The organism is Rhodoferax sp. SPJ21 (assembly GCF_058216335.1).
The window spans coordinates 115,020-230,362 of record NZ_JBYZMO010000004.1; the positions used below are offsets into that span (position 1 = coordinate 115,020).

The 115,343-nt window shown below is 60.9% G+C and carries 103 protein-coding genes and 1 tRNA gene (2 of these 104 cut by a window edge); 54 read left to right on the forward strand and 50 right to left on the reverse strand.

Annotated features, from left to right (window positions below):
• Positions 1-226 carry the 5' end (the start) of an RluA family pseudouridine synthase gene (locus tag AC4BBN_RS19850; RefSeq protein WP_490593969.1) on the reverse strand. It extends 722 nt beyond the left edge of the window, so 226 of the gene's 948 nt are visible here — the first part of the coding sequence; the start codon lies at positions 224-226; the stop codon falls past the left edge of the window.
• An 86-nt stretch (positions 227-312) separates the two neighbouring features.
• On the opposite strand from AC4BBN_RS19850, the gene AC4BBN_RS19855 reads away from it, so the two are divergent.
• Positions 313-1,119, forward strand: coding sequence for an outer membrane protein assembly factor BamD (locus AC4BBN_RS19855; RefSeq protein WP_490593748.1), 807 nt, complete (start codon positions 313-315; stop codon positions 1,117-1,119).
• Here AC4BBN_RS19855 and yoaA read toward each other — a convergent pair.
• Both yoaA and AC4BBN_RS19865 read right to left on the reverse strand, forming a co-directional pair.
• On the reverse strand, positions 1,082-3,091 hold the full coding sequence (gene yoaA / locus AC4BBN_RS19860) for a DNA repair helicase YoaA (RefSeq protein ID WP_490593970.1): 2,010 nt from the start codon (positions 3,089-3,091) through the stop codon (positions 1,082-1,084). The genes AC4BBN_RS19855 and yoaA overlap by 38 nt on opposite strands.
• On the reverse strand, positions 3,091-3,294 hold the full coding sequence (locus AC4BBN_RS19865) for a YdcH family protein (protein ID WP_490593749.1): 204 nt from the start codon (positions 3,292-3,294) through the stop codon (positions 3,091-3,093). Before AC4BBN_RS19865 ends, yoaA begins: the two co-directional genes overlap by 1 nt.
• A gap of 130 nt (positions 3,295-3,424) precedes the next feature.
• Between AC4BBN_RS19865 and AC4BBN_RS19870 the strand changes: the two genes are divergently transcribed.
• Positions 3,425-4,180, forward strand: a complete 756-nt coding sequence (locus AC4BBN_RS19870; protein ID WP_490593750.1) for a PP2C family protein-serine/threonine phosphatase — start codon at positions 3,425-3,427, stop codon at positions 4,178-4,180.
• A gap of 94 nt (positions 4,181-4,274) precedes the next feature.
• Here the strand turns inward: AC4BBN_RS19870 and ilvC are convergent, their stop codons facing one another.
• The 3 genes from ilvC to AC4BBN_RS19885 all read right to left on the reverse strand — a co-directional run bounded on the left by ilvC (position 4,275) and on the right by AC4BBN_RS19885 (position 7,864).
• Positions 4,275-5,291, reverse strand: coding sequence for a ketol-acid reductoisomerase (ilvC, locus tag AC4BBN_RS19875; RefSeq protein WP_490593751.1), 1,017 nt, complete (start codon positions 5,289-5,291; stop codon positions 4,275-4,277).
• 130 nt (positions 5,292-5,421) lie between these two features.
• Positions 5,422-5,913, reverse strand: coding sequence for an acetolactate synthase small subunit (gene ilvN / locus AC4BBN_RS19880; RefSeq protein ID WP_295960339.1), 492 nt, complete (start codon positions 5,911-5,913; stop codon positions 5,422-5,424).
• A 154-nt stretch (positions 5,914-6,067) separates the two neighbouring features.
• Positions 6,068-7,864, reverse strand: coding sequence for an acetolactate synthase 3 catalytic subunit (locus AC4BBN_RS19885; RefSeq protein WP_490593752.1), 1,797 nt, complete (start codon positions 7,862-7,864; stop codon positions 6,068-6,070).
• Between the two features lie 298 nt (positions 7,865-8,162).
• Between AC4BBN_RS19885 and AC4BBN_RS19890 the strand changes: the two genes are divergently transcribed.
• The 5 genes from AC4BBN_RS19890 to AC4BBN_RS19910 all read left to right on the forward strand — a co-directional run bounded on the left by AC4BBN_RS19890 (position 8,163) and on the right by AC4BBN_RS19910 (position 10,840).
• Entirely contained in the window at positions 8,163-8,723 is a 561-nt protein-coding gene (locus AC4BBN_RS19890; RefSeq protein WP_490593753.1) for an RNA polymerase sigma factor, read from the forward strand.
• A complete protein-coding gene (locus tag AC4BBN_RS19895) occupies positions 8,720-9,160 on the forward strand; it encodes a DUF3619 family protein (RefSeq protein ID WP_490593754.1) in 441 nt (146 codons plus the stop codon). The genes AC4BBN_RS19890 and AC4BBN_RS19895 overlap by 4 nt, the downstream gene beginning before the upstream one ends.
• Positions 9,161-9,293: 133 nt before the next feature.
• Entirely contained in the window at positions 9,294-9,881 is a 588-nt protein-coding gene (locus AC4BBN_RS19900) for a DUF3106 domain-containing protein (RefSeq protein WP_490593755.1), read from the forward strand.
• Positions 9,878-10,396: an RDD family protein gene (locus tag AC4BBN_RS19905; protein ID WP_490593756.1), complete on the forward strand. Its 519-nt coding sequence runs from the start codon at positions 9,878-9,880 to the stop codon at positions 10,394-10,396. The genes AC4BBN_RS19900 and AC4BBN_RS19905 overlap by 4 nt, the downstream gene beginning before the upstream one ends.
• Positions 10,397-10,432: 36 nt before the next feature.
• Positions 10,433-10,840, forward strand: coding sequence for a diacylglycerol kinase (locus tag AC4BBN_RS19910; RefSeq protein ID WP_490593757.1), 408 nt, complete (start codon positions 10,433-10,435; stop codon positions 10,838-10,840).
• A gap of 5 nt (positions 10,841-10,845) precedes the next feature.
• Here the strand turns inward: AC4BBN_RS19910 and AC4BBN_RS19915 are convergent, their stop codons facing one another.
• Positions 10,846-11,184, reverse strand: a complete 339-nt coding sequence (locus AC4BBN_RS19915; protein ID WP_490593758.1) for a P-II family nitrogen regulator — start codon at positions 11,182-11,184, stop codon at positions 10,846-10,848.
• Positions 11,185-11,210: 26 nt separating this feature from the next.
• Complete coding sequence (locus AC4BBN_RS19920; RefSeq protein WP_490593759.1) at positions 11,211-12,875, reverse strand: NAD+ synthase; 1,665 nt, start codon at positions 12,873-12,875, stop codon at positions 11,211-11,213.
• 45 nt (positions 12,876-12,920) lie between these two features.
• Here AC4BBN_RS19920 and AC4BBN_RS19925 point away from each other — a divergent pair, with 45 nt between their 5' ends.
• A complete protein-coding gene (locus AC4BBN_RS19925) occupies positions 12,921-14,207 on the forward strand; it encodes a GNAT family N-acetyltransferase (protein WP_490593760.1) in 1,287 nt (428 codons plus the stop codon).
• 161 nt (positions 14,208-14,368) lie between these two features.
• Here AC4BBN_RS19925 and AC4BBN_RS19930 read toward each other — a convergent pair whose 3' ends face one another.
• Positions 14,369-15,601: a cystathionine gamma-synthase family protein gene (locus AC4BBN_RS19930; RefSeq protein ID WP_490593761.1), complete on the reverse strand. Its 1,233-nt coding sequence runs from the start codon at positions 15,599-15,601 to the stop codon at positions 14,369-14,371.
• 181 nt (positions 15,602-15,782) lie between these two features.
• On the opposite strand from AC4BBN_RS19930, the gene AC4BBN_RS19935 reads away from it, so the two are divergent.
• Entirely contained in the window at positions 15,783-17,255 is a 1,473-nt protein-coding gene (locus tag AC4BBN_RS19935; protein WP_490593762.1) for an aldehyde dehydrogenase (NADP(+)), read from the forward strand.
• Between the two features lie 33 nt (positions 17,256-17,288).
• Here AC4BBN_RS19935 and AC4BBN_RS19940 read toward each other — a convergent pair whose 3' ends face one another.
• Complete coding sequence (locus tag AC4BBN_RS19940) at positions 17,289-18,452, reverse strand: acyl-CoA dehydrogenase family protein (RefSeq protein ID WP_490593763.1); 1,164 nt, start codon at positions 18,450-18,452, stop codon at positions 17,289-17,291.
• A 148-nt stretch (positions 18,453-18,600) separates the two neighbouring features.
• On the opposite strand from AC4BBN_RS19940, the gene AC4BBN_RS19945 reads away from it, so the two are divergent.
• Both AC4BBN_RS19945 and AC4BBN_RS19950 read left to right on the forward strand, forming a co-directional pair.
• Positions 18,601-19,182, forward strand: coding sequence for a chromate transporter (locus AC4BBN_RS19945; protein ID WP_490593764.1), 582 nt, complete (start codon positions 18,601-18,603; stop codon positions 19,180-19,182).
• Complete coding sequence (locus AC4BBN_RS19950; RefSeq protein WP_490593765.1) at positions 19,179-19,763, forward strand: chromate transporter; 585 nt, start codon at positions 19,179-19,181, stop codon at positions 19,761-19,763. The genes AC4BBN_RS19945 and AC4BBN_RS19950 overlap by 4 nt, the downstream gene beginning before the upstream one ends.
• A gap of 209 nt (positions 19,764-19,972) precedes the next feature.
• On the opposite strand, the gene AC4BBN_RS19955 is transcribed toward AC4BBN_RS19950, so the two are convergent.
• From AC4BBN_RS19955 to msrA, 4 genes are all read right to left on the reverse strand, one after another.
• A complete protein-coding gene (locus tag AC4BBN_RS19955) occupies positions 19,973-20,869 on the reverse strand; it encodes a sterol desaturase family protein (protein WP_490593766.1) in 897 nt (298 codons plus the stop codon).
• 681 nt (positions 20,870-21,550) lie between these two features.
• Entirely contained in the window at positions 21,551-22,285 is a 735-nt protein-coding gene (gene rlmB / locus AC4BBN_RS19960; protein WP_490593767.1) for a 23S rRNA (guanosine(2251)-2'-O)-methyltransferase RlmB, read from the reverse strand.
• 83 nt (positions 22,286-22,368) lie between these two features.
• A complete protein-coding gene (locus AC4BBN_RS19965; protein WP_490593768.1) occupies positions 22,369-24,708 on the reverse strand; it encodes a YgiQ family radical SAM protein in 2,340 nt (779 codons plus the stop codon).
• 181 nt (positions 24,709-24,889) lie between these two features.
• Positions 24,890-25,465, reverse strand: coding sequence for a peptide-methionine (S)-S-oxide reductase MsrA (gene msrA / locus AC4BBN_RS19970; RefSeq protein ID WP_490593769.1), 576 nt, complete (start codon positions 25,463-25,465; stop codon positions 24,890-24,892).
• A gap of 185 nt (positions 25,466-25,650) precedes the next feature.
• Between msrA and AC4BBN_RS19975 the strand changes: the two genes are divergently transcribed.
• The 5 genes from AC4BBN_RS19975 to AC4BBN_RS19995 all read left to right on the forward strand — a co-directional run bounded on the left by AC4BBN_RS19975 (position 25,651) and on the right by AC4BBN_RS19995 (position 29,700).
• Positions 25,651-26,397 carry a YdcF family protein gene (locus AC4BBN_RS19975; RefSeq protein ID WP_490593770.1) on the forward strand — a complete coding sequence of 249 codons (747 nt, stop codon included), beginning with the start codon at positions 25,651-25,653 and terminating at the stop codon, positions 26,395-26,397.
• 120 nt (positions 26,398-26,517) lie between these two features.
• Positions 26,518-27,186 (forward strand): TetR/AcrR family transcriptional regulator, encoded by a 669-nt coding sequence (locus tag AC4BBN_RS19980; protein ID WP_490593771.1) that lies wholly within the window; start codon positions 26,518-26,520, stop codon positions 27,184-27,186.
• Between the two features lie 162 nt (positions 27,187-27,348).
• Positions 27,349-28,014, forward strand: coding sequence for a protein-L-isoaspartate O-methyltransferase family protein (locus tag AC4BBN_RS19985; RefSeq protein WP_490593772.1), 666 nt, complete (start codon positions 27,349-27,351; stop codon positions 28,012-28,014).
• Positions 28,015-28,019: 5 nt separating this feature from the next.
• Entirely contained in the window at positions 28,020-28,361 is a 342-nt protein-coding gene (locus tag AC4BBN_RS19990; protein ID WP_490593773.1) for a rhodanese-like domain-containing protein, read from the forward strand.
• Positions 28,362-28,377: 16 nt separating this feature from the next.
• Positions 28,378-29,700 (forward strand): TolC family outer membrane protein, encoded by a 1,323-nt coding sequence (locus AC4BBN_RS19995; protein ID WP_490593774.1) that lies wholly within the window; start codon positions 28,378-28,380, stop codon positions 29,698-29,700.
• Between the two features lie 4 nt (positions 29,701-29,704).
• Here AC4BBN_RS19995 and AC4BBN_RS20000 read toward each other — a convergent pair whose 3' ends face one another.
• The 5 genes from AC4BBN_RS20000 to glgC all read right to left on the reverse strand — a co-directional run bounded on the left by AC4BBN_RS20000 (position 29,705) and on the right by glgC (position 36,303).
• Complete coding sequence (locus tag AC4BBN_RS20000) at positions 29,705-30,955, reverse strand: 3-deoxy-D-manno-octulosonic acid transferase (RefSeq protein ID WP_490593775.1); 1,251 nt, start codon at positions 30,953-30,955, stop codon at positions 29,705-29,707.
• A gap of 51 nt (positions 30,956-31,006) precedes the next feature.
• Entirely contained in the window at positions 31,007-32,038 is a 1,032-nt protein-coding gene (gene waaC, locus AC4BBN_RS20005) for a lipopolysaccharide heptosyltransferase I (protein ID WP_490593776.1), read from the reverse strand.
• 30 nt (positions 32,039-32,068) lie between these two features.
• On the reverse strand, positions 32,069-33,466 hold the full coding sequence (locus AC4BBN_RS20010; protein WP_490593777.1) for a phosphomannomutase/phosphoglucomutase: 1,398 nt from the start codon (positions 33,464-33,466) through the stop codon (positions 32,069-32,071).
• A gap of 108 nt (positions 33,467-33,574) precedes the next feature.
• Entirely contained in the window at positions 33,575-35,038 is a 1,464-nt protein-coding gene (gene glgA, locus AC4BBN_RS20015) for a glycogen synthase GlgA (RefSeq protein ID WP_490593778.1), read from the reverse strand.
• A complete protein-coding gene (gene glgC, locus AC4BBN_RS20020) occupies positions 35,035-36,303 on the reverse strand; it encodes a glucose-1-phosphate adenylyltransferase (protein WP_490593779.1) in 1,269 nt (422 codons plus the stop codon). The genes glgA and glgC overlap by 4 nt, the downstream gene beginning before the upstream one ends.
• Before the next feature lie 210 nt (positions 36,304-36,513).
• Between glgC and AC4BBN_RS20025 the strand changes: the two genes are divergently transcribed.
• The 3 genes from AC4BBN_RS20025 (at position 36,514) to glgX (ending at position 43,353) form a co-directional block, all read left to right on the forward strand.
• The gene (locus tag AC4BBN_RS20025; protein WP_490593780.1) at positions 36,514-38,955 is read left to right on the forward strand and encodes a glycogen/starch/alpha-glucan phosphorylase; all 2,442 of its coding nucleotides are present in this window, start codon (positions 36,514-36,516) and stop codon (positions 38,953-38,955) included.
• Positions 38,956-39,028: 73 nt separating this feature from the next.
• Positions 39,029-41,209: a 1,4-alpha-glucan branching protein GlgB gene (gene glgB / locus AC4BBN_RS20030; RefSeq protein WP_490593781.1), complete on the forward strand. Its 2,181-nt coding sequence runs from the start codon at positions 39,029-39,031 to the stop codon at positions 41,207-41,209.
• Positions 41,197-43,353 (forward strand): glycogen debranching protein GlgX, encoded by a 2,157-nt coding sequence (glgX, locus tag AC4BBN_RS20035; RefSeq protein WP_490593782.1) that lies wholly within the window; start codon positions 41,197-41,199, stop codon positions 43,351-43,353. The genes glgB and glgX overlap by 13 nt, the downstream gene beginning before the upstream one ends.
• A gap of 3 nt (positions 43,354-43,356) precedes the next feature.
• On the opposite strand, the gene kdoO is transcribed toward glgX, so the two are convergent.
• Complete coding sequence (gene kdoO, locus AC4BBN_RS20040; RefSeq protein ID WP_490593783.1) at positions 43,357-44,235, reverse strand: Kdo hydroxylase KdoO; 879 nt, start codon at positions 44,233-44,235, stop codon at positions 43,357-43,359.
• Between the two features lie 140 nt (positions 44,236-44,375).
• Between kdoO and AC4BBN_RS20045 the strand changes: the two genes are divergently transcribed.
• The 11 genes from AC4BBN_RS20045 to AC4BBN_RS20095 all read left to right on the forward strand — a co-directional run bounded on the left by AC4BBN_RS20045 (position 44,376) and on the right by AC4BBN_RS20095 (position 56,778).
• Positions 44,376-45,917, forward strand: coding sequence for a DNA-3-methyladenine glycosylase 2 family protein (locus AC4BBN_RS20045; protein WP_490593971.1), 1,542 nt, complete (start codon positions 44,376-44,378; stop codon positions 45,915-45,917).
• 41 nt (positions 45,918-45,958) lie between these two features.
• On the forward strand, positions 45,959-46,468 hold the full coding sequence (locus AC4BBN_RS20050) for a methylated-DNA--[protein]-cysteine S-methyltransferase (RefSeq protein WP_490593784.1): 510 nt from the start codon (positions 45,959-45,961) through the stop codon (positions 46,466-46,468).
• 5 nt (positions 46,469-46,473) lie between these two features.
• Positions 46,474-47,376: a DMT family transporter gene (locus AC4BBN_RS20055; RefSeq protein WP_490593785.1), complete on the forward strand. Its 903-nt coding sequence runs from the start codon at positions 46,474-46,476 to the stop codon at positions 47,374-47,376.
• 303 nt (positions 47,377-47,679) lie between these two features.
• Complete coding sequence (locus AC4BBN_RS20060) at positions 47,680-48,504, forward strand: hypothetical protein (RefSeq protein WP_490593786.1); 825 nt, start codon at positions 47,680-47,682, stop codon at positions 48,502-48,504.
• An 862-nt stretch (positions 48,505-49,366) separates the two neighbouring features.
• Entirely contained in the window at positions 49,367-50,209 is an 843-nt protein-coding gene (locus AC4BBN_RS20065) for a hypothetical protein (protein ID WP_490593787.1), read from the forward strand.
• A gap of 207 nt (positions 50,210-50,416) precedes the next feature.
• On the forward strand, positions 50,417-51,094 hold the full coding sequence (locus AC4BBN_RS20070; RefSeq protein WP_490593788.1) for a hypothetical protein: 678 nt from the start codon (positions 50,417-50,419) through the stop codon (positions 51,092-51,094).
• A gap of 563 nt (positions 51,095-51,657) precedes the next feature.
• Positions 51,658-52,128, forward strand: coding sequence for a hypothetical protein (locus AC4BBN_RS20075; RefSeq protein WP_490593789.1), 471 nt, complete (start codon positions 51,658-51,660; stop codon positions 52,126-52,128).
• Between the two features lie 62 nt (positions 52,129-52,190).
• Complete coding sequence (locus AC4BBN_RS20080; protein WP_490593790.1) at positions 52,191-52,544, forward strand: hypothetical protein; 354 nt, start codon at positions 52,191-52,193, stop codon at positions 52,542-52,544.
• Positions 52,545-52,864: 320 nt separating this feature from the next.
• Positions 52,865-54,571: an alpha-amylase family glycosyl hydrolase gene (locus AC4BBN_RS20085; RefSeq protein ID WP_490593791.1), complete on the forward strand. Its 1,707-nt coding sequence runs from the start codon at positions 52,865-52,867 to the stop codon at positions 54,569-54,571.
• Between the two features lie 33 nt (positions 54,572-54,604).
• A complete protein-coding gene (gene malQ / locus AC4BBN_RS20090; protein ID WP_490593792.1) occupies positions 54,605-56,149 on the forward strand; it encodes a 4-alpha-glucanotransferase in 1,545 nt (514 codons plus the stop codon).
• A gap of 119 nt (positions 56,150-56,268) precedes the next feature.
• A complete protein-coding gene (locus AC4BBN_RS20095; protein WP_490593793.1) occupies positions 56,269-56,778 on the forward strand; it encodes a hypothetical protein in 510 nt (169 codons plus the stop codon).
• A 19-nt stretch (positions 56,779-56,797) separates the two neighbouring features.
• Here AC4BBN_RS20095 and AC4BBN_RS20100 read toward each other — a convergent pair whose 3' ends face one another.
• From AC4BBN_RS20100 to AC4BBN_RS20160, 13 genes are all read right to left on the reverse strand, one after another.
• A complete protein-coding gene (locus tag AC4BBN_RS20100; RefSeq protein WP_490593794.1) occupies positions 56,798-57,685 on the reverse strand; it encodes a DMT family transporter in 888 nt (295 codons plus the stop codon).
• Between the two features lie 31 nt (positions 57,686-57,716).
• On the reverse strand, positions 57,717-60,008 hold the full coding sequence (locus AC4BBN_RS20105) for an ATP-binding protein (RefSeq protein WP_490593795.1): 2,292 nt from the start codon (positions 60,006-60,008) through the stop codon (positions 57,717-57,719).
• Between the two features lie 10 nt (positions 60,009-60,018).
• Entirely contained in the window at positions 60,019-60,642 is a 624-nt protein-coding gene (locus AC4BBN_RS20110) for a putative pterin-binding protein (protein ID WP_490593796.1), read from the reverse strand.
• A 78-nt stretch (positions 60,643-60,720) separates the two neighbouring features.
• Entirely contained in the window at positions 60,721-62,544 is a 1,824-nt protein-coding gene (gene typA / locus AC4BBN_RS20115; protein ID WP_490593797.1) for a translational GTPase TypA, read from the reverse strand.
• Between the two features lie 12 nt (positions 62,545-62,556).
• Complete coding sequence (gene truB, locus AC4BBN_RS20120; protein ID WP_490593798.1) at positions 62,557-63,531, reverse strand: tRNA pseudouridine(55) synthase TruB; 975 nt, start codon at positions 63,529-63,531, stop codon at positions 62,557-62,559.
• A gap of 5 nt (positions 63,532-63,536) precedes the next feature.
• On the reverse strand, positions 63,537-63,908 hold the full coding sequence (rbfA, locus tag AC4BBN_RS20125) for a 30S ribosome-binding factor RbfA (protein WP_490593799.1): 372 nt from the start codon (positions 63,906-63,908) through the stop codon (positions 63,537-63,539).
• The gene (infB, locus tag AC4BBN_RS20130) at positions 63,908-66,853 is read right to left on the reverse strand and encodes a translation initiation factor IF-2 (protein ID WP_490593800.1); all 2,946 of its coding nucleotides are present in this window, start codon (positions 66,851-66,853) and stop codon (positions 63,908-63,910) included. Before infB ends, rbfA begins: the two co-directional genes overlap by 1 nt.
• 24 nt (positions 66,854-66,877) lie before the next feature.
• Entirely contained in the window at positions 66,878-68,374 is a 1,497-nt protein-coding gene (gene nusA, locus AC4BBN_RS20135; protein WP_490593801.1) for a transcription termination factor NusA, read from the reverse strand.
• 78 nt (positions 68,375-68,452) lie between these two features.
• Entirely contained in the window at positions 68,453-69,046 is a 594-nt protein-coding gene (rimP, locus tag AC4BBN_RS20140) for a ribosome maturation factor RimP (protein ID WP_490593802.1), read from the reverse strand.
• Between the two features lie 193 nt (positions 69,047-69,239).
• Positions 69,240-70,817, reverse strand: coding sequence for an ABC transporter ATP-binding protein (locus AC4BBN_RS20145; protein ID WP_490593803.1), 1,578 nt, complete (start codon positions 70,815-70,817; stop codon positions 69,240-69,242).
• Complete coding sequence (locus AC4BBN_RS20150) at positions 70,814-71,869, reverse strand: ABC transporter permease (protein ID WP_490593804.1); 1,056 nt, start codon at positions 71,867-71,869, stop codon at positions 70,814-70,816. The genes AC4BBN_RS20145 and AC4BBN_RS20150 overlap by 4 nt, the downstream gene beginning before the upstream one ends.
• Positions 71,835-72,872, reverse strand: coding sequence for a microcin C ABC transporter permease YejB (locus AC4BBN_RS20155; RefSeq protein ID WP_490593805.1), 1,038 nt, complete (start codon positions 72,870-72,872; stop codon positions 71,835-71,837). Before AC4BBN_RS20155 ends, AC4BBN_RS20150 begins: the two co-directional genes overlap by 35 nt.
• Positions 72,873-72,875: 3 nt before the next feature.
• The gene (locus tag AC4BBN_RS20160) at positions 72,876-74,687 is read right to left on the reverse strand and encodes an extracellular solute-binding protein (protein WP_490593806.1); all 1,812 of its coding nucleotides are present in this window, start codon (positions 74,685-74,687) and stop codon (positions 72,876-72,878) included.
• Between the two features lie 74 nt (positions 74,688-74,761).
• Here AC4BBN_RS20160 and fabI point away from each other — a divergent pair, with 74 nt between their 5' ends.
• A complete protein-coding gene (fabI, locus tag AC4BBN_RS20165) occupies positions 74,762-75,541 on the forward strand; it encodes an enoyl-ACP reductase FabI (protein WP_490593807.1) in 780 nt (259 codons plus the stop codon).
• Positions 75,542-75,640: 99 nt separating this feature from the next.
• Here the strand turns inward: fabI and ggt are convergent, their stop codons facing one another.
• Complete coding sequence (ggt, locus tag AC4BBN_RS20170) at positions 75,641-77,305, reverse strand: gamma-glutamyltransferase (protein ID WP_490593972.1); 1,665 nt, start codon at positions 77,303-77,305, stop codon at positions 75,641-75,643.
• Positions 77,306-77,547: 242 nt separating this feature from the next.
• Here ggt and AC4BBN_RS20175 point away from each other — a divergent pair, with 242 nt between their 5' ends.
• Positions 77,548-78,420, forward strand: coding sequence for a DNA ligase (locus AC4BBN_RS20175; protein ID WP_490593808.1), 873 nt, complete (start codon positions 77,548-77,550; stop codon positions 78,418-78,420).
• Between the two features lie 104 nt (positions 78,421-78,524).
• On the opposite strand, the gene AC4BBN_RS20180 is transcribed toward AC4BBN_RS20175, so the two are convergent.
• Both AC4BBN_RS20180 and AC4BBN_RS20185 read right to left on the reverse strand, forming a co-directional pair.
• The gene (locus tag AC4BBN_RS20180) at positions 78,525-79,088 is read right to left on the reverse strand and encodes a fasciclin domain-containing protein (protein ID WP_490593809.1); all 564 of its coding nucleotides are present in this window, start codon (positions 79,086-79,088) and stop codon (positions 78,525-78,527) included.
• A 175-nt stretch (positions 79,089-79,263) separates the two neighbouring features.
• On the reverse strand, positions 79,264-81,537 hold the full coding sequence (locus AC4BBN_RS20185) for an Orn/Lys/Arg family decarboxylase (protein ID WP_490593810.1): 2,274 nt from the start codon (positions 81,535-81,537) through the stop codon (positions 79,264-79,266).
• A gap of 180 nt (positions 81,538-81,717) precedes the next feature.
• Between AC4BBN_RS20185 and AC4BBN_RS20190 the strand changes: the two genes are divergently transcribed.
• From AC4BBN_RS20190 to AC4BBN_RS20245, 12 genes are all read left to right on the forward strand, one after another.
• Positions 81,718-82,143 carry an NfeD family protein gene (locus AC4BBN_RS20190; protein ID WP_490593811.1) on the forward strand — a complete coding sequence of 142 codons (426 nt, stop codon included), beginning with the start codon at positions 81,718-81,720 and terminating at the stop codon, positions 82,141-82,143.
• Positions 82,144-82,176: 33 nt separating this feature from the next.
• A complete protein-coding gene (locus tag AC4BBN_RS20195) occupies positions 82,177-83,091 on the forward strand; it encodes an SPFH domain-containing protein (RefSeq protein WP_490593812.1) in 915 nt (304 codons plus the stop codon).
• A 7-nt stretch (positions 83,092-83,098) separates the two neighbouring features.
• Positions 83,099-83,491: a DUF2237 family protein gene (locus AC4BBN_RS20200; RefSeq protein WP_490593813.1), complete on the forward strand. Its 393-nt coding sequence runs from the start codon at positions 83,099-83,101 to the stop codon at positions 83,489-83,491.
• Positions 83,492-83,511: 20 nt separating this feature from the next.
• A tRNA-Ser gene (locus tag AC4BBN_RS20205) sits at positions 83,512-83,602 on the forward strand.
• Between the two features lie 140 nt (positions 83,603-83,742).
• Positions 83,743-84,456, forward strand: a complete 714-nt coding sequence (serB, locus tag AC4BBN_RS20210) for a phosphoserine phosphatase SerB (protein WP_490593814.1) — start codon at positions 83,743-83,745, stop codon at positions 84,454-84,456.
• 123 nt (positions 84,457-84,579) lie between these two features.
• Positions 84,580-86,502: a PrkA family serine protein kinase gene (locus AC4BBN_RS20215; RefSeq protein ID WP_490593815.1), complete on the forward strand. Its 1,923-nt coding sequence runs from the start codon at positions 84,580-84,582 to the stop codon at positions 86,500-86,502.
• A gap of 81 nt (positions 86,503-86,583) precedes the next feature.
• Entirely contained in the window at positions 86,584-87,855 is a 1,272-nt protein-coding gene (locus AC4BBN_RS20220; RefSeq protein WP_490593816.1) for a YeaH/YhbH family protein, read from the forward strand.
• Positions 87,856-87,858: 3 nt separating this feature from the next.
• Positions 87,859-89,391: a SpoVR family protein gene (locus AC4BBN_RS20225; RefSeq protein ID WP_490593817.1), complete on the forward strand. Its 1,533-nt coding sequence runs from the start codon at positions 87,859-87,861 to the stop codon at positions 89,389-89,391.
• Between the two features lie 157 nt (positions 89,392-89,548).
• Positions 89,549-89,974 carry a CopG family transcriptional regulator gene (locus AC4BBN_RS20230; protein WP_490593818.1) on the forward strand — a complete coding sequence of 142 codons (426 nt, stop codon included), beginning with the start codon at positions 89,549-89,551 and terminating at the stop codon, positions 89,972-89,974.
• A gap of 35 nt (positions 89,975-90,009) precedes the next feature.
• Positions 90,010-91,131 (forward strand): extracellular catalytic domain type 1 short-chain-length polyhydroxyalkanoate depolymerase, encoded by a 1,122-nt coding sequence (locus AC4BBN_RS20235; RefSeq protein WP_490593819.1) that lies wholly within the window; start codon positions 90,010-90,012, stop codon positions 91,129-91,131.
• 60 nt (positions 91,132-91,191) lie between these two features.
• Positions 91,192-92,124: an oxygen-dependent tRNA uridine(34) hydroxylase TrhO gene (trhO, locus tag AC4BBN_RS20240; RefSeq protein ID WP_490593820.1), complete on the forward strand. Its 933-nt coding sequence runs from the start codon at positions 91,192-91,194 to the stop codon at positions 92,122-92,124.
• Positions 92,118-92,786: a glutathione S-transferase gene (locus AC4BBN_RS20245; RefSeq protein ID WP_490593973.1), complete on the forward strand. Its 669-nt coding sequence runs from the start codon at positions 92,118-92,120 to the stop codon at positions 92,784-92,786. Before trhO ends, AC4BBN_RS20245 begins: the two co-directional genes overlap by 7 nt.
• On the opposite strand, the gene AC4BBN_RS20250 is transcribed toward AC4BBN_RS20245, so the two are convergent.
• The 7 genes from AC4BBN_RS20250 to AC4BBN_RS20280 form a co-directional block, all read right to left on the reverse strand.
• Entirely contained in the window at positions 92,773-93,894 is a 1,122-nt protein-coding gene (locus AC4BBN_RS20250; protein ID WP_490593821.1) for an acyltransferase family protein, read from the reverse strand. The two genes, AC4BBN_RS20245 and AC4BBN_RS20250, sit on opposite strands and share 14 nt — an antisense overlap.
• Before the next feature lie 94 nt (positions 93,895-93,988).
• Positions 93,989-94,945 (reverse strand): NAD(P)H-dependent flavin oxidoreductase, encoded by a 957-nt coding sequence (locus AC4BBN_RS20255; RefSeq protein ID WP_490593822.1) that lies wholly within the window; start codon positions 94,943-94,945, stop codon positions 93,989-93,991.
• 80 nt (positions 94,946-95,025) lie between these two features.
• Complete coding sequence (locus tag AC4BBN_RS20260; RefSeq protein WP_490593823.1) at positions 95,026-96,816, reverse strand: acyl-CoA dehydrogenase; 1,791 nt, start codon at positions 96,814-96,816, stop codon at positions 95,026-95,028.
• Positions 96,817-96,890: 74 nt separating this feature from the next.
• A complete protein-coding gene (locus AC4BBN_RS20265; protein ID WP_490593824.1) occupies positions 96,891-97,823 on the reverse strand; it encodes an electron transfer flavoprotein subunit alpha/FixB family protein in 933 nt (310 codons plus the stop codon).
• A gap of 2 nt (positions 97,824-97,825) precedes the next feature.
• A complete protein-coding gene (locus AC4BBN_RS20270) occupies positions 97,826-98,575 on the reverse strand; it encodes an electron transfer flavoprotein subunit beta/FixA family protein (protein WP_490593825.1) in 750 nt (249 codons plus the stop codon).
• 175 nt (positions 98,576-98,750) lie between these two features.
• A complete protein-coding gene (locus AC4BBN_RS20275; protein WP_490593826.1) occupies positions 98,751-98,957 on the reverse strand; it encodes a hypothetical protein in 207 nt (68 codons plus the stop codon).
• A gap of 3 nt (positions 98,958-98,960) precedes the next feature.
• The gene (locus tag AC4BBN_RS20280) at positions 98,961-99,578 is read right to left on the reverse strand and encodes a hypothetical protein (RefSeq protein WP_490593827.1); all 618 of its coding nucleotides are present in this window, start codon (positions 99,576-99,578) and stop codon (positions 98,961-98,963) included.
• A gap of 88 nt (positions 99,579-99,666) precedes the next feature.
• On the opposite strand from AC4BBN_RS20280, the gene AC4BBN_RS20285 reads away from it, so the two are divergent.
• Positions 99,667-100,227 carry a DUF2975 domain-containing protein gene (locus tag AC4BBN_RS20285; RefSeq protein WP_490593828.1) on the forward strand — a complete coding sequence of 187 codons (561 nt, stop codon included), beginning with the start codon at positions 99,667-99,669 and terminating at the stop codon, positions 100,225-100,227.
• Positions 100,228-100,236: 9 nt separating this feature from the next.
• On the forward strand, positions 100,237-100,464 hold the full coding sequence (locus tag AC4BBN_RS20290) for a helix-turn-helix domain-containing protein (RefSeq protein WP_348007854.1): 228 nt from the start codon (positions 100,237-100,239) through the stop codon (positions 100,462-100,464).
• Here the strand turns inward: AC4BBN_RS20290 and AC4BBN_RS20295 are convergent.
• Complete coding sequence (locus AC4BBN_RS20295; RefSeq protein ID WP_490593829.1) at positions 100,428-101,756, reverse strand: mechanosensitive ion channel family protein; 1,329 nt, start codon at positions 101,754-101,756, stop codon at positions 100,428-100,430. The two genes, AC4BBN_RS20290 and AC4BBN_RS20295, sit on opposite strands and share 37 nt — an antisense overlap.
• Positions 101,757-101,836: 80 nt before the next feature.
• Positions 101,837-102,790 carry a histone deacetylase family protein gene (locus tag AC4BBN_RS20300; RefSeq protein ID WP_490593974.1) on the reverse strand — a complete coding sequence of 318 codons (954 nt, stop codon included), beginning with the start codon at positions 102,788-102,790 and terminating at the stop codon, positions 101,837-101,839.
• 42 nt (positions 102,791-102,832) lie between these two features.
• Between AC4BBN_RS20300 and AC4BBN_RS20305 the strand changes: the two genes are divergently transcribed.
• From AC4BBN_RS20305 to AC4BBN_RS20325, 5 genes are all read left to right on the forward strand, one after another.
• Entirely contained in the window at positions 102,833-103,753 is a 921-nt protein-coding gene (locus tag AC4BBN_RS20305; RefSeq protein WP_490593830.1) for an AAA family ATPase, read from the forward strand.
• A 10-nt stretch (positions 103,754-103,763) separates the two neighbouring features.
• On the forward strand, positions 103,764-104,726 hold the full coding sequence (locus AC4BBN_RS20310) for a DUF58 domain-containing protein (protein ID WP_490593831.1): 963 nt from the start codon (positions 103,764-103,766) through the stop codon (positions 104,724-104,726).
• 70 nt (positions 104,727-104,796) lie between these two features.
• The gene (locus AC4BBN_RS20315) at positions 104,797-106,794 is read left to right on the forward strand and encodes a transglutaminase TgpA family protein (RefSeq protein ID WP_490593832.1); all 1,998 of its coding nucleotides are present in this window, start codon (positions 104,797-104,799) and stop codon (positions 106,792-106,794) included.
• A gap of 26 nt (positions 106,795-106,820) precedes the next feature.
• Positions 106,821-107,909 (forward strand): lytic murein transglycosylase B, encoded by a 1,089-nt coding sequence (gene mltB, locus AC4BBN_RS20320; protein ID WP_490593833.1) that lies wholly within the window; start codon positions 106,821-106,823, stop codon positions 107,907-107,909.
• 472 nt (positions 107,910-108,381) lie between these two features.
• The gene (locus AC4BBN_RS20325; RefSeq protein WP_490593834.1) at positions 108,382-108,954 is read left to right on the forward strand and encodes a hypothetical protein; all 573 of its coding nucleotides are present in this window, start codon (positions 108,382-108,384) and stop codon (positions 108,952-108,954) included.
• Between the two features lie 172 nt (positions 108,955-109,126).
• On the opposite strand, the gene AC4BBN_RS20330 is transcribed toward AC4BBN_RS20325, so the two are convergent.
• Complete coding sequence (locus AC4BBN_RS20330; protein ID WP_490593835.1) at positions 109,127-109,492, reverse strand: hypothetical protein; 366 nt, start codon at positions 109,490-109,492, stop codon at positions 109,127-109,129.
• Positions 109,493-109,530: 38 nt separating this feature from the next.
• On the opposite strand from AC4BBN_RS20330, the gene AC4BBN_RS20335 reads away from it, so the two are divergent.
• A complete protein-coding gene (locus AC4BBN_RS20335) occupies positions 109,531-110,007 on the forward strand; it encodes an RcnB family protein (RefSeq protein ID WP_490593836.1) in 477 nt (158 codons plus the stop codon).
• 72 nt (positions 110,008-110,079) lie between these two features.
• Here AC4BBN_RS20335 and AC4BBN_RS20340 read toward each other — a convergent pair whose 3' ends face one another.
• The 4 genes from AC4BBN_RS20340 to AC4BBN_RS20355 form a co-directional block, all read right to left on the reverse strand.
• Positions 110,080-110,538 (reverse strand): MarR family winged helix-turn-helix transcriptional regulator, encoded by a 459-nt coding sequence (locus AC4BBN_RS20340; RefSeq protein WP_490593837.1) that lies wholly within the window; start codon positions 110,536-110,538, stop codon positions 110,080-110,082.
• 4 nt (positions 110,539-110,542) lie between these two features.
• Positions 110,543-111,502: a PDR/VanB family oxidoreductase gene (locus tag AC4BBN_RS20345; RefSeq protein ID WP_490593838.1), complete on the reverse strand. Its 960-nt coding sequence runs from the start codon at positions 111,500-111,502 to the stop codon at positions 110,543-110,545.
• The gene (locus AC4BBN_RS20350; RefSeq protein WP_490593839.1) at positions 111,499-112,539 is read right to left on the reverse strand and encodes an aromatic ring-hydroxylating dioxygenase subunit alpha; all 1,041 of its coding nucleotides are present in this window, start codon (positions 112,537-112,539) and stop codon (positions 111,499-111,501) included. The genes AC4BBN_RS20345 and AC4BBN_RS20350 overlap by 4 nt, the downstream gene beginning before the upstream one ends.
• A gap of 209 nt (positions 112,540-112,748) precedes the next feature.
• A complete protein-coding gene (locus AC4BBN_RS20355) occupies positions 112,749-113,924 on the reverse strand; it encodes an aminotransferase-like domain-containing protein (RefSeq protein ID WP_490593975.1) in 1,176 nt (391 codons plus the stop codon).
• A 62-nt stretch (positions 113,925-113,986) separates the two neighbouring features.
• Here AC4BBN_RS20355 and AC4BBN_RS20360 point away from each other — a divergent pair, with 62 nt between their 5' ends.
• Both AC4BBN_RS20360 and AC4BBN_RS20365 read left to right on the forward strand, forming a co-directional pair.
• Entirely contained in the window at positions 113,987-114,496 is a 510-nt protein-coding gene (locus AC4BBN_RS20360) for an AraC family transcriptional regulator (protein ID WP_490593840.1), read from the forward strand.
• 65 nt (positions 114,497-114,561) lie between these two features.
• Positions 114,562-115,343, forward strand: the 5' portion of a protein-coding gene (locus AC4BBN_RS20365) for an HDOD domain-containing protein (protein WP_490593841.1). Its footprint extends 25 nt past the window's final position; only the first 782 of its 807 coding nucleotides appear in the window; the start codon lies at positions 114,562-114,564; the stop codon falls past the right edge of the window.

Genomic DNA, 115,343 nt, shown 5'->3' on the forward strand with positions numbered 1-115,343 from the left:
GCGTGGGACGCAACTCGATAAGACCCGCATCACCCGCCTTCACTTTGGCCGCAGGCTTCAGTGCAGGCCGGCCATTCAAAGTCACGGCCCCGGCTTCAATCAGTTGTTGCAAATAGCTGCGCGAGAACTCAGGCACCAACTCGACAAGGGCACGATCCAGCCTTTGCCCATGTAGCGTTTCGGCAATATGCAATGCACGCCGCTCGGACTCAACCTCCACATCCAGAGGATCCGTAAGGTTTTCTGCCAAACCTTCGGTGGCGAGGTCGGTCGATATAATCAAATCGCTTAGTTTCAAGAAAGTGGCCAGTGATGTTGCGCTCTAGATTATCGGTGTTCCCTGGCCTGCTGGCCGTCGTTCTGACTTGCGGCCTATCTGCCTGCTCAACTGTGACCGAAGACAAAACGGTCGGATGGAGTCCCAACAAGATTTACTCCGAAGCCAAGGACGAGCTCAACTCGGGCGCGTATGACAAGGCCATTGGCTTGTTTGAAAAGCTGGAAGGCCGAGCCGCAGGAACGCCATTGGCACAGCAGGCAGAGCTCGAGAAGGCATATGCTTACTACAAATCAGGAGACAAGGCGCAAGCCCTGGCCACCCTGGACCGTTTCCTCAAGCTGCACCCTGCCAGCCCCGCCCTGGACTATGCCCTTTACCTCAAAGGTATCGTCAACTTCAACGAAGACCTGGGGTTATTCTCTTTTGTAACCCGACAAGATCTGTCCGAGCGCGACCAAAAAGCAGCCAAGGAATCCTTTGAGTCATTCAAGGAACTGAGTAGCCGCTTTCCCGAGTCTCGCTTTACGCCCGATGCGCTGCAGCGCATGGTCTATATCGTCAACTCCCTGGCCCAGTACGAGGTGCATGTTGCACGTTATTATTACAGCCGCGGAGCCCATGTAGCAGCAATCAACCGCGCCCAGTCAGCTTTGATGGACTACCAGAATGCCCCTGCACGTGAAGAGGCCCTGTACATCATGGTCAAGTCATACGAAGCCCTGGGAATGACGCAGCTGCGAGACGACACACAACGCATACTGGCGCAAAACTACCCCAAGAGTGAGTACGTGAGCCAAGGCTTCAAGGCCAAGGATTCTCCGTGGTGGAAGATTTGGTAAGCGCCTGTAAGGCTGTCTGAAATTCGACCTCCGTTTTCAAGACCCGCATAGGGGGCAGAGCAGCACGCAAACGCTTGCCGTAGCCCATACTGACCAGACGCACGTCGCACACCACCAGCAAGCCTCGGTCTGTTTCGTGCCGAATCAAGCGCCCAGCGCCCTGCTTTAATGCAATGGCGGCCTCTGGCACGAAATACTCCATGAAGGGATTCCCTCCCTCTGATTCAATTCTCTGGGCTCGCGCCTCTGTCACAGGATCGTTGGGCGGCGGGAACGGCAACTTATCAATGATGACGAGCTGCAGCACATCACCGGGAATATCAACCCCCTCCCAAAACGAGGCGGAAGCCACCAACACACAGCCAGGCTGCCCATTGGATGCCCCCTGGCGGAAGCGCTCCATCAAGCGTCGCTTGGGCTGATGTCCTTGCACTAACACATCCAGCGCCAAATCCCCAGCGAATGCAGCCCGCAAGGTATCACCAATTACCTGCAACGCACGAAGAGACGTCGTCAAAACCATGGTGCGTCCACCCAGACTGCGCACTGCCGCTTCAGCAAAGAGCGATACCTGGGTGCTGTGCGATGGCTCGCTAGGCTTGGGCAGATGACGCGGAACGTAAAAACCGGCCTGGCCGGCATAGTCAAAGGGGCTTACCACGCGAACACAGGCTGCACCATGGAGTCCGCAACGCTCAGTAAACCAACTCAATTGCGCGTCGTCTCCCAATGTCGCTGACGTGAATATCCACGACTTCCCGGCTTCCACTGCGTCCACCCCAAATAGCCGTGCTTTGACGACCGACGCGATATCCAAGGGCGACTCTGTCAGGCGCAGATGCATACCCACTTCAAGCCAGCGCACAACCTGGGAAGAACTGGCCCGTGAAAACTGCAGAGCCACGGAGTGCAAAGTCATAGCCCGCTCATGCAGCCGCACAAAGTCTGGAGCGAGCTCGCTGACCATATCCAAAGCCATCGCCGATTGCTGCAAAGCATCCACCACGTCCACCATGGCCTCGCACCAAACTGTCTCCTGCAGACCCTCTGGCACCAAGCCTGTCCACCGCAAGCGCGTATTGGAACCGGCCTTACCAACCACCAGCCGCAGCTCGCGCGCGGCTCGCTCCAAGACAAAAGCCGTTTTCTGCCAATCAACCAAACCACGCGCTTGCTGCAAACCCGCAGCCAGCAGGTCTCTAGCAAAGTCCAGCAACTGCCCGGTTGTGCAATGGGTACCCAAAAACTGAACTCCGGTTTCGTTCAGTTGGTGCGCCTCATCGAAAATAGTTACCCGCGCGGTAGGCAGTAATTCAGCCACTCCACTCTCTCGCACCGCAAAATCGGCAAAGAAAACATGGTGGTTCAGCACCACCACATCGGCCGCCAACGCCTCTCGACGGGCCAGATTCACATGGCAATCGCGAATCCTGGGACACTGGGAACCTAGACAATTCTCACGGGTTGATGTCACCCGCGGAAGCAAGACTGAACGCTCATCCAAACCGTCAACTTCCGCCATATCTCCGCTGCGAGTCACCAAAGACCAGCGCTCGATATCGGCCAAGGTCTGCAGTTCAGAGCGGTCCACCGGATGAAAATCAAAACGAGCGTGCTCCAGACGCTGGAGGCACAAATAGCTGGCACGGCCTTTTAGCAAAGCGATCCGCACAGGCAGACCCAAAACACGCACCAAAAACGGCAAGTCGCGGGCAAACAATTGATCCTGCAAATTCTTGGTCGCGGTAGACAGCAGGACACGCTCACCACTCAGCAGCGCCGGCACCAGATACGCAAAAGTTTTTCCTACACCGGTCCCTGCCTCGACCACCAACACACCGCCCTCCGCAATGGTCTTGGCCACACTCAAAGCCATATCCAGCTGGCCAGGACGGAGCTTGTAATTACTCGTGGTGCGCGCCAGAACCCCGTCAGACGCAAAGACCTCTTGAACCTGCTGGCCCAGGCCCATCAAGCAGGCTCTTTGGGATCAAGCGACATTTCCAAGCGCGCAATTTTGTCGCGCAGAGCCAGGCGGCGCTTTTTCAGCCTTTGCAGCATCAGTTCATCCAGGGGTTTATGCTCGACCATGTGGTCAATGCTGGCATCCAAATCGGCGTGCTCCATGCGCAATTCGATCAGTTGGCGTTCAGGGGAGTGGAGATTAAGATTCAAGACGGCAATCTAGGACAAGAAGAGCCAGACGCATTCCAGCTTGGCTGGATAATACGGGCGAGTAAAGTTTGTCTGCACATTATGTGCGTAGCCGCTTCCTGCGCCAACCATAGAACTAAGCATTTCATATATGTCCCCAGGTTTTCGGATTACCGCTTCGACGGGCCTTCACAAAGGCGATCGCGAATACCAACAAGACCAGCTCCTCGTGCTCAGCCATGCCCGTGTACACGGCTGCGTGTTGGCTGCAGTGGCCGATGGCATGGGAGGACGCAGCGGTGGCCGCAAGGCATCCGACCAGGTCATGATGACCGCACGCCAGCTCTTCGAACGCTTTGATCCCTACAACGATGACCCGCGCGACCTGCTGAAAAACATCATTGCTGAGGCCCATCTGGTCATCAAGTTGACAGCCATTTCTGCCGAGGAAGAGCCACACAGCACGGCCGCCCTGTTTTTGATTACCCCGCAGGGCCAGTGCCACTGGGCACATGCTGGCGACTCTCGGATCTACCACTTTCATAAAGAACGACTCGTCAAGCGTACGCTGGACCATTCCTTTGTACAAAACCTGGTGGAGCGCGGCGAAATCACCCCCGAAGAAGCGAACACACATCCCAACGCTAACATCTTGCTAGGCTGCCTGGGCACTGAGGCCGACCCGCCCGTGGACGAACACCTGCAGCTACAGCTGCAGCCTGGCGATACGCTACTGGCTTGCAGCGACGGCCTGTGGCACTACTTCACCGACAATGAATTGGGCAGCATCTTGTCCAGCCTGCCACCGCGTGAGGCGAGCGAAATACTGGTGGAACAAGCGCGCAAGCGAGCCCGAGGCACGGGTGACAATCTCTCACTGGTTCTGGTGCACATCTCCGCACTGTAAGCACGCCCATACAAAAAGAGCCCGTCAACCTGAAGATTGACGGGCTCTTTGCAATTCTCACCGCGTGCCGCTATAGCAGCCGCACGCAGGAGTATTAGTTGCGGGTTTGGTCGACCAGCTTGTTCTTGGCGATCCATGGCATCATCGCGCGCAGCTGGGTCCCGACCTTTTCAATCGAGTGCTCTGCGGTCAGACGGCGACGGGCGGTCATGCTGGGGTAACCAGTACGGCCTTCCAGGATGAACATCTTGGCGTATTCGCCGGTCTGGATACGCTTCAGTGCGTTGCGCATTGCTTCGCGCGATTCAGCGTTGATCACTTCGGGGCCGGTCACATACTCGCCGTACTCGGCGTTGTTCGAGATCGAGTAGTTCATGTTGGAAATGCCGCCTTCGTAGATCAGGTCCACGATCAGCTTCAGTTCGTGCAGGCACTCAAAGTAGGCCATTTCAGGAGCGTAACCGGCTTCAACCAGGGTCTCATAACCCATTTTGATCAGTTCGACAGCGCCGCCGCACAGAACGGCTTGTTCGCCGAACAGGTCGGTCTCGGTTTCTTCCTTGAAGTTGGTTTCGATGATGCCGGCCTTGCCGCCACCATTGGCCATGGCGTAGCTCAGAGCCAAGTCACGGGCCTTCCCGGTCTTGTCCTGGTGCACGGCCACCAGGTGGGGCACGCCGCCGCCCTGGGTGTAGGTGTTGCGCACGGTGTGGCCAGGAGCCTTAGGGGCGACCATCCACACGTCCAGGTCAGCGCGTGGCACGACTTGGTTGTAGTGCACGTTGAAGCCATGGGCGAAGGCCAGCGAAGCGCCTTGCTTGATATTGGGTTCGACGTTGTTCTTGTAGACGCCAGCGATGTCTTCGTCAGGCAACAGGATCATGACTACGTCAGCAGCCTTGACCGCGTCGTTGACTTCCAGCACGTTCAGGCCAGCTTTGCCAACCTTGTCCCAGGAAGCGCCGCCCTTGCGCAGACCGACCACGACCTTCACGCCACTGTCGTTCAGGTTTTGCGCGTGCGCATGGCCTTGGCTGCCGTAACCGATGATGGCGACCGTCTTGCCCTTGATCAGGCTGAGGTCACAGTCTTTGTCGTAAAAAACTTTCATGTTCTGCTTTCAAAAATTAAAGGTTTGGCGAAATGCCCATCGACAGGCTCAGGGCGAACGTTTACCGCAATCGCCAAAAATAGTCCGTTCGCGTTGAGCCCGTCGAAACGCGCGTACGGACGACTCAAAACTAAACCCGCAGGATGCGCTCACCACGGCCGATGCCGCTGGCGCCAGTGCGCACGGTTTCCAGAATTGCCCCACTGTCCAGCGCCTCTAAGAATGCATCGTTCTTACCCTGGTCGCCTGTGAGCTCGATGGTGTAACTCTTCTCGGTCACGTCGATGATGCGGCCACGGAAGATGTCGGCCATGCGCTTCATTTCTTCGCGCTCTTTGCCGACGGCACGCACCTTGACCATCATCAGTTCACGCTCGGTATAAGCGCCTTCGGTCAGATCGACGACCTTGACCACCTCGATCAGCCGATTCAGGTGTTTGGTGATCTGTTCGATCACGTCGTCCGAGCCGGAGGTCTGGATGGTCATGCGCGACAAGGTGGCGTCTTCGGTCGGAGCGACCGTCAGCGACTCGATGTTGTAACCACGAGCGGAAAACAGGCCCACCACACGCGACAGAGCACCGGGTTCGTTTTCCAGCAAGACAGCAATGATGTGTTTCATAAGACTAGATTCCTCTTTTTGCTACCCTCCCCTGCACACGGTAATGTGCAGGCTCGGCAGACAATAGATTCGTCAGAAAGTTAATACTATCGAATTGATAGCTGCCAGCGCAGGCAGTACAAGCGCCAGAGCCGCATTTAGCTTGAAAACCTGGTTACAGATCCTCACTGCCCAGCAGCATCTCGGTGATGCCCTTGCCGGCCTGCACCATCGGGAACACGTTCTCGGTGGGGTCGGTACGGAAGTCCATGAACACCGTGCGATCCTTCAGCTTGCGGGCTTCCCGCAGTGCAGGCTCCACGTCTTCAGGGCGCTCGATGAGCATGCCGACGTGGCCATAGGCCTCAGCTAGTTTGACAAAGTTGGGCAAGGCATCCATGTAGCTGCTGCTGTAACGGCCGGCGTACTCCACCTCTTGCCACTGTCGCACCATGCCCAGGTAACGGTTGTTCAGAGAGCAAATCTTGATCGGCGTGTTGTACTGCAGGCAGGTCGATAGCTCCTGGATACACATCTGCACCGAGCCTTCGCCGGTGATGCAGAACACTTCGCTGTCGGGCTTAGCTAGCTTCACGCCCATAGCATAGGGAATGCCCACGCCCATGGTGCCCAGGCCACCGGAATTGATCCAGCGACGAGGCTCGTCAAAGCGGTAGTACTGCGCGGCCCACATCTGGTGCTGACCTACATCGGAAGTAATGTAAGTATCGGCATCCTTGGTCATATTCCACAGGGTTTCGACCACGTACTGAGGCTTGATCACATCGCTGGAGCCCATGCTGTACTTCAGGCACTTGCGGTTGCGCCAGCCTTCGATGGTGTCCCACCAGCCACCCAAAGCATCGGCATCTGGCTTGGTGCCAGCTTCCTTGATCATAGCGATGAGCTCAGTCAGCACTTCCTTCACGTCGCCAACGATGGGCACATCGACCTTGACGCGCTTGGAAATGCTTGAGGGATCGATGTCGATGTGGATGATCTTGCGCTCAACCTGGGCGAAATGCTTGGTATTGCCGATCACACGGTCGTCAAAACGGGCACCGACAGCCAGCAGCACGTCGCAGTGCTGCATCGCGTTATTGGCTTCGATGGTGCCGTGCATGCCCAGCATTCCGAGGAATTTCTTGTCGCTAGCCGGGTACGCACCCAAGCCCATCAAGGTATTGGTGCAGGGATAACCCAGCATGTCCACCAAGGTGCGCAATTCCTGCGAGGCATTGCTCAGCAAAACGCCGCCGCCGGTATAGATATACGGGCGCTTAGCCGCCAACAGCAGCTGCAAGGCCTTGCGGATCTGGCCACCGTGGCCTTTGCGCACCGGGTTATACGAGCGCATGGCGACAGTTTCGGGGTAGCCGTGGTAAGGCGTCTTCTTGAAGGAGACGTCTTTCGGGATGTCCACGACCACAGGGCCGGGGCGACCGGTGCGGGCAATGTGGAAGGCCTTCTTCATGGTTTCCGCCAGATCGCGCACGTCCTTCACCAGGAAGTTGTGTTTGACGATGGGGCGGGTGATGCCGACGGTATCGCACTCCTGGAACGCGTCCAAGCCAATCGCGTGGGTCGGCACTTGGCCGCTGATGATCACCATCGGAATACTGTCCATGTAAGCCGTGGCGATACCTGTAACTGCATTCGTCAGACCCGGACCGGACGTAACCAGCGCCACGCCCACATCACCGGTCGCACGCGCATAACCGTCGGCAGCGTGCACCGCAGCCTGCTCATGGCGCACCAGCACATGTTGGATAGTGTCTTGTTTGTAGAACGCGTCGTAAATGTACAGAACGGCACCGCCGGGGTAACCCCAGATGTGCTTGACGTTCTCGGCCTGGAGGCATTTCACCAGAACCTCTGCACCCATCAGCTCTTGGGTGGTAGTACGCGGGGTGTTTTGTGCGGCGGTAGACGCTGCGGCCGCCGAATTGATTTCGGCTTTTGACATTTCCATGATGAACCTTTGTGAATTTCTCTAACGAAATACCTTGGGTGCTTCTTCACGAACTCTTTTGGAGACGTGTTGAAACTTAAGACCAAAGCCATGGGTGGGCTGCTTGCACCACCGAACCATGATCCGTTTGCGTTTTACTTGCGCCTTAGATTATGTCACTGTGCAACGCACAAAATCCATAAAACCCAAGAAAATACGACCCCAATGCCATAATATCGTCCGACAAGCCCTTTCTCGGTGCAGATTTCCCCATCGAGAGTCCACTGCCTTTACCAAACGTCCTCCAGACCCGATCTTCTTGGCTACCGAACGCGAACTCTCTGATTTCCTCAAAGGCGTCGAAAAACGGGCGTTCAAGCGCTCGATGTACCACGTGCGCAACGAGGAATCTGCGCTGGACATAGTGCAAGACAGCATGATGAAATTGGCTGAACACTATGGTGACAAGCCGGCAGAAGAACTGCCCATGCTGTTTCAACGGATTCTGTCCAACTGCACCCTAGACTGGTTTCGCCGCCAAAAAACCAGAAACACGCTTTTCTCAAACATGAGCGACTTCGAGTCTGGCGATGGCGAGTTCGATCTATTGGAGACCTTCGAGTTATCCGACAGCTCCGAACAAACAGAAAGTGCAGAAGACTCCACCCGCCGGGCACAAGTTTTGCGCGAAATCGACGCGCAGGTTCAAGAACTCCCAGCGCGTCAACGAGAAGCGTTCCTCATGCGTTACTGGGAGGAAATGGATGTTGCGGAAACCGCCAGCGCCATGGGCTGCTCAGAAGGCAGCGTAAAAACCCATTGCTCCCGCGCGGTTCAATCGCTCAGCAAAGCACTCAAGGCACGAGGAATATTTTTATGACACAGTCGCTCGCACACCGCACGCTTTCTGCGGAAGACCGTTTTGCCCTCAAGCTCACGGCACGCCTGTCTGAAGGCAGCAGCGAACTGCCACACGATATTTCCGAGCGCCTTCGTGTCGCCCGTATGCAGGCCCTGGCCAAGCGCAAGGTAGCGCCGTCCATCCGCACGGCTACCGTAGTATTGGGCCAAGGCGGCAGCGCAACCCTGAGTATGGGCAACGAAAACCCTGGCTGGTGGAGCCGACTTGCCTCTGCGGTACCAATTTTTGCGCTGGTCGTTGGCATGCTTACCATTTACGTTGTGCAAAACGATAACCGCACCGACGAACTGGCCGAAGTGGACTCCGCCCTGCTGACGGACGACCTACCCACTGCGGCCTACACTGACCCTGGATTTGTAGAGTTCCTCAAAACCAGCCGAGACACAAGCCAATAACCCGGACCAGATACGGATGTTCCTTTCGAGCAACGGTCAATTTCTCTCGCTGCAAGCTTGCGCGGCTGTGGCGAGCTTGTGTCTCGCGGGCTGTTGGGCTCTATCTGGACCCGCAGAGGCGCAGGTCGCCAATATGGTCAATGGGCCGGCGTCCATTCCTCTGGGTGTCACGGCAAAATCCGAACTTCGGCCGCTATGGAAGGAGCTTACGCCCGCCCAGCAAGAAGCGCTCAAGCCCCTGGCACTGCACTGGAACGACATCAGCGAGCCCCAAAAGCGCAAATGGCTGGCCTTGTCGGCAAATTACGGAAAGATGAATGACACCGAGCGGGCCAATCTGCATGAACGTATGCTCGACTGGGGTTCGCTCAGCGTGGCCGAACGCAGCCGTGCACGCCTGAATTTCGCCGAAGCCAAACGCCTGACGCCCTCCGAGAAAAAGGCAAAGTGGGAGGCCTACCAAACTCTGTCTGCGGAGGAAAAAAACCAGCTGGCCAAACAAGCGCCCGCCAAACTGCCAGGTGCAGCCACTGCGGTGCGCCCTGTTTCTCCGCAAAAACTGGTGGCAGTTCCGCCTGCTCGCAAAGACGTGGTCAAAAACCAAAGCATCGCGACGGAAGCACACCAGATCGACCCCAAAACCCTACTCCCACTGGCTCTGCAACGCGTAGAACTGAGTAATCCGGCTGGATCCCCCCCCGCCAAAACAACAGCCCAATGACACCGCCTGCCTCGGTGCTGGGTGGCGGCACACTCACGGCGCCCAGCTTGCGCCGGCGCATGGCCTGTTGGCTGTACGAAGGCATGCTGATGTTCGGCGTAGTGTTCATAGCAGGCTATTTGTTCAGCACACTCAGCCAAACCCGCAACGCGATGGACAACCGTGGCGCCCAGCAAGCCTTTTTGTTTGTCATATTCGGCATCTACTTCACCTGGTTCTGGTCTAAAGGTCAAACGCTGGCCATGAAAACCTGGCACATGCGGGTCGTAGACAAAAACGGTGCAGCCATCACACAGCGCCGGGCATTTGTGCGCTATCTGTGTAGCTGGTTGTGGTTCTTGCCACCTCTGGTGGCGCTGGCGCCATTTGAGATTTCAGTGCAGGAAAAAATGCTGGTGTTCTTCGGCTGGATTGCCGTTTGGGCAGTTCTGAGTCGCTTCCACCCGCAACGCCAGTTCTGGCACGACGCACTGGCCGGCACCCGCCTGGTCGCCTCCCAGCCTTTAAGCCGCTAAAGCCGTTCCCGGCTGCGGCTCGGCGACAATCAGGCCATGTCCTCTTCACCCATGCACTCCGAAGCCAACCCCCAAAAATCCCGCACCGGCCTAAGCCGCATCTGGCACGCTGCGGGCTATTCAATCGCAGGTTTGCGCGCGGGCTGGCACGAAACAGCTTTTCGCCAAGAAGCCATCGCCGCCATAGTGCTGATTCCAACGGCAGCCTGGCTGGCCAATAGCTGGGTGGAGTTCTCGTTGCTGGCAGGTTCCATCGTCATGGTGATGGTGGTGGAACTGCTGAATACGGGGATTGAAACCGCCATCGACCGCATCGGCCCGGAATGGCATTCGCTGTCCAAACGCGCCAAGGATATGGGCAGCGCGGCCGTGCTGCTGAGTCTGCTGATGACCATTGCCATTTGGGGCATGGCGCTGGCCCAGCGCTTCACGGCTTGGATCTAACTGCTTTAGACCGCAGCTTCGTCCTGTTCGCCGGTACGAATGCGCACCACGCGCTCCACGCTGGTGACGAAAATCTTGCCGTCACCGATCTTGCCGGTGCGGGCTGCGCGCACGATGGCGTCCACACAGCGGTCCACGTCGTCGGTTTTAACCACGACTTCGACCTTCACCTTGGGCAGAAAGTCCACCACGTATTCAGCGCCACGGTAGAGCTCGGTATGGCCTTTTTGGCGACCAAAGCCCTTGACCTCGGTCACCGTCAGGCCGGTCACGCCACATTCAGCCAGTGCTTCGCGGACTTCTTCGAGCTTGAACGGTTTCAGAATGGCGGTAATTTGTTTCATGGTTTTCTCGCTATAGAGTGGAAAAGTTAAGCCCGGAAGCTGCTGGTAATAGGATAGCGCCAATCTTTACCAAAGCTGCGGTGGGTCACGCGAATTCCCACTGGAGATTGGCGGCGTTTGTATTCATTGATCTTGATGAGCCGGGTTACGCGCTCCACATCGGCGCGCTCAAAGCCGGCAGCGATGATGGCCTCCAGGCTTTGGTCGTTCTCCATATAGCGCTCCAGAATCGCGTCCAGCACTTCGTAAGGAGGCAGGCTGTCCTGGTCGGTCTGGTCGGCGCGCAGCTCGGCGCTGGGTGGGCGAGTGATGATGCGCTCCGGGATCGGGTTGCTGCCGGTGCCATAAGGGTCGTTGGCATTGCGCCAGCGCGCCAAGGCGAACACCAAAGTCTTGGCCACGTCCTTGATGACGGCAAAGCCGCCGGCCATATCGCCGTACAGCGTGCAATAGCCGGTGGCCATTTCACTCTTGTTGCCGGTGGTGACCACGATGCTGCCGAACTTGTTGCTCATGGCCATCAACAACGTGCCTCGGATGCGGGCCTGGATGTTTTCTTCAGTTGTGTCCTCCGCCCGGCCCACAAAATGCGGCGCCAGCGAGGCCTTGAAGGCCTCGAACTCGGGCAGGATGGAGATTTCGTCGTACTGCACGCCCACGCGTGAAGCCATCTCACGGGCGTCGATCCAGGAAATATCGGCGGTATAGGGTGACGGCATCATCACCGTGCGCACACGCTCCTTGCCTAGCGCGTCCACCGCGATGGCCAGCACCAGGGCCGAATCGATACCACCCGACAAGCCCAGCAGCACGCCAGGGAAGCGGTTCTTGCCCACATAGTCGCGTAGACCCAGCACCAGCGCGTCCCACAAGTCGGCATGCAGGCTACGCTCGGGCACTAGGCTTGCTTCCAATTTGACAGCTGCCTGCGCAGATACTGCCTGCACGTAGAACAGATTTTCCTTGAATGCCGGGGCGTGGCCGCTGAGCGTGCCGTCGGCATCCACGCAGAAGGAATTGCCGTCGAACACCACCTCGTCCTGCCCGCCCACGATGTGGGCGTAGACCAGCGGCAAGCCGGTAGCGCGTGCCCGGTCGGCCATGCGCAGCACCCGCTCGCCGCCCTTACCCACATGGAATGGCGAGGCGTTGATGACGGCCAGCAGCTCGGCTCCGGCCTGCTTGGCCAGCGCGGCGGGCTCGTCGAACCAGGCGTCTTCGCAGATCAGCAGGCCAACTTTCACGCCCTCCACCTCGAACACGCAGACGCCATGCCCGGGCGTGAAATAGCGGCGCTCGTCGAACACCTGGTAATTCGGCAGCTCGCGCTTGGCGTAGGTGGCCAGCACCTGGCCTTCGCGTAGCACGCTGGCCGCATTGAAGCGGCGCTGCACGGCGACGGACTTGGTGCGGTCATCACCGCCGCTGGGGTGGCCGACCACCACCACCAGGTCTTTTAACCCGGCCAGCTCGCGGGCCACTGTTTTCACGGCATCATCGCAAGCAGCGGTGAAGGCCGGGCGCAGGAACAAATCCTCGGCGGCGTAGCCGCAAATCGAGAGTTCCGGCGTCAACACCAGGCGCGCGCCTTCTGCATAGGCGGTGCGTGCCGCATCGATGATTTTTTGCGCGTTGCCGGCCAGGTCGCCGACGACAAAATTGAGCTGGGCAACACAGAGTTTGAGAGTCATGGAAACAAAAAATACGGTGGCAGCAGCAGGCCTGCGGGGTGGGAAATGAGTTCGGTTGATTATGTCATCCGGGTACTCGACTCGCCGCTGCAGCTACCTGCGGCAGACTGGAACGGACTGCTGGCTATGCAGGCCGACGCCAGCCCCTTCATGCGCTGGGAATACCTGGCCGCGCTGCACCAAAGCGGCAGCGCCCTGCCCGCTACCGGCTGGACGCTGCAGCTCATCACGCTCTGGCGCGGCGACACGCTGCACGCGGCCACCGCGCTGTACCTGAAAAGCCACTCCTATGGCGAATACGTGTTCGACTGGGCATGGGCCAGCGCCTACCAGCAGCACGGAGTGCCCTACTACCCCAAGGCCGTGATCGCCGTGCCCTTCACCCCCGTACCCGGCGCACGCCTGCTGGCGCGTGACCCAGGCGCGCGAGCCACCCTAATGAAAGCCACGGTTGCCTGGTGCGAGGAGCAAGGCCTGTCCTCTTTGCACATGCTGTTTGCGAACCCGGACGACGTGGCGGCGGCGCAAGATGCCAAGCTGATGCTGCGCCACGCAGTGCAGTTTCACTGGACCAATAGAGCCACCACGCTCGGCACTGGCGTGTGCTCCCTGCCCCCCGAGGGGGAGCGTTTAGCCTTGGGGCGGCCCGGCGGCGAAACCGTGCTCGGCTACCGCGACTTCGAAGACTTTCTCGCCTCACTGGCGCAAGACAAGCGCAAGAAGATCCGCCAGGAGCGGCGCAAAGTGACCGACGCGGGCGTCCGCTTTCGCTGGGCGCGCGGGCGCGACATCACGCCGCAGGACTGGGACTTTTTCTACCGCTGTTATGAGCGCACCTATTACGAGCACGGCAACGCACCCTACCTGAGCCGCGACTTCTTCCAGCGCATGGCCGACACCATGCCGGAGAACTGGGTGCTGTTTGTGGCGGAACGCGAACTCGATGGCGTCGCCAAGCCTGTTGCTACAAGTTTAATAGCTATTAGCGCAGATATTGATTGCGCTAGCGGCCTAAAAAGCCCACAAGATTTGGTTGCCTATGGCCGCTACTGGGGCGCCCTGGAGCGGGTGGACTGCCTGCACTTTGAGGCCTGCTACTACCAGCCGCTGCAGTGGTGCATAGAGCACGGCGTGTCTCGCTTCGAAGGTGGCGCCCAGGGCGAGCACAAAATGGCCCGCGCCCTGCTCCCGGTCAAAACCACCAGCGCCCACTGGCTGGCCCACCCGGCATTTGCCGACGCGGTGGAGCGTTTCCTGGAACGCGAAGGCGCTGGCATCACGGACTACCTGGGCGAGCTGGCCCAACGCAGTCCGCTCAGGCAAGAAGGTTAGGCGACGCTGGATAAGTTTCCGCGAGGCTGCGCGCCCTGGATCGGGATGGGCAGCAAGGCGCAGACCGCAGACATAGCTTGGGCTATGGCGAGGATTTGCAACGCAGCAGACCGCCCGAGGCCAGGGATGCGCAGACCGCGAGAGACTTGTTCAGCGTTGCCTCAAGGCAAGGCCTGCGCAAAGTCGGCCAGCAGGTCGGCTGCGTCTTCCAGGCCCACCGACAGGCGGATCAAGCCATCGGCAATGCCCATCTGGGCCCGTACCTCGGCACCGGCCTCCCAGAAAATAGTGGGGGCCACCGGGATGATCAGCGTGCGGGTGTCGCCCAGGCCCGTAGCCTTAACCGGCAGCTGAAGCCGGTTGATGAAGGCCAGGCAGGCATCGGCATCGGCCAGTTCGAACGACAGCAACCACGAGCCAGCGCTGAAGTGCTGCTGCGCCACGGCGTACTGGGGGTGCGACTCCAATTGAGGGTAGAACACCTTGACCACCGCTGGGTGGGCTTCCAGAAAGCGGGCCAGCTCCAGGGCGGTCGCGCTGGTCTGGGCCACGCGCAGGGCCAAGGTTTCGGCGCCCACAGAAATGCTATGCGCCTGCTCAGACGACAGCGATGCCCCCATGTCGCGCAGGCCCTTTTTCCGAATCTGCGCCAAACCCCACTGCCGCGCATCGCCCTTGCGGTACGCCGGGAAAATATTCGGATAAGCCGACCAGTCAAACAAACCAGTATCCGTGACTGCGCCGCCCAGCGCCGTACCATGACCGGCAATGGTCTTGGTGAGTGAATTCACCACCAGGCTGGCATCCACGGTTCGGGGCTGAAACAGCGCGGGCGAGGTAATGGTGTTGTCCACCACGTACACCAAGCCCTTGCTGCGGCACAGCGCGCCGATGGGCGCCAGGTCGGGAATCTGGGTGCCGGGGTTGGCAATGGTTTCGACGAAGACCATGCGGGTATTCGGCTGCACAGCGGCTTCCACATGGGCCACATCGGTGGCGTCCACCGTGGTGACCTCAATGCCCAGGCTGCGCAGCGTGCCGAAAATGCTGTTGGTATTGCCGAACACATAACGGCTGGCCACCAGGTGGTCACCCGACTTCAACAGCGTCAAAAATATCGCCGCGATGGCACCCATGCCTGTGGCAAAGCAGATCGAGCCCAGGCCGCCTTCCATGCGGGTGAGCTTGGCCTCCAGCGCCGCTGTGGTGGGCGTGCCCTGGCGGGCGTAGTTGAAGCCGCCCTTGAGCGTGCCCTGGAACACGCCAATCAGGTCTTCAACCTTGTCAAACCCGTACTGCACCGAGGTGTGGATGGGCTTGTGCACCCCTCCGTGTTCCACGCCCATGGCCTTGTCGCCGTGCACGATGGTGGTGGTAAATCCTTGCGTAGCCATGCTCATTTCCTTGAATTCATATCAGTGACGGCAATTAAATCATCCCTACGGGGGTATCCAGACAGCCCGCTAATTGCCTATGCCGGTGTACATTTTGCCTTCGCGGCCATGTCACTCTGCTTCGGCCCCTCCGTGCACCTTTCTGCACCTTTTTGCAACTTCTAGCCCCCATCACCACACCATGCTGCAATCCGTAGACGCCCGCACCGGCTCCCCCGTCGGCGCACAATTTCCTGAATCCACTCCCGCCGAAATCGACCAAGCCGTAGCCGCTGCCGTGGCCGTGGCCGACGCCTTCGCCGCCACCTCGGCCGCCCAACGCGCCAGCCTGCTGCGCGCCCTGGCCGTCTCACTGGAAGGCAGCCGTGAAAGCCTGGTGGCGCTGGCGGACCGGGAAACCGGTTTGGGCCTACCGCGCCTGAACGGCGAGCTGGACCGCACGGCCTTCCAATTGCGCGGCTTTGCCGATGTGCTGGACCAAGGCATTGCGCACGCCGTGGTGGATGACCCTGCCGTGGCAGGCGCCCCGCCTGTAGGCCGCCCCCGCCTGGCCAAGGTCCGCGTGCCCGTGGGCCCGGTCGCCATGTTCTCGGCCAGCAACTTCCCGTTTGCGTTCTCGGTACTCGGTGGAGACACCGCTGCAGCACTGGCCGCCGGCTGCCCGGTGGTCGTCAAAGGCCACCCTGCTCACCCTGAGCTGACCCGCCAAACTGTGGCTTTAGCGCAAGGCGTGGTCGCAGCCGAAGGCCTGCCGGCGGGTGTATTCGGCCTGGTGCAAGGCGGCTCCATCGCTGTCGGTGTACATCTAGCGCAGGCGCCCGGCATCGCCGCAATTGCCTTCACCGGCTCGTTCAAGGGCGGCACAGCGCTGGCCAAGATTGCCGCAGACCGGCCACGCCCCGTGCCGTTCTATGGCGAGCTGGGCTCGGTCAACCCGCTGGTGGTCTTGCCCGCAGCGGCGGAAAAGAATGGCGCCGAGCTGGCCAACACGCTGGCTGGCTCCATCTGCCTGGGTGCAGGCCAGTTCTGCACCAGCCCGGGCGTGATCGTGGTCCAGAAGGATGCCGCATCCGATGCCTTCGTTGCCGCGTTTGCGCAGGCGCTGCAAGCCTTGCAGCCACACACCATGTTGTCCGGCGCAATCCGCTCCACCTTCGACAAGGGCGTGGCCCGCTGGAAGAGCACGGCCAGCCTGAAGCCCCTGGTGGACGGTAGCGCCGAAGCGTCGGCCCCTCCCCGCCCATTCCTGGCCGAGGTGCAGGCAGCGGACTTCATTGCCGACCACCAGTTGCACGAAGAAGTGTTTGGTTCGGCTGCCCTGGTCGTCCGTACCGCCTCGGTGGAAGAAACCCTGGCCGTGCTGCGCGCTATCGGCGGTTCGCTGACCGTGACGCTGTGGGGCGCAGAGACCGAAAGCGAAACCACCCGCAACCTGGTGCGCGCGGCCACGCAAATCGCTGGCCGGGTGCTGTTCGCAGGTGTTCCCACCGGTGTGGCCGTTACCGCGGCCCAGCACCATGGCGGCCCCTTCCCCGCGTCGACACAACCCTTCACCACCTCGGTAGGCTATGCCGCGCTGGACCGCTTCCTGCGCCCAGTGGCTTTGCAGGACGCACCGGACTGGCTGGTCGCTCGCAAGGGCGTGCCTTGCTAGGTCGGGACTAGCAAGTAAACGATCGCTGGGCGGCTACACGCTGCCCAGCCCCATGGACCGGGTGATCACTTCCTTCATGATCTCGTTGGTGCCACCGTAGATGCGCTGCACCCGGGCATCGGCATAGGCCCGGGTAATCGGGTATTCCCACATATAGCCGTAGCCGCCATAAAGCTGTACGCAGGCGTCCATCACCTTGCATTGCAAATCTGTGGCCCAGTACTTAGCCATGCTGGCGGTGGCGGTGTCCAAGCTGTCCTTCAGCAGCAGCTCGATGCAGCGGTCCACAAACACCTGGGCAATCTGCACCTCGGTCTGCAGCTCCGCCAACACAAACCGGGTGTTCTGGAACCCGGACAAAGGCTGGCCAAAGACCCGGCGCTCCTTCACATACGCCACCGTGCCCTCGATCGCCGACTGCGCGGCTGCCACGGCCGTGATGGCGATTTGCAGGCGCTCCCAGGGCAGCTGCTCCATCAGACAAACAAAACCATGGTTCTCCAAGGCCGGCCCGCCCAGCAATTGCTCTGGTGCAAGGCGTACATGGTCAAAGAATAGCTCAGCCGTGTCCTGCGCCTTCAGGCCCAGCTTCTTCAAACGTTTGCCCGGCGCAAAACCAGGCATGCCGCGCTCAACCAGAAACAGGCTCGTACCTTTGCCACCTGCCGTTGGATTGGTTTTAGCGGCCACCAGCACCAGATCGGCGTGCCAGCCATTGGTAATGAAGGTCTTGCTGCCATTCAACACATAGCTGCCATCGGCCTGGCGCAAGGCTGTGCACTGCATGCCTTGCAAGTCCGAGCCCGCTGCCGGCTCACTCATGGCGATGGCTCCCACCATGGCGCCGCTGGCCATGGCCGGCAGGTATTTGTGCTGCTGGGCCGGTGTACCGTAGTGCAGCAGGTAGGGCGCCACGATCTCGCTGTGCAGGGTGTAGCCAATGCCGGTAGTGCCGGCCCGCGCCAGCTCTTCCATCTGCACAACCGAATACAGCCTGTCGGCACCAGCGCCACCGCATGCCTCGGGCATGGAGGGGCACAAAAAGCCCTGCTCCCCGGCCTTATTCCACACGGCTCGGTCCACATAACCTTGCTCTTCCCACTGCGCATGGAAAGGCACGATCTCCCGGGCGATGAACTTCTGGAAACTAGCCCGGAAAGTCTGGTGGTCTGAGCTGAAAAGTGTGCGTTCTATCATGCTCTCTAATTTGATATATTTGATACAAAAGAGAAAAATACTACTTTGCAATGTACCCCAGGCCCGCCAAACCCTGGGCCGCCACTTCCTCCATTTGGGTGAAAAGAATCTGCCGGATAGGCCTCAAACGGGTCGTCATAATGGTGCGATGAGCACCTCTCACGCACCCGCCCCCGACCGTCCAAAGCCCCGATCCCCCACAGATTTGTTTCTGTCCTTCACCTGGCTGGCACTGCAAGGTTTTGGCGGAGTTCTGGCCGTGGTGCAGCATGAGTTGGTAGAGAAAAAGCGCTGGCTGACGACCGAGGAGTTCGTTGAAGACTGGGCTGTGGCGCAGATCATGCCCGGCCCCAACGTGGTCAATTTGTCCATCATGATTGGCGACCGCCACTTCGGCCTGCGTGGCGCCATGGCGGCGTTGGCCGGCATGCTGACGATGCCGCTGCTAGCGGTGCTGGCACTTGCCCTGGCATACACCCAGTACGCGCATTACCCCCAGGTAGTGGGAGCGCTTCGCGGCATGGGCGCGGTGGCAGCGGGTTTGATCACGGCGGCCGGTCTGCGCCTGCTTCCTGCGTTGCGACGGCATGCGCTGGGTATCCCGGTGTGCGCAGCCCTGGCCGTGGCCTGCTTCATCGCGGTGGGCCTGCTGCGCTTCCCGCTCGCCTACGCGCTGCCCAGCCTGGGTGGCTTGGCCTACCTGCTGACCTACCGCAAGCTCAAGCCATGAACACCTTGCACGCCATCAGCATGCAGGCCCAGGATTGGCTAAACCTGTTCCTGCATTTCGTATCACTGTCCTTGCTGGCGGTGGGCGGCGCCATCACGACCGTACCGGATATGCACCGCTACCTGGTAGACCAGCAAAACTGGTTGACCAATGAACAATTCAACACCGCCATTGCCATCGCCCAGGCCGCGCCTGGGCCCAATGTGCTGTTCGTCGCCCTGTTCGGCTGGAACGTGGGCCTGAACGCCGGCGGCGGCTGGAGTGCACTGCTGGGCATGACCTGCACCATGCTGGGCCTGCTGCTACCCAGCACCATACTCACCAGCGTATCCACCCGCTGGGGCCACCGTAACCGCGAATTGCGTGCGGTGCGCGCCTTCAAACAAGGCATGGCGCCCATCGTGATTGCGTTAATGGTGGCCACAGGCTGGGTGCTTTCATCGGCACAGCACGGCCCGCGTGGAGACTGGAATCTGTGGCTGCTGACTGCCGTGTCGGCAATCATCATGTGGCGCACCCGACTGCATCTTTTGTGGTTGCTGGGCGTAGGCGCCATCCTGGGAGCTTCGGGCTGGGTTTGAACAGGGTAAGGGGCCCAGGTTGTTAACTGCCGAAAAATTAGGCACCGCAATGTTTACCCTTTAAAAACAAGGGTTTACCCCAGTAATACAGCATTCATTCAGAGTTATCCCCAAAGTTATCCAGCGCCAACGGGGAGAACTTGCCATGTTCCATAAACAAGCCTGAATTGCTATTAATTTAATAGCTCCCTGCGCAGGTATTTTCTGCGCTAGAACCTTATTTCACGCTTAATTTCTGGCAGGAGTCGGGCCTGATACGGCCGGCCACCAGGTGGCCCGCACAGCACCGCCAGGCGCGCGCGCCAGCCCTGGGCTCGCCGCAAGGCCCGTCCCAGCTGCCACCAACCATGCAGGGCCAACCGAAAAGGGTTGTAAGTAAGCACCGGTTCAACCAAGCCGTATCGGATGGGAATATCCGCCCGCTCTTCCACAAAGGTACCGAACAAGCGGTCGAACACAATCAGCACGCCGCCGTAATTGCAGTCCAGGTATTCGGCATTGCTGCCATGGTGTACGCGGTGGTGCGACGGCGTGTTGAACACCCACTCCAACGCGCCCAACTTGGGAATCCAGGTGGCGTGTAGCCAGAACTGGTACAGCAGATTCGCCGCTAGCACGCCCGCCACGGCCATCGGTGGAAAGCCCAGCCACACCAACGGCACAAAGAACAAACCAGTACCGGTGAGCTTGCCCGTCCACCCCAATCGCAATGCCGCAGCCAGGGTCAACTGCTGGGGCGAATGGTGTACGCAGTGCGTGGCCCAGAACCAGCCCACGCGGTGTGCCGCGCGGTGGTACCAGTAGTAAAAAAACTCTTGCGCCAAAAACAGGCCGCCCACCGCCGCCACACTGGACAAACCTATATCCCCCAGCCGGTGCATGTAGGCCCACGCAAACACAGGCGCGGCCAAAGACAGACCCAACGCGTCGACCAGCCTGCGCCCCAACATATCGGCCACCGATGTGGCGTAGGCCCGCCAGTCGTAGGGCTGGTGCCGCACGAAGCATTGCACCAGGCCTTCCAGGGTGGCCGCCAGCCAGACCAACCCCAGTAGCCAAAGCAACCAGGGCAGGTATTCCGGCGCTTTGCTGAACGGCTCCAGCATCTCAGCGGCCCGCCACAGGCTGCATGGCACTCACCCAAACTAAGGTGGCCAGTACATGGCAACACATTCCGGTTCGCATACGCTGCTCCTGGGATCTTATGGATGAAGGCGGCTGGCGGCTTAACGCGCCACAGCCACGGTGCCGGTCAGCCCATTCGGGCCGGTCACCGTGGATTGTGAACCGGCGCAGCTGCGCATCATTACCCGGCTGGCGGCTTTTTCATTCGGCCCTATCCAATTAGCCGTGGCAGCGGCTCCTTCATCTGCTCTACTTCCCACCGCTTTTGCTCTGCGGTGCGTCTCATCTGCTTCATCATCTGCCTTTTGTGCGCAGCCCTACTTTGCTACTAAATTCTGAGGCGACGACTATCGTGACATGATGGGAGTGGAAAGATACGCTATTGATCAGGCTGTACGTCTTCGCACGGCTCCTGATGCAATCAATAGGATGGGGGTCATAAAACAGGCTGAGTCTCCTGCTTATTCTTGTATTGCCCACCACCTGCGGCAACCATTTTTTATGCTGAGCCCCACATCTTCTTTAATGGATGTTAGTGACACGCATATTTAAAATGTAAAGAATAACTGACTGCGCGCAGCTTCAGCCCCTTTTCAGCTAGGGGCAAGCCCGCAGTCGGGCGCAGAATGACACGCTTTTGTGTGGTATCTCGCCCGTTTGGGCTACAAGCGCTGGCGCAAGGCCTCATAAAGGCAGACGCCGCTGGCCACCGACACATTCAGGCTTTCTACCGCGCCCGCCATGGGGATGCCGACCAACTCGTCGCAAGTCTTGCGCGTCAGCTGGCGCATGCCGTCGCCTTCGTTGCCCAGCACCAAAGCCACCGGGCCCTTCAGGTCCACCTGGTACAAAGTCTTGGGCGCGTTGTCGCTGGTGCCTATGCACCAGATGCTGCGCTCTTTCAGCTCACCCAAAGTGCGCGCCAGGTTGGTCACCATGAAGTAAGGCACGGTCTCGGCTGCACCGCTGGCCACCTTGGCTACCGTGGCGTTGATGCCGGCGGCGTGGTCCTTGGGAGCGATAACGGCATGGGCACCGGCGCCGTCGGCCACGCGCAGGCAAGCACCCAGGTTGTGCGGATCGGTCACGCCGTCCAGCACCAGCAGCAGTGCGGGTTCAGTCAGGCTGTCGAGCAGGTCGTCCAGCGAATGCACCTGCGGAATATGCTCCACGCGAGCCGCCACACCCTGGTGGCCGTGGCTGCCGCAGAGCTTGGCCAGGCGCAGGCTATCACCTTCAATCAGGCGAGCACCAGCTTCATTGGCCTTTTCCAGGAACTGGCGCATGCGCGCGTCACGCCGGGTGGGCTCGTAGTAAATCTCGATGATGGACTGGGGTGCGGTTTTCAGGCGCACGCCAACGGCGTGAAAGCCGAAAAGAACTTTGGGAGAAGACATGAGGAGATTGCTACGTTATTTATAGCTGCCAGCGCAGGTGAATTCTGCGCCAGCAGCGGTTTTTTCTTAAAACTTCTACAGGTTCAGCGTGGCTTGCGCGCCACCTTGCGAACCGGCGCCTTACCGGATCCGTTGTCGCGCGGCGGCAGGCCAGTGTGCTGCGTCAGCAACCGGCCCTTGGTCACCGGCGAGGACTTGGTCACCACAGTCGAATTCTTCTTGCGCGCGCTCTCATAGCCGCCATCGGTCATGGGCTGATAGGTCGGAATCAGATGGTGCTTGCCGTTTCCGATCAGGTCGGCGCGGCCCATGGCCTTCAGCGCATCGCGCAGCAGCGGCCAGTTGTTGGCATCGTGGTAGCGCAAAAAGGCCTTGTGCAGCCGGCGGCGGCGGTCGCCACGCACGATGTCCACGGTTTCGCTGTCGCGGGTAATTTTGCGCAGCGGGTTGCGGCCGCTGTGGTACATCGTGGTGGCCGTGGCCATGGGCGACGGATAGAAAGTCTGCACCTGGTCGGCGCGGAATCCGTTTTTCTTCAGCCACAGCGCCAGGTTCATCATGTCTTCGTCTGTCGTCCCTGGATGGGCCGCGATGAAGTACGGTATGAGGTACTGCTTTTTGCCGACCTCGGCGCTGAACTTTTCAAACAACTGTTTGAACTTGTCATAACTGCCGATACCGGGCTTCATCATTTTGGACAGCGGGCCCTGCTCGGTGTGCTCTGGCGCAATCTTGAGATAACCACCCACGTGGTGCTGTACCAGCTCTTTCACGTACTCAGGGCTTTGCACAGCCAGGTCGTAGCGCAGGCCAGAGCCAATCAAGATCTTCTTGATGCCCTTCAATGCCCGGGCACGGCGGTAGATTTTGATCAGCGGGTCGTGGTTGGTGCCCAGGTTCGAGCAGATGCCGGGGTAGACGCAGCTGGGCTTGCGGCAGGCGGCTTCGATCTCGGGGCTCTTGCAGCCGAGTCGGTACATATTTGCCGTGGGTCCGCCCAGGTCAGAGATGGTGCCGGTGAAGCCCTTGACCTTGTCGCGGATGTCTTCGACCTCTTTGATGATCGATTCTTCAGAGCGGCTCTGGATGATCCGGCCCTCGTGCTCGGTGATCGAACAGAAGGTGCAGCCGCCAAAACAGCCGCGCATGATGTTCACGCTGAAGCGAATCATTTCCCAGGCTGGAATCTTGGTGGCGCCGTCATGGCTGCCGTTCTCGTCGGCATAAGCGGGGTGCGGGCTGCGGGCGTACGGCAGGTCGAACACTGCGTCCATCTCGGCCGTGGTCAGCGGAATGGGAGGCGGGTTAATCCACACGTCGCGGGCCGTCACGCCTTCGCCGTGGGCTTGCACCAGCGCACGGGCATTACCTGGGTTGGTTTCCAGGTGCAGCACGCGGTTGGCGTGGGCGTAGAGCACAGGGTCGGCCTTGACCTGCTCAAAGGATGGCAGGCGGATCACCGAGCGTTCGCGCGGCGGCACCTTTATCTTGGCCAACTCTCGGGCTTGTGACCGGGCCAGCGCATCGCCCAGCGAAGGGCTCATCTTCACCACAGATTCGGCGGGTACTCCCTGCGGATTGGCGTCGTCCTTCGAGCAGGTCGCACCCTGCTCTGCCGCTTGTTCGGACGTAGTCTGGTAAGGGTTGATGTGCGATTCGACGCGGCCCGGCGTATCTACCGAGGTGGAATTGATCTCGATCCAGTCGCGCCCGGTCGGGTCGTCACTGCGGCGGATGAAGGCCGTGCCGCGCACGTCGGTAATGCTTTGCACGGGCTCCTTGGAAGCCAGACGGTGGGCCACTTCGACGATAGCGCGCTCGGCATTCCCGTAGAGCAACAGATCGCACTTGGCATCGACCACCACGCTGCGGCGCACCTTGTCAGACCAGTAGTCATAGTGCGCGATGCGGCGCAGAGAGCCTTCTATGCCGCCCAGGACGATGGGCACGTCTTTGTAAGCTTCGCGGCAGCGCTGGCTGTAGACGATGGCCGCACGATCCGGGCGCTTGCCGCCGATGTCGCCGGGGGTGTAGGCGTCGTCGCTGCGGATCTTGCGGTCCGCTGTGTAGCGGTTGATCATCGAATCCATATTGCCGGACGTGACGCCGAAGAACAGATTCGGTTTGCCCAGGGCCTTGAACGGGTCGGCGCTTTGCCAATCAGGCTGGGCGATGATGCCGACGCGAAAGCCCTGCATCTCCAACATGCGGCCGATCACAGACATGCCGAAGCTGGGGTGGTCCACGTAGGCGTCACCGGTGACAATGATCACGTCGCAGCTGTCCCAGCCCAACACATCCATCTCGGCACGGCTCATGGGCAGGAATTTGGAGGTGCCAAAGCGCGCCGCCCAGTACTTGCGGTAGCTGGTCAGCGGTTTGGCGGCGCGCGCGAAAAAGGAAACGTCGACGGGGGCGTTCATGCAAAACTTTGTGGGGATTAACCCGCGATTTTAAGGGCTGAGGCCCCGTTACGCACCCAGCCACACATAAGGCCCCAAGTCCCCCTACATGGACCTTGGGGTACAGCGCCGCAAACTCACACAAGAAAACCGGCACTAGCGCATATAGAAGCTACGCCATCCGCTCCTATAAATATAGCAATCAGCCTTTAGCCAGGCGACTGAAGGTCTTGCGGAATTTCTCCACCTTGGGTGCAGCCACCATCAGGCAGTAACCCTGGCTGGGGTGCTTTTCAAAGTAGTCCTGGTGGTATTCCTCGGCGGGCCAGTAGTTGGCCAGAGGCAGCACCTCGGTGACCACGGGGTGGCGGTAGGTCTTGCTGTCATGGACCTCACGCAGCACGGACTGCACCACTTCCTGCTGGTCGGGTGAGTTCACGTAAATGCCGCTACGGTACTGAGTGCCTACGTCATGGCCTTGCTGGTTCAGGGTGGTCGGGTCATGGATCACGAAGAAGATTTCCAGAATCTCACGCAGGCTGATCTGGGCCGGGTCAAACTCCAGCTTGACCACTTCGGCATGGCCGGTCTGGCCGCTGCACACGGCCTCGTAACTGGGGTTATGCGTCGTGCCGTTGCAGTAGCCGCTTTCTACATCGGTAATGCCGCGCACCTGGACGAACACGGCTTCGGTGCACCAGAAACAACCACCGCCCAAGGTAATGGACTCACTTTGGACGGCACTGGACGAGGATGTGGAGGAAGGCGAATTTTGCATAAGCTACTTTGTACACCGATTCGACATCGTACGACTTGTACACTCGCCCTGCCCCCTGTCCCAGCCTGGAAACTGCCCGTCTTTTTACAAACAAAAACATAGTTTAGCGCAGGTAATACCTGCGCCAGCAGCTATCGATATAAGAGCAAATGAATCCTAGTGAACTTAAGCCCATACTGACTGCTTTGGCCATCCCCCCAGCCGGGCCTTTGCTGCTGGCGGCGCTGGCCTGCGTGCTGGCGCAGCGGCGCAAATGGCTGGGCCGGGGCATCGCCGTACTGGCCCTGGTGGGTTTGTGGCTGCTGAGCTGCAATGCGGTAGCGGTCTGGCTGGCGCAAAACCTGTTGCCGCAGGTCGCTGCCATTCCGCCCGCCACGGCGGCCAGCTATCTCCAGGAACGTCACGTCCAAGCGATTGTGGTGCTGGGCGGTGGCGTGCAGCCCAGCGCGCCCGAATACGGTGCGGCCCAGCCCTCGGCCCAAACCGCTGCGCGGCTGCGCTACGGCGTCTGGCTGGCGCGCCGATCCGGTCTGCCACTGGCATTTGCTGGTGGCGTGGGCTGGGCCAATAGCGGCAGCAGCGTCTTGTCGGAAGGCGATGTAGCCAAGACCATGGTGTCGCAGGAACTGGGCAGCAACCTGCGCTGGGTGGACGACCAATCCCGCGACACGGTGGAAAACGCGCAGCAGATGCAGCGGCTGCTGGCGCGTGACGGCGTGCAGCGCATCGCCCTGGTGACCCACGCCTGGCATATGCCGCGCGCTGTCCAGGCCTTCGAGCGCGCCGGCTTGCAGGTCTTGCCAGCGCCCACCGGCTTTACCCTGCCGCAGCAGCGCGAACTGCTGGAATGGCTGCCCTCTGGCAGCGGCCTGCAGTCCTCGCGTGAGATCCTGCGGGAATGGCTTGGCATGCAGGTTGCTGGACGCGTCTAGGTACTGCGCATCGTTGCGGGAACAAATACCGCATGCATAGACCCAAGCCCAGCCAGAACAACCCGAACGTTGACGCCGTATCGGCAACGGGCTATATTAATAACCAGCCAGTCAGTAAAAATGTCCCCTAGCTTAGAGTCCCCGCCCACGCCACAGCCCGCCAAACGTGCGCGGCGCAAAGAAGCGCGCCCGGGCGAACTGCTGGCTGCGGCGCTGGACATCTTTGTTGAAAAGGGTTTTGCCGCAACCCGGGTGGAAGAAGTTGCCCTGCGCGCCGGGGTTTCCAAAGGCACGCTGTTTCTGTACTTTGCCAGTAAAGAAGAGCTGTTCAAGGCGGTTGTACGGCAAAGCCTGACCAGCCACTTCCACGAACTGAACGGCGAAGTGGATGGCTTCACTGGCAGCATCGCCAGCCTGCTGGAGCATGGCATGCTGACCTGGTGGGAACGCGTGGGTCGCACCAAAGCCGCAGGCATCAGCCGCCTGATGCTGCTGGAAGCGCACAACTTTCCGGAAATGGCCGCTTTCTACCAGGACGAAGTGGTCCACCCTTACCAAAATCTGGTGCGCAAAATACTGCAGCGCGGCGTGGAAAGTGGTGAATTCGCGCCGCTCAACCTGGACCTGGCAACCTACAGCGTGACCGCGCCATTGATATTCATGTCGGTTGGCCAACGCGCTGACGGCAGCCACCCTTGCACCCAGAAGCCGTTCACTCCCGAGGAGTACATTGCCTCGCAGGTGCGCATCACGCTCAACGGGCTGCTTGCCCGCCCCGAGCAGTCCTGAGCCGCTAGCCCATGAACCCTGAGCCGCTGCAGTACACCTCGCCGCCTGAGCCGGGCAGGGCCAGGCAGGGCCGGAAAGTAAATGCCCCAGCTGCCTGCCGAACCCACCTGATTCCCCCCCTAAAATCTACGGCTTACTTCGCCTTCGCCACAAAGAACCACCATGACCACCACCGTCCAGATTGAAAAACTACGCTTCAACATGATCGAGCAGCAAATCCGTCCCTGGGATGTGCTGGACGCCTCGATCCTGGCTCTGTTGTCTGTCGTCAAGCGCGAAAAATTTCTTCCGCCCGAACACCAGACCTATGCCTTCGTTGACATGGAAGCGCCCCTGCCCGGCGGCCAATGCATGCTGTCGCCCAAGGTTGAGGCCCGCGCCCTGCAAGATCTGAAAATCCAGAAGAATGAAAAAGTGCTGGAGATCGGCACCGGCTCCGGCTACATGGCCGCCCTGCTGGGCGCCTGCGCGCAAGGCGTGCTATCCCTGGAAATCTTGCCGGAACTGGCCAGCCTGGCCCGTAAGAACCTGCGTGACGCCGGAGTGCACAATGTAGAAGTACGCCAGGCCGACGGCGCCCAGGGCGCGGCCAGCGATGGACCTTTTGATGTCATCGTGCTCAGCGGCTCCGTAGCTTCGGTGCCCGAGGTACTGAAAGCCCAGCTCAAAGTGGGCGGCCGCCTGTTTGCCATCGTGGGCCAAGACCCGGTGATGCAGGCCAATTTCATCACCCGTACCAGCAGCACCAGCTACCAGACCACCACCCCCTGGGATATCGTCGCCCCCCGTCTGGCGAACTTCCCCGAACCTTCGAAGTTCCAGTTCTAAACCCCATGCTCGACCAGATCACCCCCGCCCAACTGGCCCAGTGGCTGCAAAGCCTCCCCCCCACGGCAAAGCCGGTTGTGCTGGATGTAAGGGAGCCCTGGGAATGGCAGACCGCCAGCGTGCAGGCCGAGGGCTTTAGCCTGGTGACCTTGCCCATGGGCGAAATCCCGGCACGCCTGGCGGAGCTGGACCCCACGCAACCCGTGGCCTGCCTGTGCCACCATGGCGCGCGCAGCCAGCGGGTCGCCATGTATTTGCTGCAGAGCGGATTCGAGCAGGTCGTAAACATAGCTGGCGGCATCGACGCATGGTCGCAACAGCTGGATACCCGTGTGCCCCGGTACTGACATGACAAGGAAGAACATGCAACGTTTCCCGTTCGGCGCGCTCGCTTTGGCGGTGGCTGTCGTTTTTGCCTGCACTGCCCATGCGCAGAGCCTGCAGGAGCTGTATGACTCTGCCCGCGCCACGGATGCGACCTACCAGTCGGCCAAGGCGCAGTACGACGCCAATCTGGCCAAGGCCGACCAGGCCAAAGCAGGCATCTTGCCCACCGCAGGCCTGTCCGCCGGACTGAACCGCAGCATGCTCGACAGCGTAAACCCCACGCTGGACAAGGACTACACCACCCAGACAGCGGCCCTCAGCGGCACGCAGCCACTGTACCGCCCCGCCAACTGGATCACTTATGAGCAGGGCAAGAAGTCGGTAGAAGTCGCCCAGGCACAACTGGTTGTGGCCGAACAAGACCTGGTGGTGCGCGTGGCGCAAGCCTACTTCGACGTCTTGGCCGCGAGCGACACCCTGGCCTTTGTACGTGCCCAGAAGACCGCTGTGGCGGAGCAACTGGCTTCTGCCAAGCGCAACTTCGAAGTGGGCACGGCCACCATCACCGATACCCGCGAAGCCCAGGCCCGATTCGACTTGGCCCGCTCGCAAGAGATCGCGGCGGAGAACGACCTGCTGGTGAAAAAAATAGCGCTGGACACCATCGTCGGCAAAACCAATGCCCAGCCCACGCCACTGGCCCAGCCCGCTGTCCTGCCCAGCGTAGAAGAAGCCGATGTTTACAAATGGGTGAGCCAGGCCGAAGGCGCCAGCCCGAATGTGCAACAAGCCCTGGTAGCCCTGGACGTAGCCCGCCTGGAAACCCAGAAGGCCAAGGCCGGCAATCTGCCCACCCTGGACCTGACGGCAGCCTACAACGTCAACCGCTACCCCAACGGCACCTCCAGCCTGCCGTCCAACTCGCGCAACAACACTGCCGTGGTGGGCCTGAGCCTGACCATTCCGTTGTTTGCTGGCTATTCCGTTCAGAACCGCATACGCGAGACCTTGTCGTTGGAAGACAAGGCCCAGGCCGACCTGGATGCAACCCGCCGTGCGGTCACGCAATCCACCCGCACTGCGTTCTACGGTGTGCTGTCCGGCCTGGCCCAGGTCAAGGCCCTCGAAGCCGCTGAAAGCTCCAGTCAGATCGCGCTGGACGCCAACAAGCTGGGCTACCAGGTCGGCGTGCGTATCAATATCGACGTGCTGAACTCGCAAAGCCAGCTGTACCAGACCAAACAGAGCCTGGCCCAGGCCCGCTACAACGTGCTGGTGGGTTCGCTCAAGCTGCGCCAAGCCAGCGGCAGCCTGAAGCCGGAAGACCTGCAGACGGTGAACGCACTACTGGCCCGCTAAAACCTCAGGCCTGTAACAAGGCCTTGATTGCCGCAGCCGTCTTCTGGGCAGCACCGCGATGGGCTGCGGCAAATGCCGGCCCGGCTGCGGCGGCGGCAACCAGCCGGTCCGGCGCCAGACACCAGGCCCGCACCTGCTCCAGCGCTGCGGGCATATCGGCCACACGGCAAGCAGCGCCGGCTTGCGTCGCCAGTTCTGCCGCCTCGGCGAAATTGAAGGTAGACGGCCCCAGCACCAAGGGGCAGCCACAGGCCGCAGCCTCGATCAGGTTCTGCCCGCCCAGGTGCGCGAAACTGCCGCCCAGCAAAGCCACATGGGCCAGGCCGTAGTACAGCGCCATCTCACCCAAGGAATCCCCCAGCCAGATATCGGCCTCGGCCGGGGCATCCAGCCACTGGCTGCGGCGCGACACGCTCAGCCCGTAGGTCTCCACCAGCGCCGCCACTTCGTCAAAACGCTGCGGATGGCGCGGCACGATCAGCCACTGCACACCGCTCGCTCCTATTTTCATAGCTTCTGGTGCAGATGAATCCTGCGCCAGAGCCTTAAAAGACTTCAAAGCCTCCAGCAGCATGCGCTCCTCGCCTTCGCGCGCACTGGCCAACAGAACCACCGTACGGCCCGCCGCCTGGCGCCAACTGCGGCCTCGGGCACACTGGGCGGTATCCGGGCTGGCATCAAACTTCAGATTGCCAAGCACCTGGGGCGTGGGCGCACCGGCCGCGACGAAGCGCTGGGCGTCGGCATCGGTCTGCGCCCACACCGCGCTCAGCGCGCCATAGGCCGGCCGCGACAACCAGGCCAGTCGCTGGGCCTGGCGCAAGGACTTGCCGCTGAGCCGGGCATTTGCCAGTACCACCGGTATGGCGGCGCTGCGGCATGCTGCCAACAGGTTCGGCCAGATCTCGGTTTCCATCAGGATGCCGATACGCGGCTGGAACTGATCGACAAAACGCTGCACGGCGCCCGGGGTATCCCAGGGCTGCCAGACCTGTATATCGCCGGGGCGCAGCAGCGCGCGACCCTCGGCCCGGCCAGTCGCCGTACCGTGGGTCAGCAGCAGGCGCAGATCCGGCATCTCCTTGCGCAAAGCAGCCAACAAGATAGCGGCGGCCCGGGTCTCCCCCAGCGACACCGCATGCACCCACACCCAGCCTGCGCTGGGCGCCTGGGTGTAATGGCCAAAACGTTCGGGTGTGTGTTTCGCATAGCCGGGCTCGGCCACGGCACGCAGACGCAGCTTTCGGCGCAGCAAGGGACTGGCCAGCCACAGTAGCAGGGAATACAGCGCGCGAACCAAGAGCGCTTAGTCTCGCAGCGCTGCCAGGGCCGAGGCCTGCATCCACGCACCCCAGACTGCATCGACCGTGGGCGTAGTGTCGGACACCACGCTGATCTGGTGGTCGTTTTGCAAGGGGCCGGTGCGCCAGGCGGTGTCGAAGTTATAGATCTGCACATGCGGCAGGTCTAACGCCACGGCGATATGGCTCAGGCCGCTGTCAACACCCACCACGCCCATGCATTCGGACATGGCATCGGTTAGCGCGTCCACCTTCATGCGGGGCCAGACCACCGCCTGCTTCAGTCGGCTGGCAATGCTCTCGCTGCGCCAGAGTTCCTCATCGTTGCCGTGCGTGAAAGCGACCGTGTAGCCCAAGGCGTTCATACGGTGTCCCAAGTCCAACCAATGCTCCACGGGCCACTGCTTATCGGCGCGGGAAGTGCCATGCACAAATGCCACCACCGGCGCCGGAGACGTGACGCCGGAGTCAAAGAAATTGTTGGAAATATTCTTGAGCGCGTTCACATCCACGCTGGAATGCGACACCAGGCCGAAATTGACCTTCTCCGGCAGCGCATACACCAAAGCCCGTGCACACATCACCCGGGAGCGGTTGATAGCGTGGATGCGGGGCTCCACCGGGATAGCCACATCGGCCACCCAGCGGGTTGGCGCTTCAAAACTGGAACCCTCGGTCTGGTTGGCCAAGGCGTAGCGCAGGCCGTCCGGACTCAAACGTGCCATTTTGGCCACCAGCGCAGATTTGCTCAGGCCCTGCAGGTCCAGCACCGCGTCATAGGTTTCCTGCTGCAGGTCAGCCGAAAAGGCGCGCCAAGCGTTGCGGGTATCCACGGTGAACACGGTCTTGCGCCAGCGGCGCAAGTCGCACTCGATCACCCTACGCACACCCTCACAGCGGCGCACCAGTGGCGCAAAACCTGGCTCGACCACCCAGTCCACCTGGGTGCCGGGCAACTCAGAAAGGATGTCCTGCACAGCCGGCATGGCGTGCACCACGTCTCCAAGAGACGAGAGTTTGACAATCAAAACATTCATGCCAGATACCTGCAGTCGGCAGCGGCCACCTTAGTGGGCAGAGGCCGCAAAGCTGGCATCGGGCTTGACGCGGCGCAGCAGCGCCAACACATCGGCCTGGATGCGGTCCAGCGCCGCCTGTGTGTGGCCTTCAAAACGCAGCACCAGCACCGGTGTGGTGTTGGATGCGCGGATCAGACCAAAACCGTCCGGCCAATCCACGCGCAAACCATCGATGGTACTGACCACCGCGGGCGCTGCAAAGTCCACCAAACGCAAGGCTTCCGCCACCACACGTGGCGGCTCGCCTTCTTGGCAGGGCACGTTGAGTTCGGGCGTAGAGAAGCTGGTCGGCAAGGCGTGCAATACCGCATTGGCGTCCGGCGACTGGCTCAGGATTTCCAACAAGCGGCAGCCGGCATAGGTGCCGTCATCGAAGCCAAACCAGCGCTCCTTGAAGAAAATATGGCCGCTCATCTCGCCGCCGAGCGGCGCCTGGCCGCCCGCAGCTTCGATCTCTTTCATCTTGGCTTTGATCAAAGAATGGCCGGTCTTGAACATCAGCGGGTGGCCACCAGCAGCGGCAATCGCTGGTGCCAGACGCTGCGAGCACTTCACGTCAAACAAGATGGTGCCACCAGGCACGCGCCGCAGCACGTCTTCGGCGAACAGCTGCATCTGGCGGTCGGGGTAGATATTGCTGCCGTCCTGGGTCACGATGCCCAGGCGGTCGCCGTCACCGTCGAAAGCCAGGCCCAGCTCCGCACCCGTAGTCTTCAGCGCGGCGATCAGGTCTTCCAGGTTTTCAGGCTTGCTCGGGTCCGGGTGGTGGTTGGGGAAGTTCCCATCCACCTCGCTGAACAGTTCCACCACTTCGCATCCAATAGCCCGCAAAATAGCAGGGGCCGAAGCGCCGGCAATGCCGTTGCCCGAGTCGACCACGATCTTCATAGGCCGGGCCAATTTAATGTCGGACACGATACGCGCGGTATACGCTGGCAGTACGTCCACCTCGCGCACCGAGCCGCCGGCCTGGAACACCCAGGTTTCCGCCTCCATCATGCGGCGCAGCGCCTGGATTTCCTCGCCATGGATGGCACGCCCACCCATGATCATCTTGAAACCGTTGTAGTCTTTGGGGTTGTGGCTGCCGGTAACCTGGATGCCGCTGCGGCACAGGGTGTGGGCCGCGAAATACAACAAGGGCGTGGTGGCTGCGCCTACGTCAATCACCTCCACACCTACCGCGACCAGGCCGCGGATCAGGGCGGCCACCAGACTGGGTCCACTCAAACGGCCGTCGCGCCCGACCGCAATAACCTTCTCACCTTCGGCCAGCGCAATCGTGCCGAACGCCCTACCGATTCCCTCTGCAACCGCTTCGTCTACCGTGGTCGGCACGATGCCGCGGATGTCATAGGCCTTGAAGATGGAGCTGGCAATGTGCATGGTGTAAGTAAGGTCGGGTAAATCAGAGATCCGACCCAGGGGGCCTGACCGCGAGCGCGAATTGTAGGTTTTTCGCAAGCCGGTTTTGACAGGCTTGCAATCCACCCGCTATGCAGCCTGTGCCGGCACACCCAAAGCTTGGTACAAGGCCAGATATTGCATCGCCGCTGCCGCCCATGAAAAGTTCTGCGCCATGCCCCGGCGTTGCAGCTGCTTCCACACGTCCGGCTGCGCAAAGTCATGCACGGCACGGTGTACTGCCAAGGCCAGAGCCTCGCGGGTCGCCGGGCCAAACATGAATCCCGTTGCGGTGTTCGCCTGCAGGCTGGACGCATCCGCATCCACTACCGTGTCGATCAAACCGCCCACATGGCGTACCACGGGCACCGTACCGTAACGCAAAGCGTACAGCTGGGTCAGGCCGCAGGGCTCGAAACGGGATGGCACCAACATGGCGTCCGCCCCGGCAATCATCTGGTGGGCAAAAGTTTCGTCATAGCCTATGCGTACCGCCATGGCGCCGGGATGCGCAGCCATAGCCTCCCTAAAGGCCTTTTCCAATACAGCATCGCCCGTACCCTGAACCGCTAGCTGCGCACCTGTAGCCAGCATCTCGGGTATGGCAGCCAGCACCAGATCCAAGCCTTTTTGCGGCGTCAGACGGCTCACCAGGGTGAAAAGTGGGGCCTTGGCATCCACCCGCAAGCCCAGGGCCTGCTGCAGCGCGGCCTTGCACACGGCCTTGCCAGCCAGGTCGGATGCGGAATAACGAGCGGGAATATCCTTGTCGGTGGACGGATTCCACACCGCGTCATCCACCCCGTTCAGGATGCCGGACACATCTGCGCCACGTGAGCGCACCACCCCGTCCAAACCGCAGCCAAACTCGGAGGTAGCGATCTCCTGGGCGTAGCTGGGACTCACCGTGGTGATGCAGCGGGCGCTGGTCAACCCCGCCTTCATGAAGGAAAACTTACCGTGGTACTCCAGGCGCGTGGGGTCCATATAACGGATGGGCAGACCCAGCAGGTGAAAGTCCCTGGCATCAAACAGCCCCTGGTAAGCCAGGTTGTGCACGGTAAACACCGTCGCCACCTTGGCACCTGGGTTCGCCGCCACGTAGGCACACGCCATGGCAGCGTGCCAATCATGGGCATGCAGCACGTCGGGCGCCCAAGCAGGGTCCAGGCCGCCAGATGCCACCTGGGCCGCCACCCAGCCCAGCAAGGCGAAACGCTGCGCGTTATCGGGCCACTCCGAGCCGTCTGCCGCCAGATAGGGATTTCCTTCGCGCTGGTAAAAGTACGGGGCGTCCACCACGTAGGCCGGTACACCACTGACGGCCAGGGTGCCGCACAGCAAACGCACCCGCCCCGCACCAAACACAGCACCGACCTCACATACCAGTGCGGGCTTCTTCAACCCCGCCAGAATGGCCGGAAAGCCAGGCAGCAGCAGGCGCACATCAGCCCCCTCTGCGATCAAGGCCTGGGGCAGAGCCCCCATGACATCTGCCAGCCCGCCTGTTTTGACCAGAGGAAAAACCTCGGCGCCTACTTGCAATACTTTCATCCGGCCAACTTCTTCAACATGGAAGGTGTCACCAAAGTAATGCCATTCTCACTGCGGTGGAACCGCTCGGCATCCAGCGCGGCATCTTCGCCAATCACCATGCCATCGGGAATGACGCAGCCACGGTCTATAACAGCCCGCGTAATACGCGCACCCCGGCCCACCTGTACGCCCGGCAACAGCACCGACCAGTTCACACTGGAATGGGAGTGCACCCGCACACTGGAAAACAGCACGGAACGGAACACGCTACCCGACACAATGCAGCCACCTGACACCATGGATTCGATCGCCAAGCCGCGCCGGTCATCCTGGTTGTGCACAAACTTGGCCGGAGGCAACTGCGCTTGGTAGGTCCAGATGGGCCAGCGCGTGTCGTACAGGTTCAGCTTGGGCTCGGTGGCCGTCAGATCAATATTGGCATCCCAATAGGCATCAATAGTGCCCACATCACGCCAGTAGGGCTCTTCGTCGTCAGCATTGGGCACACAGCTCAGGGAGAACGGGTGGGCCGACGCATTGCCATTGCGAACCGCGCGCGGAATGATGTCCTTGCCAAAATCGTGGCTGGAGTCTGGGTCCGCCATATCGCGTTCCAGCTCCGCGTACAGATACGCCGCATTGAAGATATAGATGCCCATGCTGGCCAGAGACATGTCCGTACTGCCAGGCATAGCAGGCGGGTCGGCCGGCTTCTCCAGAAATTCGGTAATCAGGCTGTTCTCGCCCACCGCCATCACACCAAAGGCCGATGCCTCGCTGCGCGGTACAGCAATACAGCCCACGGTACATTGCCGCCCCTTGGCCACGTGGTCGGCCAGCATCAGGGCGTAGTTCATCTTGTAAATATGGTCGCCAGCCAGCACCACAATGTAGTCCGCACCGTAGCTTTCCAGAATATCCTGGTTTTGGTAGACCGCATCAGCAGTGCCGCGGTACCAGTTTTCGTTGTCATTGCGCTGCTGGGCAGGCAACAGATCCACGAACTCGTTCATCTCGTTCTTCAGGAAGGCCCAGCCACGCTGCAAATGGCGCAACAGGCTGTGCGACTTGTACTGGGTAATCACGCCAATACGGCGAATACCTGAGTTCAAGCAGTTCGACAGTGCGAAATCAACAATACGGAACTTGCCGCCAAAGTAGACCGCCGGCTTGGCACGCCTATCGGTCAGGTTCATCAGGCGGCTGCCGCGCCCGCCGGCCAGTACCAATGCAATGGCACGCTTAGGCAAATCCAGCCCGAGTGCCAAATCATTTTTTTGCATCAAGTGTCTCCAGAAGAAATTAATTGTTGATTGGCTTTCCGATTACCGCCAATATCTTAAACCTCGAAACCAAAAAAATCCCACGACCCAACCCTGCGTGCGAAAATTCAAAAAATAAGCCAATTTCAGCAATTCAAAGCGCTTAGACTCTGCGAAAAGCCTCCAAATGGAGTGCAACAGCCTTGACCACATTCGACAAAGGATGCCCCTGTGCCCCAGTGTATTACCCCCTCCGCTGACGATATCCATGCTGCCATTGAGCAGCACTTGTTGCACACCGTAGGCGTTTCACCCGCTGACGCAACCGCTAACGACCTGATGCTCGCAAGCTCGCATGTTGCACGGCAACAACTTTCAGCGCGCTGGGTTCAAACCCAAAACCAGGAAAAATCCCAGAAGGCCCGCCGTGTGGTCTATCTTTCCATGGAATTTCTGATGGGCCGCACCCTGTCCAACGCCCTTGGCGCCCTGGAGCTGCGCGGCAGTGCCGCCGAGGGCCTGACCCGCTTCGCCCAAAACCTTGAAACCGTGGCCGACCGTGAACCCGATGCCGCGCTGGGCAATGGCGGCCTGGGCCGCCTAGCAGCCTGCTTCCTGGATTCGATGGCCACCGTGGGTCTGCCATCCTTTGGCTACGGCATCCGCTATGAATACGGCATGTTTGCGCAAAACATCCAAAACGGCGCGCAGATGGAATACCCCGATCCATGGCTGGAAAACGGCACGCCTTGGGAGTTCCCCCGCGCAGACATCAGCTACCCGGTGCGCTTTGGCGGCTGGGTGGAGCACGTGAACGGCGCTTCCGTTTGGCGTCATGCGGGTGAAGTAGCAGCCAAAGCCTATGACATGGTGGTGCCAGGCCACGGCACACCCAAGGTCAGCACGCTGCGCCTGTGGAAAGCCGTGGCACCAGCCCATATCGACCTGAACGCATTCAACACCGGCGACTACGCACGCGCCGCCAGCCTGAAAAACGAATACGAAAATATTTCTTGGGTGCTCTACCCCAACGACAGCACGCCCGCCGGACGCGAGTTGCGGCTGAAGCAGGAATACTTCTTCGTCGCCGCCTCGGTGCAAGATCTGGTCGCACGGCATCTGGCCGAACACCCGTCGCTGGACAATCTGGCGGAGCACGTGGCCATCCACCTCAACGACACCCATCCTGCCATCGGCGTTGCCGAGCTGATGCGTGTGCTGTGCGACGAGCAAGGCATGCCCTGGGACAAGGCTTGGAACATCTGCTGCAAAACATTCTCGTACACCAACCACACCTTGATGCCGGAAGCGCTGGAAACCTGGCCAGTCAGCCTGATGCAGCATGTGCTGCCGCGCCACCTGGAAATCATCTTCCGCATTAACAAGGAGTTCCTGGACATTGCCGCCGCCCACCGCCCGGGCGACAACGGGTTCCTAGCCCGCCTGTCACTGATCGACGAACTGGGTGAGCGCCGGGTACGTATGGCGCACCTATCCATCGTCGGCAGCCACAAGGTCAACGGCGTGTCTGCATTGCACTCCGAGTTGCTGGTACAGACCATCTTTGCCGACTTCGCCAGCATCTGGCCCGACCGCTTCACCAATATGACCAACGGCGTGACCCCGCGCCGCTGGCTGGCCCAGGCCAACCCGGGCCTGTCCACCGTGCTGGACAACACCATTGGCAAAGGCTGGCGCCAAGATCTGGACCAGTTGCAGAAGCTGAGAGCCAAGAAGGACGACGCGGACTTTCAAAAGTCGTTCATGGCCGTCAAGCGCGCCAACAAGGTGCGCCTGGCAGCAGCCATTCAGCACAGCACCGGCATCACCGTCAGCCCGGACAGCCTTTTTGACGTGCAGGTCAAGCGCATCCACGAATACAAGCGCCAATTGCTTAACGTGCTGCACGTGGTGACACGCTACCAGGCCATCCTGGCCAACCCGAACGGCGACTGGGTGCCGCGCACCGTCATCTTCGCGGGCAAAGCTGCTTCGTCCTATGTGGCAGCCAAGTCCATCATCCACCTGATCCACGATGTGGGCACGGTCATTAACAACGACCCGCGCATAGGCGACAAGCTCAAGCTGGTGTTCATGCCCAACTACAGCGTTTCTGTGGCCGAAGTGATCATGCCTGGCGCCGACCTGTCTGAACAAATCTCCACTGCGGGAACCGAAGCCTCGGGCACCGGCAATATGAAGCTGGCCCTGAACGGCGCTCTGACCATTGGCACCGACGATGGCGCCAACATCGAAATCCGCCAGAACGTGGGCGATGACAACATCTTCATCTTCGGGCTGAAGACCCCCGAGGTGCAAGCGTTGAAGCAAAGTGGCTACCAGCCCATGCGCTACTACGAAAGCACGCCGCAGTTGAAGGCCGTGCTGGACGCGATCGCCGGTGGCCAGTTCTCGCCGGACGAGCCCGGTCGCTACCGCGCCCTGGTGGACTCGCTGCTGTGGGGTGGCGACCACTACCTGCTGCTGGCAGACTACGCCTCCTATGTGGCGACGCAGGCCCAGGTGGATGCGCTATACCGCCAGCCGGCGGCCTGGTGCGCCAAGGCCATCAGCAATGTGGCGGGCATGGGGGTGTTTTCGTCCGACCGCACGATCCGTGAGTACGCAAAAGAAATCTGGCACATCACGCCGGATGCATCTGGCGCGCCATAAGACACATGCGGTGACAGACAACACCGCATAGCTCCGCCCAGTTCTGACTAAACCTACTCCAAGATCGGTTTTTATGTTGCACGCCCACGATATTGAAATGATTTGTGGCGCACGCCACGGCGACCCATTTGCGGTGTTGGGGCCCCACCCTTCAGATGCGGGCCACACCTCAGTGCGCTGCTTTTTGCCAGGTGCCCAGAGTGTTGCCGTGGCGTCGGCCAAAGGCGCGCTGCTAGGGCCGCTGGTGCAGCAGGACAGCGCAGGCTTCTTTAAGGGCACAGTGGCACTTTTGCCCGGCGCTGCATACCGCTTGCAGGTGCAATGGGCCGATGGCCACAGCAGCACCATAGACGACCCCTACCGCTTCCCCGTGGTGCTGGCAGAAATGGACGTCTGGCTGCTGGGTGAAGGCACGCACCTGCGGCCTTACGAGGTACTGGGCGCACAGCCCTGCAGCATGGAAGGCGTAACCGGTACCCGCTTCGCTGTGTGGGCGCCCAATGCCAGCCGCGTCAGCGTGGTGGGGGACTTCAATTTCTGGGACGGGCGCTACCACCCCATGCGCCTGCGCCGCGAATGTGGTGTGTGGGAGCTGTTCCTGCCCGGCGTACACGCCGGCAGCAAATACAAATACGAGATCCGCACGCACGACGGCCACGTGCTGCCCGGCAAGGCCGACCCCTATGCCCTACAGGCAGAGTTGCGCCCCGCCACGGCCAGCATCGTGGCGCCGTTGCCGCCCTTCGTGCCCGCATCCTCTGCACGCAAGCACGCCAATGCACTGGATGCGCCCATCAGCATCTACGAGGTGCACCTGGGCTCCTGGCAACGCAAGACCGAGGAAGGCAACCGCTGGCTGAACTGGGACGAACTCAGCGACAGCCTGGTGCCCTACGCACGCGACATGGGCTTCAGCCACATAGAACTGCTGCCTATCAGCGAGCACCCGTTCGACGGCTCCTGGGGCTACCAGCCCGTGGGCATGTATGCGCCCACCGCCCGCTTCGGCGATCCGGCGGGTTTTGCCCGCTTCGTAGCCCGCTGCCATACCGAAGGCCTGGGCCTGATACTGGACTGGGTACCCGCCCACTTCCCCACCGATGCGCACGGCCTCGGCAACTTTGACGGCACGCACCTATACGAATACGCCGACCCGCGCGAGGGCTTCCACAACGACTGGAACACCCTGATCTACAACCTGGGCCGCACCGAGGTCAGCAACTTCCTGGTGGGCAACAGCCTGTACTGGCTGGAACGGTTTGGCGTGGACGGCCTGCGCGTGGATGCCGTGGCATCCATGCTGTACCGCGACTACAGCCGCAAGGCTGGCGAGTGGATTCCCAATGTGCACGGCGGGCGCGAGAACCTGGAAACCATCGCCTTCCTCAAGCGCATGAACGAGGTGGTGGGTACCGAACGCGCCCAAGCCATCACGCTGGCAGAAGAATCCACAGCCTTCCCTTCCGTCTCACGCCCTACCTATGCAGGCGGCCTGGGCTTCCACTACAAGTGGAATATGGGCTGGATGCACGACACGCTGGCCTATATGGAGCGCGACCCGATCTACCGCAAGCACCACCAGGGCGAAATCAGTTTCAGCCTGGTCTATGCCTTTACCGAAAATTTCGTGCTGCCGATCTCGCACGACGAGGTAGTTCACGGCAAGGGTTCGCTGCTGAACAAGATGCCCGGCGACCGCTGGCAGCAGTTTGCCAATCTGCGCGCCTTCCTGGGCTATATGTTTGCCCACCCGGGCAAGAAACTGCTGTTCATGGGCTGCGAATTCGCCCAGGACCGCGAATGGAACCATGACCAAAGCCTGGACTGGCATTTGCTGGAGCATGCGCCCCATGCCGGTATACAGCGCCTGGTGCGCGACCTGAACCACTTCTACACCGCCACCCCGGCGTTGTACCAGCTGGACTTCGTGCCTGAGGGCTTCCAGTGGATAGAGCACAACGACACCGAGCATTCCGTGCTGGCCTTCATACGGCGGGGCTTGGATGCAAACTCGTTCATCGTTGTGGTGTGCAACTTCACCCCCAATGTCTGGAACGGCTACCGCTTGGGCGTACCGTGTGCTGGGACTTACCATGAAAAGCTGAACACCGATTCGGCCCACTACGGCGGCAGCAATGTGGGCACGCCACTGGGCACCGCCACCGCAGAAGACGTCGCCTGGCAAGGGTTCGCGCATTCTGTCGTCCTGAACCTGCCACCTTTGGCTACAGTACTGCTGGAATGGACAGCCTGAAATCACCCCCACCACCCCTGCCCGCCTTGGCCAGGCCTGATACCTATGCCATGACCCAGGGCCAACCCTGGCCCCTGGGCGCCAGCTTTGATGGCCAGGGCGTTAATTTCGCCGTGTTCTCCGCCCATGCCCAAGCCATGGAGCTGTGCCTGTTCGATGCCACGGGCACACAGGAGCTGGCCCGCTTGCGGCTGCCCGCCCATACCAGCGACGTCTGGCACGGCTACCTGCCCGGCGCCCAGCCCGGCCAGGTATATGGCCTGCGCGCCCACGGCCCCTGGCGACCCGACCGAGGCCACCGATTCGACGCATCCAAGCTGCTGCTGGACCCCTACGCGCGCGACATCGTCGGCCACTTTGAATGGCGCGACGAGCATTTCGCTGGCGACCGCCTGCACCCACGCCATATGGACACGCGCGACAACGCGGCCTTTGCACTCAAAGCCCGCGTCACGCACGACCAGTTCGACTGGGGTGGCGACAAGGCGCCCCGCACAGCCCTTGCCGATTCGGTGATTTACGAATGCCATGTCAAAGGCTTTTCGCGCCTGAATGACCAGATGCCGCCCGCCTTGCGCGGCAGCTTTGCGGGCCTGGCGCATCCGGCCTCCATCGCCCATCTGCAGCGCCTGGGCGTCACAGCAGTCAGTCTGCTGCCGGTGCACTACGCCGTCAGCGAAGAGCGCCTGGACGCCATGGGATTAAGCAACTACTGGGGTTACAACACCCTGGGGTTTTTCAGCGTCGACCCGCGTTTTGCCAGCGGTACCCCGGGTGTATCCCCGCGCGACGAGTTCCGAGGCATGGTGAAAGCCCTGCACGCCGCCGGGCTGGAGGTGCTGCTGGACGTGGTCTACAACCACACAGCCGAATCAGGCGAAGACGGCCCCAACATCAGCTTTCGCGGGCTGGACAACCGCAGCTACTACCGCCTGCCGCCAGAAGCCCTGGCCTACTACGACAACTACTCCGGCTGCGGCAATACGCTGGACATACGCCAACCCCGTGTGCTGCAAATGGTGATGGACAGCCTGCGCTACTGGGTGGCAGACATGCATGTCGATGGCTTCCGCTTCGACCTGGCCCCCGTGCTGGGCCGCACCGACACCGGTTTTGAGCGCGGCAGCGCCTTCTTCACTGCCGTGGCGCAAGACCCGGTGCTATCGCGCGTGAAAATGATTGCAGAGCCCTGGGACGTGGGCCCCAACGGCTACCAGACCAGCAACTTCCCGCGCGGCTGGCTGGAATGGAACGACCGCTTCCGCGACTGCATGCGCGGCTTCTGGGTGCAAACCGCCGCCGCGCCCGAAGCCGCCCTGCCCGACAACACCCGTGCCGACCTGGCCCTGCGCCTGTGCGGCTCGTCCGATATGTTCCAGCCACGCCAGCGTGCGCCGGCCGAATCGGTGAACTACGTGGTGTCGCACGACGGCTTTACCCTGCGCGACCTGCTGAGCTACAACCAGCGCCACAACGAAGCCAACGGCGAGAGCAACCGCGACGGCCATGGCCACAATCTGAACTTCAACTGCGGCGTCGAAGGCCCCAGCGACGACCCCGTGGTCAACGCCCTGCGCGGGCGGCTGCAGCGCGCCCTGCTTGCTACCACTTTGCTAGCACAAGGCACACCGCTGATCTGCGCTGGCGATGAATTGGGCCATACCCAGGGTGGCAATAACAACCCCTACTGCCAAGACAACCCAACCACCTGGATCGACTGGTCCGAAGCCGACGAAGACCTGATCGCCTTCACGGCCCGCGTCATAGCGCTGCGCCGCCAGGCCCTGCCGTTTGCCAACCAGTGGTACAGCGGTGTGGCCGATGCCCTGGGCCTGCACGACCTGGCATGGCTGCGCGGCAGCGGCCGGCCGCTGGAGGGCGATGGCTGGCGCGACCCGCACTACCGCTCGCTGGGCTGCCTCATAGGCCGGCCCGGCCGGGCCAAAGCGCCCTTGCTGCTGCTGGTGAATGCCGGCCATACCGACGACCCGTTCTGGCTGCCTGCTGGCGTATGGCAGGTGGTACTGGACAGCAGCCACCCACGGGGCCAATCCAACTGGGTCGGCCAGGGCGAGGTGATGTTCCAGCTGCCGGCGCACAGCCTGGTGTTGCTGGCCGCCGCCGGCTCCGGCCTCAACCTGTAGGCGCTACTGGCGCGCGCCTTCCAGCGTGCGGCCAGCCAAGCGCGACAAGATGCCCAGGGGGCTTTGCGCCGGGTCGTACTGGTGCTGGGGTGGGATGAAAAAGGTCTGCTCCATCATGAACTGGCCCCGGTCCACCGCGTGCAGGGTTTGGTCGGAAAAGCACACCCAGGTGCTACCGGGCGCAAATGCCATCACCGTTTGGGGGGCATTCTTCTGGTAGGCCGTGTCCCGCTTCATCTTGTCGTGCAGCTGCAGCATCATGTGGTCGTACTCGCTGCGCAAAGATTTGGTGATGCGCATGCTGCGCAGCAAACGCGCCTTCCAGGCGCGGTACGGTGGCAGCTGGGGCCAGAACTTATGCACCATGTCCTCAAACGGTTCACCCACCCGCCACATGCGCGGATCTTGCGGATTCACGTTGCTGAACACCCGCAAAATGCGCTCGCCCCGGTTCGGCCGGGAAGGAAACGCATCCACATGCATGCGCTTGTCATCCGCCCGCCAAGACTGCTTGCGAGACGCCACCTCGGTCGGCCGGAAGCTGGTGGGCTCCATACGCAAATAAGCGCTGTAGCGGGGGAACATGTCCTGCACCAACTGCACCGCCTGCTGGCGGTAGCGGCGCATCATCGCGTCCAGCAGGGCCAGCTCGTCGGGCGAACCCAGTGCGCCCTTTACCTGGCCCTGCGGCGGCTGGCTGATATTGCGCGCCTTGGGGTCGCGCATATCGGGGCGCAGCAGGCCCTGCTCGGCAGGCGACATGGTGAACGCCATGGACGGGAAATACAAAACCCCGCCGCTTTCCAGTGCCTGGGTTAGTTTTGATTCGGTAGGACGGCCAGACCAGTGGGCGCCAGGGACTTCGACGATGGGTTGGTGCATGGCTTTATTTTCCCTGAGAATTGCCCCGCACCAAGCACGCTGCGCGTAAATTGTGGGCCGCAAAAAGACCACACACAGCACCCCAATCATAGGTCCGGAAACGGCTAATCCATGCCCGCGCCTGGCGTACCATGCCACCTATGACCCCCGACAGCACCAGCCGTTTTGACGATACCTGCTACCGCGCCATGCAGGCACGGGACGCCCGTTTTGACGGCTGCTTTTTCACCGGCGTGACCTCGACCGGCATCTACTGCCGGCCGGTGTGTAGCGTCAAAGCGCCCAAGCGCGAGAACTGCCGCTTCTTTGGCCACGCAGCCCAGGCCGAGCACGCGGGCTTCCGCCCCTGCCTGCGCTGCCGGCCCGAGCTGGCACCGCACTCGCTGGTGTGGTCGTTCCAGGACGCCACCACCATCCTGGCCCAGCAAGCCGCCCGCCTGCTGGACGACCCGCAAAGCTGGAGCGACAGCAGCAACATCTCGGTGGCCCAGCTGGCGGCGCGCCTGGGCGTCAGTGACCGGCACCTGCGCCGCATCTTCGAGGCCCAGCTGGGCGTGTCGCCCCTGCAATACTTGCAGACCCGGCGCCTGCTGGTGGCCAAGCAGCTGCTGGCCGACACCCAGTTGCCCATGGCCCAGATTGCACTGGCCAGCGGCTTTGCCAGCGTGCGCCGCTTCAACGCCGTGTTCATGGAGCGCTACCAGCTCAACCCCAGCCAGCTGCGGCGCCAGGGCACCCAACCCGCCGCCCAGGGCGGCACGGCCATCAAGCTCGGCTACCGCCCGCCGTATGACGTGGCTGCGATGCTGGGTTTTTTACGCAAACGCCAGATAAATGCTATCGAATCCATAGCTGCCAGCGCAGATAATTCAAGCGCTACGCGCACTTTTCGCTTGGAATCGGGTGACCATATCCACAGCGGCTGGTTGCGCGCCGAGTTCATCCCCGGCCAGACCCATGTGTTGCTGCACGTCAGCGAATCGCTGCTGGGCGTGCTGCCGCAGGTGATACGCCGGGTACGCGCCTGGCTGGACCTGGACGCCGACCCCAAGGCCATCAACCCGGTGCTGCACGGTGACTTCCCCGACGGCGACGGCCTGCGTGTACCCGGCACGCTGGACGGCTTTGAGCTGGCCGTGCGCGCCGTGCTGGGCCAGCAGATCACCGTGGCCGCCGCCCGCACCCTGGCCCAGCGCCTGGTGGAACAGTTTGGCGAGCCACTGGAGACACCCGTGCCGGGGCTGAACCGGCTCTTCCCCTCCGCCCTGGTACTGGCCGGGTTGAGCGGCGATGCACTCGGCGCGCTGGGCATCGTGCGCCAACGGCAAAACGCCATTCTGGCCCTGGCCCGCGCCGTGGCCGAAGGGCAGCTGCAGCTATGCGGCAGCGGCCCCATACACGCCACCATGGCCCAACTGCGCGAGCTGCCCGGCATCGGTGACTGGACTGCCCAGTACATCGCCATGCGGGCGTTGCGCTGGCCTGATGCATTCCCGGCCGGCGACGTGGCCCTGCACAAGGCCCTGGGCGTGCAGCACGAGGCGAATGTGCGCCTGGCCAGCCGCGCCGCCGAAGCCGCCTCGCAGGCCTGGAAGCCCTGGCGCAGCTACGCCGTGCTGCGCGCCTGGGCCGGCCTGCCCACCCCTGCTGCAGCCGCCCCACCATCGCTACCAAAACAATAGCTACCACCGCTTGATTTACCTGCGCCAAAGGCCTATTTCTTATGAATTTTTCATCCACCACGGTCAAGACCCGATTCGACTCACCGCTGGGCACCATGCTGGCCGCCGCCAGCGACCAGGGCCTGTGCGGCCTGTGGTTTGACGGCCAACGCCACCTGCCCGATATGTCAGGCTGGCCAATGGTGCCGCAACACCCGGCACTGCAAGCCACTCACACCTTTATGCAGGCCTATTTTGAAGGCGACACCAGCAGCTTCGATATGCCGCTGGATCTGCAGGGCGGCACCCCTTTTCAGCAAGAAGTCTGGCAGGCCCTGCTGCGCATCCCCAGCGGTGCCAGCACCACGTATGGCGCGCTGAGCCACAGCCTGGGCCGGCCCAGCGCGGTGCGCGCCGTGGCCGGCGCGGTGGGGCGCAACCCCATCAGCATCATCGTGCCCTGCCACCGGGTGCTGGGCTCGGACGGCTCTCTCACCGGCTACGCTGGCGGGCTGGAGCGCAAGACCGCGCTGCTGCAGCTGGAAGCCAAGCGCCAGGCGGTGCTGCTGTGAGTGCTGTGCCCAAATCTCTTGCCAAACCCTGGCTGCTGGACTTTGTGGCGTTGGCCGCCATCTGGGGCGCGTCCTTCCTGTTCATGCGCATCGCCACGGTGGAAATGGGCGCCGTGCCCACCGCCGCCGTGCGCGTAGCCATTGCCTCCCTGGCCCTGCTGCCGCTGCTGTGGCTGCGCGGGCTGATGCCATCCCTGCGCCAGCACTGGAAGCCGGTGCTGCTGATCGGCATGCTGAATTCGGGCATTCCGTTCGCGCTGTTTTCGTTTGCGCTGCTGTCCATCACCACCGGGCTGTCGGCCATTTTGAACGCCACCGTGCCACTCTTCGGCGCCCTCATCGCCTGGGCCTGGCTGAAGGACCGGCCGAACAGCTCGCGCAGCCTGGGCCTGGTGATCGGCTTTGTGGGCGTGGCCCTGCTGGCCTGGGACAAAGCCAGCTTCAAGCCCGACGCCCATGGCATCGCCCCCGGCTGGGCCGTGCTGGCCTGCCTGCTGGCAGCCATCTGCTACGGCATCAGCGGCAGCTACACCAAGCGCTTTCTCACCGGCGTACCTCCCCTGGTCACCGCCACCGGCAGCCAGGTCGGCGCCACGCTGGGCCTGGCCCTGCCCGCGCTGTGGCTGTGGCCGACCCAGTGGCCCAGCGCCCACGCCATGTGGGCCTTGCTGGCGCTGGGCGTGGTGTGCACCGGCCTGGCCTACATCCTGTTCTTCCGCTTGATCAGCAACATCGGCCCCGCCAAGGCGCTGACCGTGACCTTCGTAGTGCCGGTGTTCGCCGTGTTCTACGGCGCCGTGCTTCTGGGCGAGACGCTGACGCCCTGGATGCTGGGCTGCGGTCTGGTGGTGGTCTGCGGCACGGCCTTGTCTACGGGGCTGATCAGCCTGCCTGAGCGCAAGAGATAGTACCCGGGACATAGATAACCGCATCGAACGGCGCCATGCGCAGCGTCCAGAGCGCGAAGCAAAACAATCGCATGTTTGCGGCATGCACATGTCGCCTTGGGGACGCTCTGGAAAACTCCCAGCGGCCTACGGCAGCACGGCCTTGGACGTTTTGCGGCGTTGCATTTCTAGACAATAGCTATGGCTATTGGTTGCAAAATGCGCCTTACGTCCAATACCAATCAGCTTGACCACGTCCTAACTTGAGTTTTGCAGAACATCCCCAAAGGGTGGAGTTAACCGTTTCAAATGTAATTTAATTTAATGAACACTGGAGTAAAAATGTGGATTTTTACAATTATCACCCTAACCATTATTGTGTTTTTAATCCCCAATCGATGGTTTGCTTTACTAGGCGCAAAGTTAATGGGCGTTTCGAGTAGCGCAACTCTTGATGCAATTGGCGAGGAAAATTCGTGCGTAGTATCTTATGATGATGAAAAAATAACGCATACGCGGCGAAGTACGGGAGCGATTGATTCTATTAGATGGAATGAGCTGGCAGAGATTTACATCCGAATAACTGACAAAGGGCCCAATGAAGATGATGCCTACTTTATGTTCATTGGCAATGGTGACGCTGGATGCAGCATATTGACCTCAACCGAAGGCATGGAGGACTTACTTCAAAAAATAAAATTTCTTCACTGGTTTTCGGATGATCAACTAAATGCAGGGCTGGAGGCGATCCGTGAACGCCAGCTTGGAATTCGAAAATTTCTGCTGTGGTCTGCCAATAGAGATGGAGTTGAAGTTCCTATTGGTTATGCACCAATTGCCTCTACGGATACAATTAAAATCGATGAGCATCTAATTACATGCAAAATAGAATCGCAAGATGATATTTCAATTGATTGGCGCGATTTATCCAAAATTCAAATAATCCTTGAGCCGACAGGCTATTTCTTCAATTTTATTGGATCAGGGAATACATTCAAGACTTCAGTTTTAACCAGCGGGATTACAGATGTACTGAAAAAAGTTAAATCAACCTCTGGATACAATCATGCAGAGAGTGATGCGGGCATCAAAGCTGTTCGCGCATGTGATTTAAGCCGTAGGGAATTTACTATTTTTCAGGCGGCCTAGTTTTTGACCCCAACACCATCCCAGCTGGTTTATATTTTTCTTATCGGGCTTTAAGGACGCTCTGCAAAAACCGGTGCGTAATGTGCTTGCACTCTAATCTTGAAATCACGCATTCCACCATCGAAAACTTACATTTTCCTTTCAGCACGACGTCTCCTCTGCTATATAAAAAATAGCTGCTAGCGCTGGTACTACCAGCGCTGGTGACCTAAAAGACACTAAAAACCGCCGCAAACCAAGGCCCCGCCGTACACAAACACCGCTGACACCCACAGCGCCACCGGCTGGGCACCTGGCACCTCGCAAATGACGTCGTTGGTGGCCGTACCCTGCACTACACCTTTACGGTGACATAGGCCATGGGTGGTACGTGGATGCGGCGCTGGACACAGGGAATTTCATGATCTTTGGCTTTGACGGCTGGGTGCTTTTGTAGCTTCTGTGCGAAGTCTTCATCGCCTCCCATACTGAGGGCTGGCCGATAAGCTTGCTACGCAAAGTAAGCCCCCCCCGGCGTGCACAGCAAGCCTTTTCCGCAAAAGATAACCCGCTTCGCGGGTTTCTATAAAAGTTAATGCGCCGCCGGGCGCACACCTAGGCCAGGGATCGCACGAGCACGAGGCGCTATCTGTACGACAAAAACCCTTATTAAAGCCTGCACATAAAAACCCGACTCCAGCCCAAATTAAAAAACTACACACAGCAATGAAAAATGGAACACTTGGTAGTTCCACCTTTTTAAGGAAATAACGCCTGAGGGGCGATATTCGATTGGTTAAGTCGAGTTATATTACCAGACATCCTTTAAATAAATAGCGTAAAAATCATTAATCCTCTTAAAAACCCGCCACCGAAGTATTCGATGCATACGAAAGATTTCCACACCATGATTAGACGATCTTTAAATTTTTTGCTGGCGCTCTTATGTATTGCAATATTATCTCCGTGTCACGCTAACGAAGCCTTTCCTCCCGAACTTCGCCAGGTAGAAGCATGGATACGCTGTGCTGAAAAACCAAATCCATGGGAATGCCGAGCCGAACTACCAGAACACTTCGATACGCCTTTTGCACGCGTAGAGAGAGGGTATGCGGTACTACTAACCCTGGCAAAGTACGCAGAAGCCGATAGGGTCAAATTTGCTTCCGAAGACTTTCAATGGGCTGCAGACCGAGGTTATTTAGCTGGGTATGAAGGCCTAGCAATGGCCGTCGGCCAAACAAATCAACAGAAGGGGTTTGAATGGCTGCGTAAATCAGTTGAAAGTGGTCTAGCCGGTGCCGCAAGCTACCTAACAGACTCTCGTGGCACCGGGCGTGATGTTCTATCGCCAGAAGATTATTTCGTCTATATGTGCATCGCTGCACATCCCGCAACGATAGAGTCCACTTATTTTCTCAGGGACATGTGGGAAAATAGAAAGGAAGCAATACCTGATTCGAAGATACTCCTAGAACACTATATGCAAATGCTACAAGAACGTGCAGCAAGAAAGTTAGAAATTTTCGAAAGAAGCTGCGCGCTAGACAACCAGTATTTCTGGAATTCAACGCCAGCCACCCTCGAGAGGAAAAAGCAAACCGTTCGCAAGCGCTTAGCCATTACTTTAGAGGTTATCAGACAACAGGTTAAACTATATCCAGAACTTCGCTACTTCAGCAGCCCTGAATATCTGAACCTATTACCAACCTTTAAACCACGCTAATGCACAAAACAAGACCTTACACCATCGGGTAGCTATCACGGCCCAATAAATTCAAAAACCACCATATAGGCCATCAACCCTCGATAATCCAAAAAAGATAACAACTTATAAAAAATAACGCTTGAGACGGGGTACTCCCTTTCATTCGCCAGGCGACCGCCATATCGAAAATAAATAAATATTACTCAATCCTTCACGCAAAGTTTTATGAAAAAATTAAGAGGTACTGATGGCATTAAGCGATGGGCGAGAAACCTCGGCGTGCAAGTTGCGTTACTCACTATGCTCTCGGGATGCGCTCCCTTTATGCACGGCTACGCATCCCTTAGCGGAGGGGGTAGTGGAAGCACCTGTCAATTCGAGGGTTTGTTCCGAGGAAGTGATTGCTTCAACGCAATCACCTCGGTCTATCTTTCAGACGAAACATGGCGGGATCGCCCCAGAGTCTGCGGATCGCTAACGACTTGGAGCGTGTTCGGGACGAAAAATTGGCGCCTGGGGGAAAAGTGCTTCGACGACTTACCGACGTACTGCCAGTCCAGCGTGCTAATTCCTGGGCTAGATAATCAAATCCTGAAAGAGCATGATGTATTAACAAACGCCCAATTTAACAAGGAAGAGTTGTGCTCGCTTCCCATGACTGCTCAACTTCTACTCTATAAGAACGTACAGATGGAATCGACAATCACACTTGTTTGGTCAAACGCAGTATTTAAGAACGCCTACGGCAAAACAATCCGTATTGAAAAGCCCGGCGAAGATTTAGCAACATACTGCCATTCCAGCTTGCTCGTTCCAGGCGTTGACGAAGATATGCTAAAAGACTACGGCATTATGAAAGAGGCAGCCCACCAAAAGGCTAAGTTGTGTGGCGAGCCGCAGTAATCCGTGCGAGGCCCCACCCATTACAAGGACTTACAAAACAGAGGTGTAGCAGCGCGGCATTTTTTTCTGGAATACGGTACCTCGTGCGTTAAATCAGCGGAAGTGGCGTTAAAAGAGGAACAGGCTGCAGATCTACAAACGGCCTTATTGCCCTGGTTTTTCAGTGCGGCCCCAGATACGAACAGCTCAACGGTGCCCCATTCCGATCCCGTAGTTGCTGCAGTGGGTTTGCACCACAAAGGGTTTGTCGTACTTGGCCGCTTACAGTCTGACCTGGATGCGGGCACGGTGCTTCGCCCCAGTGCGGGCAGCCGGCCCATCCATTGGGGCGCCCGCTCTGGGTGCACGCGTCACAGAAATAGCGGCCTGAACGGCCCTCGAATCACGCCATAATTTGCGCCGTAGGCAGGGGGAGTTTGAGTAATCCCCTATCCCGTCACCAAATATCAACGGCCATTGCGGGCGCTGGTTCAGTCCAACAAGGTTTATCCGCCGCGTATGCACATCGCCATCGTCTCTTGCAGCGCCTCGCGGCAGATAAATGCTATTCGTTAGGCATCCGAATGACACTTCACACCACCATGCGCGTTCCCGTCGACGACACATACGTTGCACTCGTTGGAAAGGCGGTGTACGTCTTCGCCTACTACGAGTGGACTCTCATTTACATCATCGAGTACCTCAGAAACGGCTTTGTCGCGGAATACAGTCGCGGCAAGCCGCTCACGTCAGGGAGTGTCAAGGATGAACTCCAGAAGACGATCAATAACCTCTCTCCATCCTTTCAGAAGGTGCCTGCTTCTGACTTACAGAAAATCTGCGATGACTTCGACATACTGATCGTCAAGCGGAACGCGTTGATCCATGCACATCCAATCACAGACACGGACGGAGCGCAGATATTGGCTTACCAAACCAAGGTCACCAAGCCGTTGCCCGATATGAAATGGCCCAAGACAGAAGTCGAGTCAATCATCGCAGCCTTTGATGCTGCGGCATGTGAGGCCGACTCTATTTTGGAACACTTGCGTTAACGCGCGGATGCCTAACCCCTCGCTCAAGCGGAGCGCCAACGCTAAGCAACTGAACCATATCAATGCGCCTCCACCTTATCTGCCTAGCCCTCCTCGCACCAATTGCGGCTGCAGCACAGGCAGACGCATCGCCTGCCGACGTAGCCGCGTACGTTCGTGAACGTGAACTGTGTGATCACTGGCGCGGAGAAGAGCCATATGACGCAGCGCGGGCCGAGGAAATCAATACCGGCGCATGCTTAGCTTGCAACGGCACCGACGCTCGGCTAGCCAAACTCAAATCGAAGTACCGCAAGAACAAGCAAGTCAGCGCGGCGCTTGCGCAGTTTGATGCAACAGCCGAGGTCAAAGCCCAGCCTGGCAAGCCCAATCCATGCACAGAGATACTTGAGAAGCACGGGAAGGTCGTCAAGTGAAGATCGCTTCAGATGCCTTCTGTCCTTGCACAAGGATGGGGGCAGGTCTTGTAGCGACGCATTCCACCACCGCAAACCTGCATTTCTCCCTCAGTACGAAGTTTTAATTGCTACATAAAAAATAGCTGCTAGCGCTGGTATTTCCTGCGCTAGCGACCTAAAAAGCACCAAGAACTGCGCCGCATACCACTGGCACCCGCCCACTGTCGCACCTGGGCCAGGTGGCAGCCGAACGCCTAGGAACAACCCGCATTCGCAACCCATTTTCACCCCGTACAATCCGCTTCCCCACGCATTCAAAGCGCTTTGGAGAAGCCTCTATGTCCGCCCCCTCTTCTTGCCCCTCGTCCAGCCGATTACGCCATTTCTGGCAGCAGCTCTACCCCGACCAGCCCACCGCCAAGCTGGACGCCTTCCTCGCCGAGCTGCAGCAAGCCGCCGCCCAGGCCAGCCCGCCACCGCCGGCCACCTGGTTCAAGGAGGTGGTGGTGTATTCGCTGTACGTGGACCTGTTCAACAAGGACTTCAAGGGTCTGCGCGACCGTCTGCCCTACCTGCAAGACCTGGGCGTGACCTGCCTGTGGCTGCTGCCCATACTCGACTCGCCCATGCGCGACGCGGGCTTTGACATCAGCGACTACACCCGCATCCGCAGCGAGCTGGTGGGCGGCAGCGACGCCGCAGCCCAGGCTACGTTTGCCGAATTTCTGGCCGAGGCGCACCGTCGCAATATCCGCGTGATCTTCGACGTGGCGATGAACCACTGCTCGGACCAGCACCACTGGTTCCAGGAAGCCCGCAAGGGGCCGGACAACCCCTACCGCGACTACTTCATCTGGAGCGACACGACCGAGCGCTACAAAGAGGCGCGCATCATCTTCAAGGGCATGATGCCGAGCAACTGGCATCCGCTTCCGGAAGATCCTGGCACCTATTTCTTCCACCGCTTCTTCGACTCGCAGCCCGACCTGAACTACCGCAACCCCGAGGTGCTGCTGGCCATGTGCCGCGTGCTGCTGTTCTGGGTGGCGCAGGGTGTGGACGGCTTCCGTGCCGATGCCATCCCCTACCTGTGGAAGGAAGAAGGCACGATCTGCGAGAACCTGCCAGGCACGCACACCATCATCAAGTTCTTCCGCGCCGTGCTGGACACCGTGCGCCCCGGCACCATTCTGCTGGCCGAGGCCTGCCAACCGCCGGCCGAGGTGGTCACCTATTTCGGCGACAGCGACGAATGCCAGGCGGCCTACCACTTTCCGGTGATGCCGCGCATCTACCTGGCGCTGGCACAGGGTTCGGCAAAACCTATTTTTGACACCTTATCGACCACGTTCACGCCCGATATTCCGGCCGACTGCGGCTGGTTCTCCTTTCTGCGCTGCCACGACGAGCTGACGCTGGAGATGGTGACGCCCGAGGAGCGCAAGGCCATCCACGCCGCCTACTGCCTGCAACCGGAATGGGACTTCCGCCAGGGCGAAGGCATCGCTGCGCGGCTGGTAGACCTGTTCCGCCACGACCCGGCCACCATCCTGCTGGCTTTCAGCATCAGCTTCACCCTGCTGGGCACGCCGGTGATCTTCTACGGCGACGAATTCGCCAAGCCAAATGACGACCAGTTCCAGCGCGACCAGGAGGCTCTCACCGGCTACCAGGATGCACGCTACCGCGTGCGTGGCGCGGTGGACTGGCCGGCGGTAGACCAGGCCCTGGCCACACCCGGCAGCCTGCCGGCGCACATCCATGGTGCTGTGCGCGCCATGTTGGCCGTGCGCCGCAGCCAGCCCGCACTGAGCGGCGGCAGCTTCCAGCCCGTGCCAGGCTTGGCCGACAGCGTGCTGGGCTATGTGCGCTCTAGTGGCGACAGCCAGGTGCTGGTGCTGCAAAACCTGGGCGACACTGCGGTGGACATCGCATTACCAGCGGACTTGGCAAGCATGCAATGGCACACTGTGTATGGTGAACACAAGCTGGCACGCGGCGCGCTTACGCTACCTTCCAAGGGCTTTGGCTGGTTTGCCGCCTGAAATATCCAAACTCATTACCAGGACCCGCGCACCATGGCATCCGACCTTTTGAACCAACGCACTTCGGGCGTACTGCTGCACCCCACGTCCCTGCCCGGCCCGCATGGCTGCGGCGACTTTGGGCCAAACGCCTACTATTTTGTGGACTGGCTGGAAGTGGCCGGCCAAACGCTGTGGCAGACACTGCCGCTCGGCCCCATCGGCCCGGGCGATTCGCCCTACATGGGCAGCTCGGCCTTCGCAGGCAACCCCTTGTTTGTAGCCTTCGAACCGCTGCAGGAGCGCGGTTGGATCAACGCAGCATCCCTGCAAGCCGACTTCAACGCTCAAAAGATTGACTACAGCCTGGTCGTGCCCTGGCGCCTGGCCCGGCTGCGCGAGGCCTTTGCGGGCTTCCAGCAAGCCGCCCTGCCGGAAGACCAGCAGGCCTTCCTGGCATGGCTGCAGGCAGAAGCCAGCTGGGTGGACGACTACACCCTGTTCATGGCTTTGGACCAGGCGCACAGCCCCGCGCTGTGGCCCGACTGGCCGGCTCCGCTGGCCCATCGCGAACCGGCCGCACTCGCCCAGGCACGCAGCCAACATGCGCAGGAAATCGCCTTCTGGGGCTTTGTGCAATGGCAGTTTGATGTGCAGTGGAAGCGGCTCAAGGGCTATGCCAACCATAAGAACATCCACCTGGTGGGCGACTTGCCCATCTTCATTGCCCACCACTCCAGCGATTGCTGGTCGCGCCCCGATCTGTATGAACTGGACCCGCAGGGCCACCCCAACGTCATTGCCGGCGTGCCGCCCGACTTCTTCTCGGAAACCGGCCAGCGCTGGGGCAACCCGCTGTACAACTGGAAGGCCATGCAGGCCGATGGCTACGCCTGGTGGATAGAACGCGTGAAGCGCCAGCTGAGCCTGGCAGACGTGGTGCGCATCGACCACTTCCGTGGCTTTGTGGGCTACTGGGAAATCCCCGCCAGCGAACCCACCGCCGTCAAAGGCCGCTGGATGCCGGGGCCGGACTATGACCTTTTCGCCGCCATCGAAGCCGCTCTGGGCAAGCTGCCCATCATCGCGGAAGACCTGGGAGTCATCACGCCCGAGGTCGTGGCCCTGCGCCAGCGCGCGGGCTTCCCCGGCATGCGCATACTGCAGTTCGCGTTTTCGGACGATGCCGGCAACAACTTTCTGCCACACAACTACGCGCGCGACACCGTGGTCTACAGTGGCACGCACGACAACGACACGGTCAAGGGCTGGTGGGCCGATTGCACCGAGCGCGAACGTGCCTATGCCGGTGAATATCTGCACACCGACGGGAGTGATGTGCACTGGGCCATGGTGCGTGCCTGCGCGCAGTCGGTGGCCAACCACGCGCTGTGCCAGTTCCAGGACGTACTGGGCCTGGACGGTAGCCACCGCATGAATACCCCCGGCACCGTGGGCTGCTGGACTTGGCGGTTTCTATGGGACTGGGTAGGGAACGAGCCCGCAGAGCGCCTGGGGCGCATCACCGCCGCCAGCGGACGCACACGCTTTGATAGACTGCCTCTGCCCGCCTATCCAGAAGGCAAAAACAAGCCGTAGATGTCCTCCAGCCGCGATGCCGTGGCGTTTGGGGGCCACTACATTTTTAATAGCTACCCCCGCAAGCTCTATGTGCGCCGGACGCATATTTGGCTTGAAACTTGCTGTCTCCGCACGCTATGAGCAACTCCGCCCTTCTATCCCTGGCTGCAGCCCTGGTCTGCGCCCTTATCGGCCTATTCACTGCGTTTGCCGGGCTAATTGCCCACAAGGCGGCTAAAGCGGCCAGCGCGGCCAGCATGGCATGCGAACGCATGCTTCGCTTGATGGAGGTACGCGAGGCCGTCGCCGCCGCTAGCGCAGTCCAGATGGAGGCCGAACGGGCGCAACACCAGGCCGCCGAGCTCAGCCGCGCCTACGGACTGATGGGCTTGTTCACCACCGTAGGCGAGCTGGATGCACACCAGTCGCAGCTGGCAGCCGATGCCAAGGCCGATCTGGCCGGAGAAATCGCCGCCCATGCGCAGCGCTTCATCCACGCCCGTAACGAGCTGGAAGAAAAGCCGGTGCACGACATCGACCGTTCACTGACCGAATTCCAGCATGCGCTGACAGAAATCCGCCGGCTGCGCAAAGAGGTAGAAGAAGAACAGGCGACCGTGGCGCGCAAGCACACCACCTACACTTGAGACGCCGAGGAGCAGCGACCTAGACGCGGCGCTGCCACCAGCCCAGCAGTTCGTTGCCCACCAGCGCGGCCACGACCAGGATGCCGCCCAGCAAAACACGTGGATCAGGCGCCTCGTTGGCGCCCAGCCAGGCCAGGGCAATACCAAACAGCACCTCCAGTAACTGCAGCAACGACACCTCGGGCGCCTTCAACACCCGGGCGCACCATACCGACAGCACGCAAGGTATCGCCAGCTGCACCGAGCCCAGCAGGGCCAGCAAGCCCATATCGTGCGCAGTCGCCTGAAATGGCAGGGCCAAAGGCAGGGTCAGAGCCGAAGAAATCAAGGCCCCCACCAGCACCGAAGGCACCAGGTCCACATCATGGCCCTGGGCACGGCTGCGCTGCAAAACGGTCCAGTTCACCGCGCCAGCAATTGGCACACACAAGGCGACCAGCGAGCCCAGCAACTGGTCCAGCCCACCGTCCAACGAGAGCTGCGCGCCATACATGGTGGCGATACCCACACCGGCGACGGCAATCGCCGTCCAGGTACGCATGGGCAAGCGGTGGCCGATCACGAAGCGGGCCAGCAAAGCCGTAAACAAGGGCCCCAGCGCCATGGTGACCAGTACATTGGCCACAGGGCTCATGCTCAGGGCCAACATGAAGGCGGTAAACATTACCGCCCAGCACACGCCCGACAACCACAGCGAAACGCCACCCCGGGCGATTTTGGTGAAAACGGCACGGCCCTGCAGGATAGGCAAGATCACCAGCAGTGACAACACCGTAAAGGCGCTGCGCCAAAAGGTGATTTCAAAGCTGTGGGCAGACTCCAGGTGGCGGGTGGTCACCCCGGCGATAGACCACATCAGGGTCACCAAAACCATCATGAACAAGGCGCGGGCGTGGGATAAGTGCATGCCCTATTGTCGCCTGCCGAGACACCGCAAGCTAAGCTGCAGCTTGCGGCAAACCAGTCAGCCCCATGCGCCGGCACAAGGCATGCGCCGTCTGGTACAGGCTGCGCAATTGTCGTGCCGCGTCTGCACAAGCGTCGGCACTGAACTCCGGTCCGGCGCGTTCAATCTGCCCAGCCAGGGCCGCCAAAGCATGGAAGCCCAGGCTGGCGCAACCACCCTTGAAGGCATGGGCTACCTCCTGCAAGTACGCCGTATCGGCCGCGTCCAGGTACGCCACCAGGGTCTTGAAACTGCGCGACTCGTCGTTGAAAAAGCTATCCAGCAAGGAGCGGTAACCATCCAGAGAGATCGCCACACAGACCTCGCCCAACATGGGCATGTCCAGGTGCCGGGCCACATCGTCCGAGCGAAAGCGCCGAGGCTCGGCCGGCGTAGGCGGAGCCACTGGCACCGCCTCTTGCGCTGGGATGCGGCCTTCCCTCTGGCCAAACCGCTGCTGCAGCAAGGATTCAATCTGGTCCATACGCACTGGCTTGGACAGAAAGTCGTCCATACCCGCCGCCAGCGCACGCTCGCGAGATTCGGCAAAGGCATCGGCTGTCAGGGCCACGATGTAGACGCGGGACGCCGCACCGCCGCCCGCGCGCAGCACCTGGGTGGCTTGCAGGCCGTCTAGCACAGGCATGTGCACATCCATGAACAGTACATCGGGCACGGCGCGCTGCGCCTCGGCTACGGCCTGCTCACCGTCCTCAACAAAACGGATGCGGTGGCCCAGCCGCTGCAGCAAGCCCTCCATGTACTTGCGGTTCACCGGGTGGTCCTCGGCGACCAGGATGTCCAGGCCGCTGCTGGCACCAGCCTGTGTTACCTGCGCAGGGACTACCGCAGGCACCTGCTCGGCACCCTGCGGCGCCGGCACGCAAGGCAAGGGCAGCGCGAGGCTGAACTGACTGCCCCTGCCGGGCTGGCTTTGCACCGTGATGTCGCCTCCCATCAGCCGGGCCAGGCTGCGCGATATCTCCAGGCCCAGACCGGTGCCCCCGAAACGACGGGAAATACTGGCGTCACCCTGTGAAAAACGCTGGAACAGACTGTCCAGCGTAGGCGCGTCCATACCTATGCCCTGGTCGCTGACGCACAACTGCAGCGCAACCGAATCGGCAGGCGTAGCGTCTCCCAGAGGCTCGCAGTCCACACTCAACACGATGCGGCCCTGGGCGCTGAATTTGATCGCGTTGGACACCAGGTTCAGCAGAATCTGCTTGATGCGCGTACCGTCGGCCTGCACCCAATCGGGCAGCGGCTTATGCAATACCAGCACGAACTCCAGGTGCTTTTCTTTGGCCAGCGGGCCCATCAGGGCATCTACATCGTGCAACAGCCGGGTGAGCTGCAACGGCGAAGGATTGATGGCCATCTTGCCAACATCCATGGCTGACACGTCCAAAATGTCATTCAACAAAGCCAACAAATGGTTGGCCGAGCCACGCACAGTCGCAACGTAATCAGCCTGCCGCGCATTCAGGCGCGTATCCTCCAGCAAACCCAGCATGCCCAAAATGCCATTGAAAGGCGTGCGCAGCTCATGGCTCATATTCGCCAGGAACTGGCTCTTGCCGCGGTTGGCGCTCTCGGCCATGCGGTTGGCCTCGACCAGGTCATCCGTCAATTGTTGCAACGCCTGCCGCTCTTGTTCCTGTTTGCGCTGGCGTAGCACTAAGGCAGCGGAGGCGACCAACAGCACCACAAGTTGCGCCAGCGTCAGCCAGACGATCAGATTGTTCTGCGCAAGCATGGTGGTGCCCTGGCCCTCCAGCTGCAGCGATACCTGGCTGTTGGCGGCCATGCTCAGTGCCTGTACTTCGGGGCCGATGGCATTGAAGTCCTGAAGCAACTGATCCAGGGCAGCGGGATCGGGTTCAGCAGAAGCGAATACTGTGTCGGTTCGCTCCACCAGCTTTTCCATCTGCGGAATGACAGCCGCATATTCTGGGCGCCCTTGCAAGATGGCAATGCTCGGGTTGTCGCGTAACAGACCCAGGCGGCTCACAAAAATATTCAGGCGCAAAGACAACTCGTCGAGATCTGGCGGGGTCCGGCTCTTGACCCGACTATCCAGTACCTGGCGAAAGCGCAAGAACTCCCGCTCGAACTGGAAAGCCATCGCGGTAATGGAGTCATTTCCCAGGTGGCTACTCTGGCGAATGGCTTGGCGCTGGGTCAATTGAAGGACCAGCATGATCGCCATGGCCAATGCCATCACGACAGTGACCAAAGCCACCCATAACAAATAACTGTGGTACTTCTTGCGCCCGTGCATCAAGCTGGCCTTATTCGACTTTTATCTGCTTGAGCTGCCAAGCAGAGCGCTCATAGTAGCGTGTGGTTTGCAGTTCGGATTTCGAATCAAAGGGATAAATGATGAACAGTGGGCCCTTTGTCTTCACCGGGATGGCTTGGCCGTTGAGCTTGTAGGCCACGATCACGTCAAATTTCTGCGCATCCTCCATCGGAATGGTCGTTTGGTAATCATTCAAGGCCAGGGCCTTGATGCTGTTGCCTTGGGCTTTCGCTGCCGCCAGCACATCGCGCAGCAATGGCCCGGTAAATTGCACAGGATGCTTGTCCCAAGGTGTATGCGTTGTGAAGGTCTGCTGAGGCAATTGCTCCAACATGGCCAAGTCGAACTGCGCTGCTGCGTCGGTGTTCTTGTCTCCTACGTGGCCAGTGATGGTCAAAATTACTTTGCCCTTGGCAGCTGGCAGAGCGTGGGCGGATATGGCAATAGCACTGGCTGCAAGTAGGCATACAGGAGCGACCCGGCGCAGAAAAGTACGTGACATAGGAACACCTTTACATCGATAAAATTCAATTTTATTATTTAAATCATATTTTTTGATAAAAATAAATATCAAATGATTTATTCGGCAATATTTCACACCGATGGGCCACAAAAAAACCCCGGCACGCCATGACGGCGCCCGGGGCTTGCAAGCGAGCGCCACATTGCCGTGGCGGCTCCGAATCAGGGCTTAACGGCCTGCGCGCTTGCGGTCACTTTCCTTCAGATGGCGCTTGCGCAGACGCACCGACTTGGGCGTGATTTCCACCAGTTCGTCGTCTTCGATGAACTCAACACCGTACTCCAGCGTCAGCTCGATGGGAGGCGTGATCTTGACCGCGTCTTCCTTGCCGGACACGCGGAAGTTGGTCAGCTGCTTGGTACGCGTAGCGTTCACCACGAGATCGTTGTCACGGCTGTGGATACCGACGATCATGCCTTCGTACACCGGGTCATTGGCGCGCACGAACATGCGGCCACGGTCGTCCAGCTTGCCCAGGGCATAGGTGAAGATTTCACCGTCGTCCATGGAGATCAGCACACCGTTCTTGCGGCCGCCGATATCGCCCTTGTGCGGCTCATAGCTGTCGAAGATGTTGGAGATAAGGCCGGAACCACGGGTCAAGTTCAGGAACTCATTGGAGAAGCCGATCAGGCCACGGGCCGGGATGCGGTATTCCAGGCGCACACGGCCACGGCCGTCCGGCTCCATGTTGACCAGTTCACCCTTGCGCTCGCCCAGAGCCTGCATCACGCCGCCCTGGTGCTGTTCTTCGATGTCTGCGGTCACCAATTCGATGGGCTCATGCTTCTCGCCATTGACGTCCTTGAACATCACGCGTGGCTTGGATACAGCCATTTCATAGCCTTCACGGCGCATGTTTTCCAACAGGATGGTCAGGTGCAATTCACCACGACCCATCACTTCAAAGATACCTTCTTCGTCGGTTTCGTTGACGCGCAAAGCCACGTTGTGTTGCAGTTCCTTTTGCAGGCGGTCCCAGATCTGGCGGCTGGTCACGAACTTGCCTTCACGGCCAGCCAGCGGGCTGGTGTTGACGCAGAAGTTCATGGTCAGCGTGGGCTCGTCCACCTTCAGCATGGGCAGCGGTGCAGGCTTCAGCGGATCGGTCACGGTCACGCCGATGCCGATGTCTGCAATACCGTTGATCAGCACGATTTCGCCGGGGCCGGCTTCCGTGGCTTGCACGCGTTCCAGACCTTGGAAGGTCAGCACCTGGTTGATACGGCCCTTGACAACCTTGCCGTCCGGACCTTCCATGACCACCACGTCCATATTGGGCTTGATCGTGCCTTGGCTGATACGGCCAACGCCGATACGACCCACGAAGGTGGAGAAGTCGAGTGCGGAGATTTGCAGCTGCAGAGGAGCTTCTGGGTCACCGCTTTGCGATGGCACATGCTTCAGCACGGTATTAAACAGGGCCGACATGTCGGGGCCCCACTGCTCACCAGGAGCGCCCTCTTCCAGCGAGGTCCAGCCGTTGATACCAGAGGCGTAGACGACAGGGAAGTCGAGCTGCTCGTCGGTCGCGCCCAGCTTGTCGAACAGGTCGAAAGCGGCATTGACCACGTGCTGGGGACGCGCACCAGGCTTGTCCACCTTGTTCACCACCAGAATAGGCTTCAGGCCCAGGGCCAGCGCCTTCTTGGTCACGAAACGGGTTTGCGGCATCGGGCCTTCTTGTGCATCGATCAACAGCACAACGCCGTCGACCATGGACAAGGCGCGTTCCACTTCACCGCCGAAGTCCGCGTGACCGGGGGTGTCAACGATGTTGATGTGCGTGCCTTCCCAGCTCACGGCGCAGTTCTTCGCCAGAATCGTGATGCCACGTTCTTTTTCGATGGCGTTGTTGTCCATGACGGTGTCAACCACTTTTTCGTGCTCGGCAAAGGTGCCGGACTGGCGCAGCAGTTGGTCAACCATGGTGGTTTTGCCATGGTCAACGTGGGCGATGATCGCTATGTTACGGATTTGTTTAGTGCTCATATTTCTCTACTCCTAAATCGAAAGGCTCTCTGCTTTTTGCGCCTGGGCCAGAATTTGGCCTATGTCCAGCGGGCTTAGCAGTCGCCCTGGTATCAATTCACCGTCCTTCACCTGTGCCGTTCCCAGCAAGGTGGCAGGGCTGTCGCCGTACACCGCCACATGGGCAGCATCAGGCCATTCACCCCGGCGGCGCACGCCGCTCAGAAACCGCCCCGCATTCTGCGTGTCCAACATGACATGCATGTGCTGGGCCAACAATGCGTCCACCGGTAGCAGGCAGTCCAGGCGCTGGTCTTCCGTCATGGCCTCCAGCGCCGCCAAAGTGACGCACTGCGCAATCCCGAAATCACCGGTTGCGATGCGGCGCAATGCCGTCAAATGCGCGCCGCAACCCAGTGCCTCACCAATGTCTTCACCCAGCGTGCGGATGTAGGTGCCCTTGCTGCACTTTGCTACTATTTCTATAGCCTCTGGCGCAGACTCCGCCTGCGCCAAAGCCACTTTTAATTCAAAAATCTCGACGTTCCGCGCGGGCCGCTCAATCTCCACGCCGGCACGCGCATATTCATACAAGGGCTTGCCGTCCTTCTTCAAGGCGCTGTACATGGGCGGCACCTGCTGGATCGGACCGGTGAACCGTTTCTCCACAGCCGCCACTTGCTCTGCACTGACCTGTACTGGCCGCGTCTCGATCACATCGCCTTCGGCGTCACCGGTAGAGGTTTTCACCCCCAACCGGGCCACCGCCAGATAGGTTTTGTCGGCATCCAGATGCAGCTGGCTGAACTTAGTCGCCGAACCGAAACACAGAGGCAAGACACCGGTAGCCAAGGGGTCCAGGGTACCGGTGTGTCCGGCCTTCTCGGCGCGCAGCAGCCATTTCACTTTCTGCAGCGCATCGTTGCTGGACAGGCCCAAGGGCTTGTCCAGCAGCAGCACCCCGTGTACGGGGCGCCTGGCAACCCGTACACGTGGCGTTGCGGTCATGGGGCTCAGTCTTCCTTGGCCCGGGATGCCACCGCACGCGCAATCAACGCGTTCATATCGGCGGCTTTCTCGGTCGTCCGGTCAAAGTGAAAGTGCAATGTCGGCACGGTATGAATGTGCAAGCGCTTGAACAACCCAGCGCGCAGGAAGCCTGCGGCCTGGTTCAAACCCTCGGTACATTCGTCCGGGTTGCCCGTCAACACACTGAAGAAAACCTTGGCGTGTGCATAGTCGGGGGTGACCTCCACCCCCTGGATGGTCACCATGCCCACCCGTGGGTCTTTCAACTCGCGGGCGATTAGCTCCGTCAGATCCCGCTGGATCTGGTCGGAGACTTTGAGGCTGCGGTTGGGCGCAGCGGCTTTGCGTTTGACCATTACAGGGTACGGGCGATTTCTTTGATCTCAAAGAATTCCAACTGGTCGCCCACGGCGATGTCGTTGTAGTTCTTGAGCTTGATACCGCACTCGAAGCCTTCGCGCACTTCACGGACATCGTCCTTGACGCGCTTGAGCGAATCAATTTCACCGGTGTAGATGACGATGTTTTCGCGCAGCAGGCGGAAGCGTGCACTGCGGTTGACCGAGCCGTTGGTAACCATACAGCCTGCAACCGTACCAATCTTGGAAGCCACGAACACGGTGCGGATCTCGGCCATACCGATGACCTCTTCGCGTTGCTCGGGTGCCAGCATGCCGGCCATGGCTGCCTTCAACTCATCCACGGCGTCGTAAATGATGTTGTAGTACTTCACGTCCACCGCATTACCTTCGGCCAACTTACGGGCACCGGCATCGGCGCGCACATTGAAGCCGATCACGATGGCCTTGGACGCAATCGCCAGGTTGATATCGGACTCGCTGATACCGCCCACAGCGGCGTACACCATCTGGATCTTGACTTCGTCGGTCGACAGCTTGAGCAGCGATGCAGCCAAAGCCTCTTGCGAACCCTGCACATCGGCCTTGACGATGATAGGCAGCACCTTGACTTCGCCTGCCGTCATGTCCGTGAACATGGTCTCGAGCTTGGCGGCTTGTAGCTTGGCCAGCTTGGTATTGCGGAACTTGCCAGCACGGTAGGTGGCGATTTCACGGGCCCGGCGCTCGTCCGGCAGAACCATGAACTCGTCACCTGCCTGTGGCACTTCGGTCAAGCCCTGGATTTCCACCGGAATCGATGGGCCAGCCGACTTGGAAGGACGGCCATTTTCATCCAGCATGGCGCGAACGCGGCCATAGGTAGAACCTGCCAGCACGATGTCGCCTGTTTTCAGCGTACCCGACTGCACCAGCACGGTGGCCACAGGGCCCTTGCCCTTGTCCAAACGCGCTTCGATCACCAGGCCCTTGGCCATGGCATCCACCGGTGCTTTCAGTTCCAGCACTTCGGCCTGCAGCAGCACCTGCTCCAGCAGTTCGTCAATGCCCTGACCGGTCTTGGCCGACACCGCCACAAATGGCGAGTTACCACCGAAGTCTTCGGGGATCACGTCTTCCACCACCAGCTCGTTCTTCACGCGCTCGGGGTTGGAATCTGGCTTGTCGATTTTGTTGATGGCAACCACGATGGGCACACCAGCCGCTTTCGCGTGCTTGATAGCTTCCTTGGTTTGCGGCATCACACCGTCGTCGGCAGCCACCACAAGAATCACGATGTCAGTTGCCTGGGCACCACGGGCACGCATCGCGGTAAACGCTTCGTGGCCCGGCGTATCCAGGAAGGACACCATACCGCGTGGGGTTTCCACGTGGTAAGCGCCAATGTGCTGGGTAATGCCACCGGCTTCACCCGATGCCACTTTGGCACGACGGATGTAATCCAGCAACGAGGTCTTACCATGGTCCACGTGGCCCATAACGGTCACCACAGGCGCACGCGGCAAGGCTTCGGAATGCTGTTGCGACACTTCGTCATCGGTGAAGGCTTCAGGATCGTCCAACTCGGCAACGATAGCCTTGTGGCCCATTTCCTCGACCACGATCATGGCCGTATCCTGGTCCAAAGGCTGGTTGATGGAAACCATCTGACCCAGCTTCATCAGGTGCTTGATCACCTCGGAGGCCTTGACCGCCATCTTGTGGGCCAGTTCGGCCACGGTGATGGTTTCAGGCACGTGCACTTCAATGATGCGCGCTTCCTGCGGAGCTTGTTGTGCGTGGTCGTCATGCTGGTCGCGGTCATTGCTGCCACGGCGACCACGCGGTCCACCGCGCCAGTTGCCACGGCCACCCACGCCACCACTGGAATCGCCACGGGTGGGCAGCGGCTTCTTCTTAGCGGGGTCTGCCCAGCTGCTCGACAGCTTAGCCGACTTAACTTCCTTACCGGCACCCGCACCTGTGGTGGCAGGCGCTGGCGCCGGCTTGGCCGGAGCTGCACCGGCAGCAGGCTTGTGCAAGGTGCCCTTCATGCCGGCCTTGGCCGCATCCGCAGTTGCGGGTTTGGCGACAGGCTTGGGTTCTTCCGGCTTCTTGGCGACCAACACCTTCTTGGGCGTGGACATCATCAAACGGATAGCGGCAGCTTCTGCTTCGGCCTTACGGCGGCGATCTCCCAGATCAACCACACGGGCAGCTTCCTCATCCGCACGGGCCTTGGCTTCCGCGGCTACTTTGGCGCGGGCATCTGCTTCGGCCTGGGCCTTGGCTTGTGCCGCAGCAGCTTCGGCTTGCGCCTTGGCCTGCGCAGCAGCTTCGGCAGGTGCATTGATGTTTTGACCAACGGCGGACAAAGGTGGAGTGGGCGCAGCCGCTTTTTGCTGCTCTGCCTGGGCGCGTGCTGCAGCCTTGGCCGCCGCTTCAGCTTCTGCCTTTTCAGCAGCAGCCCGCTCACGCGCTTCCTGCTCTTCGCGTTGGCGGCGCTTTTCGATCAATTCTTCTTCCTGACGGCGCATCAGTTCTGCCTGGCGGCTAGCCTCTTCTTCACGGCGAGCCAATTCAGCTTCTTCAGCAGCATTGCTGGAAGGTACTTCCAACTCAGCTTCGAGCACAGCACCTTCTGGGCTTGCATCCATGCCTTCATCACGCTTGATGAAGGTGCGCTTCTTGCGCACTTCGACCTGGATGGTGCGGGCACGGCCAGTGGAGTCGGCCTGCTTGATTTCGCTGGTGGATTTCTTCACCAGGGTAATTTTCTTGCGCTCCAGCGTGGCAGTGCCATGGCTGGCCTGCAGATAGCCTAACAAGCGTTGCTTGTCGGACTCGCTCAGAACGTCAGACACAGCGGCTTTGACAACACCGGCACCCCGGAGTTGTTCCAGCAGGGTGTCAGGAGATTTTTTGAGTTCAGCAGCAAACTCGGCGACGGTAGTAGTGGACATGTATTGTGTGACCTTTCATGACCATTACTCTTGAGAGGCGCCGTCATTGGTAAACCAATGCGCGCGCGCCTTCATGATCAAGGTCGTGGCCTCGTCCTCAGACTGGCCGGTAATTTCGGAGAGCTCATCACCAGCCAAATCGGCCAGATCGTCGCGTGTTTGGATGCCGCCCGCATGGAGCTTGGCAATCAATTCGGGGGTCAGACCTTCCAGGTCGCGCAGGTCCTGGGATACCGCTTCGGCATCTTCTTCCAGGGCGATTTCCATCGTCAGCAGCACGTCCTTGGCACGCGAGCGAAGCTCGTGTACGGTGTCTTCGTCAAAGCTTTCAATTTCCAGCATTTCTTGCAGGGGCACGTAAGCAATTTCTTCCAGGCTGGTAAAGCCTTCATGGATCAGGATGTCGGCCATTTCCTCATCGACATCGAGCTTTTCCATGAACAGCTTGCGGCTGGAGTCTGTCTCAACGGCCTGCTTCTGGGCAGACTCGGCCGCGTCCATGATGTTGATCTTCCAGCCTGTCAACTCGGCGGCCAGGCGCACGTTTTGTCCGCCACGGCCGATCGCGATCGCCAGGTTTTCTTCGTCCACCACCACATCCATGGCATGGCGCTCTTCATCCACCACGATCGAGCTGACGTTGGCCGGAGCCAAAGCGCCAATCACAAACTGGGCTGGATCTTCGCTCCACAGCACGATGTCGACGCGCTCGCCAGCGAGCTCGTTGGTCACGCCGTTGACGCGGGTACCACGCACGCCGACGCAGGTGCCGATAGGATCAACGCGCTTGTCATGCGACAGCACGGCGATCTTGGCGCGCGAACCGGGGTCACGGGCGCAGGATTTGATCTCTAGCAGACCTTGCTCAATTTCGGGCACTTCCTGGCGGAACAGTTCGATCATGTAAGCAGGCGAGCTGCGTGACAGGATGATGGGAGCACCGCGCAGAGTCAGGTCCACTTCCATGATCATGGCGCGAACGCGGTCACCAGTACGCAGATTTTCCTTGGGGATCATCTCGTTGCGGCGCAGGCGGCCCTCAACACGGCCGCTCTCGACGATGATGTCGCCCTTGTCCATCCGCTTGACGGTACCAACAAAAATCTTGTCGCCGCGACTCATGAAGTCGTTCAACAGCATTTCGCGCTCAGCATCACGAATCTTTTGCAAAATGACCTGCTTGGCGGCCATCGCGCCAATGCGGCCAATCGGCAGGGACTCGATCGGTTTTTCGATGTAGTCGCCTTCTTCGATGTCAGGAATATCGTCGCGCACGTCCGACACCAGCTCTTCCGCTTCCGGGTTTTGCAAACCGGCAGAGTCCGGCACTACCAGCCAGCGGCGGAAGGTTTCGTAGTTGCCGCTATCACGATCCAGCGCCACGCGGATATCCACTTCGCCCTGGTACAGCTTCTTGGTGGCTTGCGCCAAAGCCGATTCCACTGCGCCAAACACAACGTCCCGTTCCACGTTCTTCTCACGTGAAATGGCATCTACCAACATCAACATTTCGCGATTCATGTCACGAATCTCCTGAACACTTAAACCAACAAAACCAAACCCGCTGAGCCGCATCTGCACGCTGGCGTTTACGGACCATCACCCAAGCGCCGCGCCAGTGTCTTTTGCGTTGCGGCCATTGAAACTTACGATGGGTGCCAAACGGGCATCCCGAATCTCATCCAGAGTGAACCCCAGCGCCTGCATCGGCGCGGGAGCCCGCTTTTTGCTGATACGCGCACCGGGCTTAGCCACGGGCTCGTCGCTCCAAACGATTTGCCAGGTGGGTGCAGCATCAGGGGCCACGGCAGCAACGCTTTCCAGCGTGCCGCGAAATTTCTTGCGGTTGGCGTTGACTTGGCCGGCGGCCGCCATGCCAATGGCGACCTTAAGGGTGATATCAATCACCGAGCCTTCGAAGCGCTCAAAGTCGGTCTTGTGGCGTAGGGGGCGATCGATACCGGGCGAAGAGACTTCCAGCCGCTTGTACTCGACGCCATCGACTTCCAGCGAAAACTGCAGTTGGCGGGTGACTTTTTCGCAGTCTTCCACGTTGATGAACTGCTCAGGCGCACCCGCAACCCAAGGATGGTCGATAGTGATGCGCAGCAAACCGCCAGCAGAGCGATCGATCTCTACGAGGTCATAACCGAATCCGGTCACGGTTTGTTCAACGATGTCTTGTAACGCCACGTGTTATGAATATGAGTACATTGGGCCTGACCGCACCACCCAAAAAGCAGGTGCCGAAAGGCGTGTTAAAAACAATCGACCAAAAAAAACGGGCCGGTAATTACCCGCCCGTTTGGTCGTGAGCCCGGATTGTAGCGCAAAAATGGCTTTAATCCATTGATACGTAAGGGTTTTAGCGGGGCTTGACCGGCATTCAGGCTGCCGCAGCCACCAGCGCCCGGGTATAGCCATGGCGTGGCGCGTCCAGTACCTGGTCTACCGTGCCAGATTCCAGGATTTTGCCCTCCTGCATCACCAGCACTTGGTGGGCCATGGCCCGTATCACCGCCATATCGTGGGTAATCAGCAAATACGCCATGCCGTGCGTACGTTGCAACTGTTGCAACAACTGCAGCACCTGCTTCTGGATGGTCACATCCAGCGCGCTTGTGGGTTCGTCCAGCACCAGCAACTGGGGTCGCACGATCAGAGCCCGTGCAATCGCCAGCCGCTGGCGCTGCCCGCCCGAAAAAGCATGCGGGTAGCGCTGCAGCAGGCCCGGGAACTGGGTTTCGCTCAAGCCCACGTCGGCGAGGGCCTCCAGCACCAATTTTTTACGATCTTTTACACCTACATGCGGCGCATGCACGCGCAAACCTTCGCCTACGATCTCCTCCACCGTCATGCGTGGCGACAAGGACGAAAACGGGTCCTGGAACACCACCTGTAGCTTGGCCCGCAGGGTCTTGTTGGCCGTAGCATCACGGCTCCAGGCCTGACCCGCGCATTGCACGCTACCGGAAAATTTCTGCAGCCCGAGCACCGCGAGGGCCAGAGTAGATTTGCCCGAACCCGACTCGCCCACCACGCCAAGCGTTTGGCCTGGGGGGATGGCAAAGCTGGCCTCCTGCAGCGCCACAAACTCGGCTTTGCGAAACCAGCCGCGAATGCCGGCAATAGGCACCGGATAAGCCACCCGCAGGGCCTGCGCCTGCAGCAAGGGCGGCGCGGGACTGTCGGGCACCACATTTCGCACTGGCGTACTGTCGATCAACTTACGGGTATAGGCATGCCGCGGACGGGCAAACACCTCGGCCACCGCACCAGCTTCGACGATACGGCCCTGCTCCATCACCGCCACGCGGTCGGCAAACTGGCGCACCACATGCAAATCATGGGTAATCAACAGCACGGACATACCGTACTGGCGCTGCAAGTCCGACAACAACGCCAGGATCTGGGCGCGCACCGTGACGTCCAGCGCGGTAGTGGGCTCATCCGCCAGCAAAAGCTTGGGTTTGCAGGCCAGGGCCATGGCGATCATGGCGCGCTGGCGCTGGCCACCGCTGAGTTGATGCGGGTAGCTACCCACCCTGCGTGCGGGCTCGGACACACCCGTGCTTGCTAGTATTTCAATAGCTGCCTGCGCAGATTGCACCTGCGTCAGGCCCTGTTTTAGTTCAAAGACCTCGGCAATCTGGCGGCCAATCGTGAACAGCGGGTTCAGCGCTGTCATGGGCTCCTGGAACACCATGGCGATGTCCTGCCCGCGAATGCCGCGCATGACCCGCTCAGGCAGGGTCAGCAAATCGGTTCCGCCCCACAGTGCCCGGCCGGAAACCTGGGCATCGTCCACCAAACCCAGCAGACTGAGCGCCGTGATGCTTTTGCCGGAGCCCGATTCGCCCACCAGTGCAAATTTCTCCCCCGGCTGAATCTGGAAGCTGATGCGGTCCACCACCGGCTTGTCGCCGAAACGTACGCTCAGCTCTTGCACATCCAGCCAACTCATGCCTGGGCCTTTCGCGGATCGAGCGCATCGCGCAACGCGTCGCCCATGAAGGTCAGCAGCAGCAAGGTGACCACCAGCACCACAAAGGTGGACAGCGAAATCCACCAGGCGTCGATATTGTTTTTGCCCTGGCTGAGCAACTCACCCAGCGACGGAGTGCCCGGCGGCACACCCAGGCCCAAAAAGTCCAGCGAGGTCAGCGTGAGTATGGAGGCACTCATCTGGAACGGCAAAAAGCTGACGACCGGCGTCAGGCTGTTGGGCAGTATGTGGCGCCAGATGATTTGCATATCGCTCACCCCCAGGGCGCGCGCCGAGCGCACATAGTCCATCTGCCGGTTGCGCAGAAATTCGGCGCGGGTGTAGTCACTCAGGCCCATCCACCCAAACAGGCTGAGCAAGACCAGCAGCAGACTGATGCTGGGCGTGAAGATCGCGCTGAAGATGATCAGCATGTACAGATACGGCATCGAGCTCCAGATTTCGATAAAACGCTGGAAGACCAAGTCCGTCTTGCCGCCCAAATAGCCCTGCAGCGCCCCTGTCACGACACCCACCACCACGCTGACCAGCGTCAGCGCCAGGGCGAACAGCACGCTCACGCGAAAGCCGTACAGCAGTTGCGCCAGCAGGTCACGCCCCCGGTCGTCGGTACCCAGCCAGTTGTCGCGCGACGGCCCGGATGGATTCGGAAACTTGGCGAAATAGTTCAGCGTCTTGGGGCCGTAACGGTTTGGCGCGTACAGCACCCAATTGCCATCCTTGGCCAGCTGCGCCTGTATGAACGGGTCCAGGTAATCGGTAGTAGTGTCAAAGTCTCCACCAAAGGTTTTTTCCGAATAGTCATGCAAAAGTGGGAGGTACAACTGTCCTTGGTATCGCAGCACCAGCGGTCTGTCATTGCTAACCAGCTCGGCGGCCAGGCTCAGCAACACCAGCACACAGAAAACCACCAGGCTGAAATACCCCAGGCGGTTGCGCTTGAAGCGTTGCCAGGCGCGGCGACCAGGCGATGGGCTAATCAAATCTGACACGCGGATCCACCCATACATAGCAAAGATCGGAAACCAGCTTGGTCACCAGGCCAATCAGCGTAAACAAATACAGCGTGCCCAGTACCACCGGATAGTCGCGGCGGATCACGCTCTCGTAGCTCAGCAGGCCCAGGCCATCCAGAGAAAACAGGGTCTCGATCAACAAAGAGCCCGTGAAGAAGGCGCCAATGAAAGCCGCCGGGAAACCGGTGACGATGGGGATTAGTGCGTTGCGCAACACATGCTTGTACAGCACCTGGTTCTGCGATAAGCCCTTGGCCCGCGCCGTCAGCACATACTGCTTGCGGATTTCTTCCAGAAAGGCGTTCTTGGTCAGGATGGCGGTGACAGCAAAGCTACCCACCACCATGGCCGTCACAGGCAAGGCGATGTGCCAGAGATAGTCCACCACCTTGGCGCCCCAGCTAAGCTCCGCGAAATTGCTGGACACCAGACCGCGCAGCGGAAACCACTGCAGCTGCCCGCCAAACACAACCAGCAACACCACTCCCAGCACAAAGCCGGGAATCGCGTAGCCCACCAGGATCAGCAGCGAAGTCACCAGGTCAAACGTGGACCCGGCCCGCACCGCCTTGGCAATGCCCAGCGGCACCGCGACCAGATAGCTGATGAAAAACGTCCACAGCCCCAGGCTGATGGACACTGGCAGCTTCTCCCACACCAGCTGTGACACTGGCTTGTTCTGGAAAAAGCTCTTGCCCAGGTCAAAGCGCAAGAACTGCCCCAGCATCTGGATGAAGCGCTCATGCGCAGGCTTGTCAAAGCCATACAGCGCCTTGATCTGCTCAATACGCTTGGGATCCACGCCCTGCCCGCCACGGTAGCTGAAGCCCGCCCCCTCACCCGCTCCTCCGCTGCCGGCTGCACCAGCCTTGGCCTCTGCCAGGTACTGCTCCACCGGGCCGCCAGGCACAAACTGCACCACAGCGAAGGTGATCAGCAGCACGCCCAGCAGCGTGGGCACCATCAGCAGCAATCGCTTCAGTATGTAGACAAACATGGTTTACGGTGCTTTGGCAGGCCGGGCCCACCAGGTATGGATGGCCCAGCTTTCACCAGGAGAATACGGCGGCACCACACCAGGACGCGCCAGGCGCCAGGCGTTATAAGCCATGCGGTGGGTGGTGGCCGTCCACTGCGGAATCAGCACATGGCTATGGCTGATCACGCGCTCCAGCGCACGGCAGGCCGGCAGCAAGTCCGCCTTGCTTTTGGCAGCGGTCATGCGGGTGATCAGCGCATCCACTGCCGGGTTGCGCAGACCGTTGTAGTTGCCAGAATCTTCCACATCTGCGGCCTTGCTACCGAACAGATCGGCAAACTCCTGGCCAGGGTTGTTGGTGCCGGGGTAGTTGATGGAGATCATGTCGAACTCGAACTTGCTCAAGCGCTGCTGGTACAGCGCAAAGTCCACCGGCCGATAGTTCAGCTGAATGCCCAGCTTTTCCAGGTTGCGCGCCCAGGGGCTGACCACGCGCACGCCGCTCTCGCTGCTGTCCAGCATTTCGATTACCAGCGGCTCGCCCTTGTCATTGCGCAGCGCACCGTCACGCACCGTCCAACCAGCATCCTGCAACAAGGCCTGAGCGCGCCGCAGATTGGCGCGCAAGGACGAATCGCCATCGGTGCGTGGCGGCACCGTCATCGGGCCGAAGGCCGCAGCCGGAATGTCCTTGCGCAGCGGCTCCATCAGGGCTAGCTCCTGCGGGCTGGGCAGGCCCGTGGCCCCGCAATCGGTATTGCCAAACAAGCCATTCACGCGCTGGTAGGCGCCGTAGAACATCTGGCGGTTCATCCACTCGTAGTCCATCGCCAGGCCCAGGGCCTGGCGCACTCGCACGTCCTTGAATTTTTCGCGGCGCAGATTAAGCACATAGCTTTGGAAGCCCGAGGGCAGGCGGTGCTGAAATTCACCCTTGACCAGTTCGCCCGTGTCAAAGCGCTTGCCGTTCACGCGGCGCGCCCAGTCGCCGGCAGAGAAAAAGCGCATCAGGTCAAACTCACCGGCCTTCAGCGCCTCCAGCCGGGCAGTGTTGTCCTTGTAGATCTTCACCGTGATGCGGTCGAAGTTCTCGGTGCCGCGCTTCACTCCAATGTCGCGCGCCCAGTAGGCCGGGTCACGCACATAGGTGATGTCCTTGCCAAAATTCACTGGGCCTATACGGTAAGGTCCGCTGCCGATCGGGATGTCCATCACCACTTCGTCAAAACGCTTGGCCTTGCCGCCCTCCACGCCCCACTGGTGGCTGAAGATGGGCAGGCCGCCCACCGTCAGTGGAAGCTCCCGGTTCGGCTTCTTGAAGCGAAAGCGCACAGTGCGTGTGTCCAGTACGTCCAGACCAGCCACATCTTCCAGCGCCGTCTTGTAGCTGGGCGAGGTGTACGGGCCCATCAGAGTATCAAAACTGAACTTCACATCCTGCGCCAGCACCGGATCACCGTTGTGAAAACGGGCTGTGTTGCGCAGCACGAATGTGGCGCTCAGGCCGTCGGGGGCGACGTTCACGTCCTCGGCCAGCAGGCCGTAGCCTGCGCCGTTCTCGTCCATGGAGCCGACCAGCAGGCTGTCGAACAGCATCTCGGTCAAATAAGCCGGCGCACTACCCTTGATGGTAAAGGGGTTGTATTTGTCGAATGTGGAGCTACGAACGTTGCTAACCAGGCGCAACTCGCCACCCTTGGGCGCACCAGGGTTGACGTAATCAAAGTGCGTGAAACCGGGCGGGTATTTCAGCTCGCCCCACAGCGCATAGCCAGGCGCGGCACAGGCCGACGCGGCACACAACAGTCCCCCCAAAGCCAGCAGAAATCGCATGCGACAATTCTGCAATACTTTTAGGCGCTAAACGACACGCTTAGCGCTGCTCACTTTTCTTGGAGACTTTAGTCATGGGATTTCTTGCTGGCAAAAAACTGTTGATCACCGGTGTGCTGAGCAACCGCTCGATTGCCTACGGCATTGCCAAGGCCTGCCACGCACAGGGTGCCGAGCTGGCATTCAGCTACGTGGGCGAGCGCTTCAAGGACCGCATCACCGAGTTCGCCGCCGAATTCGACTCCAAGCTGATTTTTGATTGCGACGTGGGCGACGACGCACAGATCGACAAGCTGTTTGCCGATCTGGGCCAGGTGTGGCCAAAGTTTGACGGCTTTGTGCACAGCATCGGCTTTGCACCACGCGAAGCCATCACCGGTGACTTCCTGGAAGGCCTAAGCCGCGAAGGCTTCAAGATTGCGCACGACATCAGCGCCTACAGCTTCCCGGCGATGGCCAAGGCCGCCCTGCCCTACCTCAGCGATAAGTCGGCCCTGCTGACCCTGACCTACCTGGGCGCCCTGCGCGTGCTGCCCAACTACAACACCATGGGCCTGGCCAAGGCCTCGCTGGAAGCCAGCGTGCGCTACTTGGCCGAGTCGGTCGGCCCCAAGGGCGTGCGCGTCAATGGTATCAGCGCCGGCCCGATCAAGACCCTGGCCGCCAGCGGCATCAAAGACTTCGGCAAAATGCTCAAGGCCACGGCCATGAACCCCATCCGCCGCAATGTGACGATCGAAGACGTGGGCAATGTCGCCGCGTTCTTGCTGAGCGACCTGGCTGCCGGTGTGAGCGCTGAAATCACCTACGTGGACGGCGGCTTCAGCCAAGTCGTGGGCGGTATCGGCGAGTAAGCATCACGCGGTAGCTGCTGCACGGATTTAATTAAAAAGGGGCGCTGGCGCAATTAGCACCAGCGCTCCTAGCTATATTTTTTATAGCTATTTGCAGGCTTAGTAGCCCTCGGCCAAACCGGTATTGCGGCGGGGATCGTTGGCACCATAGAAGCGGAAGTTGCCGCGCGGCTTGCCGCCCAGCGTGGGCGCACCGACCAAGATGGCTGCCAAGTGGTTAGCTGGCTGCGGTGCGCCCAGGTTGTGGCCCATGCCTTCCAGAATCTTGCGGGTGTCCGGGCTGACGCCGAAGGTGTCCACGTTCGTCAGGTCGGGCAGCCACTGCTGGTGAAAGCGTGGCGCATCCACTGCTTCTTGCACGTTCATGCCGTAATCAATCACGTTCCAAATGGTGTGCGTTACCGCAGTGATGATGCGGCTGCCGCCCGGCGTGCCCACCACCATGACCGGCTTGCCGTCTTTGCTGACGATGGTCGGACTCATGGAGCTCAGCGGGCGCTTGCCGGGCTCAATCTTGTTGGCCTCACCCTGCACCAGACCGTACATATTGGGCACCCCCACCTTGGCGGTGAAGTCGTCCATCTCGTTGTTCAACAACACGCCGGTCTTGGCTGCCGTCACCTTGGCACCAAACCAATCGTTCAGCGTGTAGGTCACCGATACCGCGTTGCCATCTTTGTCCACGATGGAATAGTGGGTGGTGTTGCTGCCTTCGTGCGGTTCAACGCCTGGCTTCAGGTCCTTGGAGACCCCGGCCTTGCCCGGGTCAATGGCGGCGCGGATCTTCGCGGCGTAGCCTTTATCCAGCAGGCGGTCCAGTGGATTCTTCACGAAGTCTGGGTCACCCAGGTAGCTGTTGCGGTCCAGGTAGGCGTGGCGCATGGCCTCGATCTGGTAGTGCACAGCTTGGGCCGAGCGGAAGCCCAGCTCTTTCATGGGATAGCCTTCGACGATGTTCAGAATCTCGCAGATGACCACACCGCCCGAGCTTGGAGGCGGCGCCGAGACGATGTGGTAGCCGCGGTAGTCGCACTCCACCGGCGCCAGCTCACGCACCTTGTACTGGTCCAAATCGGACTGGGTGATGATGCCCTTGCCGGCCGTACTGGCGGCCACGATATTGGCGCCGACAGTGCCTTTATAGAAGCCATCGGCCCCCCTCTGGCTGACCAGCTTAAGCGTCTTGGCCAGATCCTTCTGCACCAACTTTTCGCCGATTTTGAAAGGCTCACCTTTATTCAAGAAAATAGCGGCAGAAGGCGCATCTTTCTTGAAATCCTCGGTGGAGGTTTTCAGCATGTCGATATCGCCCTCTTGCAGCACAAAGCCGCGTTCGGCCAAGGTGATGGCCGGGGCGATCAACTTGGCGCGAGGCATGGTGCCGTATTTGGTCCGGGCCTCTTCAAAGCCGGCTACCGAGCCGGGCACCCCCACGGCCAGATAGCCATTGGTGCTGGCGCCCTTGACCACGTTACCAGCGGCATCGAGGTACATATTTGCCGTGGCAGCCAATGGGGCTTTTTCGCGGAAGTCAAAGAAAGTCTTGCGGCCATCGGCCAGCTGCACGGTCATGAAGCCACCGCCACCCAAATTGCCGGCAGCCGGGTACACCACCGCCAAGGCGTAGCCTACGGCCACTGCCGCGTCAATGGCATTACCGCCGCGTTTGAGTACGTCAACACCGACCTGGGTTGCCAGGTGCTGGGCGGTGACCACCATGCCATTTTCAGCGGCAACCGGCGCCACGGAAGCGGCCTGCGCCATACAGCACAAGCTGGCAGCGCTAGCGATCAACGCCAGACGGAAGGAAAGAATTTGCATACGAAGAGATCTCCAAACTGAGGGGGACATGCCGCTACAAAAAATTTACAGCGACACGCAAACCACTGTAACAACAGCCGCGAAGAAAACAGCATGCATTTTTATATGCGAGTCATGCTGCTTTGTAAGGAAAAATGACCGGCTCCGGTATTTCCTGCGCGCCGAGGGAGGCGTCAAATGTCGGTATGAAAAATCCTACATCTGCACCGACTCTTACACGCCGCAGCGTCCTGCAGTGCGCACTACTCTTGGCCGCCAGCGGCATAGCCCCGATACGCGCACGGGCGGATGCGCCGCCGCTGATGCAACCCAAGGTCTACCGGCAGGGCGTGCCACTGGAAGGTTATTGGGTCAGCGAGAAATTTGACGGCGTGCGTGGCTACTGGGATGGCGCGCAGCTATGGACGCGCGGCGGTCAGCACATCACGCCGCCAGCCTGGTTCACCGCAGGCTGGCCAAAGGTACCCATGGACGGCGAACTTTGGGCCGGGCGTGGCGCGTTTGCCAACGCCGTATCCACCGTGCGTCAACAAGCGGCCAGTGATGCGGCGTGGCGCGAAATGCACTTCATGGTGTTTGATCTGCCTGCGCAGGTCGGCGTATTTGACGAGCGGCTCAAGGCACTGCAGCAGCTGTCTGTGCCTGCCTGGGTGCAGCCCGTGGCACAGTGGCGCATTGCCAGCCACGCGGCCCTGCAGGCCCTGCTGCGCAAAACTGTGCAGGACGGGGGCGAAGGCCTGGTGCTGCACCGTGGCGACTCGCTATACAGCGCGCAGCGCAACGACGATTTATTGAAGTTCAAACCCTTTGACGATGCCGAGGCCAAGGTGGTGGCGCATATTCCGGGCAAGGGTAAATTCGAAGGCATGCTGGGCGCGCTGCTGGTGGAGACACCGCAGGGCCAGCGCTTCAAGCTGGGCACCGGTTTGAGCGATGCCCAACGCCGCGATCCGCCGGCTATCGGCAGCTGGGTGACATACCGCTTCCGCGATGTCAACCCCAGCGGCATCCCCCGCTTTGCCAGCTATTTGCGGCAGCGGGAAGATGCGGATTTATGACCCTATCGTTTCTGATTCAGTCCGAGATTAGGCGCGAAGCCGCAGACAGTACTTGCGTATGGCAAGGCGAAGCAACGACATATCGGGCTGAATCAGAGACGAAATTACTTGGGCAGCAAGACCTTGTCCACAACGTGGATCACACCGTTGGACTGGTAGACGTCGGCAATCGTCACATTCGCAGTGCCGCCTTTTTCATCGGTGACCGTGACGCCCATGCCGTTGGCCTTGGCGGTCAAGGTGCCGCCGCTGACCGTCTTCAAGGTGGCCATGCCCATTCCATCCTTAACCATCTTGCTGATGGCGGCTGCATCGTATTTCCCGGCCACAACGTGGTAGGTCAGGATGGTGGTCAACGTGCCCTTGTTTTCAGGCTTGAGCAAGGTGTCTACCGTGCCCGCAGGCAAGGCTGCAAAGGCCGCGTTGGTAGGCGCGAACACGGTGAACGGCCCTGGGCCTTTGAGCGTTTCCACCAGACCCGCAGCCTTGACGGCGGCGACCAGGGTGGTGTGGTCCTTGGAGTTGACTGCGTTGTCGATGATGTCCTTGGACGCCAGCATGGGTGCGCCGCCGACCATCACATCGGCCATGGCGGCCACGGAAACGGCCGACATCACGAGGGCCAGGCTGAAAGAGGCCAGCTTGCGGGTAGTTTGAATCGAGACCATGGAATGCTCCTAGTAGGTTGATGACAAGCCGAAATGTTGCGGCTGATCTCAATACGGAGCGGGTCCGGCTTTGGATGCAGAAAACCCCTGGACTTTTCTGGGGTTTATAAAAAACAAGCCGCTAGCGCAGGTACTACCAGCGCTAGCGGCTACATTTTTGATAGCAACGCCAGTTTTAGAGCTTGACGCAGTCGGCGTAGTAGTGGTGCTTGCCGCTTTCATCCACCTCTTCCACCAGACCGTGGATATCGGTTTCAAAGCCGGGGCACTGGGTGTTGAACTCGCGCGAGAACTTTAAATAGTCCACGATCTTCTTGTTGAACACTTCACCCGGAATCAGCAGCGGAATGCCTGGTGGGTATGGCGTGACCAGCCCCACGGTGACGCGACCCTCCAGGTCGTCGATGGCCACGCGCTCGGTCTTGCGCAGGGCAATGTGGGCGTAGGCATCGCTGGGCTTCATGGCCGGGGTCAGGTCGCTCAGGTACATGTCCGTGGTCAGGCGGGCGATGTCGTACTTGGCATACAGCGCATGCAGATGCTGGCATAGGTCGGCCAGGCCCATCTTTTCGTAGCGCGGGTACTTCTGGCAGAACTCCGGCAGGATGCGCCACATGGGCATGTTCTTGTCGTAGTCGTCCTTGAACTGTTGCAGCGCGGTCAGCATGCTGTTCCAGCGGCCCTTGGTGATGCCGATGGTGAACATGATGAAAAAGCTGTACAGGCCGGTCTTCTCCACCACCACGCCGTGCTCTGCCAGGAACTTGGTGACGATGCTGGCCGGGATGCCGGTCTTGGCGAACTTACCGTTCAGGTCCATGCCGGGCGTCACGATGGTGGACTTGATCGGGTCCAGCATGTTGAAGCCGGTGGCCATCTTGCCGAAGCCGTGCCAGTTGGCCTTGGCATTGGTCTTGGATTCGCCCTTGATGATCCAGTCGGTGGCGCGGCCTATGCCCTCCTCCACCAGCTTGTCCGGTCCCCAGACCTTGAACCACCAGTCGGTGCCGTATTCCTCGTCCACCTTGCGCATGGCGCGGCGGAAGTCGAGTGCCTCGGCAATGCTTTCTTCGACCAGCGCAGTGCCGCCGGGCGGCTCCATCATGGCCGCAGCCACGTCGCAGCTAGCGATGATGCTGTACTGCGGGCTGGTGCTGGTGTGCATCAGATAGGCTTCGTTGAACAAATGCCGGTCGAGCTTGACGTTCTGCGAATCCTGGATCAGCACATGGCTGGCCTGGCTGATACCGGCCAGCAGCTTGTGGATGGACTGGGTGGCATACACCACCGCGTGCTTGGGGCGGATGCGCTTCTTGCCCATCGAGTGGTAGCTGCCATAGAACGGATGGAAGGCCGCGTGCGGCAACCAGGCTTCGTCGAAGTGCAGGTTTTCCACATAGCCATCGAGCATGCTCTTGATGGTTTCGGTGTTGTAGAGCACGCCGTCGTAGGTGGACTGCGTGAGTGTCAGGATGCGCGGCTTGACCGTATCGGCGTCCACATGCTGCAGCAGCGGATTGGCGCGGATCTTGGCCTTGATGGCAGCGGGCTCGAACTCGCTTTTGGGGATAGGCCCGATGATGCCGAAATGGTTGCGCGTGGGCTTCAGGAACACCGGAATCGCGCCGGTCATGATGATGGCGTGCAGGTTCGACTTGTGGCAATTGCGGTCGACCACCACCACATCACCCGGGGCCACCGTATGGTGCCAAACCATCTTGTTGCTGGTGCTGGTGCCGTTGGTCACAAAGAAGCAGTGGTCAGCATTGAAGATGCGGGCGGCGTTGCGCTCGCTGTCGCCAATCGCGCCGTTGTGGTCCAGCAACTGGCCCAGCTCTTCCACCGCGTTGCAAACGTCGGCCCGCAGCATATTTTCACCGAAGAACTGGTGGAACATCTGGCCCACCGGGCTCTTCAGGAAGGCGACGCCACCCGAGTGGCCGGGGCAGTGCCAGGAATACGAGCCGTCTTCGGCGTAGTCCAGCAAGGCCTTGAAAAACGGTGGCTGCACGCCTTCAAGGTAGCTCTTGGCCTCGCGGATGATGTGGCGCGCCACGAACTCGGGCGTGTCCTCGAACATATGGATGAAGCCATGCAGTTCACGCAGGATGTCGTTGGGCATATGGCGCGAGGTTTTGGTCTCGCCATATACATACAGGGGCACATCCAGGTTCTTGCGGCGCACTTCGGCAATGAAATGGCGCAGATTCAGTACGGCCGGGTCCAGATCCGGGCCGGGCGAGAACTCTTCGTCGTCAATCGACAAAATAAAAGCGCTGGCACGGCTTTGCTGCTGGGCGAACTGGCTCAAGTCGCCATAGCTGGTAACGCCCAACACCTCAAACCCCTCCGATTCAATCGCCTGGGCCAGGGCACGGATGCCCAGGCCCGAGGTGTTCTCAGAGCGGAAATCCTCATCGATGATGACGATAGGGAAACGAAACTTCATGCCGGCCTCCAGCCAATACGTGAATCAAGCTACCACACCCGCCCGGCGCCGCCCAGGGCCGCGCAAGCGGGGACAAATCTGCAAAATAGGCGCGAAGTGTAAGGACATCTGGTGAAGCTTCTCCGACACAGGGCTGCTTTTGTCCCAAAATGTGGCGCTAGCAACACAATCGAGAGCAATATGGCCGAATCGACCTTTTGGTGGCTGCTGGCAGGTGCCGCAGTCGCCGTGGAACTTGTCACCGGCACCTTCTATTTGTTAATGCTGGCCATTGGCTTTGCCGCAGCGGCCCTGTTGGCGCTATTCGGCGCAAGTACCACGGTGCAAATCCTGCTGGCCAGCGCTGTCGGCGGCGGCGCGGTGATCGTCTGGAGTCGCATCCGTGGCAAGCATCCCAAGACCCTCCCGGCCAGCGCCAATCCGGATGTGAATATGGACATCGGTGAAACCGTGATGGTCGATGCCTGGCAGCCCGACGGCACCGCCCAGGTGCACTACCGGGGCGCCCAATGGACGGTGATGCACCGCGCAGGTAACTTGCCCAGTAGCGGCCCTCACCGGGTTGCGGAGGTGGTGGGAAATCGCCTGCTGGTCGACAAACTGTGAAACACTGGGCACCTGCCTACTACCGGAGTTGTTATGGAAATTGCCCTCGTCGTCCTCGTTATCGCCATCATCTTTGTCAGCCGCACCCTGAAAGTCGTGCCCCAGCAGCACGCCTGGGTCATAGAGCGGCTGGGCAAATACCATGGCACGCTGACGCCTGGCCTGAATTTCCTGGTGCCCTTTGTAGACCGCGTGGCCTATAAACATGTGCTGAAAGAAATCCCGCTGGATATTCCCAGCCAGGTTTGCATTACCCGCGACAACACCCAGCTGCAGGTGGACGGCATTCTGTACTTCCAGGTCACGGATGCCATGCGCGCCAGCTATGGTTCCAGCAACTACATCATGGCTATCAGCCAACTGGCGCAAACCTCGCTGCGCAGTGTGATCGGCAAGCTGGAGCTGGACAAGACCTTTGAAGAACGCGACATCATCAACGCCCAGGTGGTCGCCGCCATCGACGAAGCCGCGTTGAACTGGGGTGTCAAGGTCTTGCGCTACGAAATCAAAGACCTGACCCCCCCCAAGGAAATTTTGCATGCGATGCAGGCCCAGATCACCGCTGAGCGCGAGAAGCGCGCGCTGATTGCAGCCTCCGAAGGCCGCCGCCAGGAGCAAATCAATATCGCTACCGGCGAACGGGAGGCCTTCATCGCCCGCTCAGAAGGCGAAAAGCAGGCTGTCATCAACAAAGCGCAAGGTGAAGCCGCGTCCATCACCGCGGTCGCCACCGCTACCGCAGATGCCATCGAGCGCGTGGCCACCGCGATTAGGCAACCCGGCGGCGAACTGGCCGTGCAGCTCAAGGTGGCAGAAAAAGCTGTCGAAGCCTATGGCCGCGTCGCCGCTGATGCCAAAACCACCCTGATCGTGCCTAGCAATATGACCGAGGTATCGGCCTTGATAGGCTCGGCTATGAAGATGGTCAACGCAACCAAACCGCAATAGGAGCCCTATGGAAGACCCGGCCATGGAACACAACGTACTCGGCTCCGAGCTGCTGCCCTGCTCCTACGACCCGCTGACGGGCTACTTCCGTGACGGCTGCTGCAACACGGACGATAGCGATTCGGCAGCACATGTGATTTGCGTCAAAGTGACACGCGAGTTCCTGGCCTTCTCAATGTCACGCGGCAACGACCTGTGTACACCCCGGCCCGACTACCGCTTCGCCGGACTCAAACCCGGCGACCGCTGGTGCCTGTGCGCCAACCGCTGGAAGGAGGCACTGGAGGCCGGCGTAGCTCCGCCGGTGGTGCTGGACTCCACCCACATCCGGGCGCTGGAGTTTGTTTTATTGGAAGACTTGATGCAACATGCAGTGCCAGGTCGAAATACCGCCATTTGACTGCTATAATTCGAGGCTCTGGAACGGTGGATGAGCGGTTTAAGTCGCACGCCTGGAAAGCGTGTGAGGGTTAATAGCCCTCCGCGGGTTCGAATCCCGCCTGTTCCGCCAGATTGGCTTCCAAAGCCTGAAAAAAGCCCTAGCGCGTTAAACCGCTAGGGCTTTTTTTTCGACTTTTTCATACCCCGTGCTTCAAGCAAAATACATCCAAGCACCGTATCTATTTTTTGACCCACACGCACAAGCGCACCATGTCCATCGCTACCGAAATTTCCCCTGGCCTCACCGTCCAAGGCTTTACGCCACCGCTGCGCCTAAGCGACTTCAAGCTGATCGCATTTGACATGGACTCCACTCTGATCAATATCGAGTGCGTGGACGAGATCGCAGACGCTGCTGGTCGCAAGGCCGAAGTAGCAGCCATTACCGAAGCCGCCATGCGTGGCGAAATCACCGACTACAAGGAAAGCCTGCGCCAACGCGTGGCCCTGCTCAAAGGCGTGAGCGTGGCCAGCATGGAACAGGTCTATAACGAACGGCTGAAACTCAACCCAGGTGCTGCCGCCTTGGTGGCTGCCTGCAAAGCCGCCGGCATGAAGGTGCTGCTGGTCAGCGGCGGCTTCACATTTTTTACCGACCGCATCCGTGATCTGTTGCACATAGACGCCACCCGTTCCAACATGTTGGAGGCCGTGGATGGCGTGCTCACCGGCCGCATGTTGGACCAAGCCTGGGGCGACATTTGCGACGGCGACGAAAAGCGCAAGATGCTGCTACAGACCTGCGCCGAAATGGGCATCACAGCCCAGCAAGCCATTGCCATGGGCGATGGCGCAAATGATCTGCCGATGATGGGCGTAGCCGGTTTGTCGGTGGCTTACCACGCCAAACCGGCCGTGCGCGAGAAGGCCATGGTCGCCATCAACATCGGCGGACTCGACCGTTTGCTGGAGGTAGTGCACTAATTCCGTCCCCTTCTGCGCAAGTGGTAAACGGAAGGCCTATGATGGTCGTTAAGTAGATAAAACCTTTAGCGAGAGCAGCGAATCCAGACCGTATAAGTCCATTGCACATATTAGGAGAATGCCATGACCATTTTCACCCGCTACCAAGGCCGCTTTGCAGCAGCACAGGAAGAGGAAATGTCGGTTCAGGACTATCTGGAGTTATGCAAACGCGACCCAACGGCCTACGCCAGCGTGGCAGAACGCATGCTGCTGGCGATTGGTGAGCCCGAGTTGGTAGACACCCGCACCGACCCTCGCCTATCGCGCATCTTCGCCAACAAGGTTTTGAAGGTCTACCCCAGCTTTAGAGACCTCTACGGCATGGAAGAGGTGATAGAGCACATCGTCTCCTACTTCCGCCACGCAGCCCAAGGCCTCGAAGAAAAAAAGCAGATTCTCTATCTGCTCGGGCCCGTCGGCGGCGGCAAGTCATCCCTGGCTGAAAAGCTGAAGGCATTGATCGAAAAAGTGCCTTTTTACGCCATCAAAGACTCCCCGGTCCATGAGTCCCCGCTGGGTCTTTTCAACCCGGCCGAAGATGCCGAATTGCTCGAAACCGACTACGGTATTCCACGCCGCTACCTGGGCACCATCATGAGCCCCTGGGCGGTGAAGCGCCTGCAGGAGTTCGGCGGTGACATCACCCGCTTTCGCGTGGTGAAGCTACGCCCCTCGGTACTGTCCCAGATCGCGGTTTCCAAGACCGAACCGGGCGACGAAAACAACCAGGACATCTCATCCCTGGTCGGCAAGATCGACATCCGCAAGCTGGAAACCTATTCCCAGAACGACCCGGACGCGTATTCGTACTCGGGCGGCCTGTGCCTGTCGAATCGCGGCGTGCTGGAGTTTGTGGAAATGTTCAAGGCCCCTATCAAGGTCTTGCACCCCTTGCTAACCGCCACGCAAGAAGGCAACTACAAGGGCACGGAAGGCTTTGGCGCCATACCGTTTGACGGTCTGGTACTGGCCCATTCAAACGAGGCCGAATGGCAGGCCTTCAAGAACAACCGCAACAACGAAGCTTTTCTGGACCGCATCTACATCGTCAAAGTGCCCTACTCGCTGCGCGTATCCGACGAAATCCATATCTACGAAAAGCTGGTTGCAAATTCTTCGCTGTCGCAAGCGCCCTGCGCGCCCGACACGCTGCGCATGCTGGCCCAGTTCTCGGTGCTGTCGCGGCTGAAAGACCCCGAGAACTCCAGCATCTTCTCCAAGATGCGGGTCTACGACGGAGAAAACCTCAAGGACACCGACCCCAAAGCCAAGAGCTACCAGGAATACCGCGACTTCGCGGGCGTAGACGAAGGCATGACGGGCTTGTCCACCCGGTTCGCATTCAAGATCCTGTCGCGCGTATTCAACTTCGACCACCGCGAGGTAGCAGCCAACCCGGTGCACCTGATGTATGTGCTAGAGCAGCAGATCGAGCAAGAGCAGTATCCGCCCGAGGTAGAAGAAAAATACCTGCGCGCCATCAAGGAATTCCTGTCGCCACGCTATGCGGAATTCATAGGCAAGGAAATTCAGACCTCTTATCTGGAAAGCTATTCCGAGTACGGTCAAAACATTTTTGACCGTTATGTGGTCTATGCCGACTTCTGGATCCAGGACCAGGAGTACCGCGACCCCAACACCGGCGAAATGCTGGACCGCAGTGCGCTCAACGACGAGCTGGAAAAGATCGAGAAGCCCGCAGGCATTTCCAACCCCAAGGACTTCCGCAACGAGGTGGTCAACTTCGTGCTGCGCGCCCGCGCCCGCCAGGACGGCCACAACCCGCTGTGGACCTCGTATGAGAAGCTACGCGCGGTGATCGAGAAGAAGATGTTCTCCAACACCGAAGAGCTGCTGCCGGTGATCTCGTTCAACGCCAAGGCCAGCGGCGATGAACAGAAGAAGCACCAGGACTTCGTCAACCGCATGATCGCCAAGGGCTATACCGAGAAGCAGGTGCGTTTGCTGTGCGAATGGTATTTGCGGGTGCGCAAATCCTCGTAACGCAATAGCCTCAAGACCCGTCTGCGCCATGTGTGCAGCGCACCACAGCAGACGGGTTCCTTCAAGTCAACGGGAGACTCTATGACGGTGCGCATCGTAGACCGGCGGTTTGACAGCAAGCACAAGAGCTCGGTCAACCGCAGCCGCTTCATCCAGCGTTTCAAAGGCCAGATTCGCAAAGCCGTTTCAGACGCAGTGAACAAGCGTGGCATGCGCGATCTGGACAACGGCGAAAAAATCAGCATTCCCGGCAAAGACATAGGAGAGCCCCAGTTCGAACACGGCCAGGGCGGTGTCTGGGAAGTGGTGCGTCCGGGCAACGACCGCTTCCACCGTGGCGACCAGGTGGAGCGCCCCCAAGGCGGCGGAGCCGGCGGCAAGGGCAAAGGCCAGGCCAGCAACGAAGGCGAAAGCTTGGACGAATTCGTCTTCACCCTGACACGCGACGAATTTCTAGACATCTTTTTCGACGAGCTGGCCCTGCCCAATCTGGTCAAACAGCAGTTGGCACGCATAGACCAGTACCGCCGCGTGCGGGCCGGCTTTGTACAAACTGGCGTACCCACCAACATCAATCTCAGCCGCACCATGCGTGGCGCAGCCGGGCGGCGCATTGCGGTGGGTGGCCCCTACGCCGCGCAGATTCGCGCCCTGGAAGCCGAGCTGGAAGAACTGCGCAAAACCCGGCCTGAAGACGACCCGGATGTGGAGCAACTGCGCCGCGACATCACCCACCTGCGCGCCAAGATCGAGGCCGTGCCTTTTGTGGACACCTTTGACCTGCGCTACAACAACCGCGTACGCATTCCCCAGCCCACCACGCAGGCCGTGATGTTCTGCCTGCTGGACGTGTCGGGCTCGATGGACGAGGGGCGCAAAAATATTGCCAAGCGCTTCTTCATGCTGCTCTACCTGTTTCTGACCCGCAACTACGAGCGCATCGAGGTGGTCTTCATCCGCCACCACACGGTGGCCAGTGAAGTGAATGAAGACGACTTCTTCACATCGCGCGAATCCGGCGGCACCGTGGTGTCCAGCGCACTCAAGCTGATGCATGAAATCATCACTGCGCGCTACAACAGCCACGCCTGGAACATTTACGGCGCGCAGGCGTCCGACGGCGACAACTGGCATGACGACTCGCCCCTGTGCAAAAACCTGCTGCAAGAGTCGCTGCTGCCTTTGTGCCAGTTCTTCGCTTACATCGAAATCACAGAAGGCCCGCCGCAAAACCTGTGGGACGAATACACCCAACTGCAAGGCAGCGCGGGCGGCAATTTCGCCATGCAACGCATCGCCACGGTGGCCGACATCTACCCCGTGTTCCGTGAACTGTTCAAGCGCCGGGCCTGAACCATGGGTGAATCCAAACTCCTCCCCACCGGCTCCGAATGGACCTTTGAAGCCATCGAGGCCTACGACCAAGCCATAGGCGAAGTCGCACGCCGCTACAAGCTGGACGGCTACCCGCACCTGCTGGAGATCATCAGCGCCGAGCAGATGATGGACGCCTACGCCTCCATCGGCATGCCGGTCTACTACCACCACTGGTCCTTCGGCAAACACTTCCTGGCCACCGAAAACCGCTACAAGCGCGGCCAGATGGGCCTGGCGTACGAGATCGTTATCAATTCCGACCCTTGCATTGCCTATCTGATGGACGAGAACACCCTGCCCATGCAGGCGCTGGTGATCGCCCACGCGGCCTACGGGCACAACTCGTTCTTCAAGGGCAACCACCTGTTCAAGCAGTGGACCAGTGCGGATGCCATCGTCGACTACCTGGTGTTCGCCCGCAACTACATCGCCCAGTGCGAAGAACGCCACGGCGTAGAAGCAGTAGAGCAACTGCTCGACGCCTGCCACGCGCTGAGCAACCTGGGAGTGGACCGCTACAAGCGCTCGCCCCGCCTGTCGCTGGAAAAAGAAACCTCGCGCCTGAAAGAGCGTGCCGAATACCTGCAAGCCCAGGTCAACGACCTGTGGCGCACCTTGCCGCCGCGCGCCGAGGCCGAGGCCGAGCACGAAGAAAAGCGCTTTCCGCTGGAGCCCGAGGAAAACTTGCTTTACTTCGTCGAAAAGAACGCCCCGCTGCTCGACCCCTGGCAGCGCGAAGTGGTGCGTATCGTGCGCAAGATCGGCCAGTATTTCTACCCACAGCGCCAGACCCAGGTAATGAACGAAGGCTGGGCCACCTACTGGCACTACACGCTGCTGAACACCTTGTACGACGAAGGCCGCCTGGCCGACGGCTTCATGCTGGAATTTCTGCAGTCGCACACCAACGTGGTCTACCAGCCGCCATACAACAGCCCCTACTACTCGGGCATAAACCCCTACGCGCTGGGTTTTGCCATGTGGCGCGACATACGCCGCATCTGCGAGGACCCGACCGACGAAGACCGCGCCTGGTTCCCCGACATCGCCGGCTCCAACTGGCGCGAGACCTTTGACTTCGCGATGCACAACTTCAAGGACGAAAGCTTCATCGCACAGTACCTGTCGCCCCGGCTGATGCGGGAGTTCCGCCTGTTCAGCGTGCTGGACGACGACGCCCGCAAAACCCTGGAGATCAAGTCCATCCACGACGACAGCGGCTACCGCGCACTGCGCCACCAGTTGTCCGAGCAATACGACCTGGGCCACCGAGAACCCAATATCCAGGTCTGGAATGTGGACCTGCGCGGCGATCGCTCGCTGACCCTGCGCCACTTCAGCCACCAGCGCCGCCCGCTGGGCGATTCCAGCGCCACCGTGCTCAAGCACATGGCCACGCTATGGGGCTTCAATGTGCGGCTGGAGCGGCAGAACGCCGACGGCAGCACCAGCCTGGTGGCAGAGCACCTTAGCGAAAAGCGCCGCCGTGCGCCCGGCAAAGGCGCGCCCTGAGCGCCATGGCACCACGCTACGCTTTTCATAGCTGCCTGCGCAGATAAATCCTGCGCTAGAACCCTATTTTTCATATATTTCCCGATGCATCCATTTGCAGTGTGTGGTTTTAAAAACCATCCCATCACCATCCATACGGATGGTGCATACTGCAAGCATGAAATCTTCTAGTGCAAGCGAATCCGCCAAAGCCAAGGCCCAGGACTCTGAAAAAATCACCATCAACCTGGGTTTTGTAGACCTCGGCCATGTGGACCTGCTGGTGTCGGAGGGCTTTTACGCCAACCGTACCGACTTCATCCGCACCGCCATCCGCAACCAGCTGACCACCCACGCCGACGCCGTCAAGCAGGTGGTCGCGCGCAAGATGCTGGTGCTGGGCATGCAGCATTTCAGCGAAAGCGATTTGCTGGCGGTCCAGGCCGCCAACCAAAAACTGCAAATCCGGGTGCTGGGCTTGGCCAGCATTGGCCATGACGTCAGCCCCGAGCTGGCGCTGGCCACCATCGACTCGCTGGAAGTGCTGGGTGCCCTGCATGCCAGCCCTGCCGTCAAAACGGCGCTGGCCAAGCGCCAAGCCTGAAACCCCATGTCCACCGACTCACAACGAAAGCCCGCATGAGCACACTGTTTAAAAAGATCATGCAAGAAGCCACGCGGCTGACGCAAAGCGGCCAGCTGCAAGATGCCACACGGGCCATCCAGCAAGCAATGGCACGGGTTACCGAGGGCTTTGCGACGACCAAAGCACCCGCCCGCCCGGCGCCAGCCAACGCACCAGCAGCCTCCCCATGGATATTCGACGGCTATGTCACCGAAGTGCCGACAAAACCCAGCGCACCTGTCACACAACCGGTAGAAGCCCCTACGCAACCAACCGCCCCTGAAGCGCCGGAATCGTTTATCGACGGCCAGTTCGAACATGCCCTAGGTACGCTGCAGTACAAGCTGTACACGCCGCCCGCCCCCCAGGACCAGCCCATGCCACTGGTCCTGATGCTGCACGGCTGCACGCAGAACCCGGAGGACTTTGCAGCCGGCACCGGCATGAATGCCGTCGCGCGAGAGCATGGATTCGCCGTGCTCTACCCCGCCCAGCAGCCAAGCGCCAACAGCCAGCGCTGCTGGAATTGGTTCAAACCCACCGACCAGCAACGCGACGGCGGCGAGGCGGCCCTGCTGGCAGCTCTGGTGCAGCATGTGATGGCTAGGCACGAGGTGGATCCACGTCGCGTGTACGTAGCTGGTTTGTCCGCAGGCGGCGCCATGGCCAGTATCCTGGGCCACACCCACCCAGACCTGTTTGCCGCTGTGGGCGTGCATTCCGGCCTGGCTTGTGGCGCGGCTAGCGGACTCATCAGCGCCCTGTCGGTCATGAAAAGCGGCAATGGCCGCAGCAGGCTGCAGTCCACCGTGCCCACCATCGTCTTCCATGGAGACGCCGATACCGTGGTACACCCGCACAACGGCCAAGGCGTGCTGCAATCGGTCGTTGGCGCAGCTCACCATTCCACGCCCAGCAAGGTCCAGGGCACGTCGCCCCAGGGCCGGCGCTATACCCGAACCCTCTACCAGGCTGAAGACGGCAGCAGCCTGGCCGAATACTGGAATCTGCACGGCGCCGGCCATGCCTGGTCGGGCGGCAGCAACAGCGGCAGCTACACCGACCCGCTGGGTCCAAATGCGTCGGCAGAAATGTGGCGCTTCTTCAATAGCCATACCCGCCCACTGGTGCATTGACGGCGGCATCCACTGGTGCATTCGCTACACTGCCGACCCCAACCGCGTACGCCGAATTGCATGTCTGATTACCTCACCGCCGCCTTCTACCAGTTCGTAGAGCTGCCCGACTACACCGCCTTGCAGGCACCACTGCAGGCCTGCTGCGAGTCGCACGGCGTCAAAGGCATGATTCTGCTGGCCACCGAGGGCATCAACGGCACCATCGCAGGGCCGCCAGACGGAGTGCATGCGGTACTGGCCTGGCTGCGCTCTGACGCGCGGCTGGCCCGCCTGCAGCACAAGGAGGGCTTTGCCCAGCATTCACCCTTCTACCGCATGAAAGTGCGGCTGAAGCGCGAGATCGTCACCCTGGGCGTACCAGGGCTGAACCCCAGCCAAATGGCCGGCCAGTACGTCAAGCCCGAAGACTGGAACGCACTGATCGCCGACCCCGACGTGGTGCTGGTGGATACGCGCAATGAATACGAGGTGAAGATTGGCACTTTCCAGGGTGCCATCAACCCGCACATCGACAGCTTTGCCGAATTCCCGCAGTGGGTGGAGCAGGCCCGTGCCGAGGGCCAGCCACTGCACCGCAAGCCCAAGGTCGCCATGTTCTGCACCGGCGGCATACGCTGTGAAAAATCCACCGCCCTACTGCGCACCCAGGGCTTTGACGAGGTCTACCACCTGGAAGGCGGCATCCTGAAATACCTGGAGACCGTGCCCCAGGCCGAGAGCCGCTGGGACGGCCAGTGCTTTGTGTTTGACGAGCGCGTCTCGGTAGGCCATGGCCTGTTGCCCGGCACGCTGGAGCTGTGCCGCTCCTGCCGCTGGCCGCTGGGCGAGGTCGATCTGGCATCGCCCCACTTTGTGCGCGGCGTGTCCTGCGCGCATTGCCACGACCAAAAGACCGAGGCCCAGAAGCAAGGCTTTTTGGAGCGTGAGCACCAGATGGCCCTGGCCCGAGCGCGGCAGCAGCCGCATGTGGGCGCCAAGCTGAAATCCTAGTGCGGCCCATCCTGTATTCCTTCCGCCGCTGCCCCTATGCCATGCGGGCACGGCTGGCCTTGTGGGCCAGCGGCCAGGTCTGCGAGCTACGCGAAGTGGTGCTGCGCAACAAGCCCGCTGAGCTGCTCGCCGCATCCGCCAAGGCCACCGTGCCGGTGTTGCTGCTGCCCACTGGCGAAGTACTGGACCAGAGCCTGGACATCATGCTCTGGGCGCTACGGCAGAACGACCCGGCCGGCTGGCTGGCACCTACACACGGCACACTGGACGACATGCTGGCCCTGGTGGCCCGCATCGACGGCGACTTCAAACACCATCTAGACCGCTACAAGTATCCGGGTCGCTATGAAGAAGATAGCACCCAGCGCAGCACGCACCTGCACCGGGCTGCTGCAAGCATGTTGCTGGATGCATTCGAAACGCGGCTGGCAGCGCACGACTTTCTAATGGGCCAGCGCACCAGCCTGGCCGATATGGCGGTGGCGCCCTTTGTAAGGCAATTTGCCCATGTGGACCCAGATTGGTTCGCAGCCCAAGCCTGGCGCCGGCTGCAGGCCTGGCTGGCCGCCTGGGAGGCTTCTGATGCCCTGGCCCAGGTGATGCCCAAGTTCCCGCCCTGGCAGGCCGGAGCGCCTGCCGTGTGCTTTCCTATAGCGCCTTGATCCCCGCCAGCAGCAGGCCGGCAGCCAGCAAGCCGCCTTGCAAACGCAGGGCCGAAGGCATGCAGACCAACCGGGTTTCCACGTGAAGGTACAGCCAGCGTCCACTGAGCATGGACGCCGCAAACGCCAGCAGCATGCCAAAGGCGTTCACCCAGGGCTGGGTGGGCCAGAACTGGTTGAACGCGGTGTTCACCAGCAGGCACACAGGGAAGTGCACCAGAAACACCGAGTACGACATCTGACCCAAGCGCTGTAGCGGCGCCAGAGGCGACCAGTGGCGCACGCTCTGGCTGGCCTGCAACACGCACAGCACCAGAGCCATGACCACCGCTACAGCGATGCGGCCCCGGAAGTCCCAGGCCAGCGCCGCCACGCCCAGCACAGCCAAGGCCAGCAGCCACAGCAACGGACGCTGGCTACGCCCGGCCCAGAAGGCCAGCATGCCCAGCCCATACGAGCCCAAGAAATACAAGGCCCAGGTGTCCAGCGACGGTATGCGGTTGAAATAAACCAGAGAGGCACAGGTCAGGCCCAGCACCAGCACGGGCGCAAGCCAGGGGCTGCGACCATGCGTGGGCCAGGCACGCGCCAGGCTGAACACGGCTACCGCCAGCACGAACAGCTGGAAGTCGATGGCCACGTACCAGACACCGGCCGACAGCGCCTCAAAGCCCAGCACATCCTGCAGCATCAGCACATGGGCCAACAGCTGCGGCAGGGACGGCTCGGACGGGATGGACGAGTGCTCCATGCCATTGCGTGCCAACTCGGCTGCCAGCAAGCTCAGCAGCAGCGCTGCCAGATACGGGGTGGACAGGCGCACAAAGCGGCGCTGCACCTGCGGCCAGGCCTGCTCGAACCGGGCCACGCCGGTAGGCGCCAAGGTGCTGGCCGCCAGGTAGCCACCCAGCACCAGAAACACCTGCACCGCCATACGGCCGTAGTCGAACAGCCAGTCCATCAGACCAGGGGCCAGCGGGAAAGCGACGTCCGACATAGGACCGTAAAAAACCAGGTGGTGCCCCACGACCAGCATGCAGGCCAGTCCTTTGAATACATCGAGCAGGGGAATGCGAGAAGCGCTGGAACGGTAAGAGGAAGAAGGCATCGTCACACAAAAGGCGCCCCCCGCAACAGTCCGGGGTCCGCAAAAACAAGGGGAACGCACAAGGCGTTCCCCGGTCAAAATTTAAAGGAATAGGTTAAAGGGACAAACGGGCTTTGGCCTCGGCGTATTCACGCCGGAGCTGGGCCACATAGTCGCCTGCAGGCTGGATTTTACGGACTGCGCCAATGCCCTGGCCGCAGCCCCAGATATCTTTCCAGGCTTTGGCCGCCGTATCACCGCCAAAGTTCATTTTGCTGGGGTCGCTCTCGGGCAGATGCTCAGGGTCCAGGCCGGCCGCGCGGATGGACGGCGCCAGGTAGTTGCCGTGCACGCCGGTAAACAGGTTGGTCAACACGATGTCGTCAGAATCACCGTCCACAATGGCCTGCTTGTAGGCGTCTACGGCGCGCGCTTCCTCGGTGGCGATGAAGGCCGAGCCTATGTAGGCAAAGTCGGCCCCCATGGCCTGTGCCGCCAGCACCGCGCCGCCGGTGGAGATGGCGCCGCTCAGGGCCAGCGGGCCGTCAAACCATTCGCGGATTTCCTGCACCAGGGCAAACGGGCTTTTCACCCCCGCGTGGCCGCCGGCACCGGCCGCCACGGCGATCAGGCCGTCCGCACCCTTCTCTATCGCCTTGTGGGCAAACTTGTTGTTGATGATGTCGTGCAGCACCACGCCGCCATAGCTGTGTACCGCCGCATTCACGTCCTCGCGCGCGCCCAGCGAGGTGATGATGATGGGCACCTTGAACTTCACGCAGGCCTGCAGGTCGTGCTCCAGCCGGTCATTGGACTTGTGCACGATCTGGTTGATGGCAAACGGCGCCGCCGGCGCGTCGGGGTGCGCCAGGTTGTAGGCGGCCAGGGTTTCTGTGATCTCGGCCAGCCAGTCGTCCAGCTGCGATGCTGGGCGGGCATTCAGCGAAGGCATGGAGCCCACCACCCCGGCTATGCACTGGGCAATCACCAGCTTGGGGGTGCTGACGATAAACATCGGCGAGGCGATGATGGGCAGCGGCAATGCATTCAACGGGGCAGGCAATCTGGACATGGGGTCTCCGGGAAATTTATAAGAAATAGGGCTGCAGCGCAGGTAATACCTACGCCACTAGCTATTTATTCAATAGCAAATCAGAATGCATCCACGGCCAGCGCCGTGACGCTATCGGAACCTTCCAGAATGCTGTCGCGCAGGCTTTGCGCGCCCACCAGCACATGGTCGGCATAGAAGCGCGCGGTACTGATCTTGGCTTGCATAAAGGCTGTGTCTTCACCCTTGGCCAGCAGGTCCTCTGCCACAAGCAGCGAGCGCGCCAGCTGCCAGCCGGCGACCAGTTTGCCGGCCAACATCAGGTAGGGCACGCTGCCGGCAAACACCGCATTCGGCTGGGTCTTGGTGTTGCTGACCACAAAAGCCACCACATCCAGGAAGGCAGTGCGCGCTGCCTTCAGCCGCTTGGCCACGGCCTGCGCGTCGGCGCTGCCGCTCTTGGCCAACTCGGTCTCGGTGACCACGATCTGGCGCGCAATCGCCTTGGCGGTGGCGCCGCCGTCGCGTACCGTTTTGCGGCCCACCAAGTCGTTCGCCTGGATGGCCGTCGTGCCTTCATAGATGCTCAGAATCTTGGCGTCGCGCAGATACTGCGCAGCGCCGGTTTCTTCGATGAAGCCCATGCCGCCATGCACTTGCACACCCAGCGAAGCCACGTCCAGGCTCATCTCGGTGCTGTAGCCCTTGACCAGCGGTACCAGGAACTCATAAAACGCCTGGCTTTGTTGGCGCGTCTCGGCATCGGTATGGTGGTGTGCCGTGTCATAGGCGGCTGCGGCCACGGCAGCCATGGCGCGGCAGCCCTGGGTGTGGGCACGCATAGTCATCAGCATGCGCTGCACATCGGGGTGGTGGATGATGGCCACGCTGGCCTTGACCGATCCATCGACCGGGCGGCTTTGTACCCGGTCCTTGGCGAACTGCACGGCCTTCTGGTAGGCCCGCTCGGCCACCGCAATACCCTGCATGCCGACTGCATAACGGGCCGCGTTCATCATGATGAACATGTACTCCAGGCCCCGGTTTTCCTCGCCCACCAGGTAACCCACGGCACCGCCATGGTCGCCGTACTGCAGCACGGCGGTGGGGCTGGCCTTGATGCCCAGCTTGTGCTCGATGCTGACGCAGTGCACGTCGTTACGCGCACCCAGGCTGCCGTCTGCATTGACCAAAAATTTAGGGACCACGAACAGGCTGATGCCCTTCACACCCTCCGGCGCGCCGGTGACGCGGGCCAGCACCAGATGGACGATGTTCTCGGCCATGTCATGCTCACCCCAAGTGATGAAAATCTTGGTGCCAAACACCTTGTAGCTGCCATCGCCTTGCGGTTCGGCGCGGCTGCGCACCATGGCCAGATCACTGCCCGCCTGTGGCTCGGTCAGGTTCATGGTGCCGGTCCATTTGCCGCTGACCAGGTTTTCCAGATAGGTAGCTTTGAGTTCGTCGGAGCCGGCGGTCAGCAGGGCTTCAATCGCGCCGTCGCTGAGCAGCGGGCACAGCGCAAAGCTCAGGTTGGCGCTGTTGCACATCTCCACGCAGGCCGCACCAATCGTCTTGGGCAGGCCCTGGCCGCCGTATTCGGTGGGGTGCTGCAGGCCCTGCCAGCCGCCTTCGGCAAATTGTTTGAACGCGGCCTTGAACCCGGGCGTAGCCGTGACCACGCCATCTTTCCAGCTAGACGGATTCTTGTCGCCCTCCCAGTTCAGCGGGGACAACACGCCTTCATTGAACTTGGCCGACTCTTCCAACACCGCCTGGGCCGTGTCCAGCCCCGCATCCTCAAAGCCTGGCAAAGCAGCGATCTGGTCGATATGGGCCAGATGCTGGATGTTGAAAAGCATGTCTTTCAGCGGGGCGGTGTAGCTCATGGTTTGTCTCCGAAATCAAAAAAAGGTACAAAAAAAGGCACCTCGCAGGATGCCTTATCTTGCTGTTGTACGCCTTACAGCGCTGCGACCAACGCAGGCACAGCCACGAACAGGTCCGCCTCCAGCCCGTAGTCGGCCACGGAGAAGATCGGTGCTTCGCCATCTTTGTTGATGGCGACGATCACCTTGCTGTCCTTCATCCCAGCCAAGTGCTGGATGGCGCCGCTAATGCCGGCGGCGATGTACAGCTGGGGTGCGACGATCTTGCCAGTCTGGCCCACTTGCCAGTCGTTCGGGGCGTAGCCCGCATCGACGGCAGCGCGGCTGGCACCCAGTGCGGCGCCCAGCTTGTCGGCCAGCGGAATCATCACTTCATTGAACTTCTCGGCGCTGCCCAAGGCACGGCCACCGCTGACGATGATCTTGGCGGCGGTAAGTTCGGGGCGGTCGTTCTTGGCGATTTCGCTGCCCACAAAGCTGGATTGGCCGGAATCTGCCACGGCGGTCAGTTGCTCGACAGCCGCGCTACCGCCGCTGGTCGCCACCGGGTCAAAGGCGGTGGTGCGCACGGTCAGGACCTTGGTGGCGTCCAGGCTTTGCACGGTGGCAATCGCGTTGCCCGCGTAGATGGGGCGCTCGAAGGTGTCGGCGCTGACGATCTTGGTGGCGTCAGAAATCTGGGCCACGTCCAGCAGTGCCGCGACACGTGGCGCCACGTTCTTACCGCCAGCGGTGGCCGGGAACAGGATGTGGCTGTAAGCCGGAGCAATGGCCAGCACCTGGGCTGCAATGTTCTCGGCCAGTCCATGGGCGAACTGGGCGCCATCGGCGTGCAAGACCTTGGACACACCAGGCAACTGCGCTGCAGCAGCAGCGGCTGCGCCGGCGTTGCTGCCCGCGATGAGGACGTGCACATCACCACCGCACTGGGTGGCGGCGGCGACGGTGTTCAGGGTGGCGCCCTTGAGGCTGGCGTTGTCGTGTTCGGCAATAACGAGTGCGGTCATGGTCAGATCACCTTGGCTTCGGTTTTGAGTTTGGCTACGAGAGTGGCAACGTCCGGGACTTTGATGCCGGCGCTGCGCTGTGGCGGCTCGCTGACCTTCAGGGTCTTGATGCGGGGGGCGACGTTAACGCCCAGGTCTTCCGGCTTCACCACTTCCAGCGGTTTCTTCTTGGCCTTCATGATGTTGGGCAAGGTGACGTAGCGTGGCTCGTTCAGGCGCAGGTCGGTGGTGATGATGGCCGGCAGATTGACCGCGATGGTTTCCAGGCCACCATCGACTTCGCGGGTGACGTTGGCTTTTCCGTCGGCAATTTCCACCTTGCTGGCGAAGGTGGCTTGGGGCAGATGGGCCAACGCGGCCAGCATTTGGCCGGTCTGGTTGCAGTCATCGTCGATGGCTTGCTTGCCCAGGATCACCAGGCCGGGCTGTTCTTTGTCAACCAGAGCCTTGAGCAGCTTGGCTACGGCCAGGGGTTGCAGTTCTTCGCTGGTTTCGACCAGGATGGCGCGGTCGGCGCCGATGGCCATGGCGGTGCGCAGGGTTTCCTGGCATTGGGTCACGCCGCAGGACACGGCGATGATTTCGGTGACTGCGCCCTTTTCTTTCAGGCGAACCGCTTCTTCGATGGCGATCTCGTCAAACGGGTTCATGCTCATCTTGACATTGGCAATGTCTACACCCGTGTTGTCCGACTTCACCCGGACCTTCACGTTGTAATCCACTACGCGTTTGACTGCTACCAGGACCTTCATCACTGCACTCCTCAGAGTTATTGAATTGACGTATACGTAAACTTGCTGATTCTATTCCGCAGCACGTCCAGTCTCTTGCGACCATGCCGATGACCCTGAGGGAATCATTAAAAAGCACGATCGTTCTTTTTAATTATAGGGCGCAATCCGCGCCCCACCGTCATCCAGGCGACAGCTACGGCTTCAGCACCGAGCGTTCTTTTTCAAACTCGGAATACGGCTTGGCGTAGCGCCCTGCCGTACAGGATTCCATGGGGCCGCTGCGCTGGGTTCGGCAAGCCTCTTGCGCGCTTTGCTGCATGCCGTTGTACCAAGCCTCGGTAGAGCAACCGCTCAGTAAAAGCGCCAGCGCAGCGCCCAGTAAAACTGTCCGTAGTTGCATCATTCACCCGCCTGTTTTCTGTGTCGCTGCAGCGTTGCGGGCGGCACGCTCTTGCACCTTCAGTTCACCCAGGGTGCCCGCCCACAGCATGTAAAAGCCCTCCTGGGCCGAGGTCTGCAGCCAGCTCTCCCAGCGCGTGTGGTCCAGCGTCGCATCGCTGGTCACCACGCCGTCCTGCGCAATACCCACCGCCAGGCTGCCGCCGGTGCCGCTGCGGCGCTCTGCCTGCAGGCGCAGAAACTGGGCCTGGATGCGCTGCAGCTCGGCCTGCGACGCAGGAGCGAAGCGGTACACCATCCAACGCCGCCCGGGGCCTGCGGGCTCCAAGCCCATGGCCGGAGCCGCCGTCACACTCAACTGCATGGGCAGCTTGCGCTGCACGGCCTCAAAAGCACCGGCGACGGCGGGCTGGATGTCGATACTGAAGGTGGGCGTGCCACTGACGGTGGGCAGCAAACGGTTGTCCACCTGCACAGCGAACATGATCTCTGCCGGGTTGGCGTGCAGCAGTTGATCGGGCAACTTGACCAGCCGTGCCATGGAGCGGATGGGTATGCCAGAACAGGCCGCCAGGCCCAGCAGCACACCGGCGAATATCACAAACGTCCAATGGTTGCGCATGGCAATAATTTCTAGTGAAGATCAATAAATTATTGTTTTACAGAAATTATTTGTCAAATTAAAATAAATTCCTCGCAAAGGAACAACCATGCAACACACCACAGCAGCACCCGCATCCGACCCCTTGGCATTGCGCCGCACCAGCCGCATCCTGGCGGTCGCATGTGGAATATTGGTCTGGGTTCTGCCCCTGGCGGTGCTGGCCTGCTGGGCTGTGGCCGACACCAGTACCCTGGCAGCCCAGGCCCAGCTGGTGCCCGGCGCCATACAGGGCGCGCTCACGCCGCTACAGCGGGTGGCCGGTGCGCTGCTGACTTGCGTGCCCGTCGGCCTGCTGCTGCGCGGCCTGTGGGAGGCACGCAAATGCTTTCAGCGCTTTGCCCAGGGCCAGGTGTTCACCCCGCAAGCGGTGCTGGGCCTGCGCCGCTTTGCCGCGTGGACCATGGCCTCCGTGCTGGCGGGCATGCTGCTGGTGCCCGCCTTGTCGGTGTTGCTTACGCTGAACAACCCACCGGGCATGCGCCACCTAGCCATCGCGCTGGGTTCGGGCCACATCTTCACCTTGCTGTTCGCCGGGGTGGTGTGGCTGATGGCGGCCATCATCGGCCAGGGCCAGGCGCTGGCCGAAGAAAACGCGGCTTTCGTTTAAGGGCTCCAGATGCCAATCGTGGTGCAACTCGATGTAATGCTGGCGCGTCGCAAACTCAAATCCAAGGTGCTGGCCGAGCTGGTGGGCATGACCGAGGCCAACCTGTCCCTGCTCAAGCAAGGCAAGGTCAAGGGTGTGCGCTTTGATACGCTGGAGAAGATCTGCAGCATCCTGCAGTGCCAGCCCGGCGACCTGCTGGTCTACGAAGCCGACGCAGACACCACCGCTGCGCCCTGATCCGCTTCGCCAGCGGGCAGCACACGGGTGTGCACCACGCGCTGCGGGTAAGGCACGTCGATACGGTGCTCGCGCAGGGCTTTCAAAATGCGCAGATTGATGGCCGAGCGCAAATTGCCCTGGCCGTTCTCCGGGTCGTTGATCCAGTAGCCCAGGTTAAAGCCCAGGCCGTCTGCGCCAAATACCGTCAAGGTGGCCGCGGGCGCAGGCTCGCGCAGCACGCGCTCTTCCTGCAGGGCAGCATCCACCAGCAGGCGCATCACCAGGTCCACATCGCTGTCATAGCCCACAGAGACTTCGGTGGACTGCGAAATCCGTGAGTTGTTCAGCGACAGGTTTTCCACCCGCTGGGTCAGCAGCAGCTCGTTGGGCACGATGGATTCGCGGCCATTTGGGGCGCTGATCACGGTGTAGCGCGCGTTGATGTCGGTGATGCGGCCCTCAAAGCTGTCCATCTTCACAAAGTCGCCAATGCGCATGCTGCGCTCGGCCAGGATGACAAAGCCGCTCACATAGTTGGCAGCCAGTTTCTGCAAGCCAAAGCCGATACCCACACCCACCGCGCCGCCCAGCACCGACAAGGCCGTGAGGTCAATCCCCACCGCCGACAAGGCCATCAGCAGCCCCAGAAACATCAGCAAGGCGCGCGTGGCATTGCTGATGGCTTTGCGCAGTGACAGCACGCTACCCGTGGCCTTGCGCAGCAGGCGCGACTCTATGGCCGCCGAAATCCACAGCGTCACGATCAGCACCGCACCGGCCGTGATCGCGCCCTCCAGCACATTGCGCGCTGACATGGTGGACGCACCCACCTTCCATCTGATCTGGTCCAGCTCGTCCAGCAGCACCGGCAGCAGGCCACTCACCCACAGCACCATGGCCAGCCAGGCCAGCCAGGAAATGGTGCGCTCCAGCAGGCGCACCACCGGTGCATCATGGAAGGCCGCCTGCAGCACCTTCACCCCGGTGCGAATCACCACCAGCGAAACGATCACCGGCATGGCCAGCTTGTACACCGCCAGCGACATCCAGTGCCCCAGCAGCAGCTCGGCCAGGGTGCCAAATGCCAACAGCAGGAAGGGGAACAGCACACCATCCACAATGCGGCGGCCAAACAGCACCGAGCGCGGGTCCGGCGTATCCACCGCCTTGCGCGCCGTCCACACCACGGCCCAGGCCAACAGCAGGCACAGCGCCAGGCTGGCCAGTTCAAACAGGGTGACGGGCCGCAGCAGCGCGGCAATCCAGCTGTCCAGATCGGTAATGGGGGCTTGGGGGGTGGTCGTCTTCAAAAAATCTATCATGCAAAACCTTGGCGAATCGAAGCCGTCGATTATCCCGGCGTGACGCCCCACACCCGTAACTGGGGAGGTTACAAGTCGGCCAGCACGCGGATATGCGCTTCCACGCTGCGGCCCAGCGCGCTCAGCGCGTAGCCGCCTTCCAGGCAGCTGACCACGCGGCCCTTGGAAAAGCGGCGGGCCACGTCCTTGATGCGCTGGGTGATCCAGGCGTAGTCCTGCTCCACCAGGCCCAGTTGGCCCATATCGTCCTCGCGGTGCGCATCAAAACCCGCACTGATGAAAATCATCTCGGGCCGGTGCTGCTCCAGCCGGGGCAGCCAGTACATCTCGATCAGCTCGCGGATGTCCATGCCTTTGGTGTAGGCAGGCACCGGCACGTTCACCAGGTTGGGCGCATCCGACTGCGCTCCGCCCACTGGGTAGAACGGGTGCTGGTAGAAGCTGGTCATCAAAATGCGCTCATCGCCGGCCACGATGTCCTCGGTGCCGTTGCCGTGGTGCACATCAAAGTCAACGATGGCCACGCGCTTCAGGCCATGGCGCTCCAGCGCGTACTTGGCGGCAATCGCCACATTGTTGAAAAAGCAAAAGCCCCCTGCACGGTCACGGCAGGCATGGTGGCCAGGCGGGCGGATCGCGCAGAAAGCGTTTTCCAGCTCGCCCGCAATCACCGCGTCGGTGGCGGCAATGGCCGCGCCGGCGGCGTGCAGGGCCGCATCCCAGGTGTAGATATTGATGCTGGTGTCGGGGTCGATCTGCGCGTGGCTGGGGCCACCGGCATTCATGTCTTCCCGCAGGCTATCGCCCAGGCCACGCAGGGCGGAAATATGGCTGCGGCTGTGTGCCAGCTCGATATCGGCTAGTGACGCCGCATCTGCTTGGCGCGGGTCCAATGCGTCGGCCACGCCAGAAATCAGCAGCCTGTCGTCGATCGCATCCAGCCGCTCGGGGCATTCTGGATGGCCAGGGCCCATCTCGTGCTTGCGGCAGGCGGGGTGGCTGAAGTATCCGGTCTTGTTCACGGTCATGGGCGTGGGACTTGAAAATTCATGTAACGTCTTGGCATGCATGTACAAAACAAACTCCACGCACTGCTGAGTCAGCTTAACACGGTGATCGTCGGCAAACCAGCCCAGGTGCAGGACTGCGTGGCCTGCCTGCTGGCCGGCGGCCACCTGCTGATTGAAGACGTGCCCGGCGTGGGCAAGACGACCCTGGCCCATGCGCTGGCACGCACCTTTGGCCTGCAGTTTTCGCGCGTGCAATTCACCTCGGACCTGATGCCCAGCGACCTGTCTGGCGTGTCCATCTACGAGCGCGGCAAAGAGGCTTTTGTATTCCACCCCGGCCCGCTGTTCGCGCAGATATTGCTGGCCGACGAGATCAACCGCGCCAGCCCCAAAACCCAAAGCGCGCTGCTCGAAGCCATGGAGGAAAAGCAGGTCACGGTCGAAGGCGCCACCCGCCCCCTGCCCTCGCCCTTCTTCGTCATCGCCACGCAAAACCCCATGGACCAGTTGGGCACCTTTGCCCTGCCCGAATCCCAGCTGGACCGCTTTCTGATGCGCATCTCACTCGGCTACCCCGACCGCCAGGCCGAGCGCGAGCTGCTGGCCGGGCAAGACCGGCGCGAACTGGTAGAGCATCTGCCCGCCCTGCTCAACGCGGCCGAGCTGCAGGCCTTGCAGCAGCAGGTGCTGCAGGTGCACACCGCCGCCCCGCTGCTGGACTATGTGCAGGACCTGGTGGCCGCCACCCGTTCTGGCCGCTGGTTTCTGCAGGGCCTGAGCCCGCGCGCCGGCATTGCCGTGGTGCGCGCCGCCAAAGCACAAGCACTGCTGAGCGGACGCGACTACGTGGCGCCCGACGATGTGCGGGCCATCCTGGCGCAAACCGTGGCCCACCGTCTGGTGCCGGTGGGCGACGCCGGCAGGGGGGCGGTAGCCCAGGTGCAGGCCATGCTGGACGCCACACCGCTCCCCTAAGCGGCCTGCCGTGACGCTCTGGAACCCCATCGCCCCGCTGCGCGCGCGCTTTCAGCGCTGGTGGCAGGCGCGCATCCAGTTCACCGACACCACGCTGCTGACCCAGCGCAACGTTTACATCCTGCCCACCGCCCCCGGCTTCATGCTGGCCGCCACCCTGGTGGTACTGCTGGTGGCCAGCATCAACTACCAGCTGAACCTGGGCTATCTGCTGACCTTTTTGCTGGCCGGCTGCGCCGTGGTAGGCATGCACGTGGGCCACGCCACGCTGCGCGGGCTCAGTATGCATTTGATAGCACCCGACGCACAGTACACGGGCGCCAACGCGATTATTTCCATACAGCTCAGCAGCACGCGCAAGACCATTCGCCACGGCATAGGCCTGGGTCTGCTGGGCTCTGGCCACTGGGCCTGGACCGATGTGCCCGCCCAGGGCAGCGCCCAGGTGCAAATCGCCTTCACCCCCACCGAGCGCGGCCTGCAGCGCGTGCCCGCCATCACCGCCGAGACGCGCTTCCCGCTGGGTACCTTCCGCGTGTGGACCTACTGGCGGCCAGCGGCCCAGCTGCTGGTCTACCCCCGGCCCGAAGCCCACCCGCCGCCGCTGCCGCCCGGCCAGCCGCGCCCCGGCAGCGCCAGCCACAGCACGGCCCAGGCCAGCGGCGACTTCGACGGCGTGCGCGCCTACCGCCGTGGCGACCCGCTGAAGCTGGTGGTCTGGAAGAAGGCCGCCAAGGCCGATGAACTGGTCAGCCGCGACAGCCAGCAAACCCAGCGCAGCGAACTCTGGCTGGACTACGCCCAGGCCGGCAGCCTGGGCACCGAGGCCCGCCTGTCGCGCCTGTGCGCCTGGGTACTGCTGGCCGACCGCCTGGGCCTGGACTACGGCCTGCGCCTGCCCGGCCTGGCCGTGCCGCCCGCTGCTGGCGAGGCCCATAAACGCCGTTGCCTGGAGGCGCTGGCTTTATGCTGAATAGCCCTCCAGCGCAGGTAATACCTGCGCAAGCAGCTCTCATTTTGATAGTAGACGAAGCATGCGCGGAATGAACGCCATCAGCGCCCTGCCCCGTGACAGCCGCGACACCTTGTTCCTGCTGCTCGTTATCGCCTGGGTGGTGCTGCCCCAGGTGGGCAATCTGCCGCTGTGGTGCACCGGCCTGTCCGCCGGTGTGCTGCTGTGGCGCGGCTGGCTGGCCTGGCGTGCACGGCCGCTGCCCTCGCGCTGGTGGCTCGCAGCGCTGCTGGCCGTCACGCTGGCGGCCACCTGGGCCACGCACAAAACCCTGCTCGGGCGCGATGCCGGCGTAACCCTGATCGTGGTGCTGCTGGCACTGAAGACGCTGGAACTGCGCGCCCGGCGCGACGCCTTTGTGGTGTTCTTCCTGGGCTTTTTCACCATGCTCAGCAACTTCTTCTTTTCGCAGTCGCTGCTGACAGCGGCCGCCATGCTGATCGCCCTGCTGGGCCTGCTGACGGCCCTGGTCAACGCGCACATGCCCGTGGCCCCGCAATCCGCCCTGCCCGAGGCTGCCAAGATCGCTGGCGGCATGGCCCTGCTGGGTGCGCCCATCATGGCCGTGCTGTTCCTGCTGTTCCCGCGCATGGCGCCGCTGTGGGGCGTGCCCAGCGACGCCATGGCCGGGCGCAGTGGGCTTTCTGCCAGCATGCAGGTCGGCACCATGGCCCAGCTGGCGCTGGACGACAGCATCGCCATGCGCGTCCGCTTTGAAGGCCCGCCACCGCCGCAGCAAGACCTGTACTTTCGCGGCCCGGTGCTGTCGCGCTTTGATGGCCGCGAGTGGCGGCCCCAGTACAGCGAATTCAGCCTGCAGCCGCCCAGCGATTTGCAGGTGTCCGGCCCGGCAGTCAACTACCAGGTCACGCTGGAGCCCAGCAACCGCCCCTGGCTGCTGACGCTGGACGCCACGCCCCAGCGCCCCACCCTGGCCGGCATGGACGCTGCCATGACGCCCGACCTGCAGTGGCTGGCCAGCCGCCCGGTCAGCGACCTGCTGCGCTACCAGGTGCAAAGCTACCCGCAGTTCCGCTACGGGCCACAGCAAACCGATACCAAGAGCAGCATCAGCCTGCAGCCCTATCTGGACCTGCCCCCCAGCTACAACCCGCGCACCCTGCAGCTGGCCGCCGACATCCGCCGCGCCCAGCCCAGCGCCAACACCGCCGCCCTGGTCGCGCTGGTGCTGGAGCGGCTGCGCACCGGCGGCTACAGCTACACGCTGGACCCCGGCGTCTACGGGCGCGACACGGCAGACGAGTTCTGGTTTGACCGCAAGGAAGGCTTTTGCGAGCACATCGCCTCGTCCTTCGTCATCCTGATGCGGGCGCTAGACGTGCCGGCCCGCGTCGTCACCGGCTACCAGGGCGGCGAGCTCAACGGCGTGGACGGCTTCTGGGTGCTGCGCCAAAGCGACGCCCATGCCTGGGCCGAGGTCTGGCAGGCCGGCCGTGGCTGGACCCGCGTAGACCCCACGGGTGCCGTGTCGCCCGGGCGGGTCGGCAGCTTCCAGCGGCTGCAGGCCCCCAGCGGCGTGGTCGGCACGGTGCTGGGCACCGTCAGCCCCGACATGGCAAAGCGCCTGCGTGCCGCCTGGGACGCGGTGAACAACGGCTGGAACCAATGGGTGCTGAACTACAGCCAAGGCAAGCAGCTGAACCTGCTGAAGAACATAGGCTTTACCGACCCCGACTGGGAAGACCTGGGCAAACTACTCGCCGGCCTGCTGGTGCTGGCCACCCTGGGCGGCGCCGCCTGGGCGCAGTGGGAACGCCTGCAGCACGACCCCTGGCTGCGCCTGCTCGACGCCGCCCGGCGCAAGCTACTTAAAGCCGGCATCACCCCGCCCCCAAACGCCCCACCCCGCGAACTGGCCGCCCTGCTGCCCCAGCACCCAGCCATACAGCAATGGCTGCTGCAGCTGGAAGCCCAGCGCTACGCGCCCCAGGCGCCCAACACGGCCCACACGCAGCACAGCCTGGCGGCGCTGCGGCGCAGCTTCAAAAGCCTGGCCTGGCCCCACTAAACTCAGGCGGCCACTTCCTATATGCCATGCACCTATTCCGCCCGATTGCTCTCGTTTTAATAGCTGCTTGCGCAGCATCTGTCTGCGCCAAGCCCGCAAAACAGCCCAAAGTCAAAAAACCCGCCAAAGTCGCTGCCGCCATTGCCGCTGGCCCGCTCTACGCCAGCCGTGACGACGCCATGGCCGCCGCCGACGACATCGCCGAGCGCCGGGGCCTGGACGCTGCCTGGGTGCACACCATCCTGGGCCAGGCACGCTTTCTGCCCAGCGTGCCGCGCCTGATGGCCCCCGCGCCCCGAGGCACAGCCAAGAACTGGAAGGTGTACCGCAGCCGCTTCATCGAACCCATCCGCATCGCCGCCGGCGTGCGCTTCTGGCAAGACAACCGCGCAGCACTGGAGCGGGCTGAAAAAGATTACGGCGTGCCGCCCGAAATCATCGTCGGCATCCTGGGCGTAGAAACGATTTATGGCCAGCAAATGGGCAACTTCCGCGTCATCGACGCACTGGCCACGCTGGCCTTTGACTTCCCCGCCAGCCACCCGCGGACCAAAGAGCGCAGCGCCTACTTCAAGGGCGAGCTGGAGCAGTTCCTCAGCCTCACGCAGCGCGCCGGCATCGACCCGCTCAGCCTGCGCGGCAGCTACGCCGGTGCCATGGGCATGCCCCAGTTCATGCCCACCAGCTGGGTGCACTACGCGGTGGACTTCGACGGCGACAGCCATGTAGACCTGTTCGGCAGCGCCACCGACGCCATCGGCTCGGTAGCCAGCTACTTCAAGGCCTTCCACTGGCAACCCGGTATGCCCGCCACCTACCCGGTGCAACTTGCGCCGAATGCGGATATGGACGCCCTGCTGGCCCCCGACATCCTGCCGACGTTCAACGCAGCCAGCTTCCAGGCCAAGGGCGCCCTGCTGGACGGCCCCGCCCTGCAACACACCGGCCCCCTGGCCCTGGTGGAACTGCAAAACGGCGACAACCCGCCGCAGTACGTTGCCGGCACAGAAAACTTCTACGCCATCACCCGCTACAACTGGAGCAGCTACTACGCCATGGCCGTGCTGGAGCTGGGGCAGGAAGTGGCAGCGGTGGTGCGGGCCAAAGGGCCGTAAGGGTTAGGCCAAAAGCGAGTGCCCCTCAAACACCTATTCCACTGCAAAATAAATAGCTACCAGCGCAGTAAATACCTGCGCCAACAGTCTATTTGGCCCATGAATTTCAGCACGATATAAGCGCGCAATGGCCGGAAACCAAGGGCGAGACGGCTTCATGCCTTCGGACCGTTTCCTTTGGCCACCCCAAGCACGCCAACGTCCATAAATCGCACTTGGTACAAGCAAATTGTCCTGTGGCAATGGCTATAGTGCATGCACCCAACCCGCTCGCGCATCTGATCGAGCAAGTGGATGGACTGCAACCGAGGAGTGCCGGGTTTCATGGAACATTTATACCTGATTTTATATACAGTTCATGTGCCGCGAGCCCAACGCACAAGCGGCTTACAGCGCTTTTTTCCAAAAGATGTATCGTCAAGCGCCGGATGTATCGACCGGGGTTTGCGGTCTACATCACGTTAGGCCTCACATGAACCGCCCCGAAGCTGTCGACGAATTAAAGCGCGTCTTCGCTGTCCTTAATGATGATCTAGAGGCATGCCTTGAGCTGGGTAGAGCCTCGCCGACTCAGTTCGCCCACCGAACGCTGTTCCGCACATACTTCGCATTTGTGGAAGGACTTGCCTTTCAGCTTCGTCAGGTTACGTTGGCTTCACTTCAGGACACACCGCTTCTCACGGAGGGTGAACTCGCTCTTCTGCGTGAGGAGCGATACCAACTTAACCAGCGCGGCCAGCCTGAAGCGAAGGAGAATTTTCAGGCGACCCTTCCAAGCCTGCTTTTCTCGCTTCGGTGTTACGTCAAGAACCATGGAGCCACCTACCAGCCGGACATCGGGCACCATGGTTGGGAGTCCATGAAGAAGGCAGTCGCCGTACGAGACCGACTCACTCATCCAAAGTCGGCGGCTGGGTTGGTGGTCTCGGATGAAGACGTCAAAGCATTCACCGAGGGGGCCGCGTGGTGGAAAAGGATGCTTATGGAGATGTTTGCCGCGTGTGGTGAGGCGGACGAATTCTTCAGCAAGCGGGGCGCTAGGTGAGGCCTAACCTGTCGTTGGAACCGACGCTATGCACCGCCGGGCCGCGAAGCGCCCCGGCTCATGTTGCGCTTCGCGGCCCGGCGCTGCACAGCGCGGCTCAACTTTGACGTTGAAGCTGTAAAAAACCTCCTACAAGCCCTTAACGCAAAGCTGCCGAAGCTTCTACTCCCCCTCAAACAACCGAAGTCTTCAAACCCCAATCCCCCACATACCGCTCCTGCGCCAATTCAATCAGCCGGGTAATCAACGCGGTATAGCCCAGCCCGCTGCCCTGCCACAGCTTGGGGTACATGTTGATGGAGGTGAAGCCGGGCAAGGTGTTCACCTCGTTGACCAGTACTTTGCCTTGCGGCGTAAGGAACACGTCGACGCGGGCCAGGCCCGCGCAGTCCAACACGCGAAACGCCTCCAGGGCCACACGGCGGACTTCGCTGCTGGCGGCATCGTCAATGTCCGCAGCTAGCACGTCCGTATCCACTCCGTAAACCAGGCCCGCTCCTACAGCTTTCTCGCTGACTTTGGGCTCCAATGCAAGCACAGGCGGTCACTTGGCCGCGCTACGAAAAGGAGCAGCACATGCACAAAACAACTTTGATCGCCGCACTGACCGCAGCCATCCTATGCCTGGGCAGCGTAGCCCAGGCACAAGGCCGATCCGGGGGAGACGACGACTGGAGGCGCCCGAACCAACGTGGTGACCAGCATGGCGAGCAACGCAATGACCAGCGCGGCGACCAGCGTAATGGCCCGCGCCAAGATCAACGTATGGACCGCCCCATGCCGGGCCAAGACCATGGACGGCCCATGCAGAACGAGCGGCCCAATGACCGCCCCATGGCCATGCAGGAACGCGGCGCCGGGCCGGACCACAACTTCCGCAGAGGTGGCCGCCTGCCACGCGAATACCGCAACAACACCTACGTGGTGAACGATTGGCGCGGCCACCACCTGAGTGCGCCGCCGCGCGGCTACCACTGGGTACAAACGGGTGGTGACTATGTGCTGATCGCCATTACCACGGGCATCATTGCGCAGATTTTGCTGGGCAATTGATATGAGCCAAACAGGGCTCTAGCGCAGGTATTACCTGCGCCAGCAGCTCCTAAAAGTAGAGCATCCCGGCGACTACCGCGTCTGGCGCCGTTCGGAGTCGGGTGCGACGAATTTGCGCAGCAGGCGCAGCAGCTCTTGCCGCTCTTGCGCCTCCAAGCCGTCCATCAGCTGGACCTGCATGTCTTGCATGCCGGGCACCAGAGTCTCCAGCAGCGCGGCGCCGGCCTCGGTGAGCGCCAGGCTGCGCTGGCCGCGTGCCAGCACGGCGCGGCTGATCCAACCCTTGCTCTCCAGCCGCACCGCAATGTCAGCGGTGGTGGATGTGTCCAGCGCCACCTCTTGCGCCAGCGTGGCTTGGTCTATGCCCGGCTTGGCCTGCAACACCCGCATCATGGCGTACTGCACGGGGGTGACCTCGCGGCCCAGATGCTGGTGGAAGCTGGCCACGGCAATCTGGTGGGCCCGGCGTATCAGGTGGCCGGGCTGGTCGTTGAGGTCGATGGGGGCGGCGGTGGCTGGTGTGTCGGGCATGGGCTCACAGGTCGAGTACAAGTACCGGTGATTTTGACCGCGAACAGCAGGGGGTGAACTGGTCGTTGGCGGCCTGTTCCTCGGGGGTGAGGTACAGGTCTTTGTGGTCGGGCACGCCTTCGATCACGCGGGTCAGGCAGGTGCCGCACACGCCCTGCTCGCAGGAGTAAGGCACTTCCACACCGGCCAAGGCCAGGGCCTGGATGACGGTTTGCTCCGCTGCAATATGGATCACCTTGCCGCTGCTGGCCAGGCGCACGTCGAAGCTGGCGTCGTTGGCCGACTGCACTACCTGCGCCGAGAAAAACTCATAGTGCAGCTGTTCTTCAGGCCAGCCGCTGGCGCGGGCGGTACCCAGCACCGCGTCCATGAATCCCTTGGGCCCGCACACGTACAGATGCACGCCGGGCTGCGGCTCGGCCAGCAGGTCGGGCAGAGACAGCGCTTGCACGCTGCCGCCGTCGTCGAAATGGAAGTGCACATCGCGCGCAAATGCGCTGGCACGGATGCGCTCAACAAAGGCCGTGCGCTCCTGCGAACGGGTGCAGTAGTGCATGTCGAAGGGCTTGCGGCTGGCCGCCAGCTGCTGCGCCATGGCCAAGATGGGCGTGATGCCTATGCCGCCGGCCAACAGCAGGCTGCGTTGGGCGTCCGTTGCCAGGGGGAAATGGTTCTTGGGTGCGCTGATATCTAGCTCGCTGCCCTCGGCCAGGGCGTGCATGCCCTCCGAGCCGCCGCGCGATGCCGGGTCGCGCAGCACGCCCAGGCAGTAGCGTTGCGTCTCCTGCGGGTCGTTGCACAGCGAGTACTGGCGCGTGATGCCACCGGGCAGGTGCACGTCGATGTGCGCGCCAGCGGTAAATGCGGGCAGCGCCGCGCCGTCCGGCGCCACTAGTTCAAAGCCGCAAATGCCCTCGGCCTCCAGCCATTTGCGGGCTACGCGCACTCGCAGCTTGTCGCTCATACGGTCACCTGCGTTGCTTCTTGGGCCAGCAGGCGGTCTATCACCTTGCGCGACTGCACGCCGCCGGCGTCGATGTTCAACATGAGCAGCTTGCGGTCTGGGTGGGCCAGCAGGTTGCGCTGCTGCTTTTCCAGCATTTCCAGGTCTTCGCTGAAGATCTTGCCCTGGCCTTCACGGATGCTGGCGGTGAGCGCTGCGTCCTGCGGGTTGAAGCTGCGCGCCATGCCCCAGAAGTACCAGATGGAGGTCTCGGTCTCGGGGGTGATGAAGTCCACCACGATGGAGGCCGCCTTGTGCTCGGCCGGCGCGTCGTAGCCGCCCTTGCCGGCATGGGCCACGCCAACTTCAATCATCACATGGCTGGGTGGGGTGAAGCGGCAGACTTGCCAGCGGTCCACCGGCACGTCGTCGGCCAGGTTGTTGCCGCGCAGGGCCATGCGCCAGAAGGGTGGCGCGGAGATGTTTTCCATGTAGCGGCTGGTGATGACCTCGTCGCCATTCACCACGGTTTTGACCGGCGCCTCGTCGATCTCTTTCTGGCCGATGCTGCTGGCGTGCACATAGGTTTCGTGCGTCAGGTCCATCAGGTTGTCCACCATCAGGCGGTAGTCGCAGTTGATGTGGAACAGGCCGCCGCCGTAGGCCCAAGCAGGGTTGTCGGCCCATTCCAGGTGGTGCAGCTTAGATTCGTCGGCCAGGTCGGGGTTGCCGGGCCAGACCCAGATGAAGCCGTAGCGCTCTATCACGGCGAACTTGCGGATCGGCGGGAAGCCGCGCACGCGCTGGCCGGGCATGGCCACGGTCTTGCCGTCGCAGCCCATTTCCAGGCCGTGGTAGCCGCAGGTCAGCTTGCCGTTTTCCACCTTGCCCAGCGACAGGGGCGCGCCACGGTGCGGGCAGAAGTCTTCCAGCGCAACGGCCTGGCCCTCGGGCCCACGGTAGAACACCATGGACTCGCCGCAGATCTTGCGGCCCAGGGGTTTGTCGGCGATGTCGTCGGGCATGCAGGCGACGTACCAGGCGTTTTTGGGGAACATGGCGTGGGCTCCTATCGTGGGTTGAATCGTTTCGGCAGGCTGGTTTAGGCCCGCTTTTTCTTACGATCAGTATACGGATCGTGGATTCAAAACAAAAGGGGCTAGGCCTCGGTACTTACCCGCGTGCTGCCCCTTTTTCATAGGAACCATACGCTACACAATTCGTAGCTGCTTGCGCAGGTATTACCTGCGCTGGAGGCCAATTTTCCTTAAAGTGCCTGGCCCAGGCGGGCAATGCCCTCTTCGATCTTTTCCACGCCCACGGTGGCGAAGCTCAGGCGCAGCGTGGACAGGTCGGCATCGTGCGCATAGAACGGCGCACCAGGCACAAAGGCCACCAACTTCTCAATCGCACGCTTGGCAAAGGCGCCGGCGTCGCGGCCTTCGGTGAGGCGCGCCCAGAAGAACATGCCGCCCTGCGGCGCGTTGAAGGTGATGGCGCCACCCAGTTCACGTTGCAACGAAGCGGCCATGACGCGGGCACGCTCGGCGTAGACCTTGCGCACTTCGACCAACGTAGCGTCAAGCCGGTTCAGGCCGAGGTAGTGCGCAGCCGTAGCCTGGGTCAGGTTGCTGGTGTGGGCGTCGCTGAACTGCTTGCACATGGTGGCCTTGGCCAGCAGCTCGGGCGGGGCAATCAGCCAGCCCACGCGCAGGCCGGGGCTGAGGATTTTGCTCATGGAGCCGCAGTGCGCCAGCCAGTCGCGGCTGCCCGGCACGTCGGCGCTCAGCGCCAGGATGCTGGGGGGAGGCGGCTGGTCGAAGTACAGCTCGCCGTAGGGGTCGTCTTCCACCACCAGGGTTTGGGTGCGTACGGCGATCTCCAGAATGCGCTTGCGGCGTTCCAGGCTGAGCGTAGCGCCGCTGGGGTTGCCGAAGGTGGGGATCAGGTAGACCAGCTTGGGTTTGTGTTCGTCGATCAGCTTTTCCAGCGCATCCACGTCCACGCCGTCGGCATCGATGGGCGCGCTGATGACCTGTGCGCCGTACAGGCGGAAGCACTGGATGGTGGCCAGGAAGGTCGGGCCTTCCACGATTACCTTATCGCCGGGGTTGATCATGGTCTTGCCGATCAGGTCCAGCGCCTGCTGGCTGCCGGTGGTGACGATCAGGCCGTCGGGCGCGACGGCCACACCCTTGTTGACCATGAACTTGCTGAGCTGTTCGCGCAGCGGGTTGAAGCCTTCGGTGGCGCCATATTGCAGCACCGGGCCGGGGTTGTTCGCCAGCACGGCAGCGGTAGACTGTGCGATACCAGCCACATCAAACAGGGCGGGGTCTGGGAAGCCGCCCGCAAAGCTGATGATGCCGGGCGTGCCCAGCAGCTTGAAGAGTTCGCGGATGGCGGAGGTTTCAACGTTGTTGAGTCGGTCGGCAAATGGCAGGGACATGGTCTGGTTTCTCGCTTTCTGAACCGCATTGTCGCTAATCCAAAAAGGGACGCTCCATGCTTGTAGAACTGAGGTTGCTGCCGCCCATGCACTTGGCCTATATGCGCTGCACCGGCCCTTATACCGGCCCTTATGACGGCACTGGCAGCAACGCCAGCATCCAGACATGGGGCCGCTTTGCCGCATGGTGCCACCAGCACGGGCTGGACAACCCAGACCGCATGCTGCTGGGCATACAACAAGACCGGCCCAGCACCACACCCGCCGAGCTATGCCGCTACGACTGTTGTGTACAGGTGGACGAGGGCTTTATGCCCAATGCCGAAGTGGCGGTGCAGGACTTTGCCGGCGGCCGCTATGTGTGCGGCCAATTCACCGGCACTGCAGCCGATATCCAAACGGCCCGCATGCACCTGCGCAATGAATGGCTGCCCAGCGCGACAGCCGATGGAGCCTGGCGCCTGATGGAGGCGCCGCTGCTGGAAATCTACCCCCAAGGCTACCGGGTAAACGCCGAAACCGGGGTCCTCCAATGCAGCTTATGTTTGCCTATTCGCGCCGCATAAATAGGTAAGAATAGGCCCCATAAGCATGTAATTCAGTCACTTCATCCATCAGCACAGGAGACCCTATGTCGGACATCTCGGTATTTTTTCAATCCGTCAAATTGCCCGTCATGTCGGAAGTAGCCCACGCGCTGATCCGCACACTCAACGATGAAGATGCCACTGGCCCGCAGGTGGCCGCGATCATCACCAAAGACTCCACCCTGACCGCGCGCCTGCTGCGCCTGGCCAACAGCGCCAGCTTCGGCCTGAGCCGCAAGGTGTCCACAGTGGACGACGCCATCACCCTGGTGGGCATGGGCCGGGTGCGCACCCTGGGCCTGGCCGCAGCCATGGGCGACGCGTTTCCGGTGGTAGACGGCCTGGACCGCAAAGAGTTTTGGCGCAGCTGCATGGTCAGCGCCGGTTATGCGCAATGGCTGTCGGCCCATCTGGGTCTGGACGGTAGCGAAGCCTGGTTGGCCAGCATGATGGTGCGCCTGGGCGAGCTGATGATTGCCCAGGCCGAGCCGGGCAGCCTGAAAGAGATTGAGAAGCTGCCGCACCAGCCTGGTGGCCGCTGGGAGCGTGAACAACGCCTGACTGGTTTCAGCGAAGGCCAGATCACCGCCGAGCTGGCGCGCCGCTGGAACTTCCCACAGGAGATCGTGCGTGCGCTGGACATCTGCTCCGACCCGCTGGCCGCCCACCCGTTCAACCGGCTTGGTGGCATCGTGCATCTGGCCATGTTGCTGGCCGACATGCCGGCTGGCGGTGCAGAAATGCTGGAGGAGTTGCCTGAAGAAGTTGTGCGCACCCTGCAGCTGAACCGCGAATGGATGCAGGCCAAGTTCCCGCTGCCCGACTC

Bases quoted from the DNA above. Each gene is read 5' to 3' on its own strand.
- AC4BBN_RS19855 (WP_490593748.1), top strand. From the start codon at position 313: ATGTTGCGCTCTAGATTATCGGTGTTCCCTGGCCTGCTGGCCGTCGTT.
- yoaA (WP_490593970.1), bottom strand. From the start codon at position 3,091: ATGGGCCTGGGCCAGCAGGTTCAAGAGGTCTTTGCGTCTGACGGGGTT.
- AC4BBN_RS19870 (WP_490593750.1), top strand. From the start codon at position 3,425: ATGTCCCCAGGTTTTCGGATTACCGCTTCGACGGGCCTTCACAAAGGC.
- ilvC (WP_490593751.1), bottom strand. From the start codon at position 5,291: ATGAAAGTTTTTTACGACAAAGACTGTGACCTCAGCCTGATCAAGGGC.
- ilvN (WP_295960339.1), bottom strand. From the start codon at position 5,913: ATGAAACACATCATTGCTGTCTTGCTGGAAAACGAACCCGGTGCTCTG.
- AC4BBN_RS19885 (WP_490593752.1), bottom strand. From the start codon at position 7,864: ATGGAAATGTCAAAAGCCGAAATCAATTCGGCGGCCGCAGCGTCTACC.
- AC4BBN_RS19895 (WP_490593754.1), top strand. From the start codon at position 8,720: ATGACACAGTCGCTCGCACACCGCACGCTTTCTGCGGAAGACCGTTTT.
- AC4BBN_RS19900 (WP_490593755.1), top strand. From the start codon at position 9,294: ATGGTCAATGGGCCGGCGTCCATTCCTCTGGGTGTCACGGCAAAATCC.
- AC4BBN_RS19905 (WP_490593756.1), top strand. From the start codon at position 9,878: ATGACACCGCCTGCCTCGGTGCTGGGTGGCGGCACACTCACGGCGCCC.
- AC4BBN_RS19910 (WP_490593757.1), top strand. From the start codon at position 10,433: ATGTCCTCTTCACCCATGCACTCCGAAGCCAACCCCCAAAAATCCCGC.
- AC4BBN_RS19915 (WP_490593758.1), bottom strand. From the start codon at position 11,184: ATGAAACAAATTACCGCCATTCTGAAACCGTTCAAGCTCGAAGAAGTC.
- AC4BBN_RS19920 (WP_490593759.1), bottom strand. From the start codon at position 12,875: ATGACTCTCAAACTCTGTGTTGCCCAGCTCAATTTTGTCGTCGGCGAC.
- AC4BBN_RS19925 (WP_490593760.1), top strand. From the start codon at position 12,921: ATGAGTTCGGTTGATTATGTCATCCGGGTACTCGACTCGCCGCTGCAG.
- AC4BBN_RS19930 (WP_490593761.1), bottom strand. From the start codon at position 15,601: ATGGCTACGCAAGGATTTACCACCACCATCGTGCACGGCGACAAGGCC.
- AC4BBN_RS19935 (WP_490593762.1), top strand. From the start codon at position 15,783: ATGCTGCAATCCGTAGACGCCCGCACCGGCTCCCCCGTCGGCGCACAA.
- AC4BBN_RS19940 (WP_490593763.1), bottom strand. From the start codon at position 18,452: ATGATAGAACGCACACTTTTCAGCTCAGACCACCAGACTTTCCGGGCT.
- AC4BBN_RS19945 (WP_490593764.1), top strand. From the start codon at position 18,601: ATGAGCACCTCTCACGCACCCGCCCCCGACCGTCCAAAGCCCCGATCC.
- AC4BBN_RS19950 (WP_490593765.1), top strand. From the start codon at position 19,179: ATGAACACCTTGCACGCCATCAGCATGCAGGCCCAGGATTGGCTAAAC.
- AC4BBN_RS19955 (WP_490593766.1), bottom strand. From the start codon at position 20,869: ATGCTGGAGCCGTTCAGCAAAGCGCCGGAATACCTGCCCTGGTTGCTT.
- rlmB (WP_490593767.1), bottom strand. From the start codon at position 22,285: ATGTCTTCTCCCAAAGTTCTTTTCGGCTTTCACGCCGTTGGCGTGCGC.
- AC4BBN_RS19965 (WP_490593768.1), bottom strand. From the start codon at position 24,708: ATGAACGCCCCCGTCGACGTTTCCTTTTTCGCGCGCGCCGCCAAACCG.
- msrA (WP_490593769.1), bottom strand. From the start codon at position 25,465: ATGCAAAATTCGCCTTCCTCCACATCCTCGTCCAGTGCCGTCCAAAGT.
- AC4BBN_RS19980 (WP_490593771.1), top strand. From the start codon at position 26,518: ATGTCCCCTAGCTTAGAGTCCCCGCCCACGCCACAGCCCGCCAAACGT.
- AC4BBN_RS19985 (WP_490593772.1), top strand. From the start codon at position 27,349: ATGACCACCACCGTCCAGATTGAAAAACTACGCTTCAACATGATCGAG.
- AC4BBN_RS19990 (WP_490593773.1), top strand. From the start codon at position 28,020: ATGCTCGACCAGATCACCCCCGCCCAACTGGCCCAGTGGCTGCAAAGC.
- AC4BBN_RS19995 (WP_490593774.1), top strand. From the start codon at position 28,378: ATGCAACGTTTCCCGTTCGGCGCGCTCGCTTTGGCGGTGGCTGTCGTT.
- waaC (WP_490593776.1), bottom strand. From the start codon at position 32,038: ATGAATGTTTTGATTGTCAAACTCTCGTCTCTTGGAGACGTGGTGCAC.
- AC4BBN_RS20010 (WP_490593777.1), bottom strand. From the start codon at position 33,466: ATGCACATTGCCAGCTCCATCTTCAAGGCCTATGACATCCGCGGCATC.
- glgA (WP_490593778.1), bottom strand. From the start codon at position 35,038: ATGAAAGTATTGCAAGTAGGCGCCGAGGTTTTTCCTCTGGTCAAAACA.
- glgC (WP_490593779.1), bottom strand. From the start codon at position 36,303: ATGCAAAAAAATGATTTGGCACTCGGGCTGGATTTGCCTAAGCGTGCC.
- glgB (WP_490593781.1), top strand. From the start codon at position 39,029: ATGTTGCACGCCCACGATATTGAAATGATTTGTGGCGCACGCCACGGC.
- glgX (WP_490593782.1), top strand. From the start codon at position 41,197: ATGGACAGCCTGAAATCACCCCCACCACCCCTGCCCGCCTTGGCCAGG.
- kdoO (WP_490593783.1), bottom strand. From the start codon at position 44,235: ATGCACCAACCCATCGTCGAAGTCCCTGGCGCCCACTGGTCTGGCCGT.
- AC4BBN_RS20045 (WP_490593971.1), top strand. From the start codon at position 44,376: ATGACCCCCGACAGCACCAGCCGTTTTGACGATACCTGCTACCGCGCC.
- AC4BBN_RS20050 (WP_490593784.1), top strand. From the start codon at position 45,959: ATGAATTTTTCATCCACCACGGTCAAGACCCGATTCGACTCACCGCTG.
- AC4BBN_RS20060 (WP_490593786.1), top strand. From the start codon at position 47,680: ATGAACACTGGAGTAAAAATGTGGATTTTTACAATTATCACCCTAACC.
- AC4BBN_RS20065 (WP_490593787.1), top strand. From the start codon at position 49,367: ATGCATACGAAAGATTTCCACACCATGATTAGACGATCTTTAAATTTT.
- AC4BBN_RS20070 (WP_490593788.1), top strand. From the start codon at position 50,417: ATGAAAAAATTAAGAGGTACTGATGGCATTAAGCGATGGGCGAGAAAC.
- AC4BBN_RS20075 (WP_490593789.1), top strand. From the start codon at position 51,658: ATGACACTTCACACCACCATGCGCGTTCCCGTCGACGACACATACGTT.
- AC4BBN_RS20080 (WP_490593790.1), top strand. From the start codon at position 52,191: ATGCGCCTCCACCTTATCTGCCTAGCCCTCCTCGCACCAATTGCGGCT.
- AC4BBN_RS20085 (WP_490593791.1), top strand. From the start codon at position 52,865: ATGTCCGCCCCCTCTTCTTGCCCCTCGTCCAGCCGATTACGCCATTTC.
- malQ (WP_490593792.1), top strand. From the start codon at position 54,605: ATGGCATCCGACCTTTTGAACCAACGCACTTCGGGCGTACTGCTGCAC.
- AC4BBN_RS20095 (WP_490593793.1), top strand. From the start codon at position 56,269: ATGAGCAACTCCGCCCTTCTATCCCTGGCTGCAGCCCTGGTCTGCGCC.
- AC4BBN_RS20100 (WP_490593794.1), bottom strand. From the start codon at position 57,685: ATGCACTTATCCCACGCCCGCGCCTTGTTCATGATGGTTTTGGTGACC.
- AC4BBN_RS20105 (WP_490593795.1), bottom strand. From the start codon at position 60,008: ATGCACGGGCGCAAGAAGTACCACAGTTATTTGTTATGGGTGGCTTTG.
- typA (WP_490593797.1), bottom strand. From the start codon at position 62,544: ATGAGCACTAAACAAATCCGTAACATAGCGATCATCGCCCACGTTGAC.
- truB (WP_490593798.1), bottom strand. From the start codon at position 63,531: ATGACCGCAACGCCACGTGTACGGGTTGCCAGGCGCCCCGTACACGGG.
- rbfA (WP_490593799.1), bottom strand. From the start codon at position 63,908: ATGGTCAAACGCAAAGCCGCTGCGCCCAACCGCAGCCTCAAAGTCTCC.
- infB (WP_490593800.1), bottom strand. From the start codon at position 66,853: ATGTCCACTACTACCGTCGCCGAGTTTGCTGCTGAACTCAAAAAATCT.
- nusA (WP_490593801.1), bottom strand. From the start codon at position 68,374: ATGAATCGCGAAATGTTGATGTTGGTAGATGCCATTTCACGTGAGAAG.
- AC4BBN_RS20145 (WP_490593803.1), bottom strand. From the start codon at position 70,817: ATGAGTTGGCTGGATGTGCAAGAGCTGAGCGTACGTTTCGGCGACAAG.
- AC4BBN_RS20150 (WP_490593804.1), bottom strand. From the start codon at position 71,869: ATGTATGGGTGGATCCGCGTGTCAGATTTGATTAGCCCATCGCCTGGT.
- AC4BBN_RS20155 (WP_490593805.1), bottom strand. From the start codon at position 72,872: ATGTTTGTCTACATACTGAAGCGATTGCTGCTGATGGTGCCCACGCTG.
- AC4BBN_RS20160 (WP_490593806.1), bottom strand. From the start codon at position 74,687: ATGCGATTTCTGCTGGCTTTGGGGGGACTGTTGTGTGCCGCGTCGGCC.
- fabI (WP_490593807.1), top strand. From the start codon at position 74,762: ATGGGATTTCTTGCTGGCAAAAAACTGTTGATCACCGGTGTGCTGAGC.
- ggt (WP_490593972.1), bottom strand. From the start codon at position 77,305: ATGGCGCAGGCCGCTTCCGTGGCGCCGGTTGCCGCTGAAAATGGCATG.
- AC4BBN_RS20175 (WP_490593808.1), top strand. From the start codon at position 77,548: ATGAAAAATCCTACATCTGCACCGACTCTTACACGCCGCAGCGTCCTG.
- AC4BBN_RS20180 (WP_490593809.1), bottom strand. From the start codon at position 79,088: ATGGTCTCGATTCAAACTACCCGCAAGCTGGCCTCTTTCAGCCTGGCC.
- AC4BBN_RS20185 (WP_490593810.1), bottom strand. From the start codon at position 81,537: ATGAAGTTTCGTTTCCCTATCGTCATCATCGATGAGGATTTCCGCTCT.
- AC4BBN_RS20190 (WP_490593811.1), top strand. From the start codon at position 81,718: ATGGCCGAATCGACCTTTTGGTGGCTGCTGGCAGGTGCCGCAGTCGCC.
- AC4BBN_RS20195 (WP_490593812.1), top strand. From the start codon at position 82,177: ATGGAAATTGCCCTCGTCGTCCTCGTTATCGCCATCATCTTTGTCAGC.
- AC4BBN_RS20200 (WP_490593813.1), top strand. From the start codon at position 83,099: ATGGAAGACCCGGCCATGGAACACAACGTACTCGGCTCCGAGCTGCTG.
- serB (WP_490593814.1), top strand. From the start codon at position 83,743: ATGTCCATCGCTACCGAAATTTCCCCTGGCCTCACCGTCCAAGGCTTT.
- AC4BBN_RS20215 (WP_490593815.1), top strand. From the start codon at position 84,580: ATGACCATTTTCACCCGCTACCAAGGCCGCTTTGCAGCAGCACAGGAA.
- AC4BBN_RS20220 (WP_490593816.1), top strand. From the start codon at position 86,584: ATGACGGTGCGCATCGTAGACCGGCGGTTTGACAGCAAGCACAAGAGC.
- AC4BBN_RS20225 (WP_490593817.1), top strand. From the start codon at position 87,859: ATGGGTGAATCCAAACTCCTCCCCACCGGCTCCGAATGGACCTTTGAA.
- AC4BBN_RS20230 (WP_490593818.1), top strand. From the start codon at position 89,549: ATGAAATCTTCTAGTGCAAGCGAATCCGCCAAAGCCAAGGCCCAGGAC.
- AC4BBN_RS20235 (WP_490593819.1), top strand. From the start codon at position 90,010: ATGAGCACACTGTTTAAAAAGATCATGCAAGAAGCCACGCGGCTGACG.
- trhO (WP_490593820.1), top strand. From the start codon at position 91,192: ATGTCTGATTACCTCACCGCCGCCTTCTACCAGTTCGTAGAGCTGCCC.
- AC4BBN_RS20250 (WP_490593821.1), bottom strand. From the start codon at position 93,894: ATGCCTTCTTCCTCTTACCGTTCCAGCGCTTCTCGCATTCCCCTGCTC.
- AC4BBN_RS20255 (WP_490593822.1), bottom strand. From the start codon at position 94,945: ATGTCCAGATTGCCTGCCCCGTTGAATGCATTGCCGCTGCCCATCATC.
- AC4BBN_RS20260 (WP_490593823.1), bottom strand. From the start codon at position 96,816: ATGAGCTACACCGCCCCGCTGAAAGACATGCTTTTCAACATCCAGCAT.
- AC4BBN_RS20265 (WP_490593824.1), bottom strand. From the start codon at position 97,823: ATGACCGCACTCGTTATTGCCGAACACGACAACGCCAGCCTCAAGGGC.
- AC4BBN_RS20270 (WP_490593825.1), bottom strand. From the start codon at position 98,575: ATGAAGGTCCTGGTAGCAGTCAAACGCGTAGTGGATTACAACGTGAAG.
- AC4BBN_RS20275 (WP_490593826.1), bottom strand. From the start codon at position 98,957: ATGCAACTACGGACAGTTTTACTGGGCGCTGCGCTGGCGCTTTTACTG.
- AC4BBN_RS20280 (WP_490593827.1), bottom strand. From the start codon at position 99,578: ATGCGCAACCATTGGACGTTTGTGATATTCGCCGGTGTGCTGCTGGGC.
- AC4BBN_RS20285 (WP_490593828.1), top strand. From the start codon at position 99,667: ATGCAACACACCACAGCAGCACCCGCATCCGACCCCTTGGCATTGCGC.
- AC4BBN_RS20290 (WP_348007854.1), top strand. From the start codon at position 100,237: ATGCCAATCGTGGTGCAACTCGATGTAATGCTGGCGCGTCGCAAACTC.
- AC4BBN_RS20305 (WP_490593830.1), top strand. From the start codon at position 102,833: ATGCATGTACAAAACAAACTCCACGCACTGCTGAGTCAGCTTAACACG.
- AC4BBN_RS20315 (WP_490593832.1), top strand. From the start codon at position 104,797: ATGAACGCCATCAGCGCCCTGCCCCGTGACAGCCGCGACACCTTGTTC.
- mltB (WP_490593833.1), top strand. From the start codon at position 106,821: ATGCACCTATTCCGCCCGATTGCTCTCGTTTTAATAGCTGCTTGCGCA.
- AC4BBN_RS20325 (WP_490593834.1), top strand. From the start codon at position 108,382: ATGAACCGCCCCGAAGCTGTCGACGAATTAAAGCGCGTCTTCGCTGTC.
- AC4BBN_RS20335 (WP_490593836.1), top strand. From the start codon at position 109,531: ATGCACAAAACAACTTTGATCGCCGCACTGACCGCAGCCATCCTATGC.
- AC4BBN_RS20340 (WP_490593837.1), bottom strand. From the start codon at position 110,538: ATGCCCGACACACCAGCCACCGCCGCCCCCATCGACCTCAACGACCAG.
- AC4BBN_RS20345 (WP_490593838.1), bottom strand. From the start codon at position 111,502: ATGAGCGACAAGCTGCGAGTGCGCGTAGCCCGCAAATGGCTGGAGGCC.
- AC4BBN_RS20350 (WP_490593839.1), bottom strand. From the start codon at position 112,539: ATGTTCCCCAAAAACGCCTGGTACGTCGCCTGCATGCCCGACGACATC.
- AC4BBN_RS20360 (WP_490593840.1), top strand. From the start codon at position 113,987: ATGCTTGTAGAACTGAGGTTGCTGCCGCCCATGCACTTGGCCTATATG.